Source organism: Reella acinonychis (genome assembly GCF_052384575.1).
Classification (GTDB): domain Bacteria; phylum Pseudomonadota; class Gammaproteobacteria; order Enterobacterales; family Pasteurellaceae; genus JBQSUQ01.
The window spans coordinates 1-111,125 of record NZ_JBQSUQ010000011.1 but is presented as its reverse complement, the minus strand read 5'-3'; the positions used below and the strand labels follow the sequence as shown (position 1 = coordinate 111,125).

Here is a 111,125-nt window from a genome sequence, read left to right as displayed (position 1 = left end):
TTTAAAGAACAATTGCATTTAGCAAGGCTTGAAATAATATCTTTTTCAGATTTTCTCGTCAAGAAAAAATTAAGCTTTTTTTTTCACTTAATTTTCAACATTGCTTACCTTGCGTTGCGGAGGTGCATTATAGGAATATTTTTATTCCTTGCAAGTGTTTTTTTTCACAAATTTATTAACTGCTTTTTTCTTAACCAAATTATACATCACTAAGATGATTTTATACTCACAATGCTTATTAATTCATCTTGTCACACTCTTCAGCAAAAGCTTGCACTTTATTCCAATCAGTATATTCCACCTCTTTAGATGTATCAGTTTCGCCTCCTGTAATTTTCATAATCAATCTGATCATAAAACGATCAAACCAATTATAACGAGGATAAAACAACGCGCCTGCAAACACTGCTGAGATCGTTGGTTTCCATTCAATACGTTGCAAAAATTTTCTTACATAGACATTGGTTTCAGGACTATCTTTGCCCGCTTTTCTCGCCGTTAAATTCACTCCAAAAAACCCCGTTTGCTTGCTATTTAAAAGTGCGGTGTTTTTTTGGATAAATTTATACAAAGCTTTATCAAAATGCCCATAGCGAATAGAAGCACCAATAATGATACGATCCGCTTCAATTGAAAACCTGTCAGAAATTGACCGCACTTCTGTATGACCAATTAAATGCTGCGCTAAAAAATGGGCGATCTTTTTCGTTTGCCCATCATGGCTTGAATATAAAATAACTGTCTTCATTAAGTTTTCCAGAAAGTTGGACTAAATAAAATTAACAATGAAAAGATTTCTAAACGTCCCGCTGTCATAGCAAAAGAAAAAACATATTTCGCACTATCAGGTACTTCCGCGAAGCTTTGGCTAATTAAACCGAGCCCAGGTCCAACGTTCGTCAATGTAGCAAAAACTGATAATAATGCGTCTTGTGCACTCATTCCACACAAAATAACCGCAAATACACACCCCCAGTAAGTTAAGAAAAAGGCAACAAGGAATCCCCAAATACCATCAATAACTCGTTGAGAAAGCAGAGTATCATCTAATTTTACAGGGATAACCAAATTAGGATGGACTAAATGTTTAAATTCACGTTTTACTTGCAACCAAATCACTAGCACACGAATGGTTTTTAAACCACCAGACGTTGAGCCTGCACAACCACCAATGAGCGCGGCAAAAACTAACAACATACCAAGAAATGAAGGAAGTTGGTTTAAATCAAATAAGCTATAACCCGATGTCATTGCCATTGAAACCGATTGTAGCGCACCTTGAGAAACTGCATCTAACACAGAATAATCATCATAAGTTAAATATAAACCGATGGACATCAGTGCAATAAAGGTTGCTTGCATCAGGCAAAAAAAGCGAAACTCAGCATCTTTAGTGTAGATTTTCCAAACAGATTGATATTTCCAATGAGTTAATGCGCGGATATGCAAACCAAAATTACAGCCAGCAATCAACATAAATCCTGCACCAATAAAATAAACCGCTGGATTTTTGAAGTAACCTAAGCTTTCATCATGTGTAGACATACCGCCATTGGCCACAGTAGAAAAGCTATGTGATATGGCATCAAAAGTTGACATACCAGCAAACCAGTAAGCCAATGCACAGAGAACAGTTAATCCACAATAAAGTAACCATAATAATTTGGCAACTTCACCGATTCTTGGCAATGTTTTTTGATCTTTCATTGGTCCTGAGGACTCAGCTCTGTACAAGTGGCTACTACCAATACCTAATAGAGGAATAACTGCCACCACGAGCACGATTAACCCCATACCACCAATCCATTGCAAAAATTGACGATAAAATAAAATCGATTTAGGCAGATAATCTAATCCCGAAATAACGGTTGCACCTGTTGTTGTAAGTGCTGAGAAAGATTCAAAGACTGCATCTGCAAAATTGAGGCTGAGTTCATCGAATAATGTGAAGGGAATAACCGCTAATAAACTCAGCAGCACCCAAAACATAGCTACGATTAAAAATCCTTCGCGCGACCGTAAACTTTCTTTATGAGAGCGGCAAAACCACCAAAGTAGCATACCAGCAGAAAAATTATAAAAAAACGACAACACGAAAGCTTTACCACCACCATCGCCATAAATCAAAGCGACAAAAGCAGGCACTAACATTGATAATGAAAAACACATTACCAAAATACCGACAATCCGAATAATTGCTAAAATATGCATTATCCACTCTCTTATTCTAATTCTGATAAACTCAGTTGACCTGAAAAACGTTCGGTTAATGCTGACTCAAAGGGTTCAAGTTTATCTTCACTTACACCTAATATAAATTTTACATCCGCTTGAAAATCTGTACTTAGAATCAGGATATCAAATTGTTCACACAACAATTGTAACAAATTAATTTGATGATAATCACAGCACACTTGGTAAGATTTTCGCTCAATTTTTAACGTAGTTTCTAATAATTTTAGTGCTTGTTGTACGCCACCACCATAAGCACGCACCAAACCACCAGTACCTAATAAAATGCCACCATAATAACGCACAACGACTGCGGTAATTTCACCAATCTGGCTTCCTTGTAATGCAGCCAACATCGGTTCCCCCCCCGTTCCTGCAGGCTCACCATCATCAGAAAAACCAAGCGTTTGAGAGTTACAAGGTGCTTCAGCGACAGTTGCCCAGCAATGATGACGAGCAGATGGATGTAACGCTTTTATCTCTTGCCAAAAGGCTTTTGCTTGTTCCAGACCTTCAGTACGGCTCAAATAGGTAATAAAACGACTTTTCTTAATTTCTTCTTCAAAAACCACCGCACTTTTAGGCACTAAATATTGCATAAAATCTTCTTAAATTTTGACCGCACTTGCTTCGCACGCTATCATAACGACAACCCATTAAAAATGAAAGTAAAAAGCAATATAAATAATATGAATGATATTACGATAAATTACACGTTAGATGCACAAGGTTTACGCTGCCCAGAACCCGTTATGCTTGTTCGCAAACAAATCCGCCACATGCAAACAGGTGAAATTTTGCTCATTATCGCTGATGATCCTGCAACGACTCGTGATATTCCAAGCTTTTGTCAATTTATGGATCATCAACTGCTACAAAGTGAAATCGCTGAACTGCCTTATAAATATTGGGTTAAAAAAGGCAAATAATTAATTTCCTTGAGCGATATTAATTATTATCTAATCCATATTGAACGTTACTATCATCCCACAGATTATAGTTTTTCTTGCTCAAAAAATGGACTTTTCTGCTGTAAATTTAAAATGTGATCTAGATCTCTTTTCTATTTATTTCAATTCTGTAACATATTCTTCAAATAAAGATAACCTTATCCAATAAGTTCATATCTCATTGATAAATATCAACAATCCTAAAATAGGAGTACTAAGTATGAAAGCAAGCAAAAGAACTTTTCTTAAATCGTTAATGGCTGTTTCTTTATTCGCTGTGGTAGGATTAAGCTCTCCCCCTGTATATTCTAGCTCTTCCACTCCAATGAAGTTAGGCTTCTTAGTTAAACAACCTGAAGAACCTTGGTTTCAAACTGAATGGATGTTTGCTGATAAAGCAGCAAAAGATTTGGGAAATGTTCAAATTATAAAAATGGCTGTTCCAGATGGGAAAAGACACTAAATGCTATTGATAATTTAGCAGCAAATGGAGCTAAAGGATTTGTTATTTGTACCCCTGACCCTAAACTTGGACCAGCAATTATGGCTAAAGCTCGAGCATATGATTTAAAAGTGCTTGCAGTTGATGACCAATTTCTTAATGCTGCTGGAGAACCAATGACACAGGTACCACTAATCATGATGGCAGCAACCGAAATTGGTGAACGACAAGGGGAAGAGCTTTATAAAGAAATTCAAAAACGAAAATGGGACTATAAAGATACTGCGGTACTGGCTATTACAGCTGATGAACTAGATACTGCTCGTCGCAGAACTGATGGTTCATTGTCTGCACTAGTAAGACTAGGATTTCCTGAAAAACAAATTTATAAATCACCAACTAAAAGTAATGATATTCCAGGGGCTCTAGATGCAGCAAATTCAATGTTAGTTCAACACCCTGAGGTAAAAAACTGGCTTATTGTGGGGATGAATGATAATACTGTTCTTGGTGGAATTCGAGCAACAGAAGGACAAGGATTTAAAGCTGAAAATGTGATTGGCATTGGCATTAATGGAACAGATGCCGTCAATGAATTATCAAAACCTAACCCAACAGGTTTCGTAGGTTCCTTGCTACCTAGCCCTGATGTACATGGATATAAAAGTGTTGAGATGTTGTATAAATGGATAAAAGAAGGAGTTGAGCCACCTAAATATACCCCTATTGGTAACCCTGTTCTACTTACACGCGAAAATTTCAAAGAAGAATTATTGAAAAAAGGTCTTTAATTTTCACATGAAAGGATTGGTATTTTATAAATACCAATCCTAATATCCAATAATACAAGGTTATAAGGAGAACTTACGATGGAAATTCCTTATTTAGAATTTGATAATATCAGTAAAAGTTTCCCTGGTGTAAAAGCCTTACAAAATGTTTCTTTTAAATGTCATGAAGGTAAAGTACATGCCATTATGGGAGAAAATGGTGCTGGAAAATCAACTTTATTAAAAATATTAAGTGGTAATTATTTACCAACCACGGGAAAGCTACATATTGGTGGTAAAACGATGGTTTTCCATAACATTAAGCAAGCATTACTAGCCGGAGTAGCAATTATTTATCAGGAATTGAATATTGTCCCAGAAATGACTGTTGCTGAAAACTTATGTTTAGGACAATTACCACATTCATTTGGTTTAGTAAATAAAAGCGAATTAATATCTCGTACACAAAAATATTTAGATAAACTTGACCTACATATTTCACCAAACACTCCATTGAAAGAACTTTCTATTGGTCAATGGCAAATGGTGGAAATAGCTAAAGCATTAAGTAGAGGAGCTAAAATTATTGCATTTGATGAACCTACAAGCAGTTTATCAGCACCAGAAATAGAGAAATTATTTCAAGTAATTAATGAATTAAAAGAAGAAGGGAAAGTTATTTTATATGTTTCCCATAGGATGGAGGAAATTTTCCGTATTAGTGATGCAATCACAGTATTGAAGGATGGAAAATTTGTTGAAACATTTTCAGACTTAAGCCAAATAACGAATGATACTTTAGTTAAAAGCATGGTAGGTAGAAATTTAGGTGATATTTATCATTATCGTCCTAGAAATATAGGAAAAACTCGCTTAAAAGTTACCGCACTTTCAGGAACTAAGTTAAAAGGCAACTTTAATTTAGAAGTTAAATCTGGAGAAGTCTTAGGTTTATTTGGATTAGTTGGTGCAGGTCGTTCAGAATTACTAAAAGTCATTTTTGGCGCGGATCCAATGACAGAAGGTGCAATTGAATTAGATGAACAACAGTGCAAAATTTACAACCCCCGAGATGCAATAGAAAAAGGTATTGTTCTTTGCCCAGAAGATCGTAAAAAAGAGGGCATTATACCAACTGCCACCGTTGAAGAAAACATTAATATTAGCGCGAGACGTTCTCAAAATTTCTTTCAGTTCATTATTAATAATAAATGGGAAAAAGAAAACGCAGAAAACCAATGCATTCAAATGAATGTAAAAACACCATCAATTAAACAACTGATCATTAATCTTTCAGGTGGAAATCAACAAAAAGTAATTCTAGGTCGTTGGTTATCTGAAGATATTAAAGTGTTATTACTTGATGAGCCTACAAGAGGTATTGATATTGGTGCAAAATCAGAAATCTATGATCTCATATTCAAATTAGCAGAAGAGAAATTAGCAATTATCGTTGTATCAAGCGATTTACCAGAAGTAATCGGTTTATCTGATCGTATAATGGTTATGCGAGAGCAAAAAATAACGGGTGTAGTTAAACGTTCTGAAGCTACAGAAGAAAAAATCTTAAAATTAGCAATGCTTGAAACACATTAATTCTGGAGAAAAAAGATGAATAACTCATTAACAAACAATACAAATATATTCGGTAAAATATGGAATTCCTACGGAATGTTATTAATTTTCTTTGTTATTTTTATTGCATCCTGTTTCTTTATTCCTAATTTTGCGACAATTATTAACATGAAAGGCCTTGGTTTAGCAATTTCTATGAGTGGTATGGTTGCTTGTGGTATGTTATTTTGCTTAGCAGCAGGTGAAATAGATCTTTCTGTAGCATCCATCATAGCTTGCTCAGGTGTTGTTACAGCTGTAGTTATGAATACAACACAAAGTATTACAATAGGAATTGCTGCTGGTTTAGGATTAGGTCTGCTAATTGGTTCCATTAATGGTTTTGTCATTGCTAAACTAAAAATTAACTCACTTATCACTACATTAGCAACTATGCAGATTGCTAGAGGATTAGGCTATATCATTTCTGACGGTAAAGCTGTTGGTATCACACAGGAAGATTTTTTTGATCTAGGATATAAAAGTTTCTTAGAACTTCCTCTACCAATCTGGTTCACTATTGTATGCATTGCTATTTTCGGATTTTTGTTAAGTAGAACAACTTATGGACGTAATACCCTTGCTATTGGAGGTAATGAAGAAGCATCCCGATTAGCTGGTATAAATGTAGCTAGAACAAAATTTATTATTTTCATTCTGTCAGGCTTAGTTTCTGCATTGGCAGGTATAATCCTTGCTGCAAGGATGACAAGTGGACAGCCAATGACTTCAATTGGATTTGAATTAGTAGCAATTTCTGCTTGTGTTTTAGGTGGAGTATCTCTAAACGGAGGAATAGCTAAAATTTCCTTTATTATTGCAGGGGTACTTATTTTAGGAACAATTGAAAATGCTATGAACTTACTTAACATTTCCCCATTCGCACAGTACGTTGTACGTGGACTAATTCTGTTAATTGCTGTAATCTTTGATAAATATAAACAAAAATTTATCAAAGCTTAATTATGGAAGAAAAAAATATTCAGACCAACCCTTTATTACCAGGATATAATTTTAGTGCATACTTAGTCGCTGGATGTACTTACATTGAAAAAGGGAATGAACTAGATTTTGTTATAGACCGCCCTAATGGAATGAAAGGCTACATTATCAATTTAACGACAAAAGGTACTGGAACCATATTTCATGGTAACAGTGCCTTTAATTGCTCTGTCGGTGATATTTTATTGTTTCCACCTGGAATTCCTCATTACTATCATAGAGCAACAATCTCAGATACATGGGAACACCAGTGGATATATTTTCACCCCAGAACAATATGGAAGAGTTGGCTAGATTGGAGTAAAACTATACATAATGTCAAAAAGCTAACTACTCCAAATACAGATATTTACAAAGAGCTCATCCTATTATTCAAAAATATAGCAACTGAATATAAGAATGGCTTATTATTCTCACAAGAGATGTCAATGAGTTTATTGGAACAATTACTCATTAAATGTTTTCGTTTAGATCCAAGCAATAAACAACTAATGCTCGATTGCAGGATTTTATCTATTTGTCAATTTATTACTAATAATATTGATAAAAATCATAGTATATCTGAAATAGCTGAACAAGTACATATATCAGCCTCTCGGTTATCCCATCTTTTTGTACAACAAGTAGGAACAAGTATTGTTAAATGGCGAGAAGAACAGCGGATGATTAAAGCACAATATTTATTACATACCTCTAATGCCCCTATTTATACTATTTCTAGGCAATTGGGATATGATGATCCTCTTTACTTTTCTCGTTTATTCAAAAGATATACTGGACTAAATCCTTCTGAATATAGAAGTTCTCGTTAATTCATAATATTTGAAATATGTGATCTATTTATCACTTCACATTTAATAGCTATATTATCCATATTATTAGCATCTTTTATTCTTATTTTCTATAAAATTTAGATATATCCTATTACCTGTTACTCAATATTAAATAGTAAGGAGTTATATATGGAAAATATAGCAACCTATATTAATTCTGGGCAGGCTGTATTAGGAATTGAATTTGGTTCTACTCGTATCAAAGCTGTCTTAATAAATCAAGAAGGCAATATTCTTGAAAGTAGTGAAGTAAATTGGGAAAGTAAGCTAGATAACGGAATATGGACTTACTCTCAAAATGATATTTTAAATGGATTACAAACTGTTTATACAAATTTATCTCAAAAAATAAAAAATCAATACCAAATTACATTAAAAAAACTATCAGCTATTGGTATTAGCGCTATGATGCATGGCTATTTACCTTTTAATCAAAATGGAGAATTGCTAGTTCCATTTAGAACTTGGCAAAACAATATTACATCAGAATCCTCTAAACAATTAACTACATTATTTAACTATAATATTCCTCAAAGATGGAGTATTTCACACTTATATCAAGCAGTTCTCAATAAAGAGGAACATCTATCTCAAATCCATTTCTTCACAACTCTAGCTGGCTATGTTCATTGGAAATTAACTGACAAAAAAGTTTTGGGCATTGGCGATGCTTCAGGAATGTTCCCTGTTAATACAGAATATGCTGATTATGATAAATCTATGCTATTACAATTTAACGATTTAATATCAAAACATTCATACTCTTGGGGTCTAGAAGAAATTCTCCCTAAGATTCTAGTTGCAGGAGAAAATGCTGGATTTTTAACAGAAGAAGGTGCGAAATTACTTGATCCAACAGGAAATCTTCAACCTAATATCCCTTTTTGCCCGCCGGAAGGAGATGCCGGGACAGGTATGATTGCGACAAATAGCATCTTAGAAGGCACAGGAAATATATCGGCTGGAACATCTGCATTTGCTATGATTGTCTTAGAAAAAGGACTTTCTAGAGTCTATGAGAAACTAGATTTAGTAACAACCCCTGAAGGTAAACTTGTTGCTATGGCTCATGCTAATAATTGTACATCAAATATTAATTCTTGGATAAATATATTTCATGAAACTCTTAATGCCTTTGAGCTAAATATACCTAAAAACACCTTATATGAAACTCTATTTAACTTAGCACTAAAAGCTGATCCAAATGGTGGAGGTTTACTATCTTATGGGTTTTATACTGGTGAACATCTGTTAAATCTAACTAAAGGTTGTCCTATATTTATCCATCCATCAAATGCACAATTTAACTTGCCAAATTTTATCCTTACACATTTATATTCTGCTTTCGCAGTAATGAAATTAGGTGTAGATATTCTACTAAAACAAGAACAAGTTAAAATTAATAGAATTGTAGGACATGGTGGAATTTTCAAGACCCCAGGCGTTGCTCAAAAAATATTATCTTCTGCTTTAAATATTCCTATTGCAACAATGGAAACAGCAGGGGAAGGTGGAGCTTGGGGTATTGCATTATTAGCTAATTATCTTGGGAATAAAATGTCGTTAAACGAATATTTACAAAATATTATTTTTTCTAATACATATACTAACATTATTAAACCAGAACCATCTCTTGTAGAAGGTTATGAACAATTTATTCAACATTACCAATCTGGTATTGATATCGCTCAAACTGCTGCAACTCAAATACATTAGGAGAACACAATGGAATTTTTAAAAAAACTTGAAGTTTGGTTCGTTGTAGGTAGCCAACACTTATATGGTGATGAATCGCTAAATCATGTTAAAAATAATGCTCTGGAAATAGTTAACTATTTAAATCAGCAAAACCCTTTTATTTCTATTAAATTAAAAGATCTAGCAACTACTTCTGAAGATATTTTATCTATTTGTCAGAAAGCCAATAATCAAGATAGTTGTGTTGGAATTATTGCTTGGATGCATACATTTTCTCCAGCGAAAATGTGGATTGCAGGCTTAACACAACTGAATAAACCATTAGTACAATTTCATACACAGTTCAATAAAAATATTCCTTGGGATAGCATTGATATGGATTACATGAATCTTCATCAAACTGCTCATGGAGATAGAGAATTTGGATTTTTACTTTCCCGTTTACGTAAACCAAGAACTATTATTGCAGGACATTGGAAAACCGAAGATGTTAAACTAAAACTTGAACAATGGATGCGTGTATGCGCGGCAATCTATGATCAAAAACAATTAAAAATTGCGCGTTTTGGTGACAATATGCGTCAAGTTGCGGTAACTGAAGGAGATAAAGTTGAAGCACAAATCAAATTTGGTTATAGCGTCAATGGCTACGGAGTTTACCAATTAGTGGAAGAAATTAACAAGGTTAACGAAAATGATGTCAAAAAACTAGTTAGAGAATACGAACAAGAATACACTATCCTACCCTCACTTACTGAAGAAGGAGAAAAACGCGAGTCGCTATTAGATAGTGCTAGGATAGAGCTTGGCTTAAAATCATTTTTAGATAAAGGTGGATTCCATGCATTTACGGATACGTTTGAAAATCTAAATGGACTAAACCAATTACCTGGGTTACCAGTACAAAGGCTAATGGCCCAAGGTTATGGATTTGGAGCAGAAGGTGACTGGAAAACAGCTGCATTAGTGCGAGCACTAAAAGTAATGAGTTATGGATTAACAAAAGGAACATCTTTCATGGAAGATTACACTTATAATCTTGATGAAAACAATGAACTAGTCCTTGGTGCACACATGCTTGAAATTTGCCCTTCGATTGCCGCGCATAAACCGACATTAGATATAAAACCTTTAGGTATCGGAGGCAAATCAGATCCCACAAGATTAATTTTTACAGCCAAAACAGGAAAGGCAATTAATGCTACCATTGTCGATATGGGGAACCGATTCAGAATGATAGTCGCTGATTTAGAAAGTGTTGATAAACCCAAAGCAATGCCTAATTTACCAGTAGGTCATGCTTTCTGGAAACTAAAACCCAATTTTGATATAGGGACACAGTCATGGGTCATTGCGGGAGGAGCTCATCACAGTGTATTCAGCCTTGATATTAATGCTGAAATGTTGAGAATTTTTGCGGAATATTTTGATATAGAATTTATCCATATCAATGAAGAAACAACGTTACCTATATTAAAAAATGAATTACGTTGGAATGATGTAGCTTACAGTTAATCTCAAACGCCCTAAATTCAATTTTTAGGGCGTAACTAAAAAAATCATGTCCCCAATAGAACGCTTTTTTCACGCTGTTTTATTTGAAATACTCGCTATTTTTATTTCAATTATCGCAATCAAACTTTTTTCTCATCACCCTACAACAGAAACCACAATCGTGGTGGTGCTCATTTCAGTCATCGCGGTGATTTGGAATATGATATTTAATTGGATCTTTGATCTCTTTTTTACCGGTGCACGAGAAAAACGTTCCTTCAAATTACGCCTTTTCCATACTTTCGCATTTGAAGGTGGATTATTACTTTTCACCTTACCGGTGGTCGCTTATGTATTACAAATCAATTACTTAGCAGCATTCATTATGGACATAGGCTTAACCCTACTTATTTTAGTTTATACCTTTATTTTCAATTGGTTATATGACAATATTCGTGCAAATCTAATAAAAAAGAGAGCCTAAACTCTCTTATGTTAATTTAATATTTTCTGCAATACGTTTTGCGAATGATTCCAGCATTGCATAGCGTTTACGATACATTGAACGTTTTTTGCTTTCAATTTGCTCTAAGTTTTTCATTTCAACGTTCAAGGGCAATAACCAATATTCTTCTAACGTACCGCCACTTTCAGAAAAAATCGCATCATAATCCACCATATAACGTTTACTACGAACAATTCGCTATTTATTTTGATATTTTTGAGGTATGCCTAATAATTGAGAAAAACCTAAATGTTGCGTCAATAATTTCATCACTTCGACCATTAAGTAAGCCGGACGAAGACCATGGCATTTTTTGGTCAGCGTTTTAACAATTTGCTTCGCATCTTCATAATTAGGACCTTGAATTACAGCAATTAATAAAGCATCAGCCAATTTACCAAAAGTTAAAATATAAATTAAACGCTGTGTTTCTTTTTCATACAATTCTAGCGCCCAAAAACCTTCCATTGGTTGATGTTCATTAATCGTCAAAATAATGTCAAAACCTTCAATAATTTCGCCTAAATTAATCGTTTCTTTCCATATATTCTGAGAAAGTGCGGTTAATTTTTGGGGTAAAAACAGTAAATTATCCTTCATTAATTCCAAACGTTGCTGTGCAGAAAAACGTTTATCAAGAAAACGATGTACTAATGGATAAGAAAAATCAGTACGCTGATTTAACACTTCCACCAACTCATTATGTTGATTTACAAATGCTTCAAATTTTTTCACCAGTCCAACATGTAGCATTAAGCGTAGACGATAACGCAAGCGCTTTAAACGATAAGATTTGCCATTGCGATCCGGATAAACTTGGTTTGCATCAGGCCATTGGTATGATATTTTTGTCATAGTCTCTCCAAATTTTGTTGCACTATTCTACATTATTTCATTTATTTTTGTATTTTTTATCGTCCTCCGCACATTTATCGGGTATCCTTATGCGAAATAACAAAGGAAATTTTATGTCAGAAATAAAACTTAACTACCATAAAACCCATTTTCTCACTAGTGCAGCAAATATAAACCAACTTCCTGAAGATACAGGAATTGAGATTGCATTTGCTGGGCGCTCAAATGCGGGAAAATCCACCGCACTTAACACATTAACGAATCAAAAAAACTTGGCGCGCACTTCAAAAACACCAGGTCGAACACAATTGATTAATTTATTTGAGATAGAACCCCAATTCAAATTAGTGGACTTGCCTGGCTATGGTTATGCTGCTGTACCAGAACAAATGAAGTTACAATGGCAGAAATCACTTGGTGAATACTTACAAAAACGTCAATGTTTACAAGGCGTTGTGATATTAATGGATATTCGTCATCCATTAAAAGATTTAGATCAACAGATGATTGAATGGGCCGTTGCTTCAAATCTCCCTATTTTATTGCTATTAACCAAAGCGGATAAACTCAGCCAGAGTGCAAGAAGTAAAACGGTAAAAATGGTACGCGAAGCGATTTTACCTTTCCAAGGTGATATCCAAGTCGAACCGTTTTCTGCATTGAATAAAGTCGGGGTAGATCGTTTAGCCGCTAAATTAGATAGTTGGTTTAGCTCACAAACTGCCTAATTTTGTGATTTTCATTCCAAATTTATACCGCACTTTTCGTGAACACATTGGCTTTGCATTTATAGTTCCTCTTATCTATGATAAGAGGAATTTTTATGTCATTAGCTGTTGTTTATAGCCGAGCTTCCATTGGTGTACAAGCGCCTTTGGTTACAATTGAAGTCCATATTAGCAATGGGAAACCCGGATTTACCTTGGTGGGATTACCTGAGAAAACGGTAAAAGAAGCTCAGGATAGAGTACGTAGTGCACTTATTAACGCTCAATTTAAATACCCACCAAAGCGAATTACTGTTAATTTAGCACCTGCCGATCTGCCAAAAGAAGGGGGACGTTTTGATTTGCCAATTGCTTTGGGCATATTAGCTGCATCAGGACAAATTGAGGCAGAACAATTACGCCGTTTTGAATTTTTGGGCGAGCTGGCATTGACGGGAAATTTACGAGCAGTTCCTGGTGTCATCCCCGCGATTTTAGCTGCACAACAGGCTAAACGACATATGATAATTGCTGCGCAAAATGCGCATGAAGCCGCATTGATTTCTGATTTTGATAGCTTTTATGCAACAACTTTATTAGAAACGGTACAATTTCTGAATAATCAACTTACCCTCCCCGTAGCCAGTGAAATTCCGCCACAAAGTGCGGTGAAAAATCAGCAAGTTTCGCGAGATTTAACGGATATCATTGGGCAACATCATGCAAAGCGCGCGTTAACCATTGCTGCAGCAGGACAACACAATTTGTTACTTTTGGGTCCACCCGGTACAGGCAAAACTATGCTTGCAAGTCGGCTTACTGATTTATTGCCAGAAATGACAGACCAAGAAGCCATTGAAACCGCTTCAATAACAAGTTTGATCCAAAATGAACTGAATTTTTCAAATTGGAAACGCCGACCTTTCAGATCTCCACACCACAGTGCTTCTTTGCCAGCATTAGTGGGTGGTGGTACGATCCCAAAACCAGGTGAAATTTCATTAGCCCATAACGGCGTACTTTTCTTAGATGAGCTACCTGAATTTGACCGAAAAGTCTTGGATGCGTTGCGCCAACCTTTAGAAAGTGGCGAAATCATTATTTCCAGAGCCAATGCAAAAATCTGTTTTCCTGCCAAATTCCAATTAATCGCCGCCATGAACCCAAGCCCAACAGGACATTATCAGGGCACGCATAATCGCACATCACCACAACAAATTATGCGTTATCTTAATCGGTTATCTGGTCCTTTTTTAGATCGTTTTGATTTATCCATTGAGGTACCTTTATTACCTAAAGGTACTTTGCAATCCAATTCTGATCGTGGAGAGAGCAGTGAAAAAGTGCGGTCAAAAATATTAAAGATTCGAGAAATACAATTTCATCGCCAAGGTAAAGTCAATGCACATTTAACTGCAAAAGAAATTGAAAAATTCTGTGTGATAAAAAATAAAGACGCCGAATTTTTAGAAAATGCCTTAACCAAACTGGGTTTATCCGTACGAGCTTATCATCGTATTTTAAAAGTTGCTCGTACTATTGCTGACTTAGCAGAAACAGAACAAATTAATCAAACCCATTTAGCAGAAGCCTTAAGCTATCGCACCATGGATCGCTTATTACTGAAATTACAGGGATAAAAAAGCCGCTTTTGAGCGGCTATAAATGAACTATAAAATGATTAAGCCGATTTTTCTTTTAATTTTTCAATCGCTTGTTTATTAAAGAAATAATGTGTACCACAACATTCGCATTGCATATCAATGCTGCCATTATGTTCTTCAAGAATTTCATCAATTTCCTGCTCAGGCACCAATAATAACGCTGCACCAGAACGATCTGCAGAACAACCACAGAAGAATTGCACATTCTGTGGCTCGTAAATTTCCACCGTTTCTTCATGGTAAAGGCGATACAACAATTCTTCCGCGCTTAAACCAAATAATTCGTCGTCTTTTACTGTGGCTGTCAGCGTGGCTAAATGTTCAAAATCTTCTGCTGAACCTTGACCATCTGGCATAATTTGTAGCAACATGCCTGCCGCTACCGCTTCACCATTAAATTCACCACTACGAATAATTAATTGCGTTTGTAATTGCTCAGAACGCACAAAATAATCTTCTAAACATTCGGTAATGGTTGGTTTATCTAATGCAATGACGCCCTGATAACGTTCACCTTCAGTTGGTGTGATAGTAATGACTAACACACCTTTCCCTACCATTTCATGCAAACTGGCTTGTGCAGGAATATCATCTTGCAAACGTGCTAAAGCACGCATTTTTTGTTGATAAGAACCATTAACCAATGCCAATTTTAACGGGCCATCACCTTGAATTTGCACCGTAATATCACCGTCAAATTTTAAAGTCGCTGTGAGCAAACTAGTTGCCACCATCATTTCACCCAATAAATTTTGCACTTCTTTTGGATAATGATGTGTGTTTAGTGTATCTACAAAAGTTTTATTGACACGCACCCATTCGCCACGAACAGCACGATTTTGGAATAAATAACGATATAATTTGTCGTTGTCTTGTTGATAATTCATAGATTTCCTTAGATTTTTCTGTGCGTTATAACTACCTAAAACGTCTTAAAATTACACCGCACTTTGAGAACATTGCTTGCTATATGGGGCTATTTCCTGCTTTTACAAGCCTTCATCTTGTTGTTTAAAACGAATTAAATCCCGACGCTCTTTCTTATTTGGTCGACGATCAGGATGTGGCATCGCATTCATTTTACGCGCCAAGGTCATTTTTTCACGTTGTACAATACTTTCCGCCGTTTCTTCATACAATAATTGCGCTTGCGGTGCACCTCTTCGCTGGTCTGAAAGTGCGGTGACTTTGACTTCTTTTTCTTCATTTCCTTGACGTAAACGAATTTTTGCACCCACTTCTACGCTTTTATTTGGCTTGGTACGTTGCCCATTATAATGCACTTTACCACCATCAATCATTTCTTTTGCAATGGTACGGGTTTTATAAAAGCGAGCAGCCCAAAGCCACTTGTCCAAACGTACACCATCGTCCTTTTCCTCTTGCTTATTTTGCGCTTGTTTCGCCATAAATTATCCTTTAACAGCTATTTTGGTTTATGGTATCGTTATTCCTAAATTTTGTAAAATAAGAGATGATGTTATGAAGCAACTCCCTGAAATTCTAAATATTTCTACTAAAGCACAATCTAAGATTTTTAAAATCCAATCCATAGACCTTAAATTTTCCAATGGCAATTTACGCACCTATGAGCGACTAAAACCGGCAAGTCGGGCTGCAGTTATGGTGCTTCCTATCGAAAATGATGAATTAATTATGGTCAAAGAATATGCAGTAGGCACAGAAAAATATGAACTGGGTTTCTGTAAAGGCTTGATGGAATTTGGTGAAACGCCAGAACAAAGTGCCAATCGAGAAATGCAAGAAGAATTGGGCATCGGTGCGAAAGAGTTTGTACATTTACGCACCATTAATTCCAATCTTACTTATATGAATAGTCCTATGCATATTTTAATTGCACAGGATTTTTATCCCTCTCAATTAGAAGGTGATGAACCTGAACCTTTGGAAATTTTAAGAATGCCTCTCGCTAACTTAGAGCATTTATTAAATGATGAGAATTTTTATGAAGCACGTAATCTTGTTGCACTCTATGCATTGCGTGATTATTTAAAAAAATCGAGCTAAATCGATTGCGTTTGCATAAATTTCAATAAAATTTGCATAAATATATAAATAACTACTTTCCCTGAGCCTCTAATCAAGGTAATATGCGAACGTTTTTTTAAACTTAAGGAATTATTAATGTCAACACATCAACAATCATTAAAAGAATTAACATTCCGAGGAATGTTATTAGGGGCGTTGATTACGGTAATCTTTACCGCTTCCAACGTTTATTTGGGATTAAAAGTAGGTCTTACTTTCGCATCTTCAATCCCTGCTGCCGTTATTTCAATGGCAGTACTCAAATTCTTCCATGGCTCAAATATTCTTGAGAACAACATGGTGCAAACCCAAGCATCTTCTGCGGGTACGCTTTCTTCTGTGATTTTCGTGATCCCAGCGATGCTTATGATGGGATACTGGCAAGGTTTCCCATTCTGGCAAACATTATTAATCTGTATTTCGGGGGGTATCCTTGGGGTTATCTTCACTGTTCCATTGCGTAATGCGATGGTGGTAAAAAGCGATTTACCTTACCCTGAAGGCGTTGCGGCTGCGGAAATCTTAAAAGCAGGCCATGACAACTCAAATGAAAGTGGTATTAAAGAAATTGCAACTGGTGGTATCGTTGCTGCAGTTGTCGGCTTTGTCACAAACGGTTTACGTGTTGTTGCTGATGGCGCTAGCCTTTGGTTTAAAGGTGGTAATGCGATTTTCCAAGTACCAATGGGCTTTTCATTAGCCTTACTTGGCGCAGGTTACTTAGTGGGTATTGTGGGCGGTATCGCTATCTTATTAGGTATTTTTGCCGCTTGGGGTGTTGCAGTACCTTATTTCACTGCAAGCGCACCAATGCCTGAAGGCGCTGATATGATCGGTTATGCGATGAGTATTTGGAAAAGCAAAGTACGCTTTATTGGTGTAGGTACTATCGGTATTGCGGCAATTTGGACATTATTAATGCTCATGAAACCAATGATGGAGGGTATGTCACAATCTATCCGCGCATTCAAAGATCCAAACGCACAAAATAATGACCGCACTTCACAAGATTTATCACCAAAAACAATGATTTACACAACACTTGTGAGTGTTGCTTTAATTGTTTTAGCGCTTTACAGCTTCCTAGAGCCTGTCGGCATTGAGCCAAGCACTGCAATTATTTTAATCGTTGTTTGTACTTTATTAGCCTTTGTTATCGGTTTCTTCGTTGCAGCAGCTTGCGGATACATGGCGGGTTTAGTAGGTTCATCTTCAAGCCCAATTTCAGGTATCGGTATCATCTCTGTGGTAACCACCTCATTAGTATTAATGTTAATCGGTTCTGCAACAGGTTTATTAGATACTGCTGAAGGTCAAAAATTCTTAACCGCACTTACCTTATTCACAGGCTCAATTGTGGTATGTATCGCAGCGATTTCTAACGATAACTTACAAGACTTAAAAACTGGTCAATTAGTTGAAGCAACACCTTGGCGCCAACAATTTGCGTTAATTATCGGTGTTATCGTGGGTGCTTTAGTTATCGCACCAGTGCTTGAAATCCTTTATCACGCTTATGGTTTTGCTGGTGCAATGCCACGTGAAACAATGGATCCTGCACAAGCATTATCTGCACCTCAAGCGACATTAATGATGACCATCGCTAATGGTATCTTCTCGCACAATCTTGAATGGAGCTATATTTTTGCAGGTATCGGATTTGGTGCAGTATTAATTGTGATTGATACTTTATTGAAAAAATCATCCAACAACCGTTTTGCTTTACCTGCATTAGCTGTTGGTATGGGTATCTACTTACCACCATCAATCAATGCGCCTATCATTGTTGGTGCATTCTTAGCGTGGTTAATCAACCGTCATTTAGAAAGCTTTGCAAAACGTACAGGTAAAGATCTTGCAGAAGTGAAGAAAAAAGCAGAACGCTTTGGTACTTTATTCGCTGCGGGTTTAATCGTGGGTGAAAGCTTAATCGGCGTATTACTCGCCTTTATTATCGCCGGCTCTGTGACTTCAGGTGGTTCAGATGCACCTCTTGCATTGAATTTAGAAAACTGGGGAAGTACAGCAGAAGTTCTTGGCTTGATGATATTCGCAGCTGGTATAACGATTTTTGCATTACGTGTATTAAAAGCGAAAAAGTAATATAATAAAACGCTCTCAGTTGAGAGCGTTTTTTCTTAGGTTTAAATAATGAACTTCGCCAAAATAGATGTAATTATTCCTTGCTACAATGCAGAAAATACCCTCATTCGTGCGGTAACATCGGTACTAAATCAACCGCACTTAGGATGCCTATGGCTCGTTGATGATTGTTCCACAGACAATACGGCACAATTAGCCGCTGAACTGGCAAAGCAATATCCCGATAAAATCAAATTTGAAGCAATGCCACGTAATGGAGGACCTGCAAAAGCACGCAATTGGGGGGCATTACAAAGCAGTGCAGAATTTATCGCTTTTTTAGACGCGGATGATGCCTATGAAGCGGATGCATTAACCTCTGCCAGTGCGATTTTTCATTTTAAACCTGAAGTATCCCTCATTCGTTTAGCCTTAAAACCTGTTGATTTAGCACCGCACTTTGCCGAACACGAAAATATTGAATTCGCTTGGCAACACGTATTAATGACCGTTGCAGGCAATATGGTTTTTCGTCGTTCCTTTTTCCTCGCTTGTGGTGGATTTCCACAAAATGAATTATTTAGACGTTTTGGTGGTGAAGACGGTGCTCTCGGCATTGCCACAACGAAAATAGGCATGGTAGTCACCTTAAAAGAAGAACCAGGTGTATTGCATTATTGTCGATCAGGTATGCACGCCGAGCGTTTATTAAATGCGATTTTATTTCAACAACATGTTGAACAAATTACAGAAACCGATGTTGCACAGGCAAATGCGATAACAGAAAATATTTGTCAGCAAATAGAACGCTTAAAGTGCGGTCTAAATTCGGTTAATATTGGTATTCATCCGTTAATATTGGAAAGAGAATAGGACATTACGTGAAAATAGTGATTCTTGGTGCGGGTCAGGTTGGTAGAACCCTGGCAGAAAATTTGGTCAGTGAAGATAATGATATTACGCTTGTTGATAATCAAGAAGCACGTTTAGAAAATCTTCAAGATAAGCATGACTTACGCGTAGTCACAGGCTCCGCCTCTTCCCCATTTGTTTTACGTGAAGCAGGCTTGATGGACGCTGATTTATTAGTGGCTGTAACCAGTTCCGATGAAGTCAACATGGTTGCCAGTCAAATTGCCTATACGCTATTCCATACTCCAACTAAAATTGCACGAATTCGTAATAGTGAATACATCCGCGAAAAAGAGAAATTATTTCAACCTGACGTCATTCCTGTTGATCATATTATTTCTCCAGAGAATCTGGTTACAGATGATATCGTACGCTTAATTAACTATCCAGGTGCCTTGCAAATCGCTCATTTTGCTGATGAAAAAATTAGTATTGCTGTATGCAAAGCCTATTATGGTGGGCCTTTAGTTGGCTATGCGATTTCAGCCTTACGAGAACATTTACCCCATATTGATTGTCGTATTGTATCGATTTTACGCCAAGATAAAACCATTCGCCCACAAGCTTCTACCATTATTGAAGCGGGAGATGAAGTCACATTTATCTGTGCAACTGAGCATATTCGTGCAGTCATGTCAGAGCTACAACGTTTAGAACGTCCTTATAAACGCATTATGATTGTTGGTGGTGGTAATATTGGTGCAAATGTTGCCCGCTATTTAGAAAATAGTTGCACCATTAAATTAGTCGAACGAGATGCATCGCGCGCTACCAAATTAGCAGAAAAACTATCAAAAACCTTGGTATTTAATGCTGATGCTTCAGATCAAAACTTCTTATTTGAAGAGCAAATTGAAAGTATTGATTTGTTTATTTCTTTAACAAGTGATGATGAAGCCAACATTATGTCAGCGATGTTAGCAAAACGATCTGGTGCAAAAAAAGTGATGGTGTTGATTCAACGTATGGCATACATTAATCTATTGCAAGGTGGATCTATTGATATTGCTATTTCACCACAACAGGCCACGATTTCTGCATTATTAAGCCATGTTCGTAAAGGCGATATCACCAATGTGGCCTCACTACGTCATGGTATAGCGGAAGCTTTAGAAATCGTTTTACATGGAGATCCAACTAATTCAAATGTTATTGGACGCAAAGTAAGCGAATTAAAATTGCCAAATACAGCATTAATTGGTGCTATTTTACGTGATAATGAGGTGCTCATTGCTAAAAAAGATGTGGTACTACAAGAAGAAGATCATGTCATTATTTACTTAGCCGATAAAAAATACGTCCCTGAAATAGAGAAATTGTTTCAACCAAACGTCTTTTTTATCTAAAAGGAATAAAAAAGCTATACAAATTGAACAAAATTTATATAATACGCACTCCCTAACTTCCATTTATATAAAAGGAAAAAATTATGAGCTTTATGAAAGAATTTCGCGAATTTGCAATGCGCGGCAATGTTGTTGATATGGCAGTCGGTGTGATCATCGGTGGTGCATTTGGTAAAATCGTTAGTTCACTCGTTGCTGATGTAGTTATGCCTGTATTAGGTATTTTAACTGGCGGCGTTGACTTTAAAGATTTAAAAATCGTTCTAGCAGAAAAAGTAGGTGAAACACCTGCAGTAACCTTAAACTACGGTGTATTTATTCAAAATATTTTTGACTTCATCATTATTGCATTTGCTATTTTCTTAATGGTAAAAGGCATTAACAAAATGAAAAAACCAGTTGAAGAAGCACCAAAAGGTCCAACTTCAGAAGAATTATTATCTGAAATTCGTGATTTATTGAAAAAATAATCCCATTCAATTACATAAAAAAACGCCATGTATTCCACATGGCGTTTTTTATTATCGGTATTAAGCCAATTTCTTTAATTTGGCGTAGTAAAAACCATCACCACCTTCTGTTTGTGGAATAAATTGAAAACCCACTGCACTTTCATCCTGCGCAAAAGATAATCTTTCTAATTGTGCATTTGGTGTATCGGCTAAGAATTGGCGGATTTGCTCGCAATTTTCTTCAGGTAACAATGAACAAGTCGCATAAACCAAAATACCATTCGGCTTTAATGTTGCCCAAAGGGCATCAAGAATTTCTCGCTGTAATTTCACTAAAGGCTGAATATCACTTTCTTGACGCAACCATTTAATATCAGGATGACGGCGAATCACGCCTGTTGCTGAACAAGGTGCATCTAATAAAATTCTGTCAAATTGCACCGCACTTTTTTTGCCCACAATAGCTTCCGCAGCTTGAGGAAGCCATTGTTGCGGTTGAGAAGCGTCACCACAAATAACCGTTGCTTTCTGCTGTAACCGAGCAAGATTTTCACTGACGCGCTTTAATCTCCCCTCTTCAATGTCTAGCGCAACCACTTTAGCTTGCGGTGCAAGTTCTAAAATATGCGTGGTTTTTCCCCCTGGTGCCGCACAAGCATCGAGGATTAATTCACCATTTTTTGCTTCTAGTAGTAACGCTGCCCATTGTGCACTGATATCTTGCACCGAACTCCAACCTTGCGCAAAATAAGGTAAATTTTGCACCGCTGTTGCCGCTGCTAAGCGCAATGCTTGAGGATGTTCTGTTGAATGAGACACTAATTCTTGCTGTGCTAATAATTGTTGGTAATCATCTTTGCTGGAATGACGAACATTCACACGCAACCACATTGGTGGTTTCTGATTATTCGCTTCAATGACCTCACGCCAATTGGGATAGGCTTTTTTCAATTTATTCACAAGCCATTCAGGATGATAGGTTTGCCAATGTTTATCCACCACTGCCAATATTTCTGCTTGCTCACGTAAAAAGCGACGTAATACACCATTGACTAAGCCCCGAAATTGCTCGACTTTCAGGGATTTTGTCGCATTCACTGCTTCATTAATGGCAGCATGTTCAGGTACGCGCGTATAAAGAAGTTGATACAACCCCACCAATAATAAGCAATGCACAATTCGTGTTTTGCCTTTTAAAGGTTTATCAACTAACAAACGAATAATCCATTCAAGCCTTGGTAATACGCGGCACACACCAAAACAGATTTCTTGTAATAAGGGAAGGTCCTGTGCTTTGACTTGAGACTGAAATTCAGGGATTAAACTGGATAGCGATTTTCCCTGATCTAACACCTGTAAAATAACTTGTGCAGCTACAACGCGTACGGATTCAGACTTATGCTTAAGTGCGGTCTTTTTTTGTGCTGTTTTTTCCGTTCTCATAGCTGGGTTCCTACCATAAACCAATCTGCACGTCCATTAAGGAAATCTTGAATAGACATTGGCTTCTTGCCTGCAGGTTGTAATTGTGTAATATTCAGCACGCCATCCGCTGTAGCAATTTTTAATCCTGTTTTATCACAAGCTAAAATTGTCCCTTGCAGTTTATTTTGATGAGGCAATACATCTGCTTGGTACACTTTAACTCGTTCTTCGTTACCATCAACACACAAGGTCAAAAATGCAATAGGCGCAGGATTAAAAGCACGAATATTACGTTCCAATTGAACTGCGGACAAATTCCAATCCAATAGTGCTTCTTCTTTACTTAGTTTATCTGCGTAATTACTTTGACTATCCTCTTGCGCTTCAGGGATAAAACGGCCTTCATCCAAATGATCCAACACCTCAATCAAGGCCGGTGGTGCAAGCTGCGCAAGCTTATGATATAGCGTTGCAGACGTTTCTTTCTCTTCAATATCACAATAGACTTTATGCAACATATCGCCCGTATCCAACCCTGCATTCATTTGCATAATGGTCACGCCAGTTTGTTTATCGCCTGCCCAAATTGCACGTTGAATCGGTGCTGCCCCACGCCAACGTGGTAAAATTGAGCCATGCACATTTAAACAGCCTAAACGAGGTGCATCTAATACCGCTTGAGGCAAAATTAAACCATAAGCCACCACAACCATAACATCCGCTTGCAATGCTGCTAATTCTTGCTGAGCTTCAGGTTTACGTAAGGATTTAGGTTGATAAACAGGAATATTATGCTGCTCTGCCAATTGTTTTACTGGACTGGCTTGTAATTTTTTTCCACGACCAGCAGGCTTATCAGGCTGGGTATAAACAGCAATAACATTGTGTTGTGAATTCAATAATGCTTGTAAATGTTGAGCGGCGAAATCAGGCGTTCCCGCAAAAATAATATTGAGTTTTTTCATCATAAAGTGCTACGGATAATCATAAATAGAAAAAGAGAAAGCTGTTCTCAACTTATTTGCTGCGCGCAATTTGTTTTTGTAATTTCACTAATTTCTCTTTAATACGGTTGCGTTTTAATGGCGATAAATAATCAACAAACATCACACCGTTCAAGTGATCAATTTCATGTTGAATACAAATTGCCAATAAACCATCTGCTGATAAAGTAAATTCTTCGCCCTGACGATTAAGTGCTTTTACCGTTACTTTTTCTTTACGTGGCACTAAACCACGAAAACCAGGCACAGACAAACAACCCTCTTCAATCCCTGTTTCACCTGAACTTTCAATAATTTCAGGGTTAATCAATACGATTTGATTTTCTTTGTTACCTTCAATATCCATGGTAATAACACGTTTGTGTACATTCACTTGAGTGGCGGCTAAACCAATGCCTTCATTTTCGTACATGGTTTCAAACATATTATCAATAAAATCTTGTAATTCTGGGTTAAATTCAGTAACAGGTTGAGCAATGGTACGCAATTGCTCGTCAGGATAAATTAAAACATTTAATAAACTCATAGTGCTCATTTCATTAAATTAATCAGGTGCCATAGTGTAACAGATTTCCGTTAGAATAGGCGAAAAACAAACCGCACTTTAAAAGTGCGGTTGATTTTTATAAGGTTTTATTATGCGTTTAAGATGTTCAAGATCTCTTGCATACTTAAATGATAACCATGTGGGCAAGCACGCCAAACATCAAGCATTTTACTGTATTTATCCCACATTGGTGTTTGCGAATCACAGCCATGTTCGCATTTCATAAATTCTTGATATTTGCCCTCTACGCCCGTAATAAAACGCAGATAGCTTAAATATTTCTTCTCACGCACCGCACAATAGCCAACAAATTGTAAACGATGTGGAGTTACGCCTGATTTATCCGCTAAATTATTGTATGAAACATGAAGAGCTTTATACATTTCTAACGTATCTAAGATCGTTTGACATTCTTCCACTTTGATATCAGTAAATTCACGATCCAGTTCTCTTAATTCAAGTGCAAATCCACCTTTGACAATGGCTTCCAAACGCGCGTATGTTGCCGCATTCGCAGGGTCTAATAACCCCATTAATTTATATTGGTTTGTTAAAATCAAACGCTGAGTTGATGTCATTTCCATAATATTATCCCTTAATCAATACTTTTTAAATCATCTGCTGAAAGTCCAGTTTCTTTCGGCTGCACATTACCATCTTTGGTACGGAATTCAAGATGCTGGTAATAGGCTTCGCGGAACGTAATATATGGATCATGTGATTGCTCCAAAAAAGCTTCCTTATCCATTGCTTTCGCACGCTGATCCACTTTTTGTACGCCCATTTTCACTAAAGACCAAGGGCCACCCACCCAATTCCAGAATGGATAGGTGTAAGCAGTGTCAACAACCGCCCCTGTGATTTCTCTTGGTGTGGTGGCATTATAAACCGGCAATACGATATAAGCACCTGGATCTACGCCATAACTCCCCAAGGTTTCACCAAATGTACGTGGATAATCCACTTTAAGCGGTTCGCTATGGCTTGCTAAATCAATTAATCCGCCTAAACCAAAGGTCGAGTTAATAAAGAAGCGATTAAAATGCGTCATCGCTTTTTTACCCTCGCCCTCTAGTAAGCGGTTAATCATACTGACTGGCTCATCTAAGTTATTCGCCACATTTGATAAACCTTTAGTTAATGGCGTTGGTAAAGCATCCCAGCCTTTTGCTAATGGTTTTAACACATAAGGGTCTAACACTTTGTAGTTGAAATCCCACATGGTACGGTTGAAACTTTGTAAGGGATCATTTCGTTCCCCAGTTACTGGGTCAAGTGTGCTACTGCAACCTGTAAGCACAACGGTACTTAAAAGTGCGGTGCTAAAAAGAATTTTTTTCATAATATTTCCTGATTGAGTTCAAGATATCGACATTGTAAATGAGTTACGCAAAATCTACAAAAGAAATCACCGCACTTTATTTACTTTCTAAATCCACTGCTAAAACTTCTGGCAACGCTCTAATATGCGTATAGAGCTGCTGCAACACATCTTGATTCGCTAACTCCACCCGCAAAATAAGCTTGATTTCGCCTTGTGACAAATCTTTAATATTGGTATTTAAAATATCACTATCAAATTGTTCAAATAACGTCTGTACTTGACTAATGCCTTGCACATCATTCAAATGAATATTCATCGTTGCTTTGATATTTTCTTTTGGGCGACGACGCTGAACATAGCGTTGCACAATCGGGCTCAAACGGATCGCTACAAAGATCATCATAGTCGCAATAATGGCATCAAAGAAGAAACCTGCGCCAGAAGCAATACCAATCCCTGCGGCAGACCAAATAATTGCCGCAGTTGTTAAACCAGAAATAGCATCATTACTTTTACGTAGAATCACACCAGCGCCCAAGAAACCAATACCGCTGATAACCTGTGCAGCTAAACGCATTGGGTCCGTACGAATATTCTCCGACACTTCTGCATAATATTCTGCTGATTGAATAGATACAATGGTAAGAATACAGGTGGTAATCGCAATAATAACGCAGGTTTTTACCCCAACAGGTTTACGCTTTAGCTCCCGTTCTAAACCAATAATGCCACCAAGGCACATAGCAACGCAGATCTTCGCAAGAATAAGAAAATGAGAAGAATGAATTGCCGAATCAACTAATGTTTGAAAATTTATCATTTTATTACCGCACTTTTTATTAAATAATCCACTTCTGGCATCACACCACGCCATAATTTAAAGGAATGAGCCGCTTGCCCCACGAGCATACCAAAACCATCACTCATTGTTTTTACCCCTAAAGATTTCGCCCAAGCAATAAAAGGCGTATCGGTATCTTTGGCGTATTGCATATCATAAACCGCGCCCGCATGACGCAACAGTTCAGGTTGAATATCGACAGTTGCGCCTTGTAAACCTAATGAAGTAGCGTTGATCACGAGATCAAAATGCTGCATTGGAATTTGGCTTAATTCGACAGCTTGAATATTGCCATAAGCCGCGAATTTATCTGCTAACCCTTGTGCCTTGGCTAAAGTGCGGTTAGAAATGAGGATGTTTTGCTGCGCTTGTAATAAAGGCAGTAAAACACCTTTTGTCGCACCACCCGCGCCTAAAATTAAGATTTTATTATTAGGTTTCAACCAACCTAATCTCGTTAAATCGGTAACCAAGCCTACGCCATCGGTATTATCTGCATAGAGTTTACCGTTATCTAATCGTTTTAAGGTGTTGCAAGCTTCTGCCATAAGCGCTTGCTCACTATGTTCATCAGCTAGCGCAAATGCTCTTTCTTTAAAAGGGGCTGTAATATTACAACCTTTCGCACCCTGCGCAAAAAATTGGCTCAACTGTTGTTCAAACTGCGTCAAATCGCCCAACATAGCCACATATTCCATGGATTGCTGCGTTTGCTGAGCAAACAAACGATGAATTTGAGGCGATTTACTTTGTGCAATTGGATTTCCCCAAACTGCGTATTTATCCATAGCTTATCCTTGCCTAAATAATTGATTAGTTAACAAATCTCGAATTTCTGATGGATTTTTTGCATCACCAACAGGCATATCCAACACTGGAAAATCGGCACCAAATTGAACTCTCACCTCTTCAGCTGTACGACAAGGAGACAATCCTGATAGGTTCGCACTAGTGGATGTAAGTGCAAATTCACAAGCTTCACATAATTGAGCTACAGCGGGATGACGACAAATACGCACCGCAATGCTATCAAAATCACCTGTTAAAAACGTTGGCACATTTTCTTTTGCTGGCACAACCCAGGTAATTGGATGATCGTAGGTTTGCGTTAAACATTGCCATTGTGCTGCGTTAATACGAGTTTCATCAATAAAAGGGAGAAAAAAACGCACATCAGGCGATACAAGGATCAGTCCTTTTTCAATAGGGCGTTGCTTCAAAACTAATAATTTTTCCACCGCACTTTGACTAAAAGGATTACAACCCAATCCGAAAACCGCTTCTGTCGGATAGGCAACTACTTGATTGGCTTTTAATTGTTGGCTTAGCGTTAAAATATCCACGTTCTATTTCAAGAAAATTAAAAGGACAAATTATAGCATAATTTGAGGGATAAAATGATAAATCCTTCCCAAATGGAAAGGATCTATCACAAAAAAGTGTTCTCATTAACAATTGTGTTTAAGACGATATTCAATTAAATCTTCAATCGTTAAAATGACATAATCAAATTTTTTCGCAAATTCCACTAATTCAGGTGCTCGGGCCATGGTGCCATCATCATTGGTAATTTCACAAATCACACCAGCTTCTTTGTAGCCCGCAAGACGTGCTAAATCCACAGAAGCTTCAGTATGCCCCTGACGTTTTAATACACCACCATTCACTGCACGTAATGGGAAAATATGCCCAGGACGATGTAAATCTGAAGGCTTCGCACCATCTGCCACAGCAGCCTTAATAGTCGTTACACGATCTGCTGCAGAAACCCCAGTACTCACGCCTTCTGCCGCTTCAATAGTCACTGTAAAAGCTGTTTTGTTGACGCTATTGTTATTTTCAACCATCGGCGGTAAATCAAGTTGATCACATAAGCTTTCACTTAAACACAAGCAAACAATACCGCTACCATAGCGAATTAAGCTTGCCATTTGTTGTGCGGTAATGGTTTGAGCAGGGAAAATAAGGTCGCCTTCATTTTCACGATTTTCATCGTCTAAAACAAGTACGCCTTTGCCTTGTTTGAAAGCTTCAATCGCTTTCACAACACGCTGTTCTGGCGTGCCAAAGGGAGATAATAATGACTGATTCATAGTAAATTCCTAATCGATTTGAAACAATAAGATACCAGAATCAGGGCGTTAGAAATGACAAAAACAAGTTCCATTGAACCTGCTTATTCTCTTCCATCCAGACTATACTGTTGGCTTTGGAATTTCACCAAATCTGCTGACTTCATTTACATGAACGCTCGCGGGCTTTACCGCCAGTAGGGAATTTCACCCTGCCCTGAGAATGTGCTCTTAGTATAGCACTTGTCATATTGAATTGCTATGCAGTGAAAAAAGGTTTTTCTTTCTGTGCCAGATTACATACAATAGACAAAACAAGGCGAATTCGCACCGCACTTTCCATTTATGCCACATAAAAGCGCGGTGTATTTTGAGGTAATTTTATATGACCAGTGAATTTTCTTACTTACAACAGAAACGTAAGCAGTTGAAATTAAAAGTAAATGAAGTGTGCGAAAGTGCAAATATTACCCGAGCTTATTTCAACCAATTAGTGAGCGGTAAAATCAAAAATCCAAGTGCAGTAAAACTACGCGCATTACATAATGCATTACAAATTACGGATACGCACGATAATAAGCAAGTCGGCGTGATTTTTGGTAAATTTTATCCTGTGCATACTGGTCATATTAATATGATCTTTGAAGCTTTTAGTAAAGTAGATGAATTGCACGTCATCGTTTGTAGTGACACAGAACGAGATCTCAAACTTTTTTATGATAGCAAAATGAAAAAAATGCCAACGGTGCAAGATCGTCTACGTTGGATGCAACAAATTTTTAAATATCATAAAAATCAAATATTTATTCATCATTTAGTCGAAGACGGTATTCCAAGCTATCCTAACGGCTGGGCAAGCTGGTCTGAGGCAGTAAAAACATTATTTAAAGAAAAAAATGTGAATCCAACGGTCGTTTTCAGCAGTGAAATTCAAGACAAAGCACCTTATGAACAATATCTTCAACTTGATGTTGTGTTAGTGGATCCCAAACGTGAATTCTTTAATGTATCAGCCACAAAAATTCGCAACAATCCATTCCATTATTGGAAATTTATTCCAAAAGAAGTCCGTCCATTCTTTGCTAAAACCATTGCAATTTTAGGCGGTGAAAGTAGTGGTAAAACGGTGCTAGTAAACAAACTCGCTGCCGTATTCAATACCACTTCTGCTTGGGAATATGGTCGTGAATTTGTTTTTGAGAAACTAGGTGGCGATGAACAGGCAATGCAATATTCTGACTATCCACAAATGGCGCTAGGCCATCAACATTATATTGATTATGCACTAAGACACGCACATAAAGTGGCGTTTATTGATACGGACTTCATTACTACTCAAGCCTTTTGTATTCAATATGAAGGGAAAGCCCATCCGTTCTTGGATTCAATGATCAAAGAATATCCATTTGATGTGACGATTTTATTAAATAACAATACGAAATGGGTGGATGATGGCTTACGCAGTCTAGGGGATCATAAACAGCGTCAACGATTCCAACAATTACTTAAAAAATTATTAGATAAATACCATGTGCCTTACATTGAAATTGAATCGCCGAGTTACGATGAACGCTATGAACAAGCAAAAGCCATTGTAGAAAAAATATTAAATGAAGAAGAAATTTCGAATTTAACTCATGATGGTGCACTATTTGATAATGAGGCTAAATAATCAATGATTTTATTTGCTGGCGATCCTCATGGTAGTTACTCACATTTATATCCCTTTATCGAACGAGAAGATAAAGTCAACCTAATTATTCTAGGCGACTTACAGCTAGTAGATCCATCGCCTCTTGAAGAGCTAGCTAAACATTGTGAAATTTGGTTTATACATGGCAACCATGATAGTAAAACGCCTCATGCATTTGATGCGATTTGGGGAACTCAATGGAAAGAAAGAAACTTACATGGACGAGTGGTAGAAATTGAAGGGAAACGCATTGCAGGACTAGGCGGTGTCTTCCGAGGACAGATTTGGATGCCTCCGAAAAAACCGTTATTTTTCGATCCCATCCATTATTGCCAATATTGTCCACCAGAAAAATTGTGGCGTTCTGGCTTGCCATTAAGACATAGAACATCTATTTTCCCATCAGATATAGAGGAGTTATCTTGTCAGCAAGCAGATATTCTTATTTGCCATGAGGCCCCAAAACCACATCCATCTGGTTTTACGATACTTAATCAATTAGCAGAAAAAATGTCAGTAAGACAGCTCTATCATGGTCATCACCATGAGAACTTTGATTATGCTACCTTAAAAAAACAAAACCCATATCAAACGATTAATGTTGGGTTCCGTAGCCTATGTGATATTCAAGGTAATTACTTATTAAAAAATATTGATGATAGGGATTTATAGATAAAAGAAAAGCTCGCTAAATTAGCGAGCTTTTTTATTAGATCTTAAATTATTCCGCTGCAGCAACCTCTGTTGCTTCAGGGCGATCAACTAACTCAATGTATGCCATTGGTGCATTATCACCTGCGCGGAAACCACATTTTAAAATACGGGTGTAACCACCTGCACGATTAGCAAAACGTGGACCTAATTCATTAAATAATTTTGCAACTGTTTCAATGTTGCGTGTACGAGCGAAAGCTAAGCGGCGATTTGCAACGCTATCAACTTTTGCTAATGTAATTAACCGTTCAACTACACGACGTAATTCTTTAGCTTTAGGCAAAGTTGTTTTGATAATCTCGTGATTAACTAAAGAACTTGCCATATTACGGAACATCGCTTGGCGATGGCTGCTATTACGGTTTAGTTGACGACCACTCTTACGATGGCGCATGACCTTATCCTTCTCAGAAAAATCTTAACCTAATGGCCTATTAATCTTCAGCAATACTTGCTGGAGGCCAATTTTCAAGGCGCATACCTAATGATAGGCCGCGTGAAGCTAACACATCCTTAATTTCAGTAAGTGATTTCTTACCAAGATTAGGTGTTTTTAATAATTCAACTTCAGTACGCTGAACCAAATCACCGATATAATGAATTGTTTCTGCTTTCAAACAGTTAGCAGAACGAACTGTCAACTCTAAGTCATCAACAGGACGTAGTAAAATCGGATCAAATTCCGGTTTTTCTTCCTTGACTTCAGGCTGACGAACATCTCGCAAATCAACGAATGCATCAAGCTGCTCTGCTAAAATTGTTGCTGCACGACGGATTGCTTCTTCCGGATCAATAGTGCCATTTGTTTCTAGCTCAATAACTAACTTATCTAAGTCAGTGCGTTGTTCAACACGTGCTGCTTCAACATTGTAAGCAATACGGTCTACAGGGCTATAACAAGCATCTACTAATAGACGACCAATCGGACGATCTTCATCTTGAACATGTGCACGAGCCGAAGCAGGTACATAACCTCTACCACGTTGAACACGAATACGCATATTAATTGATGCGTTTTCATCTGTTAAGTGACAAATAACATGCTCAGGATTTACAATTTCAACATCACCATCATGAGTAATGTCAGCAGCAACAACAGGGCCAATTCCAGATTTGTTTAGTGTCAGAAAAACATCATCTTTATTCTGAACTTTAACCGCTAGGCCTTTTAAGTTTAAAAGAACTTCAAGAATGTCTTCCTGAACACCTTCTTTACTACTATACTCGTGCAATACGCCTTCGATTTCTACTTCAGTCACAGCACAACCTGGCATTGAAGATAGAAGAATTCGACGTAATGCATTACCTAGAGTATGACCGAAACCACGCTCTAACGGTTCTAAGATCACTTTAGCGTGAGTTGGGCTAATTTGCTCAATATCAACTAAGTGTGGCTTTAAAAATTCTGTAACAGAACCCTGCATTTTATCCTCTCTTTGCTTCTAAGCTTTAACTATTATTTAGAGTAAAGCTCAACGATCAGATGTTCGTTAATGTCTGCTGATAAATCAGAACGTTCAGGAACACGTTTGAACACACCTTCCATTTTAGCAGCATCAACTTCTAACCAAGTTGGTTTTTCTCTTTGCTCTGCTAATTCTAATGATGCTTTGATGCGAGCTTGTTTTTTAGATTTTTCACGCACTGCAATCACATCATCAACAGAAACTTGGAAAGATGGGATATTTACAACACGACCATTTACAACAATCGCCTTGTGGCTCACTAATTGGCGAGCTTCTGCACGAGTTGCAGCAAATCCCATACGATAAACAACGTTATCCAAGCGACCTTCTAATAACACTAATAAATTTTCACCAGTGTTACCTTTCAAGCGGTTCGCTTCTTTATAATAATTACGGAATTGACGTTCTAAGATACCGTAGATACGGCGAACTTTTTGTTTTTCACGTAACTGACTACCATAGTCAGATAAACGTGGTTTGCGAGCACCGTGTTGACCAGGTGCTGTATCAATTTTACATTTAGAATCGATAGCACGCACACCTGACTTAAGGAATAAGTCAGTGCCTTCACGACGGCTTAGCTTGAGTTTTGGACCCAAATATCTTGCCATTTTCTTTCTCCAATTATCCTAACGTCAGATTAAACACGACGTTTTTTCGGTGGACGACAACCGTTATGTGGAATCGGAGTCACATCAGTAATGTTCGTGATACGGAAACCCGCTGCATTTAATGCACGAATTGTTGATTCACGACCAGGACCCGGTCCTTTAACCATAACTTCCAAGTTCTTTAAGCCGAATTCTTTTACGATTTCAGCACAACGTTCTGCAGCAACTTGTGCAGCAAACGGAGTTGATTTACGAGAACCACGGAAACCTGAACCACCAGCAGTAGCCCATGCTAGAGCGTTACCTTGACGGTCAGTAATAGTCACGATTGTATTATTGAAAGATGCGTGAATATGCGCTACGCCATCTACAACTTGTTTTTTTACACGTTTACGTGTACGAACTGGTGTTTTAGCCATTTTTTACCTTACTCCGATTATTTTTTGATCGGCTTACGTGGACCCTTACGGGTACGCGCGTTAGTTTTAGTACGTTGACCACGTACCGGTAAGCTACGACGATGGCGTAAACCACGATAACAACCTAAGTCTAATAGACGTTTGATGTTAAGTGTTACTTCACGACGTAAGTCACCTTCAACGGTAAATTTACCAACTTCGTCACGCAGTTTATCAATCTGCTCTTCAGACAATTCGCTGATCTTAACGCTTTCGGCAATACCTGTTGCTGCACAGATTTCTTGTGCTCTGGTTTTACCGATACCGTAAATTGCTGTTAAAGCGATTACAGTGTGTTTATGATCAGGAATGTTAATGCCTGCAATACGGGCCACTATGCACTCCTATTTTTTAACTAATTTGACACCTTGATCTTGAAAAGCCCGTTTTCAGGATACTCAAACAAAGTGCCAAGGACATAAATGAGCTGAGCAGTATAACTGCTCAACTGGTTCTTTGCAAGAAAAATTATCAATTAACCTTGACGTTGTTTATGTTTAGGGTCGCTACATAATACACGAACAACACCTTCACGTTTAACAATTTTACAGTTACGACAAATTTTCTTTACGGAAGCACGAACTTTCATTGCTTATCCCTTTTACTTTAAATAGACAATATTATTGTCCAAAACCTCTAAGGTTTGCTTTTTTCAACGCAGATTCATATTTAGTAGACATTAAATGACTCTGAATCTGAGCGATGAAATCCATAATTACCACTACAACGATTAACAAGGATGTACCGCCAAAATAGAATTGTACATTCCAAGCTGATGTCATAATGTAAGGAACTAAACAAACAAACGTAATATATAGACCACCAATTAATGTTAAACGGGTCATAATTTTATCAATATAACGTGATGTTTGTTCACCTGGTCTAATTCCGGGTATGAATGCTCCAGATTTTTTCAAATTATCGGCTGTATCACGAGGATTAAATTGCATCGCAGCATAAAAGAAGCTAAAGAACATAATAGCTGCAGCATAAACAATCAAGTAAATTGGCTGTCCAGGTTGTAACATCAACGATAAATTCGTTAACCACTCAAGACTTGACCCTTCACCAAACCAAGATGCAATTGTTGCTGGGAATAAAATAATACTTGAAGCAAAAATTGCTGGGATAACGCCTGCCATATTTACTTTTAATGGCAAATGAGATGTACCCCCACCTAAAATTTGGCGACCTTGCTGACGCTTAGCATATTCAACTTTAACTTGACGCTGTCCTCTTTCAACGAAAACAACAAAATAAGTTACTGCAAAAACAACTACGGCGATCAATAAGAGAACTAACAGATGCATTTGCCCTTGACGAGCCTGCTCAATAGTCGAACCAATCGCAGCAGGAAGACCTGCCACAATACCTGCGAAAATAATTAATGAAATACCATTACCAATTCCACGCTCTGTAATTTGTTCTCCTAACCACATTAAGAACATTGTACCTGTAACAAGGCTTACAACTGCGGTGAAATAAAAGCCAAATCCAATATTTGGAACAAGACCTGGCAACATATTTGGCAAACTTGTAGAAATACCGATCGCTTGTAATGTTGCAAGACCTAGCGTGGAATAACGCGTGTACTTGCTAATTTTACGACGACCAGCTTCCCCTTCTTTCTTTAATTCATTTAAAGCAGGATAAACCGTTGTCAATAATTGAATGATAATAGATGCCGAAATATAAGGCATAATACCTAAAGCAAAAATTGACGCACGACTTAATGCACCACCAGAGAACATATTAAACATTTCAATGATGGTGCCTTTTTGTTGATCCATTAATTGAGCTAATACGGCTGCATCAATACCAGGAACCGGAATGAAAGAACCAATACGAAAAACGATGAGTGCACCTAATACAAAAAGTAATCTACTTTTAAGTTCACCTTTACCGTTTTGTGTGCTTCTTGCTTGATAACCTGGTTGCTTAGCCATTTGTTAATTATTCCTCAATTGAGCCACCAGCAGCTTCAATCGCTGCTTTAGCACCTTTAGTTACACGTAAACCACGAACTGTTACTGCTGATTTCACTTCGCCAGCTAAAATAACTTTAGCAAATTGAATTTCTTTAGTAATAACGTTCGCTGCTTTTAATGTATCTAAAGTGACAACATTACCTTCAACTTTAGCTAAATCAGTTAAACGAATTTCTGCTGTTACTGCAGCTTTCATTGACGTAAAACCAAATTTTGGTAAACGACGGTATAAAGGCATTTGACCACCCTCGAAACCACGACGAACACCGCCACCAGTACGAGATTTTTGACCTTTATGACCACGACCACCAGTTTTGCCTAAACCTGAACCAATACCACGACCTAGGCGCTTAGCACTGTGTTTTGCACCTTCAGCCGGAGATAGAGTATTTAAACGCATTCTCTTACTCCTCCACTTTAACCATGTATGAAACTTGGTTAATCATACCGCGCACTGCTGGAGTATCGATTAACTCAACGGTATGATGCATACGGCGAAGACCTAGACCACGTAAAGTAGCTTTATGCTTCGGTAAACGAGCAATTGAGCTACGAACTTGTGTTACTTTAATAGTTTTAGCCATGATCAATTACCCCAAAATTTCATCAACAGTTTTGCCACGTTTAGCAGCAACCATTTCTGGCGATTTCATATTTGCTAATGCATCAATAGTTGCACGAACAACGTTAATTGGGTTTGTTGAACCGTACGCTTTAGAAAGAACGTTACGAACACCTGCAACTTCTAATACTGCACGCATTGCACCGCCTGCGATGATACCTGTACCTTCGCTAGCTGGTTGCATAAATACGCGAGAACCAGTATGAGTACCTTTAACTGGGTGTTGTAATGTACCTTCATTTAAAGCTACGTTAATCATATTACGACGTGCTTTTTCCATTGCTTTTTGGATTGCTGCCGGAACCTCGCGAGCTTTACCATAACCAAAACCAACGCGACCGTTACCATCGCCCACTACAGTTAATGCAGTGAAACTCATAATACGACCACCTTTTACAGTTTTTGATACACGGTTTACCGCGATTAGCTTCTCTTGCAGTTCACCAGCTTGTTTCTCGATGTTTGACATCTCAATTTCCTCTATTAGAACTGTAGACCAGCTTCACGAGCAGCGTCCGCTAAAGATTGGACACGACCATGATATTTAAAACCAGAACGATCGAAAGCTACGTCTTTAACGCCTTTCGCTAATGCACGCTCAGCAACAACTTTACCTACTACTGCAGCAGCATCTTTATTTCCGGTGTACTTAACTTGCTCACTAATTGCTTTTTCTACTGTAGAAGCAGCGGCAAGCACTTCTGAACCGTTCGGTGCAATCACTTGTGCGTAAATATGACGCGGAGTGCGGTGAACTACTAAACGAGTTACACCCTGCTCTCTCATCATATGACGAGCACGAGCTGCACGACGGATACGAGCTGATTTCTTATCCATAGTGTTACCTTAATTATTTTTTCTTCGCTTCTTTAGTGCGTACAACTTCATCTGCATAACGAACACCTTTACCTTTATAAGGCTCTGGACGACGATATGCACGAATGTCTGCTGCTACTTGACCGATTAACTGTTTATCTGCACTTTTCAGAACAATTTCTGTTTGAGAAGGGCATTCGCCAGTTACGCCTGCAGGCAATACATGTTCAATCGGGTGAGAGAAACCTAAACTTAAAGCAACTGTGTTACCTTTCATTTGGGCACGATAACCAACACCGACTAGTTGTAATTTCTTTGTGAAGCCTTCAGTAACACCGATAACCATTGCATTTACTAATGCACGTGCAGTACCTGCTTGTGCATCTGCACCTACAATACCTTCACGAGGAGCAAAAGTTAATGCACCATTATCTTGTTTAACTTCAACTGCGTTATGAATGGTACGAGATAACTCACCATTCTTACCTTTAACTGTTAATAACTGACCGTCAAGTTTAACCTCGACACCGGCAGGAATATTAACAGGTGCTTTTGCAACACGAGACATTTTCCTACCTCTCTATTAAGCTACATAACAGATGATTTCACCGCCTAAGCCCTCTTGACGAGCTTTACGGTCAGTCATCACACCTTTAGATGTAGAAACAACAGCAACACCTAAACCACCCATTACTTTTGGTAATTCATCTTTACGTTTATAAATACGTAAACCTGGGCGGCTCACACGTTGAATACTTTCTACAACTGGTTTACCTTGGAAATATTTTAAAGTAATTTCCAATTCTGGTTTAACACCATCTAAAACTTTAACGCTTTCAACATAACCTTCTTCAGCTAATACATTGGCAATTGCCACTTTTAGCTTGGATGAAGGCATACTGATCGCAACTTTATTCGCAGCTTGACCGTTACGAATACGGGTCAACATATCTGCGATAGGATCTTGCATACTCATTGTGCTTTATTCTCCGATTCCAAATTAAAGTGGTAAATTACCAACTTGCTTTTTTAAGGCCTGGGATTTCGCCACGCATTGCAGCTTCACGTACCTTAATACGGCTTAAACCAAACTTACGAAGAACTCCATGAGGACGACCAGTTTGGCGGCAACGGTTACGTTGGCGGCTTGGGCTTGAATCACGCGGTAAAGTTTGTAATTTTAATACCGCACTCCAACGATCTTCCGCAGAAGCATTTACGTCAGAAATGATTTTTTTCAACTCTACACGTTTAGCATAGAATTTTTCAGCCAATTTAACGCGTTTTACATCGCGTGCTTTCATTGATTGTTTAGCCATCTATAACCTGCCTTACTTACGGAATGGGAAATTAAAGGCAGCGAGTAGTGCTTGACCTTCTTCATCATTTTTCGCTGTGGTAGTGATAGTAATATCTAAACCACGTACACGATCCACTTTATCATAATCGATTTCAGGGAAGATGATTTGCTCACGCACACCCATGCTGTAGTTACCACGACCATCAAATGATTTCGCGCTTAAACCGCGGAAGTCACGAATACGTGGAACAGCAATTGTAATTAAACGTTCTAAGAACTCCCACATACGTTCGCCACGTAGTGTTACTTTACAACCGATTGGATATCCCTGACGGATTTTAAAGCCTGCAACAGATTTGCGTGCTTTTGTAATTAAAGGTTTTTGACCGCTGATCGCTGCTAAATCTGCTACTGCATTATCTAGCAATTTCTTGTCGGTCAATGCTTCACCCACACCCATATTCAGGGTAATCTTTTCGATTCGTGGGACTTGCATGACAGATGCGTAGTTGAATTTATTTTTTAATTCATTAACTACTTGATCTCTGTAGTAATCATGCAGTTTCGCCATCGCATTACTCCAGTTTGTTAAATAATTTCATTATTAGACTTGAAGAAACGTACTTTTTTACCGTCTTCAAATCTAAAACCTACACGGTCTGCTTTGTTTGTTTTTGGGTTGAAAATTGCAACGTTTGAAACATCAATTGCAGCTTCTTTCTTCACTAAGCCACCTTCCTTGCCTAATGCAGGAACTGGTTTTTCATGTTTAGTGATGATTTTAACACCTTCAACAACAACTTTACCGTTTGGTAACACTTTAGTTACCTTACCGCGCTTGCCTTTATCTTTACCAGCAAGTACGATTACTTCATCATTTTGACGAATTTTTGCAGCCATTTACACTTCTCCTTACAGTACTTCTGGCGCTAAAGAGATGATTTTCATAAACTTCTCAGAACGAAGTTCACGAGTCACCGGTCCAAAAATACGAGTACCGATTGGTTGCTCTGTGTTATTGTTTAAAATTACACATGCATTACCATCGAAGCGAATGACTGATCCATCTGGGCGACGAACACCCTTCTTGGTGCGCACAACAACTGCTTTTAATACATCACCTTTTTTAACTTTACCGCGAGGAATTGCTTCTTTCACAGTAATTTTGATGATATCACCAATAGCAGCGTAACGACGGTGCGATCCACCTAGAACCTTGATACACATTACACTGCGAGCGCCTGAGTTATCAGCAACATCCAGCATAGTCTGTTCTTGGATCATCTTAGTACTCCGCTAAAATTAATAACACCCTTTCGGGACGACCCTATTTACCCAATGTAAATAGTTCGCGGAGTTTAGCACAAATAAACCATCAATAGCAACAGTTTTTTGAAGAGAATTAGTATTGAAAGAAAATATAAATTCCAAGTCAAAGATGATAGCTAAATTAGACATGTGTTTGTTATTTCAATAACAAGTAGAAAGAGTATATTTCTTTGAAAAAACGCTGTCAAAAGCATTGACTTTTTTCACCGCACTTTTATAAAAACAAAAAAGCCAAGAGCAATGCCCTTGGCTTTCAATTTTGATTAAGCTTTAACTAATAAAATTAGATTACCGCTTTTTCAACAACACGAACTAAAGTCCATGATTTTGTTTTAGAGATAGGGCGACATTCGCGCACCTCTACTACATCACCTAATTTAGCTTCGTTGTTTTCATCATGTACGTGAAGTTTTGTTGTACGACGGATAAACTTACCATAAAGTGGGTGTTTAACCTTGCGTTCAATCGCAACAACGAACGATTTGTCCATTTTGTCGCTTACAACTTTACCTTGTACGCTACGAATTTTATCAGTCATTACTCACCCGCCTTTTCGGTTAATACAGTTTTTACTTGTGCAATGCTACGACGCACTTGTTTTAACTGATGGGTTTGTTGAAGCTGACCGGTGGCTGCTTGCATACGCAATTTGAATTGTTCACCTAAAAGGTTCACTAACTCAGCGTTCAGCTCTTCAACATTTTTGTTACGTAGTTCTTGAGCTTTCATTACATCACCGTCTTAGTTACGAACGTTGTTTTAATTGGAAGTTTCGCCGCAGCTAATGCAAATGCATTGCGTGCGATTTCTTCTGAAACTCCGTCCATTTCATAAAGTACTTTACCTGGTTGGATAAGAGCTACCCAGTATTCCACGTTACCTTTACCTTTACCCATACGAACTTCTAATGGTTTTTCAGTAATTGGTTTGTCTGGGAATACACGAATCCAGATTTTACCTTGACGTTTAACCGCACGTGTCATTGCACGACGCGCTGACTCGATTTGACGAGCTGTTAAACGACCGCGACCCACCGCTTTTAAGCCGAATGTACCGAAGCTAACTTCTGTACCGCCAGCAATACCGCGGTTACGTCCTTTGTGGACTTTACGGAATTTTGTACGTTTTGGTTGCAACATTTAGCAGTTCTCCTTACTTACGACCTTTGCCGCGTGGTGCCTTTTTAGGCGCAGCTGGTTGTTGTTCTGGTTGTTGTGCAATTGCAGCCATTCCACCAAGAATTTCACCTTTGAAGATCCATACTTTTACGCCAATTACGCCGTATGTAGTATGTGCTTCTGCAGTGTTATAATCGATGTCCGCACGTAGTGTATGTAATGGTACGCGACCTTCACGATACCACTCAGAACGTGCAATTTCTGCACCACCTAAACGACCGCTTACTTCAACTTTGATACCTTTAGCACCTAAACGCATTGCGTTTTGTACCGCACGTTTCATAGCACGACGGAACATTACACGACGTTCTAATTGAGAAGCGATGCTGTCTGCAACTAATTTTGCATCTAATTCAGGTTTTTTCACTTCAGCAATGTTGATTTGTGCTGGAACGCCTGCGATTTTCGCTACTGCGTTACGTAATTTCTCAACATCTTCGCCTTTTTTACCAATTACGATACCTGGACGAGCTGTGTGAATTGTTACGCGGATGCTTTTCGCTGGACGCTCAATAGTGATACGTGAAACTGAAGCATTCGCTAATTCTTTATTCAAGAATTGACGTACTTTGAAATCGCCATCTAAGTTAGATGCGAAATCTTGTGTATTCGCAAACCAAGTAGAGCTCCAAGGCTTAACAATACCTAGGCGAATACCATGTGGATGAACTTTTTGACCCATTGCTATTCCTCTACTGATTAACGATCTGACACAACCACTGTGATGTGGCTTGTACGTTTTAAAATACGATCTGCACGACCTTTAGCACGTGGCATTACACGTTTCATGCTTGGACCTTCATCAACGAAGATCTTCGCTACTTTAAGATCATCGATATCTGCACCGTCATTATGCTCTGCATTTGCAATAGCTGATTCAAGCACTTTCTTCACTAAAGCTGCTGCTTTTTTGTTAGTGTAAGTTAAGATTTCTAATGCTTGAGCAACTTTCTTACCACGAATTAAATCCGCAACTAAGCGAGCTTTTTGCGCTGAAGTGCGAGCGTAACGATGTTTTGCGATAGTTTCCATCTTTTACCTCTTACTTCTTAGCTTTCTTATCCGCAGCGTGACCGCGGTATGTACGAGTCGGTGCAAATTCACCTAATTTATGACCGATCATTTCATCAGAAACATAAACTGGAACGTGCTGACGACCATTATGGACTGCGATGGTCAATCCGATCATTGATGGAATGATCATTGAACGACGGGACCAAGTTTTGATTGGTTTTTTATCCCCGCTTTCCACCGCCTTCTCTACCTTCTTCAACAAGTGTAGGTCAAGGAAAGGACCCTTCTTGAGAGAACGTGGCATGGCTTATCCTCTTTATTAATTAAAATTATTTGCCACGACGACGTACGATGAATTTATCAGTACGTTTGTTGTGACGAGTTTTCTTACCTTTAGTTTGAACGCCCCAAGGTGTTACTGGGTGTTTACCAAAGTTACGACCTTCACCACCACCATGTGGGTGATCTACTGGGTTCATTGCAGTACCACGAACGGTAGGACGGATACCTCTCCAACGGCTTGCACCAGCTTTACCTAGTACACGCAACATGTGTTCAGAGTTACCAACTTCACCGATAGTTGCAACACACTCAGCTAATACTTTACGCATTTCGCCTGAACGAAGACGTAAAGTAACATAGTTACCTTCACGAGCGATGATTTGTACATACGCACCAGCAGAACGAGCGATTTGACCGCCTTTACCTGGTTTTAATTCAACGTTATGTACTGTCGAACCAACTGGGATATTACGCATTGGTAATGAGTTACCAACTTTAATTGGCGAGTTTACACCAGCTTGGATTGTATCGCCTACAGATAAACCTTTAGGTGCTAAGATATAACGGCGTTCACCATCTTTATAAAGCACTAAAGCAATATTTGCAGAACGATTTGGATCATATTCAAGACGCTCAACAACCGCTGGGATATCTAACTTGTTACGTTTGAAATCGATTAAACGGTAATGTTGTTTATGACCACCACCAATATGGCGAGTAGTAATACGTCCGAAATTATTACGACCACCAGTTTTAGATTTAGTATCTAAAAGAGGCGCGTAAGGTTTACCCTTGTGTAAATCAGGGTTCACGATTTTAACAACGTGACGACGACCAGCGGAGGTCGGCTTACATTTAACGATAGCCATTTATTTCTTCTCCTCCGTAATTACTCTGCTGCACCTTCAATGAAGTCAAGTGATTGACCATCTTGAAGAGTAACATAAGCTTTTTTCCAGTCACTGCGGCGACCCATTTTGTTACCGCGGCGTTTTGTTTTACCTTTAACAACAACGGTACGAACTGAATCTACTTTCACTTCGAAAAGTTGTTCAACTGCATTTGCAATTTCAACTTTGTTTGCATCTAATGCAACTTTAAATACGATAGTGTTTGAGCTTTCAGCGTTGTTTGTTGCTTTCTCAGAGACGTGAGGTGCTTTTAACACGCTTAGCAAACGTTCTTGTTGAATCATGCTAACATCTCCTCAATTTGTTTTACTGCATCAACAGTAACAACCACTTTATCGAAAGCGATTAAGCTTACTGGGTCGATACCTTGAACATCACGCACATCAACTTTATATAAGTTACGTGCAGCTAAGAATAGATTTTCATCTAAGCTTGCAGTAATGATAAGAGCGTCAGTTAACGCCATATCTTTTAATTTTTGTACTAAAACTTTGGTTTTTGGTGCATCAATTTCGAATTTCTCAACAACCACTAAACGATCTTGACGAACTAATTCAGAAAGAATGCTTTTGATTGCACCACGGTACATTTTCTTGTTCACTTTTTGGCTGTGATCTTGTGGTTTAGCTGCGAAAGTCACACCACCAGAACGCCAGATTGGTGATTTGATATCACCTGAACGAGCACGACCTGTACCTTTTTGACGCCAAGGTTTTTTACCTGAACCAGACACTTCAGCACGAGTTTTTTGTGCACGAGAACCTTGACGAGCACCTGCTGCATAAGCAACAACTACTTGGTGGATTAACGCTTCATTAAACTCACGTCCGAAGGTAGTTTCAGAAACAGTTAGTGCGTTTGCACCTACAACTTGTAATTCCATCTCTATCTCCTGACTTACGCTTTAACTGCTGGTTTCACGATAACATCACCATTAGTTGCACCTGGAACAGCGCCTTTAACTAATAATAATTTACGCTCAACATCAACACGAACAACTTCTAGTGATTGAACGGTTACACGCTCAGCACCTAAGTGTCCAGCCATTTTTTTACCTTTAAACACACGACCTGGTGTTTGGTTTTGACCAATAGAACCAAGTACACGATGTGATAAAGAGTTACCATGAGTAGCATCTTGAGTACGGAAATTCCAGCGTTTAACACCGCCAGCAAAACCTTTACCTTTAGAAGTACCAGTAACATCAACTTTTTTAACATCAGCGAAGATGTCAACATTAATTTCTTGACCTAAAGTGAATTCTTCACCTTCAGTACGAAATTCCCATAAACCGCGACCAGCTTCAACACCTGCTTTCACGAAATGACCTGCTTCAGGCTTAGTTACACGACTTGCTTTTTTAGAGCCAGTAGTAACTTGAACTGCAGTATAGCCATCGTTTTCAAGAGTTTTAACTTGAGTCACACGGTTGGCTTCGATTTCGATTACGGTAACTGGAACTGAAACACCGTCTTCATTGAAAACGCGAGTCATTCCAACTTTACGACCGACTAAACCAATCATTGTAATAACCTCTTAATTAACCTAGGCTGATCTGCACGTCAACGCCGGCAGCCAAATCTAAACGCATTAATGCATCAACAGTTTTTTCTGTTGGCTCAACAATATCAACTAAACGTTTGTGAGTGCGGATTTCATATTGATCACGCGCATCTTTATTTACGTGTGGAGAAATCAAGACGGTGAAACGTTCTTTACGAGTTGGTAAAGGAATCGGACCACGAACTTGTGCACCAGTACGTTTAGCTGTTTCTACGATCTCCGCAGTAGATTGATCGATCAAACGATGATCGAAAGCTTTTAAGCGGATACGGATTCTTTGGTTCTGCATTAGACCAGAGCTCCAATAAATTTTAGCTAATAAAAAACTGACACCATCACCTTTAACTTCTTAATAAAGGGAAGTGCAGCAGACCTATTTAGTTTCCCAATCGGAAACATTATTATCTATTACATATCGTAATAGTACGTTTAATAAATGATTACATTAAACGGCTTCAAACCTAAAGCTCGCAAATTCTATAGAATTTCACCGCACTTTGCAAGCTTTTTATGCAAATAAATCACGATTTTAAAAGTGCGATCTAAATTCAATTCTTTTTATACAAAAAAAGCCGAGCTAAACTCGGCTTTCCATTTTAAAAAACTTATTAAAAACTCACCGCACTTTTCAATTTTTTCAGTGCGTTAGTTTCCAATTGACGCACACGTTCTGCTGAAATATTGTACTTCGCTGCTAAATCATGCAATGTGGCTTTATTCTCATCTAGCCAACGTGCTTTGATAATATCTTGGCTACGTTCATCTAAGCTTTCCATTGCTGCAGTGAGTTGATCAACTGCTTGGGTTTCAAAATTTTCATTTTCAAGTTCCGCAGCAAAGTTAGAATTTTTATCTTCTAAATACATAGAAGGGGCAAAACTTTCTTCTTCATGATCATCATTCGGTAAATCAAAGCCCACATCAGCACCCGTCATTCTACTTTCCATTTCAATGACATCTTCTTTGCTTACGCCTAATTCATTAGCAACAAGATCTACTTCATTTTCGCTAAACCAACCTAAACGCTGTTTGGTTTTACGTAAATTAAAGAATAACTTGCGTTGTGCTTTTGTAGTTGCGACCTTCACAATACGCCAGTTGCGTAGCACATATTCATGAATTTCTGCTTTAATCCAATGCACTGCGAAAGACACTAAACGTACCCCCACTTCAGGATTGAAACGTTTAACCGCTTTCATCAAACCAATGTTACCTTCTTGAATCAAATCAGCTTGTGGTAAACCATAGCCAGAATAACCGCGTGCAACATGGATAACAAAACGTAAATGACTGAGAATTAATGCTTTTGCTGCATCTAAATCTTCTTTGTAGTACAAACGTTCTGCTAATTCCTTCTCTTCCTCTGCAGTTAGCATTGGATATTCATTGGCAGCTCGAATATAACCTTCAAGATTACCTTGCGGAACTAACATCATTTGTGCTTCTTTGTTCATTATCTTCCTTCTCAATTAAGATGAACATCTCATCTTGCTATTATCACACAAAAAACGGAAAGTACAAAACCTTCCTAATTTTATGTTAAATTAGACAAAACAATTATCTGAAAAGTTCAGTCGCAAATTTAAAATTTACGCTTTTACTGGCACTAATTGATAGTTTAAACCTTGATCAATCACCTTAAATAACAAATCAATATTTGGGTGTTTACCCGCATTTTGTTTTGCATCTTCCGTATGTTCAGCAAAAAGTTGCAAGCCTTTCTGTGCAGAAGTGCGGTCTAATTTTCCGTTAAATTCTTCCGCTAAAGCGTTATAAACACGCAGCGAACCTAGCTTGCCTTCCATAGCAGGAATATGATGAATGAGGTTGTTATTATCCAACACGTTTAAGCCAGACAAATGCGTAACTTCCGGCAACGTCGCTAAATTTGCTTTAAAATCCATTTTTATTCCTTATCTTAAAATTAACATCGGTTTATTACTGTTACGCGCTACTTTAACCGTATTTGAACTTAATCCTTTTGCACCCGATTTACTGCTCGCTAACATGACAATTAAATCCACTGATTTTTCTTGCGCTATGCGATTCACTTCTTCATAAATGGTGCCATGTGCCACAATGTGCTGTACTTTTGCCCCAGCTGGAAAAGCAGATTGCGTGAAATCGTGCAAAGCTTTATTGGCTTCTTCTACCACTGACTTATCAAAATTTTTCGGCAAGAAAGCGGAAATAAAACTGTCGTCCATCGGCTCAATAATAGTCACAACACGATATACTGCATCGGGATTATGAGCAGTGATATCTAAACAAGTATCCACCACATATTTCGCACTTTTTAAATCATTTAAATCAATGGCGATCAAAAGTTTATTGTACATAATTTATCCTTTTCGTTAGGCTAGCTTTATAGCTAGCCTGATTTTATTGATTCTTTATTCGACGACGTTGATTCCAAACAATACCTAACACTAATAATAAGGCCGGAATAAACATCCATTCTTTTGCTAATGAATGTGTTGGCAACGCCACTTCAATAATGGTTTGATCCCAATTTAGACCTGCTTTAGCCGCTGGTGAATCAATTTCTACGTTATCAATTAAAATCTTCGGTAACAATTTACCGTCAATATCAATTTGTTCACCCGTATCCAATAATGTTAAACCAAGCGCTTTCACTCTATCTTCGCCTGTTGCACCTTCTGGCACAGCAAGTTGAGAATAGAATTGAATTTCTTTGCCATAAGGATTTAACCCTGAGACTTTCAGCATAATATTTTGCCCAACAGGTGTATGCTCTAACTCTTGGAGCAAATAAGTTGGTTCAACATGACGAGCGGTTGGCGAAATGTATTCCATAAAGAAACCTGGACGGAATAACATAAAAGCAGCCAAAATTAACACCGCACTTTCCCAACGTTTATTCTTAGTGAAGAAATATCCCATACTTGCGGCGGTAAACACCATAATACCAATGGTAGCAATGATAAACACCAATGTGCCTTTCGCCCAACCGACATCAATGAGCAATAAGTCCGTATTAAAAATAAATAAGAACGGTAAAATTGCAGTACGTAAGCTGTAATAGAAAGCAGTCATCCCCGTTTTAATTGGACTACCACCAGAGATTGCAGCTGCGGCAAATGAAGCCAATCCAACCGGTGGTGTAACATCCGCCATAATCCCGAAATAGAACACGAATAAATGTACTGCGATTAAAGGTACGATTAAGCCATTTTGTTTACCGACTTCGACAATCACTAACGCCATTAACGAAGACACCACGATATAGTTCGCTGTTGTCGGCAAGCCCATTCCTAGAACCAAGCTGAACATCGCAACCAAAATTAACATTAACAGAATGTTACCCATTGAGAGCAATTCAATAATGTTAGCAAGCTGCACGCCAAATCCAGTTAACGCAACTACCCCAACAATAATACCTGCAGTTGCGGTTGCAATACCGATACCAATCATATTGCGTGCGCCAACTTCTAAACCATCAACTAATTCCATAACACCTTGTTTGATTAATGATGATTTATCTGTTTTTTCAGCGCGGAACCAACTTAATAACGCATGTTGTGTAACCAAAATGAAAGATAACGCCATAATGCCCCAGAAAGCAGAAAGTCCCGGAGATAAACGTTCAATCATTAAACACCACATCAATACCACAACAGGTAATAAATAATGTAAGCCTGCATTAACTGTCGGTTTCGCTGAAGGTAATCGCACAATTTTTGCATTTGGATCATCAGGTTCTAAATCAGGGAATTTCGCGACACGACGAATTAATCCTAAATAAACGACGCCCAATAAAGCACAAATAATTAAAAATGAATAATTTGGTGCAACCACTTTCAACCAGCCTAACGCAAAATCTAATACAAAATAGAGAATGCACATGGTTAAAAAGAAACCTAGGCTGCGAATTAATACCATTAAGAATGGACGTGCAGGATCAACGCGCTCTAACCCTTTTAATCCTAATTTACAAGCTTCTAAGTGAACAATATAAACTAATGAAATATAAGAAATAAGTGCGGGTAAAAATGCATGCGTTATTAATTGACTATATGGCATATTCACATATTCAATCATTAAGAATGCTGCAGCCCCCATTACTGGTGGCATAATTTGTCCGTTTACCGATGAAGCGACCTCAACTGCCCCCGCTTTTTCCGCTGAAAAGCCAACACGTTTCATCATTGGAATGGTGAATGTACCCGTTGTGACCACATTTGCAATAGAAGAACCAGATACTAATCCTGTTAAAGCAGAAGAAACAACTGCTGCTTTCGCTGGACCTCCATTTAAATGTCCTAAATAAGCAAATGCTGTTTTAATAAAATAGTTACCTGCACCCGCTTTATCTAACAAGGCACCAAATAAGACAAATAAGAAAACATATTTGGTTGATACCCCTAATGCCACACCAAATACACCTTCAGTGGTAATCCATTGTTGGTTGACCATTTGTGACAACGATCCTGAACGGTGACTGATCAACCAATCTGTTGGTAAGAATTGTCCAAAGAAATTATAGAGTAAAAAGATAACTGCAATAATTACCAGAGGTAAACCAAGGCTACGACGAGTTGCTTCTAACAATAAAAGGACACCAATACAACCCGCAATAATATCTTGCAGATTAGGCGCACCAACACGATTGACTATGCCTTGATAGAAGAATAAATAATAAGCACCAAGAAACGCGCCCGCAATAGCAAACACCCAATCTAAAGGTGGCACGCGATGTTTTGGCGACGTCGCAAAAGCAGGGAAAGACAAGAAAGCCAAAAACAAGGCAAATGCTAAATGAAATGACCGCGCTTTTGTATCATCTACCACAACGGTTAAGTCAATTCCCGCGTGCGTTAAAACCTCTTGTAACCAAAACGGCAATGGCGAGGTATAATACAATTGAAATAAAGACCACAAAATAGCAGTTACAACAATGAGCTTTTTCGTCATCCCTGAAGGATTACGTCCACCAGCATCATTGGAAGCCACCATATCTTGTAAATCATCATAATCAATATGTTTTGATTGAGCTGACATAATAAAAAATTTTCCCAAATAATAACAAAACAGACACCCCACAGGGCGAGTGCGGGGTGTAATAAATTAATTTAACTTATTGTTACATAAGATTATTTTAACCAACCACGTTCTTTATAGTAACGTGCAGCACCTTCATGTAAAGGAGCAGATAAGGCGTTCGTAATCATTTCTTGTTCTTTTAGATTAGCAAACGCAGGGTGTAAACGTTTAAAACGTTCAAAGTTATCAAATACCGCTTTCACAACCGCATACACTTTATCTGCAGATACCTCTTCAGAAGTCACTAACGTTGCATAAGAACCAAAGGTTTCCACTGGATTATCTGTACCTTTATATAAACCACCTGGAATCACAGCTTTTGCATAATAAGAATGTTCTTCAACAAGTTTATCAATTTCTGGACCAGTTACAGACACTAAATGCGAATCACAAGAAGCCGCGGCTTCTTTTAATGCACCATTTGGGTGACCAACGTTATAAGTAATCGCATCTAAGTTATTATCACACATTGCAGACGCCATTTCAGCCGGTTTTAATTCAGCTGCGACTTTATAATCTTTATCTGTCCAGCCTTTTGCCGCCATAATCACATTAATTGTAGCTCTGGTACCTGAACCTGGATCACCAACGTTTACACGTTTACCTTTAAGATCATCAAAACTTTTAATGCCAGAATCATCACGCGCCATTAAAGTGAATGGCTCAGCATGTAATGAAAATACGGCACGTAATTTATCATTTTTCTTGCCTTGGAATGAACTTGTTCCATTATATGCATGATATTGCCAGTCTGACTGGGCAATCCCCATATCCATTTGTTTATCTGCAATTGCATTTAAGTTAGCAACAGAAGCACCCGTTGAAGGCGCATTACATTTCACATGGGTTTTCGCTGTATCACGATTTACTAACTGACAAATTGATGTTCCAACCACATAATACACACCAGTTTGTCCACCCGTACCAATAGTAATGAATTGTTCTTCTGCAGCTTGTGCACTAAATGCTGCCATAGCCACGCTTGCGATAAGAGAAAGTTTTAATGTTTTTTTCATATTATAATTCTCCCCAAAGGATATAAGTTGTTGTGTTCAATTCTATCAATTCGATAGACATATCAAGATATACTAAACTTTTTATTAACTTGCAACACATTTTTCACATTAAACTAAAATTAATTATTATCAAAAAGATTAAATTTCTTTCAAGTTAATGGTTTATTTTCTTCGTAAAACGCAAAAAAGCGCGGTTAAAATTCGAATACTTTTACTCTCTTTAGTGATTAATTTTAAGAAAAATCCTCGTAACCACCAGAAGCGATTACGAGGATCATATTTAGATGAGATTAACCTTTAAATACTGGCAATACATCGAACATTGCAAGGAAGTGGAATGCTGCGGTAACAATACCAAACACAATACTTAATACAATAATGAAATTACCACCACAAACGGTAAAACCTTTGTCGCCATTTGGCATTGAGCGGGATTTCTTCGCTAATAAAGCTGGGATAATACAGGTCCAAATAGTTGCTACCGCACCTGCATAACCAATGGCTTTTAAGAAACCTAATGGGAAGGCAACAGATAAAATTAATGGAGGAAGGAAGGTGACTGCCCAAGATTTTGTTCGACCCACTCTGGTATTATCGAATTTAAAGAAATCCGCTAAGAAGTCGAACACGCCTAAACCCACACCAATAAAAGAAGACAGAATCGCCGCAATGGAGAACGCATTAATCGCTTGTTTAATTGAGCTTGATTCAACCACATTGCCTAATGCCGCTAATAAGGCATCAAGGTTTCCGCCTTGTGCTAATACAGGGGCGAATTGATCGCGAGATAAATTACCAAAAATAGATAGCACCCATAACAAATATAACGCCAATGCGATACCTGTACCACCCATAATAGCTAATTTTGCTTTTCGTTCATCCGCATAATAAGCACGCATGGTAGAAACGGAATGATGATAGCCAAAAGAAGTTAAAGCAACAGGCAATAACCCCATGGCATACATAGCATAATTGGAATCAGTCCCTTTGGTATCAAATAAAATGGCAAGATCGATATTTGCTGTTAAGCCAAATACGCTGAACACAAAAGAGAGCGCCATGAATAAGATCAAAATCACTGAAACGCGGTCAACAATGCGTGTGGAATGCCATACGAATAAGGAAAACACTAAAACAAAAATAATCGACCAAATTCGAGAGTCTAATTCAATAAAAGAACCCGCAAGCCCAGATAAAATACCGCCAGACGCCGTAGTGTAAGCATAGAGCAAAATACCACCTACGAAATAAACCGCTAAATTATTGATAATATTAGCTGTATTACCTAGCATATCCTTAGTAACAGTATTAAAAGAAGCACGCAAATCATAGTGTTTATAAGCTTCCAATAACAAACCGCCAGATAAGGTCATCACAAACATCGTTAAACAAATAGTTAGAACTGACCAAATTGTCCATGCACCAGCACCAGAAGCAGGTAAACCTAACATTCCAGCACCAACACAAACACTGGCGATAATACAAGCGCCGCCAAAAATGGAAGGTGTTTTTTTCATAATTTATTTCCTTATCTCAGAAAATCCATAAAAAAAGACCGCACTTTAATTAAAAAGTGCGGTGTAAATTAATTAAACTTCCGTTAAGCGTGCTGTGAAATGGCGCAATACTTTCGGCTCATACGTAAATGTCAAGCCTTTGATATTTTTCGCATTATCACGTACATGTTGGAAAGCTTCAATAATAAAGTCCATGTGCGTTTGTGTATAAGTTGCACGTGGAATAGTTAAACGCAGTAATTCAGCTGGGCAAGGTAATTGTTTACCTGTTTTTGGATCACGTCCTAATAAGAATGAACCAATTTCCACCGCACGAATACCCGCTACTTTATAAAGTTCACAAGCTAATGCTTGAGCTGGGAATTGATCCGCTGGGATATGTGGTAATAATTTACCTGCGTCAACAAACGCAGCATGGCCACCTGGTTGCTGACAAACCACACCAATTTTTTCTAATCCATTAACCAAATATTCAATTTGATTGATGCGGTAAGCTAACCAATCTTGACGCATACCATCGCGTAAACCAACTGCCAAACGCTCCATTGCGCCACCTTCCAAACCACCATAAGTTGGGAAACCTTCTTGTACTACGCAAAGGGTGCGGCATTCATTGTACACATCTTCCATTGATTTATCTTTGAAACAGAGTAAACCACCCATTGGCACCATGGCATCTTTCTTCGCAGACATCGCTAAGGCATCTGCATATTTGTAGCTTTCATAGGTAATTTGTTCAATGGTCCAGTCTTTATATTCTGGTTCACGTTGTTGGATAAAATAAGCATTTTCAGCGAAACGTGCAGAATCCATCACAACAGGAATATCGTATTTACGCGCAATTTCATACATGGCTTTCATATTTGCGAGAGAAACTGGCTGACCACCTGCTGAGTTACAAGTAATAGTACATACAATATAAGGGATATTATTAGCGCCGACTTCTTGGATACCTTGTTCTAATTTTTCTAAATCAAAGTTACCTTTAAAATCATGCTCAACGCCGGTATCAAAAGCTTCTTTAATATAGACATTACGAACTGTTGCGCCATTTAATTGGCTATGACCTTGAGTCGTATCAAAGAAATAGTTAGAGAATACTACCATTTTGCTACGATCTAAGCCTTTTTCTTGCTCACGTTTTTTAATTAAAACAGGAATATAGATTTGCTCAGCACCACGACCTTGGTGAGTTGGAATCGTATATTCATAACCAAAAATTTCTTTTACCGCATTTGCTAAGGCATAGTAGCTACGGCTACCACTATAGGCTTCATCGCCACGCAACATTGCAGCTTGCATATCTTGCGTAACTGCACCTGTACCACTATCGGTGAGTAAATCAATAAAAATGTCTTCACTATCTAATAAAAACGGGTTCATCCCTGCTCTCAAAATCGCTTCTTCACGATATTCACGCGTTGTGCGTTTTACAGGTTCAATAACACGAATACGGAATGGTTCTGGTAAATGTTTAAAGTTTTCCATAATTAAATCCTCTAAAATAGGTATAAAAAGACACAACAATTATATATTGTTGAAATAACTATAAATTAAATATTTAGAACGCGAGCGGTAACTCGCACAAGATTAGGCAATTATGGGAAAATACAACGAGAGTTTTGGGTCAACTAGCACCCAAACTTGATTAGGTGACAAAATTGGCAACATAAACTTATCCTTTAAGTAAGAGGTGACATAATTTATGATTTCCACATTGTTTCTCAACTGCACTTAACAATGCCACCACAAACATAATCGAATTCGTTTACTTTGTCACTGAGATTAATTCATAATTGTGAGCCACTTCACAAACTAAATGTAGAATATATAACAATAAAAAAGTGCGGTGTATTTCACCGCACTTTTTATCTTCAACTCAAAGCAATTAGACAATAGCGTTTTCCGCATTGACTTCGCCCATTTCACCAATGAAACGCACTTCTGGTGCTAAATACACATCAAATTTAGCAGCGACAGCTTGACGAATATGATGTGCTAATTCTAACACATCTAACGCAGTGGCATTTCCTTTGTTAATAATGACTAACGCTTGATTTTGATGAACTGCAGCACCACCAACGCTGTAACCTTTTAAGTTACATTGATCAATCAACCAACCGGCAGCCAATTTTACAAAGCCATCCGCTTGAGGATAGTTCGGTATGCTTGGATATTCGGCTTGTAAATCGCTAAATTGACGTTGTGTCACCACAGGATTTTTAAAGAAACTGCCAGCATTTCCCCACTCTTTTGGATTAGGTAATTTACTTTGACGCATCGCACAAACTTCATCAAAAATCTGTTGTGCAGTAACTGTATTTTCATCAAGATTAGCAAGGCTGCCATACTTAAGCACAGGTTTCCACTGTTTAGCTAATTTCAATCCAACAGCTGTCACCACAAAACCATGAGCATATTGGTGTTTGAAAATACTATCGCGATAGCCAAATTGACATTCATCACGCGTTAAACGAAAAACCGCGTTTTTTTCCAAATCCAGCACGTCAACGTAATCGCATACATCTTTAAATTCGACACCATAAGCACCAATATTTTGAATTGGTGCGGTGCCTGCACAACCAGGGATTAAAGCCAAATTTTCTAACCCTTTTATGCCTTGCTGTAACGACCATTGCACTAAATTATGCCAATTCTCGCCACCTGCAACATCTAAATAATGGAAGTCTTCATCTTGTGCATGAATAATCCCTTTCATTTTATTGACACAAACTGTACCAGCAAAATCACGCAAAAAGAGGACATTACTGCCTTCACCTAAAAATAGAAAAGGTTGATTATTTGCTTTTGCTTCATCCCAAGCTTGTTTAATTTGCTCAAGTGCGGTGATTTCCACGATATTTTTTGCTTGTGCATCAATAGCAAAGGTATGGTATTTTTTTAAACTGAACATACGACTCCTTAAGGCAATAATTGTTCAAGTTGCCATAAATTTTCATAGCTTTCACGATGACGAATAACAAAAGCTTGATCGCCATCAACCATAATTTCTGCGGTGCGCGGACGAGAATTATAGTTTGAACTCATGGTTGCACCATAAGCTCCCGCAGAACGTTGCGCAAGATAATCCCCTTCTTCAATGGCTAAAGTTCGCTGTTTACCTAAGAAATCAGCGGTTTCACAAATCGGTCCCACAACATCATAAGTATCTGCTGAACGCGCTAAAGTGCGGTCAATTTCAACGATATTCATATAAGCACTATATAAGGCAGGGCGAATCATATCATTCATACCCGCATCAACAATGGCAAAATGGCGATCTTCATTACGTTTAATGTATTCCACTTTTGTCACCAAAATACCCGCATTAGCAGTGATTGCACGCCCTGGCTCCAGAATAATCTCAAGTTGATAATCCTTTAGTTTCTCTAATAATGCTTTGGCATATTCTGTCGGATGAGGTGGGGTTTCATCAGTATAGGTCACACCTAAGCCACCACCGAGATCCAAATGTTGCAATACAATACATTCTTGTTTTAACTGTTCCATCAGCACAATTAAACGATCAGTAGCATCTAAGAAAGGTTGTAACTCAGTGAGTTGTGAACCAATATGGCAATCCATACCCGTTATTTTAATATGTGGTAATTTTGCTGCTTGGCGATAAACATCCAATGCCAATTCAACACTCACACCAAATTTGTTTTCTTTCAAACCCGTTGAAATATAAGGATGCGTATGAGCATCCACATCTGGATTCACGCGTAAGGAAATAGGCGCCACTTTTCCTAATCCCCCCGCCACATCATTAATACGATAGAGTTCAGGCAAACTTTCGACGTTAAAGCAACGAATACCCACTTGCAATGCTCGCTCAATTTCGGCTTCTGTTTTTGCCACACCTGAAAAAACAATTTTATGAGGTTCGCCACCCGCTTTTAACACGCGTTCTAATTCGCCTTGGGAAACAATATCAAATCCCGATCCCAATCTCGCCATGGTTTGTAATACAGCAATATTTGAATTAGATTTCACTGCAAAACAAATCAAATGAGGATAATCGCCAAACGCTTTATCAAAAGCGTGCCAATGACGTTCCAATGTGGCTTTTGAATAAATATAAAGCGGTGTGCCAAATTGTTGCGCTAATTGCTTAACAGGCAATGCTTCAGCAAAAAGCTGATTTCCTTGATACTGAAAAAAATCCATTTATCAACCCTATTTTTGCTGCGTTTGTTCCGTTTGATTGTTTTCTTGTGGGAAATATAAAGGTCCTTTCACGCCACAAGCTGCTACCATGCCACAAAGTGCGGTTAAAATTGCGAAAGAAATTAATTTTTTCATCATTCTGTCCTGTATAAAAACCTTTTCTTGCATTCTACACTATTTTATAGGCAATGTTTCATTTTATCGCTACCCTTAACCGCAAAAAATCTCTATAATTCAGGCTCAAAATGCAGAAAAAAGGATACAAAATGAACTTAGCTGAATTCCACCAAAATATTGAACAAGTTTGGGATCACATCGAAGAACAATGCGACGAACAAGATGCCGATGTCGATTTTGAGCGTCAAGGTTCTGTTTTTACCATGACCTTCGGCAATCGTTCACAAATTGTGATCAACAAACAAGAAGCTATGTTAGAACTCTGGTTGGCAAGTCGTTTGGGCGGATTACACTTTGCTTGGCAAAATGAAGATTGGATCAACGCTGAAGGCAAACGCTTTTATGATTGCTTATCTGAAGCTTGCGCCGCACATGGCGAAGAAGTGAGCTTTTCTTAATGTCCCTTTCCTCTGAAAGTGCGGTTAAAAATCCTCAAAATTTCACCGCACTTTCTCAAGCACAGCAGGTTCTACAACAGGTTTTTGGTTATCAATCCTTCCGCAAAGGGCAGGAAGAAGCCATTCATGCTGCATTACAAGGACAAGACAGTCTAATCGTCATGGCAACGGGTAATGGGAAATCTCTGTGCTATCAAATTCCTGCACTTTGCTTCAGCGGTTTGACCCTCGTTATTTCGCCCTTAATTTCTTTAATGAAAGATCAAGTTGATCAACTACTTGCCAATGGCATTGCCGCAGATTACCTCAATTCAACACAAAGTTATGAACAGCAACAACAGGTGCAAAATAAAGCGATTTCAGGACAACTTAAATTGCTTTATCTTTCACCTGAAAAAATCATGACAAACAGTTTTTTCAGTTTCATTTCCCATTGTCATGTAAGTTTTATTGCGATTGATGAAGCCCATTGTATTTCGCAATGGGGGCATGATTTTCGTCCTGAATATATTCAGTTAGGTAACCTCAAAAAAACTTTTCCTAATGCGCCGATTATGGCATTGACCGCAACGGCAGATCGCACAACTCGACAAGATATCCTGCAAAATCTGCACTTAAATCAACCGCACTTATATGTGGGTAGCTTTGATCGTGCCAATATTCGCTATACCTTAGTGGAAAAATTCAAACCAATTGAGCAATTATGTCATTTTGTGGCGGCACAAAAAGGAAAAAGTGGCATCGTCTATTGCAACAGTCGTAATAAATCGGAAAAAATCACAGAAGCATTGAAAAAACGTGGTATTGCTGCCGATTTCTACCACGCTGGCATGGATATTGCACAACGTGAACGTGTACAAAGTGATTTCCAGCGCGATAACATCCAAGTTGTTGTGGCAACTATTGCTTTTGGTATGGGTATTAATAAATCCAATGTGCGATTTGTGGCACATTTTGATCTTTCTCGTAGCATTGAAGCCTATTATCAAGAAACAGGACGCGCAGGGCGTGATGACTTGCCCGCGGAAGCAGTTCTTTTTTATGAGCCTTCTGATTACGCTTGGCTTTATAAAATGCTAATGGAAGAGCCTGAAAGTAATCAACGTGATATTAAACGACATAAATTAGAAGCCATTGGCGAATTTGCTGAAAGCCAAACTTGTCGCCGTTTGGTATTACTCAATTACTTCGGCGAAAATCGGCAAACACCTTGTAATAACTGCGATATTTGTCTCGATCCACCGAAAAAATACGATGCACTTATTGATGCACAAAAAATTCTGTCGACCATATACCGAACTGGTCAACGTTTTGGCGTGCAATATGTTATTGCCGTCATGCGTGGCATGAATAATCAAAAAATTCGCGAACATCAACACGATCAACTGAGCGTTTATGGTGTTGGTAAAGACAAAACCAAAGAATATTGGCAATCCGTCATTCGCCAATTAATTCATTTAGGTTTTATCCAACAAATCATGAATGAAGTAGGCGTTCAGCTTCAATTAACTGAAAGTGCAAGGGCTATTTTACTTGGACAACAAACATTACAACTTGCTACACCACGCCTTTCAGCGATGACGACAATTGCCGTACCACAAAAAGCCGCAGTAACCAATTACGACAAGGATCTCTTTGCTCGCTTACGCTTTTTGCGTAAACAAATTGCGGATAAAGAAAATATCCCACCTTATATTGTATTTAGCGACGCGACTCTACAAGAAATGGCTCGATACTTGCCTACGAGCAAAATTGAAATGTTGCAAATTAATGGTGTTGGTCATATTAAATGGGAACGTTTCGCCCAGCCCTTTATGGCAATTATTCAACAGCATAAAGCCAATCTGAATGCTTCCAACAACCTATTACAACTGAGTGAATAAAAAAACCGCACTAATAAAAGTGCGGTGTATTTTAAGGAAGTTTTGACGAAATTAAGCGAAATGTTTTTCTAAATCGTCGCTGCCGCCAATATATTGACCACCAATAAAGACTTGTGGCACGCTGGTTTTGCCAGTGATTGCACGCACAGAAATAGTTGACGCGTCACGACCTAATACGATTTCCTCAAAAGTATAACCTTTTTCTTTTAATAGGTTTTTCGCTTTAGCACAGAATGGGCAACCTGGTTTCGTAATAATAGAAACTGAAGGTTTTGCAGTCCAATCTGGTTTCAAATATTTGATCATGGTATCAGCATCAGAAACCTTAAATGGATCGCCTGGCTCTTGTGGCTCAATAAACATTTTTTCTACCACACCATTTTTCACCAACATAGAATAACGCCAAGAACGTTTACCAAAACCTAAGTCTTCTTTGCCCACTAACATGCCCATGCCTTCAGTGAACTCGCCGTTACCATCTGGAATAACAGTAATGTTTTCAGACTCTTGATCCATTTTCCACGCGTTCATTACAAAGGTATCATTCACAGACATACAAATAATGTCATCAACACCTAACGCTTTGAATTCGCAAGCTAATTCGTTATAACGAGGTAAATGCGTTGAAGAACAAGTTGGAGTAAAAGCGCCTGGCAATGAGAAAAGCACTACTGTCTTATTATCGAATAAATCAGCAGAAGTAAGATCAACCCAAGCATCACCTTGGCGAGTATGGAATGTAACTTGAGGGACTTTTTTCCCTTCCATATTTGACATAATAATCTCCCATTTTTATTAAGGTTGTTTTTCCACGTGAGATTATAACGAATTTTATGATATAGTTACAAACTGTTACTCCCGATTGATTAGGTCATATTAATAAGAGATTTGTATGAATATCCGAGATTTAGAATATCTTGTCGCCTTGTCCGAATATAAACATTTTCGTCGTGCAGCTGAAGTTTGTCATGTCAGCCAGCCAACGTTAAGTGGACAAATTCGCAAGTTAGAAGATGAACTCGGCACCATATTATTAGAACGTACTAGCCGTAAAGTGCTTTTCACCCAATCGGGCCTGCTCTTAGTTGAACAGGCGAAAACCATCCTAAGAGAAGTCAAATTACTGCGCGAAATGGCAAGCAATCAAAGCAAAGAAATGAGTGGGCCATTACACATTGGTGTCATTCCAACCATCAGCCCTTATTTATTGCCTTATATTATGCCGACATTAAAGCGTGAATATCCGGATTTAGAACTTTTCCTTTATGAAGCACAAACCGCTCAATTAGTCGATCAACTAGAAAGTGGACGATTAGACTGCGCCATTGTCGCCGCTGCAGAAGAAGCTGATCCATTTATCAATGTGCCTATTTTCAACGAAAAAATGCTGTTGGCGGTTTCTGAACATCATCATTGGGCAAAAGAAAAACAAATCAAACTGTCCGAATTAAAAGGTAAAGCCATTTTAATGCTCGACGACGGACATTGTCTGCGCGATCAAGCCTTAGGTTATTGCTTTACCGCTGGCGCAAAAGAAGATACCCATTTCCAAGCAACCAGCCTAGAAACTTTGCGCAATATGGTGGCGTCCAATGCGGGCATTACTCTAATGCCTCAACTTGCAATGTTACATGATGCAAACCGTCAAGGTGTTACTTATATTCCTTGTACTGATCCCGAGCCGACACGCTCAATTAGCTTAATTTATCGTCCCGGATCGCCGCTACGCCAACGCTATGAGCGAATTGCACAAACTATTGCAAATACCATCAAGCCAATATTAGTTGAGAAATAAAAATGGCAGGAATTCGAGCGCTCCAAAAAGAAAAAACACGCCGCGCCTTAATTAACGCAGCCTTTAACCAACTTACCGCTGAAAAAAACTTCGCTAATCTAAGCTTGCGTGAAGTATCTCGCGAAGCCGGCATTGCGCCAACCTCTTTCTATCGTCATTTCAAAGATATGGAAGAATTGGGGTTAATTATGGTGGATGAAGCAGGTTTAACCTTACGCCAACTCATGCGCCAAGCACAAAAACGCCTGCGCAACGGAGGCAGTGTGATTGAAGTGTCCATTGACACCTTTTTTGAATTTATCGAAAACAGCCCCAATGTTTTTCGCCTATTATTACGCGAAAGCTCTGGCACATCTTTGCTTTTTCGCACCGCAGTTTCACGCGAGATTAAACATTTCACCGATGAATTAGGCGAATTTATTGCCTATAAATTCAATTACTCGCGTCATGTGGGCTATGTACAAGCGGAAGCTAGCGTTACCCTCACATTTAATGCCATGTCAAAAGCACTGGATATGGATAAAAAAGAACGAGCAGAATTAAAAGAACGAGTGGTTTTACAATTACGCATGATCGCCAAAGGCGCACAATTCGCAGCTGAAAAGGAAAAACTCTCGCAAGTTAAAAATTAATCTAATTGCAATGTGTTCTTTTTGCAAAGGTTCAAACAAAAAGTGCGGTGAAAACTTATTGATTTTCCACCGCACTTTTATCAATTAGCTGACTTAGAATTTTTGAACGAAATCAGCGTAAGCTTTAATAAAGTTCTCTAATAATTGTTTCACTGAATCAGAAGCAATTTCGCCTTGTTCATTAAATACGCCACTGAAAATGCCACTGATATTAGCTGCAAAAGGAAGGGTTGGCATATTGATAAAACCACCAGCAGCAATAACGCGTAATTGATCTGCAGTGCGAATACCGCCTGAACCGCCTAAAGAAACAATACCTGCAGGTTTACCTGGCCATAAGCTTGAACCCATTGGACGAGAGCCAACATCGATTGCATTTTTAATCATTGCTGGTACGCCACTGTTGTGTTCTGGTGCAACAAATAACACACCATCAGAAGCCGCAATTTCAGAACGGAAACGCTTGTATTGTTCTGGGCTATTTTCATCTAAATCGCGATCATATAAAGGTAAGTCTGCAATTTCAATCACATTTAATTGAAGACTTTCTGGTGCGATTTGTTTTAAATGGTTGACAACAATTTTACTTAATGATGTTTTGCTATTACTACCCACTAGCACTGCAATTTGTTTTGCCATATTCTTTTCCTTTTTCTTATGTTGAGATTTTCGATTTTCATTCTAACGCGTTCCACAAAAATGGCAAACGCAAATTTCGTTAATACATTTTCAACTAATAATAAATAATGGACAAGATAACATCATTGATATGGGCAAATTCGCCGACAAATGCGGAAAAGTGCGGTGTTTTTTTAAGGATTTTTGTGTAGAATGTAGAACAATTTAGTGATAACAAAAGGAGAGGATTATGACAAAAATTATTCATACTGATAACGCACCTGCTGCAATTGGCCCTTATGTACAAGCAGTTGATTTAGGCAATTTAGTTCTCACTTCAGGGCAAATCCCTGTTAATCCTGCGACAGGCGAAGTGCCAGCGGATATCGTTGCACAAGCGCGTCAATCATTGGAAAATGTCAAAGCCATTATTGAACAAGCCGGTTTAACTGTGGGTGATATCGTAAAAACAACGGTATTTGTGAAAGATTTAAACCATTTCGCTGCCGTCAATGCGGAATATGAGCGTTTCTTTAAAGAAAATAATCATCCAAATTTCCCCGCACGTTCTTGCGTGGAAGTAGCTCGTTTACCAAAAGATGTTGGCGTTGAAATTGAAGCTATTGCAGTGAGAAAATAAACCTATGTCATCACAATTTAAATTAATTGGTTTTGATTTAGATGGGACGTTGGTCAACAGCCTGCCCGATTTAGCCTTATCCGTTAACTCTGCCTTAGCAGAATTCGGCTTACCGCAAGCGGATGAAGAATTGGTCTTGACTTGGATTGGCAATGGCGCTGATGTACTGATTAGTCGTGCATTAAATTGGGCAAGCCAACAATCTCAAATCAATCTGACAGAACAACAAACGCAACAATTAAAACAACGTTTTAATGTTTATTATGGCGAAAATATTTGCAATGTCAGTCAGTTATACCCAAATGTCAAATCCACGCTGGAACAGTTGAAAGCGCAAGGTTTTATCTTAGCAGTGGTGACCAACAAGCCAACGCAACATGTTCAACCTGTGTTGAAAGCCTTTGGTATCGATCATTTATTTAGTGAAACCTTAGGTGGACAGTCCTTACCGGCGATTAAGCCTCATCCAGCTCCATTGTATTATTTATGTGGCAAATTTGGGCTGTACCCACATCAAATACTCTTTGTGGGAGACTCACGCAATGACATTATTGCGGCTCATTCTGCAGGCTGTGCAGCGGTCGGATTAACCTATGGCTATAACTACAATATTCCTATTGCGGAGAGCAAGCCTGATTGGGTATTCTCAGACTTTGCCGATATTTTAACTATTGTATAAAACTGCGGTGGAAAAATTCCATTTTTTATAGGCGTACTCGCGACACCTCTTTTATCAAGGATAAGCAAATGACAAAACCTGTTGTATTAAGTGGCGTACAGCCCTCTGGCGAACTCACTATTGGTAACTATCTTGGCGCACTACGCCAATGGACAAAAATGCAAGATGACTACGAATGTCTATTTTGTATCGTGGATTTACATGCAATCACTGTCCGCCAAGATCCCGCAACTTTACGCAAAGCCACATTAGATGTACTTGCACTCTATTTAGCTTGCGGGATTGATCCAGAAAAAAGCACCATTTTCATTCAATCTCATGTGCCTGAGCATAGCCAATTAGCTTGGATTTTAAATTGCTACACCTATTTCGGTGAAATGGGGCGCATGACGCAATTTAAAGATAAATCTAGTAAGCATGCGGACAATATCAATGTGGGTCTTTTCACTTATCCAGTATTAATGGCAGCGGATATTTTGCTTTATCAAGCCCATCAAGTGCCTGTTGGTGAAGATCAACGTCAACATTTAGAAATTACGCGTGATATTGCTAATCGTTTCAATGCGCTTTATGGTGAAGATCAATTTGTGATCCCAGAAGCTTTTATTCCAAAAGCAGGCGCTAAAATTATGGCGTTACAGGAGCCGACGAAAAAAATGTCGAAATCCGATGATAACCGCAATAATGTGATTACCTTGTTGGAAGATCCAAAATCCGTTGAGAAAAAAATCAAACGTGCAATGACGGATAGCGACGAGCCACCTGTTGTGCGCTATGACGTAGAAAATAAAGCAGGCGTATCCAACTTGTTGGAAATCCTTTCTGTGATCAGCGATAAGCCAATTTCAGCATTAGAAGCAGAATTTGAAGGCAAAATGTATGGTCATTTGAAAGGTGCAGTAGCTGAAGAAGTGGTGAAAATGTTGACAGAATTACAACAACGTTTCCACCATTATCGCAATGACGAAGCATTACTGAATCGTATTGCTGCGGAAGGCGCACGTAAAGCACGCGAACGTGCAGCAAAAACATTAGCGAAAGTCTATGATGCGGTTGGTTTTGTGGCTGCCAAATAAACTTTCAAAGCAAATAATGGTCTAACTAAGGCGTGTGATAAGCACGCCTTAATTTTTAGGGAAAGAAGATGAAAACAATTAAAATTTTAACCGCACTTTTTGCGCTAGGAACAGCCTCTTTGAGCTATGCAGAAAGCTACAATATCAAATACAGTTCTAATTACTTAATGCCGGCCTATGTGAATTTTAATGAAACTGGTAGCCAATATACCATTCACGCCAAAATTAATGTGCCACTTTATAAAATCGAATTCATTTCATCAGGCAACCAAGCCAACCGCCAATTCCATATGCTCAATTACAAAGATACCCGTAATGGCAAAACTTATGCTCAAGCTAAAATTAATGGAAAACAAATTGAATATGGCAAACTTAAAAGTGGCTTAAAAACCGAAGCTATTGATGTGCCAACCTATGATTTATTTACCATGGCATTTCAGTTAAGTTATTACGATAAATTGCCAGTCAATTTCATTACCACTAATGGCAAAAAACTCTATCCAATGAATAATGTGTTTGTGAAAAAAAGCGAACGCAATGTGAAATTAGATAAAGCAACAAGCGCAACTGAAATTACTTATACATTCCATACCGGCGATAAAGATATTACGGTAAAAAAATACGCTGGCGAGAAATTCCCTCGTTACTTAAAATATAGCCGAGATGGCGATGATTACGAGCTTACCTTTAGTGAATTTGTAAAATAAAGATTGGAGGTTGATATGAAAAAACTAATCAAATTAGGTGTGATTGGTTTAAGTGTTATCCTCTCTGGTTGCACGATGTTACTATGGGATTATGATCCCGTAACGGAAGAAACGGTAAAAAGAGAAGACTTTGCTAAAGACAACGTACGCGCCTTTGGGCAAACGAAAACGAATCAGCAATTAGTGATGATGGGAGATACCTATTGGTATTTCATTAATCCTGAGGAAAGTGCTGAATTGTTTAAGGTGCTAAACACGAAATTACCCAAAGCCTTTTCAACTGCACAAAATCAGCCATTTAATGTGGTGTTAAGTGAAAATGCAAAATCATTTTATTCCAACTTTACTTTATATTACGAACCTCAAAACAGTAAAGAAAAGGCGATTTTAGAAAATCTGGGATTTAATCCTACAAAACAAAACCCAAAACTGTATAACAAGGGTTACCGTTTAACTGGTGAGATGTACCTTAAAGCTAATGATGTAGCGAGAAATTACCAATTTGAAACCCCATTGCCAATTCATATTAAAACCGAAAAAACATCAACCAAAATAACTGATCCTGTAGGGTTTGTGGCAAAAGTAGTAGCAACTCCTGCAATGTTGGTGGGCGATGTGGCTTTAGTTGGATTAGCGATTTTATTATCACCGATTGCGGCAATAAGCAATTAATTTAAATCACGAGATGATAAAAAAGGGGGTATGAAAACACCCTTTTTATTATTTCTTCTTTTGTGTGGCATTCATAAATTATCAAAAATTCCACCGCACTTTTTTATAACTAACGAGGTTTATACAACTTCATCGCTTCTGGTAATAAACGTTGTAAGTTTGCTTGACGCGCATTATCACTTGGGTGCGTTGAGAACAAGTTGGCTAATCCACTTTCGCCACCACCCGCTTGTTTCATTTTTTGCCATAATCCCGGGGCAGCTTGTGGATTATATCCAGATTTAGCCATCAGCATTAAACCTACTTCATCCGCTTCTGTTTCATTACTACGAGAATAAGGTTTGGAAGCAATTAAATCCACTGCGCCACTACCCAATCCGCTCGCATCAGCACCTAAAGCAATAGAAGCACCAATATCAAGAACAGTACCAAAAATGGTCGTTGCAACACCCACATTACGAGAAGACTTGCCATGCTCTTTTAACGCATGCGCCATTTCATGCCCCATTACAGTAGCAATTTCTTCATCATTCAGTTTTAAATTATCCACTAATCCAGTATAGAACATCATTTTACCGCCTGGCATTGCCCAAGCATTCAGTTCTTTACTTTTAACAACTGCAATTTGCCAGTTAAATTTCACACCAGTTTGGTTTTCTTGCCTTGCATAAGGCACCATTTGATGGAATACATTTTGAATACGTTTTGATGTGGTAGAGCTAGTATCTAATACGCCTTTTGCTCTAGCTTCTGCCAATACTTGCGCATATTGACCTTCAGACTCTCGGTTAATTTCCGCTGTTGTGGCACAACCTGTTAATACAGCACTGCCTAAAGCAACAACGACAAATTTTTTATTTACGCTTAACATAACGATTTCCTAAGTAAAAAAATACCGCTTTGTTGGCGCAAAGCGGTATATTATCAATTAATTATTTCTTAGCGCGTTCGAAAGATTCGAGGATTTCTTGACGTGCTTCATTCACATCGCCCCATCCTTCAACTTTCACCCATTTACCTGCTTCTAATGCTTTATAGCTTTCGAAGAAGTGTTGGATTTGTGCTTTTAATAAAGCTGGAAGATCGTTCACATCTTTAATGTGATCATATTCTTTGCTTAATTTTGTATGTGGTACAGCGATAACTTTTGCATCACCACCCGCTTCGTCTGTCATTTTTAATACGCCAACTGGACGGCAACGGATCACTGAACCTGGTTGTAATGGATATGGTGTTGGCACCAATACATCCACAGGATCGCCATCTGATGATAAGGTGTTATTGACATAACCATAGTTGGCTGGATAGAACATTGCTGTTGCCATGAAACGGTCAACAAATAATGTACCGGTTTCTTTATCTACTTCATATTTAATTGGATCTGAATTCGCTGGAATTTCAATCACAACATAAATATCATCTGGTAATTCTTTACCTGCTGGTACGCTTTCTAAACCCATTTTGGCTTCCTTCTTATAAGAACAGTTAATAAACACATGGATTATAACGAGATTTAGTTGGTTTTGCTAGAAAGTGCGGTTAGAATACTAAAAATTTTTCATGATTTAAGGATATAACTATGCCAACACTCAGTGTCGCTATGATTGTCAAAAATGAAAGCCAAGATCTTGCTTTGTGTTTAGATACAGTGAAAGATTGGGTGGATGAAATTATTATCCTTGATAGCGGAAGCACTGATAATACTGAACAAATTGCGCGTGATTATGGTGCGAAATTCTACCAAAATACAGATTGGCAGGGATTCGGCAAACAACGTCAATTAGCACAGCAATATGTCACCAGCGATTATGTTCTTTGGTTAGATGCAGATGAACGTGTCACTGACGATTTACGTCAATCCATTCAAGTCGCTGTGGCAAAAAATGCCTCAGATACCGTATTTAGACTCCCTCGTTTAAGTTCTGTATTTGGACGTGAAATTCGCCATTCAGGTTGGTATCCCGATTATGTGGTGCGTTTATATCCTACCCATTTTGCTCAATATGGCGATGAATTAGTGCATGAACGGGTGCATTATCCCGACAACGCTAAAGTAGAGAAACTCAAAGGCGACTTATTACATTTCACTTACAAAAGCGTTCATCATTATTTAATCAAATCCGCTAATTACGCAAAAGCTTGGGCGGAACAACGTCAAAACAAAGGCAAAACAGCCAGTTTATTCGATGGTGTTTCTCATGCGTTAGCTTGCTTTGTGAAAATGTATTTATTTAAAGCAGGCTTTTTAGACGGCAAACAAGGCTTTTTATTGGCAGTCCTTTCTGCACATTCGACTTTTGTAAAATATGCAGAACTTTGGCAACGGACAAAAACGCAATAATAAGATCGTCAAATTTAAAAATTCCCTTTATAATGACCGCACTTTTCCGCAAAGTGCGGTTATTTTCATTCAAATTTTACAAGGAACTTTGCTCATGACAATGTTAAAAAACGATCGTTATTTGCGTGCTTTATTGCGTGAACCAGTGGATTACACGCCAGTATGGATGATGCGTCAAGCTGGGCGTTATTTGCCGGAATACAAAGCAACTCGCGCACAAGCGGGCGATTTTATGTCCCTTTGTCGTAACGCAGAGTTAGCTTGTGAGGTCACCTTACAACCACTACGTCGTTACGATCTTGATGCGGCAATTCTCTTTTCTGATATTTTAACCATTCCTGATGCCATGGGATTAGGATTAAGTTTTGGTGCAGGCGAAGGGCCAAAATTTGCTAAACCTATTGAAAACGTATTAGATGTGAAAAACCTTCCAATTCCTGATCCTGAAGGCGAACTACAATATGTCATGAATGCTGTGCGAACCATTCGCAGAGAATTAAAAGGCGAAGTGCCACTCATTGGTTTTTCTGGCAGTCCTTGGACACTTGCCACTTATATGGTTGAAGGTGGTTCAAGCAAAGCCTTCACGAAAATCAAGAAAATGATGTACGCCGATCCGCAACTTTTATATCAACTATTAGATAAAGTTGCCGACGCAGTCATCCTTTATTTAAACGCACAAATCAAAGCCGGTGCACAAGCGGTTATGATTTTCGACACTTGGGGCGGCGTGTTGGCACATCGTGACTATATTGATTTCTCATTACAATATATGCACAAAATCGTCGATGGCTTAATTCGTGAAAACGAAGGCAGAAAAGTACCAGTCACCCTGTTTACTAAAGGCGGTGGCTTATGGTTAGAACAGATTGCAAACACTGGTTGTGATGCGGTTGGTTTAGATTGGACTGTGAATATTGCGGATGCGAAAGCGCGCATTGGTCATAAAGTCGCTTTACAAGGCAACATGGATCCTTCAGTTTTATATGGCAGCGCTGAACGCATTGAACAAGAAGTGCGGTCTATTTTGGCTGACTTTGGACAGGGTTCGGGTCATGTATTTAATCTAGGTCATGGCATTCATTTAGATGTGCCAGTAGAAAATCCAAAAATCTTCGTTGATGCCATTCACGAATGGTCAAAACCTTACCACAAATAAATTTGGAGAACAAAATGCGTAATCCAATACATAAACGGCTTGAACGTTTTGAAACTTGGCAAAATCTCACTTTTATGGCGTGCTTATGTGAGCGGATGTATCCCAATTATCATCTGTTCTGCCAAGTAACTGAACAAGAAGACTTCGCTAAAGTTTATCAAAATATTTTGAACTTAGTGTGGGAGCATCTCACTGTCAAGGGCGCAAAAATTAATTTTGAGAATCAGTTAGAAAAGCTAGAAAGTATTATTCCTGATGTCAATGATTACGATTTTTTTGGCGTAGTTCCAGCATTGGACGCTTGCGAAGCACTTTCCGAATTATTGCATAGCGTTATTGCAGGATCGACTTTAGAACAAGCGATTAAACTCAGCCAACTTTCATTACAAACTATTGCCACTATGTTGGAAACACAGCAAGACAAAAGTTTATCCGAGTCCGAGCTAAAAAGTGCGGTAGAAATTGAAGAAGAATTGGATGTGCAATGGCAAATTTATCGCCTTCTTAAAGAACAAGAAGAACGTGATGTAGATCTCATTTTGGATCTCAAAAATGAACTTCGCAGCAATGGAATTTCAAATATTGGTGTAGAAATCCAAAAATAATTGTGATCTTTAACAAAATTTACAAAATAATGCTTTGATTTTAGCCATACTTCGCTTAAGCTAATGAGGCTGATTCAGCAGATATAAATTATCAAGGTAAAACAAATTTTGCTTTACCCCTCCAATAACGTTATATAGAACAAAATTTAAGGTATTTCATATGAACAAAACGGATTTAATTGATGCTATTGCAACTGCTGCAAATTTAACCAAAAAAGATGCAAAAGCAGCATTAGAAGCAACTTTAGGTGCAATTACCTCTAGCTTAAAATCTGGCGAACCTGTGCAATTAATCGGCTTTGGTACATTCAAAGTGAGCGAGCGTAAAGCACGTACAGGTCGTAACCCACAAACTGGTGCGGAAATCAAAATCCCAGCATCAAAAGTACCAGCGTTCGTTGCAGGTAAAGCATTAAAAGACGAAGTAAATGGTTAATTTATTTCTCATCTAATATCCAACCCTACCTCATGGTAGGGTTTTTTATTGCTAAAATTTCTTTCATTGCTATTTACATTATCATTTTTCTCTATATAATTTCGCTTCAAAACAAAATTGGCATATTTTATTAATGAAACGAAACTTAAGTCATCGTAACACGCAACAACGTCGCCACCATATTATGCAGTTATTACAACAGCAAGGTGAAGTGAGCGTAGAACAATTAGTCCAGCTTTTTGAAACATCAGAAGTCACTATTCGTAAAGATCTGACCGCCCTAGAAAATAATGGGTTTCTACTGCGTCGTTACGGCGGAGCCATTCTTATGCCGAAAGATTTTATTGAGGATGAACAAGATGCTGAAGTTTCGAAACGAAAGATTGCCATTGCAAAAGCAGCGGCGCAATGCATTAAAGATCATCACCGCATTATTGTGGATAGTGGTAGCACAACCAAATCGCTCATTAAACAACTAGAAGGTAAACAGGGATTGGTGGTCATGACCAATTCTATGTCGGTAGCAACTGAATTACACGCTTTGGAAAATGAGCCTACATTATTAATGACTGGTGGCACTTGGGATACGCGTTCAGAATCCTTCCAAGGAAAAGTGGCAGAACAAGTGTTACGCTCTTACGATTTTGATCAGTTATTTATCGGTGCAGATGGCTTGGACTTGGAACGAGGAACAACAACCTTCAATGAATTAGTGGGTTTAAGTCAAGTGATGGCGGAAGTGGCACGAGAAGTTATCGTTATGATTGAAAGCCAAAAAATTGGTCGAAAAATCCCGAATTTAGAGTTGGGCTGGGAACAAATTGACGTACTAATTACAGACGATTTATTGTCAGTACAGGATAAAGCAATCATTGAACAACATCATGTGAAAGTGATTATTGCTAAATAAATTTAATAAATGGGCATTGCCCTTAATTTAAAAAAGGAAAACTTATGTGTGGAATTGTCGGTGCAGTAGCACAACGTGATGTAGCACCAATCTTAGTAGACGGTTTACATCGTTTAGAATATCGTGGTTATGACTCTGCGGGCGTTGCTTTGCTTGGTCAAGATAAAAAAATGGCGGTTTTACGCCGCGTAGGCAAAGTCAAAGCATTAGATGATGCATTAGAAGAGAATTTTCTTCCAGGTGGAACCGGTATTGCGCATACCCGCTGGGCAACTCATGGCGAGCCTTCAGAAACCAATGCTCATCCGCATCGTTCAGGCAAAATCGCTGTGGTACACAATGGTATTATTGAAAACTATGAAGTATTAAAAGCCGAATTACAACAACGTGGTTATGTGTTCCAATCACAAACAGATACAGAAGTTATCGCTCATTTAGTGGAATGGGAACTACGCAGTTCTAATTCCTTATTAGAAGCAGTACAAAAAGCTGTCAAACAATTACGTGGAGCCTATGGTACAGTTGTATTAAATGAAGAAGAGCCGGAACATTTAATTGTTGCACGTTCAGGTTCGCCATTGGTTATCGGTTATGGTATCGGCGAAAACTTTTTAGCTTCAGATCCACTTGCCTTATTAAGTGTAACGCGCCGTTTTGCTTATTTAGAAGAAGGTGATGTAGCGGAAATTACGCGCACTCAAGTGAATATCTACGATCGCTCAGGTCAACAAGTAGAACGTGAAATCCACGAAGGCAATTTTGAATCTGATGCAGCAGATAAAGGCCCATATCGCCACTATATGCAAAAAGAGATTTTTGAACAGCCGGTTGCGATTATGAATACCTTAGACGGTCGCATTAAAGATGGTAAAGTGCATATTGAAGCCATTGCACCGAATGCAATGGAAATTTTATCCAAAACCCAACATGTACAAATTGTTGCTTGTGGTACTTCATACAATGCAGGCATGGTGGCTCGCTATTGGTTTGAAGCCATTGCAGGTGTGAGTTGTGATGTGGAAATCGCTTCCGAATTCCGCTATCGTAAATTTGTTACTCGCCCAAATAGCTTGTTAATTACGCTTTCACAATCAGGTGAAACAGCCGATACGTTAGCCGCACTTCGCTTAGCGAAAGAATCTGGTTATATGGCGGCAATGACGATTTGTAATGTAGCAAGTTCTTCGCTAGTGCGAGAATCTGACTTTGCCTTTATGACAAAAGCCGGAGTAGAAATTGGCGTCGCTTCAACCAAAGCCTTCACAACACAGTTGACTTGTTTATTATTATTGACTGCGGCATTGGGCCGTTTAAATGGCAAAGTGAATGAACAACAAGAACATCATATTGTTCAAGCGCTGCAACGTTTACCAGCACAAATTGAAAGCGCTTTAGTTTTAGATAAACAAATTGAAAAACTGTCTGAAGACTTTGCTGATAAACACCATACCCTATTCTTAGGTCGTGGTGAATATTATCCAATTGCAATGGAATCTGCATTGAAATTAAAAGAAATTTCCTATATTCATGCGGAAGCCTATGCAGCTGGTGAACTAAAACATGGTCCTCTGGCGTTAATTGATAGCGAAATGCCAGTTGTTGTTGTGGCACCAGAAAATGACTTATTAGAAAAAGTAAAATCTAATATTGAAGAAGTACGCGCGCGTGGCGGTCAATTATATGTATTGGCGGATCATGAAGCTGGCTTTGAAGAGAGTTCAGGCTTTAAAACCATTGTGTTACCAAAAGTAGACGAAGTGACAGCACCAATCTTCTATACGGTACCATTACAATTGCTTTCTTATCATATTGCTTTAATCAAAGGAACAGACGTGGATCAACCACGCAACCTCGCTAAAGCGGTAACGGTTGAATAATTCTCTCAGGGCGCACCACTGCGCCCTTTCTTTTTATCCTATTCCAATTAAAGTGCGGTTAATTTTTACGAAGTTTTGCTCGCATCGCTCGGCTATATAAACTGACACAATTCAGTTATAATAAGTCTATTTCTACAACGACCCATGTCGCCTTTTCTTTTATCTCAGTATGTTAAATAAAATTTTTACGTGGTTTGAAAATCGCATTAATGCCTATCCAGATGCACCACCTCAAACGCCCAAAGCTGGATTGCTACAATTTATTTGGTCAAACTTAGAAGGCACAAAAGCTTGGATTGCATTATTCGCCTTTCTCACTCTTTGTACCGGAATTGTCGAAGCCCTTATGTTTCAATTTATGGGCAAAATTGTTGATTGGTTAGGTCAGTATTCACCTACAACGCTATGGGCAGAAAAAGGTTTGCCACTCATCACCATGTTTGTGGTGCTGATTTTAAGCATTGGCTTAACTTTCCTCACGTCACTAGTTCGCTTACAAAGCTTACAAGGTGTTTTTCCTATGCGATTACGCTGGAATTTTCACCGCCTGATGCTAGGACAAAGCCTTAGTTTTTATCAAGATGAGTTCGCGGGGCGCGTATCGGCAAAAGTGATGCAAACCGCCCTTGCGGTAAGAGATACTGTGCTGACTGTTGCTAATATGGTGGTGTATGTTAGCGTGTACTTTATTACCTCAGGCGTGGTGCTCATTGCCTTTGATAGTTGGCTGCTATTGCCTTTTATTCTATGGGCAATTGCCTTTAGCATTATTTTGTATTACATCATTCCTAAATTAGCCAAAAGTGCTGAACGCCAAGCTGATGCCCGCTCCTTAATGACAGGACGCGTCACTGACGCTTATGCCAATATTGCTACGGTTAAATTATTCTCTCATGGTGCAAGAGAAGCGGCTTATGCCAAACATTCCATGCAAGAATTTATGCTTACCGTACATGATCAAATGCGCTTGGCGACTTTATTAGACACGCTAACCTACGCCAATAATATTTTGCTAACCTTAGGCTCTGCTGTTTTAGGTATGATTTTATGGCAACAAGGCGTGGTTGGTGTGGGAGCCATTGCCACTTCAGTTGCCATGGCATTACGCATTAATGGATTATCGCATTGGATTATGTGGGAATCCGCCCGCTTATTTGAAAATATCGGCACCGTAAATGACGGCATGCACACGCTGTCTAAGCCACATACCATCGTAGATAAAAACAACGCCTCAGCCTTACAAGTCACGAAAGGTGAAATCTGTTTTAATAATGTTGGCTTTGCTTATGCCAAAGAAAAAACCGTATTAACAGATTTTAATCTTCACATTAAAGCAGGCGAAAAAGTAGGTTTAATTGGTCGTTCTGGTGCTGGTAAATCCACTATCGTTAATCTTTTATTGCGTTTTTATGAAGCACAATCAGGTAGCATTACCATTGACGGACAAAATATTGTGGATGTGCAACAAGAAAGTTTACGCAGCCAAATTGGATTAGTGACACAGGATACCTCATTATTACATCGTTCTGTACGCGAAAACATTATTTATGGTCGCCCAAACGCTAGTGAACAAGATATGCTAAATGCAGCTCAACGGGCTGAAGCTGCGGATTTTATTCCTCTACTTAGTGATGCTCGTGGACGCACAGGCTATGATGCTTATGTAGGCGAACGAGGTGTCAAACTCTCAGGTGGTCAACGCCAACGTATCGCTATTGCGCGTGTTATGCTCAAAGATGCACCAATTTTATTATTAGATGAAGCCACTAGCGCATTGGATAGCGAAGTGGAAGCGGCAATTCAACAAAGCCTCGATAAAATGATGGAAAACAAAACCGTTATCGCCATTGCCCACCGTCTATCCACCATTGCTGCAATGGATCGATTAATTGTGATTGATGAAGGCAAAATTGTCGAACAAGGCACACACAATGAATTACTCGCCCAAAATGGTTTATACGCAAAACTGTGGCAACATCAGAGTGGCGGTTTTTTAATGGAAGTCAATGAATAAAGGACGCCTTCAAACGTCCTTATACTCAGAGTTTATTTATTTTCCTGATAACAACTCTTGAGTTGATATAAATAAGCCAATGCTTGTTTTGGACTGAGTTCATCAGGATCCAATTCGTCTAGCATTTGCAGCACTTGTTGCGGATATGCACTTTCATCCATTAAAGCTAATTCACCTTGTAAGTGCGGTGTAAAATCTTGTTGTTTTTTCACCGCACTTTGCGTTGATAGTTTCTCCAACTGTGCGAGTTTTTGTTTTGCTAACTTAATCACATTTTGTGGCACGCCCGCCAAAGCCGCAACCGCAAGTCCATAACTTTTACTGGCAGCGCCCGCTTGAACAGAATGCATAAAAGCAATACTACCGTTATGCTCTAAGGCATCTAAATGCACATTAGCAATGCCATCGATTTGTTCTGGCAATACTGTTAATTCAAAATAATGGGTAGCAAACAAAGTGAGAGATTTTATTTTTTTCGCTAACCATTCCGCACAAGCCCAAGCTAAAGATAAACCATCGTAAGTGGAAGTGCCACGCCCAATTTCGTCAATTAGCACCAGACTTTGCGCACTGGCTTGATGAAGAATATTTGCCATTTCCGTCATTTCCACCATAAAGGTTGAGCGTCCCGAAGCCAAATCATCGCTCGCACCGATACGAGTAAAAATACGATCAATAGGACCAATCACCGCACTATCCGCAGGCACAAAACTGCCCATATAAGCCATTAAGGTTATCAACGCGGTTTGGCGCATATAGGTGCTTTTACCGCCCATATTTGGCCCCGTAATAATCAACAAATGTTGCTGTTGATTTAAGGTTAATGGGTTAGCAATAAAAGGCTCTTTCAACACTTGCTCCACAACGGGATGGCGACCATTTTCAATTTGAATGCCAATCTTATCGCTAAATTGTGGACGCACATAATGCAAACTATCAGCTCGTTCAGCTAAATTGGTCATCACATCAAGACCTGCTAAGGTTAAGCTGGTTAATTGAAGTTGTGCTAAGTGCGGTAGAATTTGCTCAAAAATTTCGTCATAAAGCTGTTTTTCTAATGCTAAACTCGCTCCTTTGGCTTTCAGCACCTTGTCTTCATAGGTTTTCAGCTCAGGAATAATGTAACGTTCCGCATTTTTCAAGGTTTGTCGGCGCACATAATGCATTGGTGCTTTGTGTGCTTGTCCTTGGCTAATCTGAATGTAATAACCATGCACCGCGTTAAAGCCCACTTTCAACGTATCAATGCCTGTGGTTTCACGTTCACGACGTTCAAGTTCTTCCAAATATTGCGTTGCACCCTCAGCCAAACTGCGCCATTCATCCAATTCTGCATGATAGCCTTGCGCAATTACACCACCATCACGAATGAGCAAAGGCGGTGATTCAATAATGGCACGTTGCAATAGATCTAATAATTGCGGAAATTCATGAATTGATCGCGAAAGTGCGGTGAATTTCGGCGAAGTTTTGAGTAATTGGTTAATTTCAGGCAGTTGCTCTAAGGCTGTTCTTAAACGTGTCAGATCTCGTGGTCGTGCCGTACGCAACGCTACTCGCGCCAAAATACGTTCCATATCGCCCACTTGTCTTAGGCAAGTTTGCAATTCGTTCACTAAATCTAAATTGAGGATTTCTTCAATGTAACTATGACGTTGCTGCAACTTATCAATTTGGCGAATGGGTTGATGTAACCAACGTTTTAATAAACGACTTCCCATTGGCGTGACGCATTTATCTAACACCGAAGCCAAGGTATTTTCTGTGCCACCCGCAAGGTTTGTGGTCAATTCCAAATTGCGTCTAGTGGCGGAATCTAACTGAATATGCTCGTTATCTTTGACTAAACTTATGCTTTGAATATGAGGCAATGCGGTACGCTGCGTTTCTTTCGCATATTGCAACAAACAACCTGCGGCACAAAGCCCTAAAATTGCTTTTTCAACGCCAAAAGCCGCTAAACTTTGCGTGCCAAATTGACGATTTAATAATTGCACAGCAGTGCCTAATTCAAATTCCCAAATAGGACGACGACGTAAACCTTTTGCATTTTCAATCAGTTGCATTTCCGCAAAATCTTCGCAATACAACAATTCTACTGGCGATAAACGCTGTAATTCCGTTTTAACGTTTTCTTTGCTATCCAACTCGCTAATTTGAAAACGTCCCGAGGTCATATCCAAAATTGCCAAGCCAAAACGCGCTTTTTCTTGATAAAGAGCAACAATCAAATTATCCACGCGTTCCGACAATAAACTTTCGTCGCTCACTGTGCCCGGTGTCACAATGCGCACAATTTTACGCTCAACAGGTTGACCTTTTGCCAAAGCAGGATCACCAATTTGCTCACAAATCGCCACGCTTTCGCCCAACTGAACTAATTTCGCCAAGTAGCCTTCTACCGCATGATAAGGCACACCCGCCATGGGAATTGGCTCGCCCGCAGAAGCACCGCGCTTCGTCAACGAAATATCCAACAACGCTGCCGCTTTCTTTGCATCATCATAAAACAGCTCATAAAAATCGCCCATGCGATAAAACAGTAGAATATCTGGATTCTCTGCTTTTAAAGTCAAATATTGTCGCATCATCGGCGTATGATTTTCGAAATTTTGCATAAAAAACGGCTCTATTGAATAACAAATATGGAGCGGATTATAACAAAAAAGTGCGGTATTTTTTACCGCACTTTCAGTTTAAATCTCAGTGAATAGCAATCTTTTTACCCTGCGCAAGTCGAATAAATGTCAAAACGATGATTTTTGGTTTCTCGGCTAAAGTGCGGTGGCTTTTGAGCAAGAAATTCGGCGTAATCGGGGCGCTTCACCACTACGCGTTTTTTAGCTAGTTGTAACGCAGGGGCAAGCAAGCTATCTGCGTCTAAATCAGCACCTACCAAATGTTGAAACACGCGCATTTCTTTTTTGACTAATGCCGATTTTTGCTTGTGTGGGTACATGGGATCGAGATAAACCACGTCAGCAAAATCTTGGGTTGGATTTAATTGTTCGATATGTGTTGCGGTCAATAATTGCAAATTTTGTTGTAACATGGCACCAATTTCTGCATCCGCATAGGCTCGTCTTAAACCATCTTGCAACAATAAGCGAACAACGGGGTGGCGTTCGACTAATTTTACTTGGCAACCAATGGCAGCCAACACAAAAGCATCGCGCCCTAATCCCGCTGTGGCATCAATCACTGTTGGCAATTCATTGCCTTTAACCCCAACAGCTTTGGCGATAGCTTCGCCTCGTCCACCACCAAATTTACGGCGATGTGCCATAGTTCCGCCGATAAAATCAACAAATACCGCACCCAATTTAGGTTCATCCAATTTACGTAATTCAAGGCGATAATCCTCATCCATTCTCGCTTGCACCAAGGCTATTATGCTATTGGGATCATGAATTACCCCTTGTTGCTGACAAAGTGCGGTGAATTTTTCGCTATTTTCTGTTTCGCAAAGCAATTGAATATTCATGATTTTCGTACCAACCAAACACCTGCTTCCATATGTTCGGTATAAGGGAATTGGTCGAACAACGCCGCACGTTCAATGCGGTGAGTTTGACAAAGGGTTTGCAAATTCTCACAGAGCGTATAAGGATTGCACGAAATGTATAAAATGCGTTGATACTGTTGTACTAATTTGATGGTTTCCGCATCCAAACCTGCGCGCGGTGGATCAACAAAAATCGTGTTACATTGATAATCCGCTAAATCAATGCCTTTTAGACGATTAAAAGCACGAACGCCATTCATTGCTTGTGTGAATTCTTCCACTGACATCCGAATAATTTGCAAATTATCGATTTTATTCACTTCAATATTAAATTGTGCCGCTTGCACAGAGGGTTTTGCAATTTCCGTCGCCAGCACTTTGCGGAAATTTTGTGCTAAGGCGATAGAAAAATTGCCGTTACCACAATACAGTTCTAATAAATCACCCTGACTATTTTTTGTACATTCAATTGCCCATTGCAACATTTTACTGTTCACCATCGCATTAGGCTGGGTAAAACTGTTTTCAATTTGGCGGTAAATATATTGTTGACCATTTACAGAGAGGATTTCGTCCACATAATCCCGATCCAAACAAATTTTCTGTTTAGTGGCGCGTCCAATTAATTGCACTTGAAAACCTAAATTTTCTAACCGCACTTTTAATGCTTGCGCCGCTTGTTGCCACTCTTCTGTTAGCGTTTTGTGGTAAAGCAAACTCACCACAATTTGATCGCTTAAGGTGCTTAAATAATCAATTTGGAACAATTTACGACATAGAATGTCTTGCTCTTTCAACAAAGGAATCAAGCATTGCATCATGCGATTAATCAGTTGACTCGCAATGGGAAAGCTATCCACACGATAGCGTTTTTTGCTCTCTTGATCGAACATAATATGGTAAAGATCGCCCTGATCGTGCCAAACACGAAATTCCGCACGCATACGGAAATGCGAAGTTGGCGAATCATACACATTGAGTTCAGGCGCGGAAAAAGGCACTAAAAGTGCGGTTAATTTTTCGCGTTTTTTGTCGAGAAGCGCTGAATATTGTTCTATCGGTAAGGCTTGCATGTCAATTTATCCCTGTAAAAATTGGCGCAAATTCTATCATAAAAAGCAGTCGTTAAGGTATTTTTCTCGATCTACTCATAAAGAGTTAATTTGTAAAATTTTTGTTAATTTTTGATCAAAGTCACATTTTTTATGTGGGTAAATTGCTATTATACGCAATAACCATACAGATAATGCGTGAAATTGGAGTGTATATTATGCAACGAGATGACGGCTTACTTTCCGTATTCAATGATGTTTCCCGTCGAGATTTTATGAAAGCCTGTACTGCGATTGCAGCAACAATGGGGCTAAGCTCAAAAGCGGGCGCAGAAATGACGGAAGCCTTAACAAATCCACAACGTCCGCCTGTTATTTGGATTGGCGCACAAGAATGTACAGGTTGTACAGAATCACTATTGCGGGCAACCCATCCCACAGTAGAAAACCTCATTTTAGATTTAATTTCCTTAGAATATCATGAAGCGCTTTCTGCTGCTTTCGGCGATCAAGCAGAAGAAAATAAACATAACGCGATGCACAAATACAAAGGCAAATATGTGCTCGTTGTGGACGGTTCCATTCCAATTAAAGATGGCGGTGTTTATTGTATGGTCGCTGGCAAACCTATTGTGGAACACATTAAAGAGGCTGCAGAAGATGCTGCGGCAATTATTGCTATCGGTTCCTGTTCTGCTTGGGGAGGCGTGCCTTCTAGTGGTGGAAATCCAACAGGTGCGGTGAGTTTACAGGATGTTTTACCGGGTAAACAAGTGATCAATATCCCAGGTTGCCCGCCAAATCCACATAATTTCTTAGCAACCGTCGCCTACATTATTACTTACAAAAAATTACCTGCAATGGATAAATTAAATCGTCCATTATTTGCTTATGATCGCTTAATTCACGAAAACTGCTACCGCAGACCGCACTTTGACGCAGGTCGTTTTGCGAAAGAATTTGGCGATGAAGGACATCGTTTAGGTTGGTGTTTATATCATCTTGGATGTAAAGGACCTGAAACCTATGGTAATTGCTCAACCCTCGAATTTTGTGATGTGGGCGGTAATAACTGGCCTGTGGGCATTGGTCATCCTTGCTACGGTTGTAATGACAAAGGCATTGGTTTTACCAAAGGTATCTTTCAATTGGCTTCCGTTGAAAATCCAACACCAAGAGTGAATAAACCTGATGTTGCCAATACAGAAGGCGACAATGCTTCACCTACCGCAATCGCTTTACTTGGTGGAGCTGCAGCAATCTTAGCTGGCGTAAGCGTTGTGACACTAAAAGAATTAACAGTGCAACGTAAAGCGCAAAAAAATATTAGTGAAAAAACGAAATCCAACGATGCAAATATGCACTCATAACGCATAGGAAAGAATGATGGATAGACGTAATTTTATAAAAGCAAGCTTATTAAGTGGCGCATTATCCACTGTACCAATCCGCGCTGCTCAAGCGAGCGATAAAGCGGAAGTTAGTCCCGATGCATTAGGTATGTTGTATGATTCAACACTTTGCGTCGGTTGTCAGGCTTGTGTGACGGAATGTCAGCAAATCAACAAAACCACAATTAATCCTAAAGGCGAACAAACTTGGTCTAATAACGATAAGTTATCGCCATATACGCGCAATGTTATTCAAGTTTGGTCAGATGGCGAAGGCACGCGAAAAGATCAGGTCAACAACGGCTATGCTTATGTGAAAAAACAATGTATGCACTGTGTTGATCCAAACTGTGTCACCGTTTGTCCGGTGCAAGCGTTAACCAAACATCCGAAAACAGGTATTGTCAATTACGATCCCGATATTTGTACGGGTTGTCGCTATTGCATGGTGGCTTGCCCGTTTGATGTACCAAAATATGAATATGACAATCCATTTGGCGAAATTACCAAATGTGAATTATGCAATCAAAAAGGCCTAGAACGCATTGATAAAGGCGAACTACCGGGTTGTTGTCATGTTTGCCCAACAGGCGCCATTATTTTTGGTCCACGAGATGAATTGCTCAAAGAAGCCAGAAAACGTCTCAATTTGTTGTATGGTACCGAATACAATTACCCGCGACAAAGCATTGATAGTAAAGACCATTATCGAGCAACTGTACCTCGTTACTATAACCATGTTTATGGTGAGGAAGAAGCGGGCGGTACGCAAGTGTTAGTGATTAGTGGTGTACCTACCGAAAATTTAGGCTTACCCGCGCTTGATGAACATTCAACAGGTTCAAGAGCCGCACATTTACAACATTTCTTATATCGCGGTATGGCATTACCACTTGTCGCATTAGCTGGGCTGTCCGTTATGACTTTCCGCAATATGCATGGCGATAAAATTAAAGCAAAATTAGCTGAAATGAAGATTGCTCGTAAAGAAATGCAAGAAGCAATGGATAAAGAGGAGGAAAAACATCATGGGTAAAATTCGTCCTATTGGTGGCAAGCTCATTTCCGCCCCAATTTTATTTTTCGCACCCCTTGCTATTATTTGCCTGCTATTAATTGCAAAACGTCTATTTTTAGGGATTGGTTCCGTAACAGCGCTAAATGGCGGCTACCCTTGGGGTATTTGGATTGCCTTTGACCTCTTGGTTGGTACGGGATTTGCTTGTGGTGGTTGGGCATTGGCATGGACGGTTTACGTGTTTAATCATGGAAAATATCACCCGCTTGTGCGTCCTGCTTTGCTAGCTAGTCTATTCGGTTACTCTTTAGGTGGACTGTCAATCACTATTGATATGGGGCGTTACTGGCATTTGCCTTACTTCTTCCTACCAGGTCAGTTCAATACAAATTCTGTGTTATTTGAGACCGCAGTTTGTATGACTATTTATATTTTTGTAGTCACTTTGGAGTTTGCACCTGTATGGTTAGGCTATTTCGGTTTCAAAAAATTATTTGAAAAGCTTAACAAAATCATGTTCTTTGTCATTGCTTTAGGGGCGCTACTCCCAATGATGCACCAATCATCAATGGGTTCATTAATGATAGTTGCGGGCCATAAAGTTCATCCTGTTTGGCAAGGCTATGAAATGTTGCCGATTTTATCCCTGCTTACCGCCTTTATTATGGGCTTTTCTATCGTGATTTTTGAAGGTTCATTAGTGAAAGCAGGACTAGCAGGTAAAACACCAGATGAGCGCCATCTCTTTACAAAACTGGCGCAAACAACCGCGGTGCTAATTTTCATCTTTTTAGCCTGTCGCTTTGGCGAACTTATTTACAACGATAAGCTTCATTATGTGGTGGGTTGGGATAAATTACATACTTTTGAAGCTTGGATGTTTTGGGCTGAAATCTGGTTAATGACCTTGCCATTGCTCACTTTATTCCTTGGGGAAAAACGTTCTGATAGCCGCTGGTTATTTATTTCAGCACTCAGCATGTTATTAGGTGCAGCCCTATGGCGCATGAATTATTCTTTGATTATGTACAATCCGGGCAATGGTTACCAATATTTCCCTTCCGCCGAGGAATTATTAATTTCAATTGGCTTCGTATCCATTGAGGTTTGTGCCTATATTTTAATTATTCGCTTATTCCCTGTTTTACCTGTATTAAAAGAAGCGAATACCGAGAAATCACATCAAATTATTGCGAATAAAGCCGCTCATAGCGAACAAATTATTACTCAATAGCGGCAACATTGGAGAAGATTATGACAGATAAAAAACGTATTACTATTGATCCTATCACGCGTATTGAAGGGCATTTACGTATTGATTGTGAAATTGAAAATGGCGTCGTAACAAATGCATGGTCAAGCGGCACCATGTGGCGTGGGATGGAAAATATCGTCAAAGGCGCAGATCCGCGTGATGCTTGGATGATTATGCAGCGTATTTGTGGTGTATGTACCACTGTACATGCCATTATGAGTGTGCGTGCAGTGGAAGATGCCATTGGTGCTAAAGTGCCAGTAAACGCACAATATATTCGCAATATGATTTTATCTGCCCACAGTATGCATGACCATATTGTCCATTTCTATCAATTATCTGCAATGGACTGGGTGGATATTACCTCAGCACTACAAGCAGATCCTGAAAAAGCCAGCGATATGCTAAAAGGCGTTTCTACTTGGTCATTAAATAGTGCCAATGAATTCCGTAATGTACAAAATAAAATTAAGAAGTTAGCAGAAAGTGGGCAATTAGGTATTTTTGCTAACGGTTATTTCGGCCACCCAGCAATGAAATTACCTCCTGAAGTCAACCTCATTGCTGTGGCACATTATTTACAAGCATTAGAATGTCAACGTGATGCAAACCGCGTCGTCGCATTATTAGGCGGAAAATCACCGCACATTCAGAACCTTGCCATCGGTGGTGTAGCCAACCCAATTAATTTGGATTCTCAAGCAGTATTAAACTTAGAACGCCTGATGTTCGTAAAAAGTTGCATTGATAAATTAAATGATTTTGTAAACCAAGTGTATAAAGTGGATACCGCCATTATTGCGGCTTACTATCCAGAATGGTTAAGTTTAGGTAAAACGTCGAAAAATTACCTTTCCGTACCGGAATATCCGCTTGATGCAGACAACAGCAAATTTGCATTACAAGGTGGCTATATCGAAAATGGTGATATGAGCACATTCCGCTTAATTAGCCAACAAAAAGATGAATTTGTTGTAAAAGGAATTAAAGAAAGTGGAAAACACGCTTGGTATGAAGATGATGCTGCCCTTGAACCTTGGGCAGGACTAACACGTCCGAAATATACGGGTTGGCAAGAAGATGGCAAATATTCTTGGGTAAAAGCGCCATCTTTCTATGACAAAGTGGTTGAAGTAGGTCCTTTGGCCTATTTAATGACCAACTTAGCCGCGAAAAATCCGCTTACAACAAAACATTTTGAGCAAATCAAACAATTATTTGAAACCGTAACTGGTAAAACACTGAGCTTAGATCAATTACATTCTACCCTAGGTCGAATTATTGGTCGTACCGTCCACTGTGCAGTATTAAATGATATTTTAGCTGAACAATGGCAATTACTGATTGATAATATTGGCAATGGCGATACCGTCGCTTATCTAAAAGCCGATATTCCTGAAACTGGCGAATTTAAAGGTGTTGGTTTTGGCGAAGTGCCGCGCGGCATGCTTTCACATTGGATCGTTATCAAAAACGGGAAAATTGAGAACTATCAAGCTGTAGTGCCTTCGACTTGGAACTCTGGACCTCGCAACCAAAATGATGAGCTTGGGCCATACGAACTATCGATTATTGGCACCCCTGTGGCAGATCCAAGCAAACCATTAGAAGTTGTGCGCACAATCCATTCCTTTGACCCTTGCATGTCTTGTGCAGTACATATAGTCAATACGGAAAACGGTGAGGTCACGCAGGTTAAGGTGTTGTAATGAAACCGCTGATTTTAGGCGTGGGTAACACTCTACTCACAGATGAAGGTGTGGGAGTTTATGTGGTGCAAGCATTGGAAAAACTCACTAAGTTTGCACCGCACTTTGACATCATTGATGGTGGCACCTGTGGTATGGAATTACTTGATGCCCTTGCCAATCGAGAATACCTTATTATTATTGACGCTGTACTGGCAGGCAAAAAAGCGGGCGAAATTGTCGTGCTACATAACGAACAAGTACCAACCTTTTTCTCACAAAAAATATCGCCACATCAGCTGGGTATTTGTGATGTGCTTTCAGCGCTAAAACTGACGGATGAGTACCCACAGCATCTTTGTCTGATTGGGATTCAACCTCATTCTTTAGAACCACATATTGGCTTGACTGAGGTTGTGCAACAAGCGTTCCCACAAATTTACGCGACTTTAGCAGAACAATTACAAGCATTGGGTTTGCCAACAATAGGATTAACATAGGACGTTTTATGTATCGACACAAAACTATCGAAAATTCCACCGCACTTGATGAAGATATCATGGGGTTTGACAGCGATCCCAGTGCCTTATTGCAAGCTGAAATGGAGAAAGCTAGTGAACAAATGCGTGATCTACCATTTTATCGCGCACAGATTCCTTGCTATTGTCCACCCTTTGTTTGTTTTGAAAATCAATGGATTGGGGTAGCATTAACCCCTTGGATGTTGAGTGTTGTTATTTTGCCCGGTCCTCAACAACAGTGGCAAAAACGTGAAATTGGCGAAAAAATCAATGTGCAGTTACCCTACAAAACTTTAACCTTTACTGCCAGTGGTATTGAACCTCGTATTCCACAATATCTTAGTTGTTCATTACTCTCGCCTTTAGATGCTCAACTTTCAGCAGAAAAAGCCATACAATTAGCCAAAGATTGTTTAACAATGATCCTTTCATTACCCATTAAACAATCATCCTTTGATCTCAATCGTCGAAATCTGTTTGGCGCCATGTTAAAATGACGCAAAAAATATAACAGTAAAGAGGTTATTATGTGTTTAGGTATTCCAGGTCAGATTGTTCGTATTGGCGAAAATGAATTTGAATTAGCGACTGTAGATGTGTGTGGCGTGCAGCGTGAAGTCAATATTTCATTAGTGTGTGAAGGAAATCCGCAAAATTTAGTTGGTAAATGGGTGCTAGTTCATGTAGGATTTGCTATGAGCATTATTGATGAACATGAAGCCAAGCAAACACAAGAAGCACTGATTGCCATGAGCCAACTTGAACATGAAGTGGGTGACTTCTTGGGCTTAAATCAAAAATAAGGCTATCATTTATATATAAATAGGGAATTCTATTTCATTATGTAATGACCTTGCGCTCAAACTATATTGCTCAATTTTGTGATCACTATGCATGAGAAATTCTAACGAGTTTCCATGCATTCTTCATAAATAGGGCATAGCCAACCTTTGTTTAAAGGTAAAAATACATTTGGCATCAACCAATTCATCAATGACTATGCCCTCAAAGTAATTTTATTTTTTACTACTAATGGAATAGTCAAATATGCAAACAAAAAAATCTTATTTATCGAAAGCACTTTATCTGGCCTCCCCCTTTCTTTTCTCTTCTTTTGCGCATGCTGAAGGTAGCTTAACCCTTTACTGCACCTTGCAAAATGATGCTTGCGAAGAAGTTGTCAAACGTTTTTCTGAAAAGTATGACGTAGAGACTAAATTCGTTCGCAGCAGTACTGGTGCCACACTGGGCAAAATCAAAGCAGAGAAAGATAATCCACAAGCTGATGTGTGGTATGGCGGTACTATTGATCCCCATTTACAAGCGCGTGACTTAGGCTTATTAGAGCGCTATCGCTCGCCAAAACAAGCTGAAATCTTACCGCAGTTTGAAGGGCTAATCCAAAAATATGGCGACTACACTTCTTTTGGCTATATGCTAGTCTTAGGTTTAGGTGTCAATACGGAAAAACTTAAACAATTAGGCATTGAAACACCAAAATGTTGGCGTGATTTACTTGATCCTCGCTTAAAAGGTGAAGTACAAATTCCTGACCCTCGAAGCTCTGGAACGGGTTATTCTTTCATCGCTACGCTAATTCAATTATGGGGCGAAGAAAAAGCCTTTGATTTCTTGGAAAAGCTGGATCACAACATTTCACATTATGTAAAAAGCGGCTTAGTCACTAGCAATTTATCACGTGGCGATAGTAGTGTTAGTGTTGGTTTCCTTTCCACCTTTGAGCTTGAAAAACAAAATGGCGGGCCATTGCAATCTATTTCTGTGTGTGACGGCGATAGCTACACCCTTGGTGGTGTAAGTATTATCAAAGGCGCAAGAAACCTAGATAATGCAAAATTATTTATGGACTGGGCTTTAAGCAAAGAAGGACAAGAGCTAGACTGGATTAGACGCGTATCATACCAAATGCCAACCAACAGATATGCCGAAGTGCCAGCAAATGCGGTAAAACCATCGGAATTAAAATTAATCGATTTTGATTTTGAGAAATTTGGTTCAAGTGAAGAATCTAAACGTATTATTTCTCGTTGGTTAGATGAAATTAAATTAGAGAAATAAACCGCTTAATTCATGTAAGGCTGTCTATAACCAGATAGCCTTTTTCATGAAAATCATCAGGGCATGGCTACGCCAATAAATTCTGCAGGAGAATTTTGACTTCTGTCCCGCCTGTTTTACGGTTAGTAATGGATAACTTGGCATTTAATTGCTGACTACGTTCACTCATAATACGTAAACCATAATGCCCTTCAGGTTCATCAAGGCTTGGAATACCTACCCCATCATCTTGCACAACCAATTCTTGTTCTCCGTCCGCATTAATATGCGCAATAATATCAATATGTGAAGCTTGAGCATGCTTGATCGCATTTAATGTCGCCTCACGCACAATTTGCAACGCATGCACCAACTGTTGTGCATTAAAGGCGTGCGAAGGCAATGTACAACTGACAGATATTTGTGCTTCCGTTTGATTACGTAAACTTTCTGCAACCTGTTCTAACGCCAATTTCAAATTCGCTTCTTGAATGGTTAAACGGAAGGTTGCCAACAACTCTCGCAATTGCGTATAACCATCGCTCAGCGCTTGCTCAAAATCCGTAATAATACTGAGGCTCTTCGCTTTTGCCTCATCTGTTTCTTTTTTTAAGTTATGCTTCAATAAAGTTAATTGAATTTGTAAAAAGGACAGCACTTGCGCTAAAGAATCATGCAGTTCACGCGCAATAATAGAACGTTCTTCCATTAATAATAATTGCTGTTGCTGACGTTGTGTTTGATTAAAATACAATGTGCGTCCTAAAAGCTGAGCAATATTTTCCATGGTACGAGGATCTGGGCAAGGCAATCCCGCCTGCCAACGTAATTCGCCCAACGGATTTTCTTCTACAGCCAGCGTTAACCTCTGCCAATTTAACTGTGAATCTTCTTCTCCTAATAAAATATGCCAATGTTCTGCACCTAACACATTGAGTTCTAAGGCAATTAAATGCTCCGTCGCTTTCACATTTTGTAACACAAATAGCAAATGTTCTCGTTCAATATCTTTGGCGGTTAACATTTGAGAACAATGGTATAACATGGATAAAGTGCGGTTCGTTTGCGTTAACTTTTGTGTTTTTTCATCAATTTTCTCTTCTAAATTGGAATAGAGTTTACGCAATTCCGTTGACATTTGAGTAAAAGATTTCGCTAAATTACCCAGTTCATCATTGCGGTCCACATCAAGTGGAATATGTTGGAATTGGCGCATTTGAATTTGCACACTGGCCTTGGTCAGTTTGCGTAACGGCGTTACTACTTTTTTGTGGGTAAAACGAATGACATAGGCCACCATTCCCACAATTAGCAACATTGAAAACAAGATAATTAAGGTGGTGATAATTAATTTTTTTTCTGCAAATTGTTGTAAGTTAAATACAAATTTATCCACTTGTGCAACGTAGCTTTCAAGCTCATTGCGATACGCCAGAATATTCCCTTTTAACGCATAATATTCCATTTTGCTCCATGACTTAATTAAATCGCGATAACTGGCTTTTAACGAGATTGGAGCTAAAAATTGTTCGTCAATTTGACGCAAAGAAGTGGCGTGTAAGCTTTTGCGATAATCAATTAAATGCTTTTTCGCTTGGTCAGGCATATATTCAAGCTCATAAGCTAAGCGGTAACTTTGCATACGCAAAGAACCTGAAATATTAATGACTTCCGCATCGAAACGGTTACTTATCATCACGCCCAAAGCCAAAGTAGTAATAATTCCAGCGAAAATAATTACCGCAAACAAATAATGAGCTATACGCTTAGAAACAGAGGTTGTACTCACAGAAAATATCGCCTTTTACTGATTCACTTGAAACTTATTGTAACAGGTTACCCATAAAGTGCGGTGATTTTTTGTAAAATGTGATCAACTGCAAGTTTTTTCTCGTAGAGCAATGATAGGATAAAGAGGATGTATCTATCTCGGAAAAATAAGGAGCGAATTATGTATAAACATGTATTAGTTGCCGTCGATCTTTCTGATGAAAGCCAACAGCTCTTGAAAAAAGCAGCAGGCATTGCAGAGCGTCATCAATCAAAATTATCCATTATTCATGTAGATGTCAATTTTTCCGATCTCTACACTGGATTAATTGATGTCAATATTTCTTCTATGCAAGATCGCATTTCCAGTGAAACACAGCAAGCATTATTGCAGCTTGCGGAGAAATCAAACTATCCGATTGCAGAGAAACTCAGTGGCAGTGGCGATTTAGGGCAAGTCCTTGCAGATGCAATAGAAAAATATGAGGTGGATTTATTAATTACCGGCCACCACCATGATTTCTGGAGCAAATTAATGTCTTCAACCCGTCAATTAATGAATACCATTACCATTGATATGTTGGTTGTCCCACTACAAAGTGATTAACAAAAACCTCGTCAAAAAACACCGCACTTTTAAGCTGCGGTGTTTTTGTTTATATCAAAATTAGTCCTTTTCTTGTGACCGAAATCAAATTTTCAGCAAAAAGTGATTTTTCATATCGGTTATATACATTAATATATAATGAATTTTATTGACTGGAGACATACTATGTTTAATCGTCGTTCATTCTTAAAAAATACCTTATTCGCCACGATACTTCTCACTTTGCCATCATTATTATGGGCAGAAGAAACGAAACTGTTGTTTACACCACAACAGGAACTATCTTTTAATAAACCCGTCCAACGCATATTAAGTGCTGGCAGAGTGTCCGATGTATTATTAATGGCGCTAGCTCCTGAAAAATTAGTGGGTAGCGCAACAGATATGAAAGATCCGCGTAAGCAACATTTATCTCATACTATCCGCACTATTCCTTATGTTGGCCGTTTTTCTGGCAAAGCTTCAACACTGCCAATGGAAAAATTGATCGCGCTTGCACCAGATATCATTATTGATGTGGGCGATGTGAGCCAAACCTATCTTTCAACAGCCGAAAAAGTGTATCAACAAACCCAAATTCCTTATGTTTTAGTGGCTGGTCGCTTAAAAGATACGCCACAACAGTTGTTGCAAGTAGGCGAGTTACTCTCCGTACAAGAACGCGCCAAAGCATTAGCAGATCATGCTAAGCATATTTTAGATTTAACTCATCATATTGCCGGAGGACATAAAACGCGCATTTATGTAGGACGAAGCGCGGACGGATTAGAAACTGGCTTATTAGGCTCCATTCACACTGAAGTTTTAGATTGGGTGGGTGCAGAAAATGTAGCGTCCATGACAGGTGAAAAATTGCTCACGCGCATATCAATGGAACAATTATTCTTATGGCAACCAGAGGTTATTCTCACACAGGATAAAAATTTCTATCAACTTTTGCCTGAATCAGCGCTATGGCAAAAATTAAGTGCGGTGAAAAATAAACAATTTTTTCTCGCCCCAGATGAACCATTTGGTTGGTTTGATGCACCACCAAGTATTAACCGCTTGCTAGGTTGTTTATGGCTTGCTCATTTAATTGCACCAGAAAAACTGCCACAACAGCAATTTGAGCAGGAAGTCAGCCAATTTCTTCGTTTATTCTACGATTATGATGAGCAAGCAATTAGCGCATTACTCAACAAATTAAAAAGATAGTAGCTAAAGGATAAGCGCTAAATGTACAGGTTAGTATTACCGCCGCTTATTTTGATCATAAGCGTCGTAATAGCGAGTATATCAGGGCAGATGGAGATTAATGCAGATCAGCTCTTAACCTCCATTGTCCATTTGTTTAATAACAATATTCAAAATAATATTGATATTGTTTTATGGAATATTCGTTTGCCGCGTATCTTAACGGCGCTGATTGTAGGTGCAGCACTTTCCGTCGCAGGCGCAACTTATCAAGGCATGTTCAAAAATCCACTTGTTTCACCTGATATCTTGGGTGTTACTTCAGGTGCAGGATTAGGCGCAGTAATCGCCATTTATTTAGATTTCCCACTCATCATGATTCAATTTATGGCATTTACAGGGGGCTTGCTTGCGGTATCCAGCGTCTATTTAATCGCTAGAACGGTACGCAATTATCAATCTATCCTTTCACTTGTGTTATCAGGCGTAGCAATCTCCGCTTTACTCGGCGCTGGTATATCCTTACTGAAAATTCTTTCCGATCCCTATAATCAACTCAGTTCTATTACATTCTGGTTATTGGGCGGACTAAATATGGCAAATTTAGCGGATTTACAAATTGTTGCGCCGCTCGTTTGTCTCAGTCTAATCCCATTGATTTTATTACGTTGGCGCATGAATTTACTCAGTTTAGATGATGAAGAGGCAACCGCATTAGGCATTAATCCTCATCGCACAAGATTGATTTTCATTTTCTCTGCCACCCTAATGACCTCCGCAACCGTATCCATCACAGGATTAATTGGTTGGGTAGGTTTAATTATTCCGCACATTGCTCGCCTTTGGATTGGTGCAGATTTCCGCTATTTATTACCCACCAGCTTATGTTTAGGCTCCGCTTTTTTACTGTTAGCCGATACCATTGCGCGTTCCACTTTTGCTATTGAAATACCACTCGGCGTAATTACCGCTTCCGTCGGCGCACCTTTCTTCTTAAGCTTACTAATTAAGGAAGGGCGCTCATGATTCGATTAGAAAATGTAGCAATTGGCTATCAGTCCCCTCTTGCACAACATCTTAATTTGCATTTAGAAGAGAATAAAATCACCGCCATATTAGGCGGAAATGGTTGTGGTAAAAGCACATTACTCAAAAGCATTTTAGGGTTACTAAAACTGCATGAAGGAAAAGTTCTATTAAAAAATACACCGCACTTTTGTCTATCCATAAAAGATATTGCTCGCCTTATCGCTTATGTTCCCCAAGCACATCAGGGCAACTTTGCTTTTAAAGTGGAAGATATTGTCAAAATGGGGCGCACCGCCTATTTATCTTGGTATCAAATGCCAAATAAAGTGGACACCGAAATCAGCTTACAAGCATTAACCACCCTTGATATACATCATCTCCGTTGCAAAATGTACAGTGAATTAAGCGGAGGAGAACGCCAATTAGTGCTCATTGCCAGGGCATTAGCACAACAATCAACTTGCTTAATTATGGATGAACCAACCTCTAACCTTGATTTTGGCAACCAAATTCGCGTGCTCGAACATATCAAAAAATTAAAGCAACAAGGACTAACGATTATTTTCACCACACATCAGCCAGAACATGCGTTCCATTATGCTGATGACATCGTGTTATTTCATCAAGGCAAGATTTTATCCCATGGTGAGCCAACACGAACATTAACGCTACAAAATTTAAGCCAAATTTATGATATTGAACCGCAAGTGTTAGCCAAAAACCTACATTTCAATCTTTAAGGAATTCTTATGCAAACGATTCATGACATTGATTTCGCACAGTTATATCGAAACCACATTCAATTAGCGACCAGAGAACCCAAACAACCCTCCGACTGGGATGAAAAAGCGAAAAAAATGCAACATAGCTGTTTTGATTTACAAAACGATTATGTGCAAGATTTTTTATCGCGCATGGATTTACAACAAGGTGGAACCTTATTAGATGTGGGTTGTGGCGGCGGTGCTATCGCATTATCTGTCGCCCCTTATTTTCAACAGGTTTATGCTCTTGATTACAGCCAAGGCATGCTGAACTTATTACAACAACGTGCAGAAGAAATGCAAATTCATCACGTCAAGCCGATTTTACGCTCTTGGGAACAACATTGGGACGACATTCCTGAATGTGATGTTTGTGTGTCATCGCGTTCTTCCATGATTGGCGATTTACAAGCTGGACTCAATAAACTGAATGCCAAAGCAAAACGCGCAGTTTATATGAGTATGACGGTCGATAAAGATTTTATTGATCGCGAAATCCTACGCTATATCGGCAGAGATGGCGTTGGTTTTCCTAATTACATTTATGCTGTCAACATGCTGTATCAACAAGGTTATCGTGTCAGCGTTGATTTTATTAATAACGGCTGCGGCATGGTTAATCCCGAACAATTGACTCTGCAAGACTTCATTCATTCAGTGAAATGGTCAATTGGCAGCAATTTGTCAGAAACCGAAATCAAGAAATTAAAAGATTATTTTGAACAAAATAAACAACAACTGAATTTACGCCCAACTCAACGCGCTTGGGCATTCTTAAGTTGGCATAAATAAAACCCATTTATCACAAACGTTAAGGAGAACAATATGAAAAAAACAACCTCATTTTTCACCGCACTTTTAACATTCGGCGTGGCACTATCTTCACAGGCTGCAGAATTACATTTATATGCAGGTGCCGGTTTAAAGAAACCCGTTGAGAAAATTGTAAAACAATTTGAGCAACAGACGGGGAATAAAGTTATTGTTGAATATGCGGGCTCAGGACAATTATTAGCACGCTATAACAGTGTAAAAAGTGGCGATTTATTTTTACCAGGTTCTGATGACTATGTGAAAAAGTTAGCAGAAACAGGCAATGTAACCAAATCAGCGCCATTAGTATTACATATTCCTGTAATGGCAATACGTAAAGATAAAGCAAACGGCATTGATTCTTTTAAAGCTTTGGCCGACAGCCAGTTACGCTTAGGTATTGGCGATAGCAAAGCGATGGCATTGGGTAAAGGAGCAGAAAAAATCCTTGCATTATCAGGATATCAACAACAATTAGAGCAAAAAATTGTTGTTCGTGCCGCTACTGTTCAACAATTAATGCTATATCTCCTAAATGGCGATGTTGACGCAGCTGTTGTGGGTCGTGCAGGTGCTTGGCGCGAAAGAGAAAAACTATCAATATTGCCAAGCCCAGCTGGAACACCAGAAGAAAAAGTCGCGATTGCATTACTAAACTCAAGTAAAAATCCTACTGAAGCAGAAAAATTATTAAACTTATTCGCATCACCACAAGGGATAAAATACTTTACTGATGAAGGTTTCTTACCGCTTCAATAAAAGTCTAAGCCAAGCGATTGCATTAATCCCACTCGGATTATTATTAATTGTCGTAGTGGGATCTATATTGGCATTAGTCAGCAAACTAAATTGGCATTTCATTCAACAAATTTTGAATGAAAAAGAACTTTATTTTGCATTATTTATGTCATTAGCAACTTCTTTAGTTTCGCTCATTTTGGCAATTTGTATCGCTTTGCCTTCTGCCTGGGTAATGACACAAATGAAACTACCCGGGCAAAAATTTATTGATACCTTATTGGACTTGCCTATGGTGTTGCCGCCTTTGGTAACAGGTTTAAGTTTACTGCTATTTTTTAATGCTCAAGGGGTTGCTGCCCAGTGGTTACCTTCAATCAGTCAGTGGATTTTTAGCCCTGTCGGTATTGTTATTGCCCAAACCTATATTGCTAGCTCAATCATGCTACGTAATGCAAAAGGGATTTTTAACAATATGGATATTGGTTACCGCTTGGCTGCTTATAATTTAGGTTTATCCCCATGGCAAAGTTTGCTGAAAGTAGAATTACCGCTCTGTTGGAAACCCTTATTATGCGGAGCTGTACTTGCTTGGTCGAGAGCCATAGGTGAGTTTGGTGCAACCTTAATGTTAGCAGGCGCAACAAGATTTCAAACAGAAACCTTACCAATGGCGGTCTATTTGAATATTGCCAGTGGAGATTTTGAATTAGCGATTGGTGCTGCACTCTGGCTATTATTAATTTCGGCTTGCTTATTGTTCCTGCTTCGTTCACTGAATAAAGGCGTTTAATATGTTGCAGATCCATCAACTACAAACCGGCATACTACAACAGATACATTTAACCCTATCGTCAGGAGAAGTTGTTGCGATTTTAGGTCCATCAGGCAGTGGGAAAAGTACATTACTCAATGCCATCGCAGGCTATATCCATTATCAAGGTCAAATTCTATTAAATGGCAAATCTATTGATTCATTACCACCATGGAAACGAAATTGTCGATACTTAAATCAAAATTTGTATTTGTTTCCACATCTGACTGTCGGCGGTAACCTGACATTAGCTCAATCAACCAATAAGACCAAAACCGATAATGCCATTGAAAAACAGTATTTTTTATTAGAGAAATTAAAAATAGATCATTTAATTCATCGTTATCCAACAGAAATATCTGGTGGAGAACAACAACGTGCAGCACTAGCAAGGGTCTTAATCAAGCAACCCAATATTTTACTATTAGATGAGCCCTCCTCTACATTAGATTGGGAAACTAAACAATCTTTATGGCATACAGTTAAACAATTGATCACAGAATTTAAAATAACAACGATCTTAGTCACTCATGAACCCAAAGAAGCCAACTTCTTAGCCAATCGTTGTATCCACCTCAACCAAGGAAAAATAATATAAGGAGCCGATATGATTTACTTCTCTCAGCAAGAATTGGATGAATTATTATTAGAGGATTGCTATCGTGGTGATTTAACAACGAGGGCTTTAGGTATTGCAACAGAGTTCGCTCAAATTTGCTTTAAACGTAAAAATGCGGGTGTAGTCGCTGGTGTCGCAGTGGCAGAACAATTATTAAAAAAGCTGGAAATTACACCGCACTTATATGCTAAAGATGGCGACTTTCTGAATTCTGGCCAGCCGATTATCTCCGCACAAGGCAATGCCGCTAAACTTCATCAAGCTTGGAAAGTCATTCAATTAGTGTTGGAATGGAGCTCTGGTGTAGCGCAATATACTGCAGAAATGGTAAAAGCTGCACAAGCCGTCAACCCTGCCGCAATTATCGCCTGTACAAGAAAAAGCATCCCTTACACTAGAAAACTCGCGACTGCCGCAGTGTTAGCAGGTGGTGGGCATATTCATCGCCAAGGGTTAAGTGAAACGCTATTAGTTTTCACCAATCACCGTAACCTATGTGAAAATCCCGAAGATTACAAAAAATTAGTCGCCACATTACGTGCAGAAGCGCCCGAAAATAAAATCACTTTAGAAGCAGACAATTTAACTCAATTCGAGCAAATGCTTCGCGCAGGACCCGATATTATTCAGCTCGATAAAGCCACACCAATGCAAGCTAAAGTAGCGTTGGAATTGGCTAGCGCCTACCCCAATATTACGTTGTCTATTGCAGGTGGTATTAACAAAAATAATGTGCAGGATTACGCAAAATTAGGCGTCAATTTGCTCATTACATCCGCACCTTATTATGCCCAGCCTGAAGATATAAAAGTTATTATTGAAAAATGTTAGATAAGAGGAATCTCATATGGCAATTACCGCAAAACTCTTTCTTATTGTGTTCTTACTGTGCTGCATTTTATTGGCAAGTATATCTGGCTTATCCCTGTATTTTGGCCTAGCTAGCCCGTTGATATTATATGCTCATATCAGCTGTGGGCTTGTGTTGATACTCTTAGCAATCATCCACTTTGTGCACAGAAGAAAGAAATTCTTAAAACTCGTCACGCAATTTCAGGATCTCTATTTTGGCAATCCTTACCCTTCTTTTTGTAACCTAGATCGCCTGTTAATGACTTTTGAACCCTTAACCTTAGAGGAGATTTCGACGGTATTACAACTACCTCTTACACAAATACAACAAGCGCTTGTACAAGGTAAAGTGCCATATTTGCCATCCAATCAGCCTTTACGCCATCTTGTTGGTGACAATGATGAAAAATTATTTTCTGCAATTACCATTATTCTGCAATTAAGGTTCCCCTCTAACCGTCGTTGTGGATAAAAGTGCGGTCATTTTTCAGTGAATTTTAGGCTAACTTGCTGATAAAAATCACATTAATCTGCTTTTAGCCTTATTTTTTAACATGCATTATATAAATATTTTTATAATGAACTTTATAAACTCAATACTCACAAGGAGATAGTTATGAAAAAAACACTCATCTGTACGCTTATTTCACTCGCCTGTGGCACTGCCTATGCTGACAATGTTTTTCAACTTGGACAAATTGAAGTTATCGCAAGTGAAAGCCAGCTAATGAACAATACGGTGGAACAAGAACAATTACAAAAACTGCAAATCAATAATATTGCACAAAGCGCCAAATTATTACCAGGCGTCTATTTTGAGCGCAAAGGGGGACGCGCAGAGCAAAATATGTTGGTGCGTGGATTTGACGCCCGTCGTGTTCCTGTACTAATTGATGGCATTCCTGTTTATGTTCCTTATGATGGCAATATGGATTTGGGGCGTTTCACGCATCTTGATCTCTCACAAATCACCGTAGCAAAAGGCTCTAGCTCAATTTTGTACGGACCCAATGCACTCGGTGGAGCAATTAACTTAGTGACACAAAAACCAACGAAAGAACTGGAAGGTACTCTGGGCTACCAATTCCAAACCGGGCGTAATAACAAAACCGCAAGCCACAATCTTTATTTTAATTTGGGTACGAAACAAGAAAAATACTATATTCAACTAAGCGGTAATCTACTAAATAAACAAGGATTACAACTTTCTAAACATTATCAACCAAGTGTCCATTCTGATGAAGATGGAAATCGTGCTGAAAACTCGCGTAATGAAGACAAAAAACTGAGTTTGAAACTTGCTTACACCCCAAATAATACTGATGAATACAGCCTGTCATTGACAACACAGAAAGGTTATAAACAGCAACCTTTCTACGCAGGTGATAATGCAGATGCAGTGCATAAATATTGGATTTGGCCAACATGGAACAAAGACAGTATCTATTTCCTTTCCCATACTGAATTTAATCAAAATCGCTTCTATTTCAATGGCAAACTATTCTTTGATACGTTCAAAAATGACCTATCCGCTTATGATGATGAAACCCTATCAACACAAAAAGCGAAAAGTACATTTAATAGCCATTATCGAGACTATTCCTACGGTGCAGGGTTTGAATTTGGCGCCAAAGTCACTGATAAAAATAGTTTAAAATTAACCGCACTTTATAAATTTGATCAGCATAAGGACCATGATGATGGTCAACCTGAGGCGCGTAGCCAAGACCGAACCTATAGTTTGGGGCTAGAAAATACCTACGCTTTTAACGACAGCACAAAATTAATCACTGGGGTGAGCTTCGATCGTCGTGAAGCACTTAAAGCGCAAAGTTACCAATCCGATGTCAAAGGCATATATGATTATCAAGTCGCAGATAAAAATGCCTTTAACTATCAAATCAAATTAAGCCATAAATTTGACTCAAATGATGAATTAAGCATAAGTGCGGCCCACAAAACCCGTTTTCCAACCATGAAAGACCGCTATTCTCGCAGTCTATCGAAATATCGCACTCCAAATCCATTCTTAAAACCAGAGCGTGCAAATCATTATGAATTGAGCTATTACCGTACCTTTGCTGATAAAGTGCGGTTAGAAGGTGCATTATTCTACTCTGAAGTGAAAGATGCAATTACTGAAATTTACACTGGTAACTCAAAACAAGAAATTAAGAAAGGGAAAAAACGCACTATTTATGAAACCATGAACCAAAACCAAGGCAAAGAGGTGTATAAAGGACTTGAATTAGCTATCACTGCTTTTGTTAATGATCAGCTAACTGTTGGGGCGAACTACACTTATATTAAAGCCAAAAATAATAATGGTGATCATATTCGTGATATCCCAACTCACAAATTCTTCGCTTATTTAGACTGGGCAATTACGCCAGAACTTTCTTTCTATCTCAGTCAATCTGCGGAAAAAGGACGCTATACACTTACAAAAGACGGTGCCAAAAAACTGTCAGGCTTTGGTGTAACTGATGTGAAATTCAATTATAAAGTGACAAACAACTTCAATATTGATATTGGCGTATCTAACTTATTTGATAAAAATTATGCTTATACGGAAGGTTATCCAGAAGAAGGCAGAATGTATTTCGCTAATTTGAAATACAAATTCTAATTGAAAATAAAGCAAAGAAGCCATTATTTAAATGGCTTCTTTTATTCTTGGCTCTCAAACCAACTTTCTAAAATTAAACAAGCTGATATGCTATCCACTTTCCCTTTTTCTAAAGCCCTATAACCGCCGCGTGAAAAGATTTCTGTTCGTGCTTCTGTAGTGGTTAAACGTTCATCTTGTAATTCCACTGGCAAGCCGAAACGTCCATGTAAACGATTAGCGAATTTTTTAGCGCGTAAGGTCAGATCTTGTTCTGTCCCATCCATATTTAATGGTAAACCCACAACCAATAAATCGGGTTTCCATTGTTGAAATAATTTTGCAATAGCATCCCAATTAGGAATACCATCTTGTGCTCTGAATGCAGGTAAAGCTTGTGCTGTGCCTGTAATACTTTGTCCAACCGCACAACCGATACTTTTGGTACCAAAATCAAAAGCGATCACTGTCATTGCCATTAGCAATACCCCACTTGATGTGCTAAATGATGTACATCAAATCCCAGAATTTTTTGTGCTTCTTCCCAACGTTGTGCATAGGGTACATCAAAAATAAGACGTTCATCCGCAGGCATGACCAACCAAACATTTTCCATGATTTCTCGCTCTAATTGATCTGGTACCCAGCTGGCACAACCTAATCCCACTAGATATTTTTCTGGCGCCTGTGCAGTACCAAAGGTATCAATAATATCAGCAGAGGTAGTTAATTGTAACCGATCACTAATACGATAGCTGTGCATAAATTGCTGTTCAGTATGCGTATGCAAAATAAAACCACGCTCAATATTAACGGGGCCACCAGCAAGCACACAATCTTCTGGATAGTGGCGATCATTTGCCATCATAAAATGCAATTTTGCTACCATTTCAGCAATACTAAGATCGGTCGGTTGATTCAATACTAAACCCATGGTGCCTTTATCATTATGTTCGCAAATAAAAATCACCGTACGTGCAAAATAGGCATCATCAATATTTGGCATTGCAATCAACAATTGATTTTGTAAATTCATTTATATTTTGTGCTCTCGTCTAATCTTATTTAATAAAGCATCACAGCATTGATCCAGTAAACGATGGGTTTCATCAAAACGTCGAGTAAACCAAGGATCTGGAATATGATCATAATCTAATTCTGGACACAGGCTTGCAATAGCAAACAATTTTTCATGTTGACCAAATAAGCGTTGCAAATCACGCAAGTTATGGTTATCCATCGCCACGATATAATCAAAATTCTGCCAATCTTTTGACCGCACTTTTCGGCTGACAAAATCATTACTGTAAATTTTCAAACGATCTAGCACATCAGCGGTACCACAATGCATGCCTTCGCCATCATGTTCACCAGAAGTGCCCGCACTGTCCGTTGCAATTTTATCCGACAAACCCGCTTTGCTTATCTTATCTCGCATAAGATATTCCGCCATAGGCGAGCGACAAATATTCCCTAAACACACAAATAGAATGTTAATTTTTTTCATAATCAATCTGCTAATTTATGAGCATAAAGCTGATAAGCTGGTAACCCCTGTAAAACCTGAACTTTACGCTGATAAGTATTAATATAATGATCAACGGCGGGTTTAACGAGTAAATAATGGTCATCTTCACCAGGTGCATTTGGAGACCACAGATAATCATCAAATGCTATTACGCCTCCAACTCTTACTAAACGATGCGCTAATAATGCGTCAAACAAAACATCGGGCGCTTCATGTGATCCATCTACATAAATAAAATCAAAATAATTATGATAACCCTCAGCCAATAAATTGATCATCATTTGATGAGATGTTCCTTTTCTCTCCAAGATTTCAATATTAGGAAGCTTACTAGTCACTAATTTAGCATTATGCGAAAATCGCTGCTCAACAGAAAGCATATCCAAACCAACATGCTCTCTCGCACCTAACCAAGTATCAATACATTGAATTTGTACTCGTTCTTGATATTTAAGACTTTCCTCGGCAAAAAATACTGTAGATCTTCCTTCAAATGAGCCAATTTCTAAAATACGAGTTGGTTTTACAAAATGGATTACCGCTTGCAAAGAAGGAATGTTGTGACTAAACCAATCTTGAGAAAAAATATAATCTAGTGCTTGTTCTTGAGAACTATCTCGTTTTTCAGTATCTGGCATATAAATGATCCCCTATAAAATAAACCGCACTTTTGCTGATAAAGTGCGGTCTATTATTTTAAAGTTTTATGCGGATAAAAGCATTATAAAATTTCTTTCGCTTTTGCCACCACGTTTTCAACAGTGAAGCCGAAAAGTTTGAATAATTGATCAGCTGGTGCTGATTCACCAAAACTATTCATACCAACAATGCGACCTTCAAATCCAACGTATTTGTACCAGAAATCTGCACTTTGTGCTTCAATAGCGACACGTTTAGTTACTGAAGGTGGTAATACGCTATCACGATATGCGGCATCTTGTTTATCAAATACATTGGTACTTGGCATAGATACAACGCGTACTTTTACGCCTTCCGCGTCTAATACCTCTGCCGCTTTCATCGCTAATTCCACTTCAGAACCTGTTGCGATAAGGATTAAATCTGGGCAAGTTTGTTTTTCACAGCAATGACGTAATACATAGCCACCGCGAGCCACATTAGCTAACTGCTCAGAAGTGCGGTCCATTTGTGCTAAGTTTTGACGAGTGAAAATCAATGCACTTGGACCATCTTTGCGTTCTACTGCTTGTTTCCATGCAATCGCAGACTCAACTTGGTCTGCAGGTCGCCATGTATCTAAGTTTGGAATTAAACGTAATGCAGCTGTCTGCTCTACTGGTTGGTGGGTTGGACCATCTTCACCTAAGCCAATAGAATCGTGCGTATAAACAAATAACACGCGTTGTTTCATTAACGCTGCCATACGAATTGCATTGTGAGCATATTCATAGAACATTAAGAATGTTGCGCCATAAGGGATGAAACCGCCATGCAATGCAATACCGTTCATAATCGCAGACATACCAAATTCACGTACACCATAGTTGATGTAGTTACCGTCTACATTTTCAGTAGCACGAATTGGTTTTGAGCCAGACCATAGGGTTAAGTTAGAACCTGCTAAATCCGCTGAACCACCCAAGAATTCTGGTAACACTTTTGCATAAGCTTCGATAGCATTTTGTGATGCTTTACGGCTCGCAATAGATGCTGGGTTTGCTTGTAATTTTTCAACAAACGCTTGGCTTTGCTGTGCCCAATCAGCTGGTAATTCGCCCGCTAAACGACGTTTAAATTCAGCAGCTAATTCTGGATAGGCTTTTTCATAAGCAGCAAATTTCTCATCCCATGCTTTTTCTAAAGTAGCACCTTTTTCTTTTGCATCCCAAGCAGCATAAATATCTGCTGGAATTTCAAATGGTGCATATTCCCAATTTAATGCTTTACGGGTTAATGCAATTTCGTCATCGCCTAATGGTGCACCATGACTGTCATGTGAGCCACATTTATTTGGTGAGCCATAACCAATCACGGTTTTACAAACAATTAACGTTGGTTTTTCAGTTTCAGCTTGCGCTAGTTTCACTGCTGCAGCGATTTGTTCTGCATTGTGACCATCAATATTATCAATTACTTGCCAACCATAAGCTTCAAAACGACCTTTGGTATTGTCTGTAAACCAACCATCCACATGACCATCAATAGAAATATTGTTGTCATCATAGAATGCGATTAATTTACCTAAGCCCAATGTACCCGCTAATGAACAAGCTTCGTGCGAAACCCCTTCCATTAAACAACCATCACCTAAGAATACATAAGTAAAGTGATCAACAATATCATGACCTTCGCGGTTAAATTGCGCTGCTAAGGTTTTCTCTGCAATCGCCATACCTACCGCATTCGTAATACCCTGACCTAATGGGCCTGTTGTGGTTTCGACACCTGGTGCATAACCATATTCAGGGTGACCTGGTGTTTTAGAATGTAATTGACGGAAATTTTTTAAATCTTCGATAGAAAGGTCATAGCCTGTTAAATGTAACAAACTATAAATCAGCATTGAGCCATGGCCATTGGATAAGACAAAACGGTCGCGATCAGCCCATTTTGGATTGTTTGGATTGTGCTTTAAGAAACCACGCCATAAAACCTCTGCAATATCAGCCATACCCATAGGGGCACCAGGGTGGCCCGATTTAGCTTTTTGTACGGCATCCATACTTAAAAAACGAATTGCATTGGCTAGTTGTTTTTGATCTGCCATTATTGACTCCTAAAATACGATTAACGACATAAAATAAAATTGCAGCGTATTTTACCTGATTTTCCGCGATAAAAGGCAATAAATTTAGCCTTAAAACAGGATAGATAAGGAAAAATGTGATCGAGATCACGTTAAATATTTTTAGGGATTGATGACCAAAATAATAATCTTTTAAGTGTCATATGGTTTTTAACATCATTATTACTTTCCAATAATAAAAAGATATTTTTTATTCATTATGGAAATGAATGGGGTTTTACTCCAATAACAATGCATTTCTCATCGAGCAAATAAATAAAATCTTTTTAGATCATATGGATAATAAAATGTTATGTGATCTACTTCTCAAAGCTCAAATTTCTTTATTGCATTTTTTGGAGTGTTACTACCATTTATATAGCCGAATATTAACTTTCTTCCATTTAGGTGAGTGTCTATGAAAAAAACAACTTTACTCAAAAAAACAGCTTACCTGGGTTGACTTTGGGTATTCAAGCTAGACATAAACATGCAGTGATCCGAGCGAAATTAAAACAAACCAACATTTCAGGTAAACTAGAATATAAATTCTAACCTCCATCAACTCTGTAAAAAGCCACATTATATAAAGGTGGCTTTATCTTGTTCCAATCAATTTCAGCGTGGTGTTGTAACATAATGTTTAGTAAAATTAAGTACCCGCTTTTTATATACTGAAGAAATCCGAAATTAATGTAATATATATACTCAATTTAAGTAATACAGGAAAATTGTAATGACGGCTCGCTATAATGAAAAAACCAGAGTTCAAATTCCCGCAGTAGCACATTTGGTGCGTTTAGGGTATCAATACCTTTCTCTGAAAAGTGCGAAATGGGATATAAATACGAATATTTTTGGAGAACTTTTCAAATCGGCGGTTGCAAAAATTAACCCAAATCTCACCGCTCTTGAAGTTGAACGGGAGCTAAAAGATGTGGCGATATTGCTCAAAAATGAAGATTTAGGACAAGCATTTTATGAGCGTTTACTGCAAACAGGTGGTGCTCGTCTTATTGATTTTGATTGTATTGAGAATAACCAATTTCATGTGGTTGCTGAACTCACTTGTGGGGATAAAGATGGCGACCATTTCCGTCCCGATATTACTCTTCTCATTAACGGTTTGCCGTTAGTATTTTTGGAAGTGAAAAGACCAAATGCCCCAAATGGGTTGCAGTCGGAATTTGAGCGTATGCAATATCGCTGTAAAAAGCCGGCTTTTCGTCCTTACATCAATGTCACCCAATTGATGATTTTTTCCAATAATCAGGAATATCAAACTGCTGATCGTCATAAAACCCAAGGGGCATTTTATGCCACCACTGGTTTTCACGGCGTGCAGTTCAATTATTTCCGTGACGATGGAGAAATTGCCGAAGAACAAGCGGTGAAATTAAATGAACATCTTGCCGATCTGCCAGAGGCAGAGTTAAACCGCATTTTGCTCGATTTTAATGAGCCAATGTTGAAAAACGATAAGGAATTTTGCACCAATCTTGATCCTAATTCCCCTACCCATCGTCTTTGTACCGCATTGTTGAAGAAAGATCGCCTTCTATTTTTATTGAAATATGGCATTGCGTATGTGACAGAGCAAAGTGGACTAGAAAAGCACATTATGCGTTATCCACAACTGTTTGCGACGAGAGCGATTACTCGCCATTTAGACGCGGGTAAAAAGAAGGGTATTATTTGGCACACACAAGGCAGCGGAAAAACCGCCCTGGCATATTACAATGTAAGAGTACTCACGGATTTTTACCAACGACAACAGATTATTCCTAAATTCTATTTTATTGTGGACAGGCTAGATCTACGCAATCAAGCAATGTCTGAATTTAGTCATCGAGGCTTGCAAGTCAATAGTATTAACAGCCGTGAAGAATTTGCACAAGAAATGCGAAAAGCCTCTGCTTTGAGCAGTCATAGCGGTAATCCTGAAATCACGGTAGTCAATATCCAAAAATTCCAAAATGCGAATGTGGCGGAATTTATCCCTGATTACGACATCAGTGTACAGCGTGTCTTTTTTATTGATGAAGCACACCGTAGTTTTGGCAATCAAGCTCAAATAGTTAGCCAATTTTTAGCAAGTCTCATTCAAGCTGATCCAAGTGCGGTGCATATTGGCTTAACTGGCACGCCACTGCTCGGAGGTGGTAAAAACCGAGTCGGCTCAACAGCGATTTTTGGCGATTACATTCACAAATATTACTACAATCAATCTATTGCTGATGGTTACACACTGCGTCTAATTCGTGAAGAAATCGAAAGTAATTACAAAGCAGAGCTAAGCCAAATTTTGGCGGATTTACAAATTCAGCAAGGTATCATTAAAGGCCGAGAAGTTACCAGTCGCCGTCGTTTTGTAGAGCCGATGCTAGATTATATTGTGCAAGATTTTGAAACATTTAGACGACAAAAAGCCGATAATTCCCTTGGAGCGATGGTGATTTGCGATAGTAGCGATCAAGCCCGTATGATGCACTTTCTGTTCAACCAAAAATATGCAGAAAATCCACAAGATCTTACCGCTTACCGTGAAAAATTTGCTGAAAATGATCCTCATTTCTTTGATGAATTTCCCAAGATTGCTGAGCCAGCGGCAATTTATCAGCCTACTAAACGCACAGTGAAATCAGCCAGTTTGATTTTGTCTGATGAGGGTGACAAAACCTATCGTAAAGATCTTGTAGATGACTATAAAGCAGGTAAGACTGATTTGCTCTTCGTGTACAATATGTTGCTCACAGGTTTTGACGCAAAACATCTGAAAAAGCTCTACTTAGGGCGAGTGATCAAAGAACATAACTTGCTGCAAGCGCTGACTAGAGTGAACCGTACTTATAAGGATTATGAATTTGGCTATGTTGTCGATTTTGCTGATATTCAAGCAGAATTTGATAAAACCAACGCGGCTTATCAAGCCGAATTACAACAAGAACTAGGTGATGAAGCTGAGCATTATTCCCAGCTTTTCAAATCACAGGAGGAAATTGACCAAGACATTGCTCATATCAAAAACGTACTATTTGATTTTGAAACGGAAAATGCCGAAATTTTCCGCCAGCAACTAGATGAAATTAGCGACAAGCAAAAATTGCTCGAACTCAAACGTACGTTGGAATTGGCAAGAAGTTTGTATAATCAGCTCAAGGTGGACGAAAAAGCAGGATTAGAGCACCTTGATTTTGCACAATACAACTTGCTTTATCGCCAAGTATTAGATCGCTTATTCCAAGTGAATATCCAAGAACGTGTGGACATTGGCGATTTACAAGGCGTTCTAAATGAAGCCTTGGAAAATATTTATTTCACTTTTCATAAAAAAAGCGAAGCAGAATTAAAATTAGCCGATAGCTTGCAAGAACAAATGCGGAAAACCCGTGAAGCCTTCGCTCGCAACATTGACCAAAAAGATCCTGAATTTGTCCGCTTGCTCGATGAGTTAAAACGTCTATTTGAAAACCGCAATGTACAATCCGTCAATCAAGCGGAAATGGAAACTCACATCAAGGCGTTTGCTGAACTAGAGAATCAAGTGGGTAAATTAAATGCCGAAAATGACCGCTTGTCGCTAAAATTTGCAGGCGATGCAAAATTTGTCCGCATTTTTAAACGAGGCGTACAAGATTTAGGTTTGCAACAAAACCGCAGCGATTTTATGCAAGGCTTGCAACGTATTAAATTCAGCAACGACCAATTTGTGCTAAATCAAGGGGATTTAATCCAAAATGCCCCAAGTTATTTTGAAAAAGAAAGCTTACGTTCAGTCGCAAAACTCAAAAGTGATTTCCACCTCCCACTCGATAACAAAGCCTTAATGAGTTTGAATAAAATGATCGTCAGTGAGTATGTGGGAGTGTAGTATGAAAAATTGGAATGATATTGAACAAATGCTACTTTCTGGCGATTTGCAAGCAGAAATCGGAGTGGAATATAAAGCAGCCAAAAATGATCTGCCAAAATCTTTTTGGGAAAGTTATTCTGCTTTCGCTAATCAATCGGGCGGTTTTATTCTGTTAGGGGTTAGTGAGAAAGAACCAAATAAATTTGAGATTTCGGGAGTAAACAAGGCGGAACAAATTAAAGATCTTATTTTTTCGCAATCTCGTAGCCAAAAAGTCAGTGTGGCATTGCTCAATGATGATGAGGTGAGAGTGCTTGATATTCAGGGAAAGCAGATCATCGCCACCTATGTTCGCCCAGCAGAAATCAATGAACGCCCCGTGCATTTAAATCAAGATTATCGACTCTCTTACATTCGTTTAAATACTGGCGATCATAAATTAACGGACAGTGAATTACGTTCTTTTCTTTCTAGCTATTCCAAAAAAGATGAAGATGGGCGGATTTTACCTTTTGCAACTTTAGAACATCTCAATTTAGGTACACTGAATAAATATCGAAATTTATTGAAAGCACATAATTCAAATTCACCACTTTTAACGCTTTCCGATCAAGATTTGATAGAAAGAATTGGCGTATTTGGTTACGACCTGTCAAACAATCAATCAGGGATTACCTATGCAGGGTTGCTCTTATTTGGTAAAGGTAATGTAATTAAATCGGTTTTGAAGCATTTTTTCTTTGAGTATTACGAAAAAAGCGACAAAAACGACCGCTATGATTTACGCATTACCGATTTTGATCTTGATGATGGCAATCTTTTTGAATTTTATCTTAAAGTCTCGCCTTTGATTACCGCTCTGGGTAAAGATAGCCATTTTAAATTGGATAATCTCACTCGCACGGAAGAAAATGAAATTACTGATGCCTTGCGAGAAGCCTTAGTCAATGCCATTGCTCACGCTGATTATTTTAATGATGTGCGACATTTAAAAATTGTAAAAACTCAAAATCAAATCAGTTTTGAAAATGCAGGGGTAATGTTGGTGGAGATAAAACAGGCTATTTTGGGCAATCGTTCGGAATGTCGTAATGGTACCTTGCATAATATCTTGCGTCGAGTGGGACTTTGTGAACGCCAAGGACAAGGTGTACGAGATATTTTCGAGCATTGGCAAGGACGTTATTTCACGCCACCTAAATTAGAAAGCCAAATTGATTACACAAAACTTACGCTCACGTTCCACGATGGCGAAATTGCAAGTTGGACAGAAAAAATGACCGCTTATTTCGGTACAACTTTTACCAAATTAAAAACTGTACCGAAAGATTGTTTGCTATTTATTGCGGTAAATGGACAACAAGCCAGCCACAAACAAATTGCAGATGGTATTCCACAATATACTGGGCGTGCTATTACCCTTGCTTTATCCCAGTTAAAAGAGAAAGGTTTTTTAACAGTGGTAGGTAAAAAACGCCAAGATCGGATTTACTTGTTAGCGGAGCAAATCAGAATGAAATCAAATTCTGATTATGCTCTGACAAATACCACAATAAACCACGATGAAGCCTTTAATCAACAGGGATTGGTCGAGGCAAGTGGCTCGCATAATTTAGTCACTGACCAAGATAATGAACAAATCCCCCCCCTAGTTACACCCCTAGTTACCCCCCTAGCTAGATTAGTAGAGGTGTTGGGAAATGATGAAAAAGGCATTGTACAATTAGGTGAAGATTTATCTATCACAGATAAAAAGCATATTCGGAAAACCTACATTGCACCTGCATTGACACAAGGGATAATAGAAATGACGATTCCTAATAAAACAACGAGCCCTAACCAAAAATATCGCTTAACCCCAAAAGGTAAACAACATTTAACAACAGGCAAATAAAAATGACCGAACAACATTTTCAACAAAAAACAAAAGAGCTGATCGATAGCTTAAAAGCCATTTGTGCGAATTATGGGCTGGGGAATGATGGCAATGAATTTAAAATCATCACCCAAGTGTTTTTGTATAAATTTCTCAATGATAAATTTGCCTTTGAAATCAAACAAATTGAGCCGTCATTGACTGAATCTGACAGCTGGGAGCTGGCGTTGAGTGAAATGCCTGTCAACGATTTCGAGTTTTTAACTATGCAAATGAACGGAGATACCGCTATTTTGCAACCAAATCAATTTATTAGCCATTTATTCAACCAATCAAATATTGCCAACTTTTCCAATTTGTTTGATGAAACTTTAATAGACATCGCCAACCAAAATTCGGATATTTTCTCAGTGAAAACTGAAGGAGGGGCGAAAATCAATTTATTTGATCGAGTCAGCCAATATATCGCCGATCCGTCGAAGCGAGATGCGTTTTGCCGTGCGGTGATCAACAAATTGGTGGAATTTAGTTTTGAGCATATTTTCAAGCAGAAATTTGATTTTTACGCCACGATTTTTGAGTATCTGATCAAAGATTACAACACCAATTCGGGCGGAAAATATGCGGAATATTACACCCCGCACGCCGTGGCTCGCATTATGGCAGCAATTCTTGTGCCTGAAAATGTGCGTGGGCAGTTGAAGAATGTGAGCTGTTACGACCCGTCGGCGGGCTCTGGCACCTTGTTGATGAACATTGCTCACGCGATTGGCGAAGAAAAATGTACCATTTATACCCAAGATATTTCGCAAAAATCGTCGAATTTGCTGCGATTAAACCTGATTTTAAACAATCTTGTCGCCAGTATTCCCAACGTGGTGCAGGGCAACACAATGACGCACCCGTACCACAAATTGGGCGATCAACTCCGCCAATTTGATTACATCGTTTCCAACCCACCGTTCAAAATGGATTTCAGTGACCTACGAGAGGAATTAGCCGCCACCGCCCACAAAACCCGTTTTTTCGCTGGTGTACCAAATGTGCCGAAAGCCAAAAAAGAGGGAATGGCGATTTATCAGCTGTTCATTCAGCACATTATTTACTCACTCAAAGCTAATGGCAAAGCAGCGGTGGTGTTGCCAACGGGCTTTATTACCGCACAATCGGGCATTGATAAAAAAATCCGTGAGTATTTAGTGAAGGAAAAAATGCTGGCGGGTGTGGTGTCAATGCCATCGAATATTTTTGCCACCACAGGTACGAATGTTTCTATTCTCTTTCTCGACCGCACCAACAAAGAGGACGTGGTACTAATTGATGCGAGCAATTTGGGCGAAAAAATCAAAGAGGGTAAGAACCAAAAAACGGTGCTCTCGAGCGAAGAAGAACAACGCATTATTGAGGTGTTCAATCAGAAAAAAGCGGAAGAGAATTTTTCTGTGGTGGTGTCTTATGCGGACATTGAAGCCAAAAATCACAGCCTGTCTGCTGGACAATATTTTGATGTAAAAATCGATCATATCGACATCACCGCCGCCGAATTTGAACAGAAAATGGCAGATTTTCAGCAAAATCTCACCGCACTTTTTGCCGAGAGCAAGGAACTAGAAAGCCAAATTCAGCAGCAAATGGCGACGTTGAAATTTAACGATCAAAAGGTGAGAAATTAAGGGTAGGATGGGCTTTAGCC

The 111,125-nt window shown here is 38.8% G+C and carries 122 protein-coding genes, 1 pseudogene and 1 riboswitch; of the genes and pseudogenes, 56 read left to right on the top strand and 67 right to left on the bottom strand.

The window, feature by feature from the left end; translation table 11 throughout:
* Positions 1-238: 238 nt before the first annotated feature.
* From hemG to ACT2CV_RS05840, 3 genes are read right to left on the bottom strand one after another with little or no spacing between them, the layout of a single operon-like run.
* Positions 239-748 (bottom strand): menaquinone-dependent protoporphyrinogen IX dehydrogenase, encoded by a 510-nt coding sequence (gene hemG / locus ACT2CV_RS05850; RefSeq protein WP_464973118.1) that lies wholly within the window; start codon positions 746-748, stop codon positions 239-241.
* Positions 748-2,211: a TrkH family potassium uptake protein gene (locus tag ACT2CV_RS05845; RefSeq protein ID WP_464973119.1), complete on the bottom strand. Its 1,464-nt coding sequence runs from the start codon at positions 2,209-2,211 to the stop codon at positions 748-750. Before ACT2CV_RS05845 ends, hemG begins: the two co-directional genes overlap by 1 nt.
* Before the next feature lie 11 nt (positions 2,212-2,222).
* Positions 2,223-2,831, bottom strand: a complete 609-nt coding sequence (locus tag ACT2CV_RS05840; protein WP_464973120.1) for a YigZ family protein — start codon at positions 2,829-2,831, stop codon at positions 2,223-2,225.
* Between the two features lie 90 nt (positions 2,832-2,921).
* Here ACT2CV_RS05840 and tusA point away from each other — a divergent pair, with 90 nt between their 5' ends.
* From tusA to ACT2CV_RS05795, 9 genes are all read left to right on the top strand, one after another.
* Positions 2,922-3,161, top strand: coding sequence for a sulfurtransferase TusA (gene tusA, locus ACT2CV_RS05835; protein WP_464973959.1), 240 nt, complete (start codon positions 2,922-2,924; stop codon positions 3,159-3,161).
* 241 nt (positions 3,162-3,402) lie between these two features.
* Positions 3,403-3,645, top strand: coding sequence for a hypothetical protein (locus ACT2CV_RS05830; RefSeq protein WP_464973121.1), 243 nt, complete (start codon positions 3,403-3,405; stop codon positions 3,643-3,645).
* 5 nt (positions 3,646-3,650) lie between these two features.
* Positions 3,651-4,415: a substrate-binding domain-containing protein gene (locus tag ACT2CV_RS05825; RefSeq protein ID WP_464973960.1), complete on the top strand. Its 765-nt coding sequence runs from the start codon at positions 3,651-3,653 to the stop codon at positions 4,413-4,415.
* A 78-nt stretch (positions 4,416-4,493) separates the two neighbouring features.
* Positions 4,494-5,990, top strand: a complete 1,497-nt coding sequence (gene araG / locus ACT2CV_RS05820) for an L-arabinose ABC transporter ATP-binding protein AraG (protein ID WP_464973122.1) — start codon at positions 4,494-4,496, stop codon at positions 5,988-5,990.
* 15 nt (positions 5,991-6,005) lie between these two features.
* A complete protein-coding gene (gene araH / locus ACT2CV_RS05815; protein WP_464973123.1) occupies positions 6,006-6,971 on the top strand; it encodes an L-arabinose ABC transporter permease AraH in 966 nt (321 codons plus the stop codon).
* Positions 6,972-6,973: 2 nt separating this feature from the next.
* A complete protein-coding gene (gene araC, locus ACT2CV_RS05810; protein WP_464973124.1) occupies positions 6,974-7,822 on the top strand; it encodes an arabinose operon transcriptional regulator AraC in 849 nt (282 codons plus the stop codon).
* 150 nt (positions 7,823-7,972) lie between these two features.
* Positions 7,973-9,559, top strand: a complete 1,587-nt coding sequence (locus tag ACT2CV_RS05805) for a xylulokinase (protein ID WP_464973125.1) — start codon at positions 7,973-7,975, stop codon at positions 9,557-9,559.
* A gap of 9 nt (positions 9,560-9,568) precedes the next feature.
* Complete coding sequence (gene araA / locus ACT2CV_RS05800; protein ID WP_464973126.1) at positions 9,569-11,056, top strand: L-arabinose isomerase; 1,488 nt, start codon at positions 9,569-9,571, stop codon at positions 11,054-11,056.
* A gap of 46 nt (positions 11,057-11,102) precedes the next feature.
* Complete coding sequence (locus tag ACT2CV_RS05795) at positions 11,103-11,519, top strand: PACE efflux transporter (protein WP_464973127.1); 417 nt, start codon at positions 11,103-11,105, stop codon at positions 11,517-11,519.
* A gap of 6 nt (positions 11,520-11,525) precedes the next feature.
* Here the strand turns inward: ACT2CV_RS05795 and ACT2CV_RS05790 are convergent.
* A pseudogene (locus ACT2CV_RS05790) lies at positions 11,526-12,395 on the bottom strand (VirK/YbjX family protein).
* Positions 12,396-12,508: 113 nt separating this feature from the next.
* Between ACT2CV_RS05790 and yihA the strand changes: the two are divergent.
* Positions 12,509-13,123: a ribosome biogenesis GTP-binding protein YihA/YsxC gene (gene yihA / locus ACT2CV_RS05785; RefSeq protein WP_464973128.1), complete on the top strand. Its 615-nt coding sequence runs from the start codon at positions 12,509-12,511 to the stop codon at positions 13,121-13,123.
* 95 nt (positions 13,124-13,218) lie between these two features.
* Positions 13,219-14,742 (top strand): YifB family Mg chelatase-like AAA ATPase, encoded by a 1,524-nt coding sequence (locus tag ACT2CV_RS05780; RefSeq protein ID WP_464973129.1) that lies wholly within the window; start codon positions 13,219-13,221, stop codon positions 14,740-14,742.
* A 41-nt stretch (positions 14,743-14,783) separates the two neighbouring features.
* Here ACT2CV_RS05780 and hslO read toward each other — a convergent pair whose 3' ends face one another.
* Together hslO and hslR are read right to left on the bottom strand one after the other, a co-directional pair.
* Positions 14,784-15,653 (bottom strand): Hsp33 family molecular chaperone HslO, encoded by an 870-nt coding sequence (gene hslO / locus ACT2CV_RS05775; RefSeq protein WP_464973130.1) that lies wholly within the window; start codon positions 15,651-15,653, stop codon positions 14,784-14,786.
* Between the two features lie 102 nt (positions 15,654-15,755).
* Positions 15,756-16,175 carry a ribosome-associated heat shock protein Hsp15 gene (gene hslR, locus ACT2CV_RS05770; RefSeq protein WP_464973131.1) on the bottom strand — a complete coding sequence of 140 codons (420 nt, stop codon included), beginning with the start codon at positions 16,173-16,175 and terminating at the stop codon, positions 15,756-15,758.
* Between the two features lie 73 nt (positions 16,176-16,248).
* Here hslR and nudE point away from each other — a divergent pair, with 73 nt between their 5' ends.
* From nudE to mscL, 5 genes are all read left to right on the top strand, one after another.
* Positions 16,249-16,794 (top strand): ADP compounds hydrolase NudE, encoded by a 546-nt coding sequence (gene nudE / locus ACT2CV_RS05765; RefSeq protein WP_464973132.1) that lies wholly within the window; start codon positions 16,249-16,251, stop codon positions 16,792-16,794.
* Between the two features lie 117 nt (positions 16,795-16,911).
* Positions 16,912-18,918, top strand: a complete 2,007-nt coding sequence (locus tag ACT2CV_RS05760; RefSeq protein WP_464973133.1) for an OPT family oligopeptide transporter — start codon at positions 16,912-16,914, stop codon at positions 18,916-18,918.
* A gap of 48 nt (positions 18,919-18,966) precedes the next feature.
* Positions 18,967-19,770 (top strand): glycosyltransferase family 2 protein, encoded by an 804-nt coding sequence (locus ACT2CV_RS05755; RefSeq protein WP_464973134.1) that lies wholly within the window; start codon positions 18,967-18,969, stop codon positions 19,768-19,770.
* Positions 19,771-19,778: 8 nt separating this feature from the next.
* Entirely contained in the window at positions 19,779-21,155 is a 1,377-nt protein-coding gene (trkA, locus tag ACT2CV_RS05750) for a Trk system potassium transporter TrkA (RefSeq protein WP_464973135.1), read from the top strand.
* Between the two features lie 83 nt (positions 21,156-21,238).
* Entirely contained in the window at positions 21,239-21,625 is a 387-nt protein-coding gene (mscL, locus tag ACT2CV_RS05745; protein ID WP_464973136.1) for a large-conductance mechanosensitive channel protein MscL, read from the top strand.
* Positions 21,626-21,685: 60 nt separating this feature from the next.
* Here the strand turns inward: mscL and rsmB are convergent, their stop codons facing one another.
* The 9 genes from rsmB to ribB form a co-directional block, all read right to left on the bottom strand.
* Positions 21,686-23,050 (bottom strand): 16S rRNA (cytosine(967)-C(5))-methyltransferase RsmB, encoded by a 1,365-nt coding sequence (gene rsmB / locus ACT2CV_RS05740; RefSeq protein WP_464973137.1) that lies wholly within the window; start codon positions 23,048-23,050, stop codon positions 21,686-21,688.
* Complete coding sequence (fmt, locus tag ACT2CV_RS05735) at positions 23,047-23,997, bottom strand: methionyl-tRNA formyltransferase (protein ID WP_464973961.1); 951 nt, start codon at positions 23,995-23,997, stop codon at positions 23,047-23,049. Before fmt ends, rsmB begins: the two co-directional genes overlap by 4 nt.
* A 52-nt stretch (positions 23,998-24,049) precedes the next feature.
* A complete protein-coding gene (gene def / locus ACT2CV_RS05730; protein WP_464973138.1) occupies positions 24,050-24,562 on the bottom strand; it encodes a peptide deformylase in 513 nt (170 codons plus the stop codon).
* Positions 24,563-24,672: 110 nt separating this feature from the next.
* The gene (locus ACT2CV_RS05725; protein WP_464973139.1) at positions 24,673-25,167 is read right to left on the bottom strand and encodes a YfbU family protein; all 495 of its coding nucleotides are present in this window, start codon (positions 25,165-25,167) and stop codon (positions 24,673-24,675) included.
* An 11-nt stretch (positions 25,168-25,178) separates the two neighbouring features.
* On the bottom strand, positions 25,179-25,925 hold the full coding sequence (locus ACT2CV_RS05720; protein WP_464973140.1) for an MlaA family lipoprotein: 747 nt from the start codon (positions 25,923-25,925) through the stop codon (positions 25,179-25,181).
* A gap of 76 nt (positions 25,926-26,001) precedes the next feature.
* Entirely contained in the window at positions 26,002-26,727 is a 726-nt protein-coding gene (locus ACT2CV_RS05715; protein ID WP_464973141.1) for an MgtC/SapB family protein, read from the bottom strand.
* Positions 26,724-27,536, bottom strand: coding sequence for a shikimate dehydrogenase (gene aroE, locus ACT2CV_RS05710; protein ID WP_464973142.1), 813 nt, complete (start codon positions 27,534-27,536; stop codon positions 26,724-26,726). Before aroE ends, ACT2CV_RS05715 begins: the two co-directional genes overlap by 4 nt.
* 3 nt (positions 27,537-27,539) lie before the next feature.
* Complete coding sequence (tsaC, locus tag ACT2CV_RS05705; protein WP_464973143.1) at positions 27,540-28,091, bottom strand: L-threonylcarbamoyladenylate synthase type 1 TsaC; 552 nt, start codon at positions 28,089-28,091, stop codon at positions 27,540-27,542.
* 105 nt (positions 28,092-28,196) lie between these two features.
* Positions 28,197-28,841 carry a 3,4-dihydroxy-2-butanone-4-phosphate synthase gene (gene ribB, locus ACT2CV_RS05700; protein ID WP_464973144.1) on the bottom strand — a complete coding sequence of 215 codons (645 nt, stop codon included), beginning with the start codon at positions 28,839-28,841 and terminating at the stop codon, positions 28,197-28,199.
* Between the two features lie 81 nt (positions 28,842-28,922).
* A riboswitch (FMN riboswitch) is annotated at positions 28,923-29,049 on the bottom strand.
* A gap of 156 nt (positions 29,050-29,205) precedes the next feature.
* Here ribB and nadR point away from each other — a divergent pair.
* Together nadR and ACT2CV_RS05690 are read left to right on the top strand one after the other, a co-directional pair.
* Positions 29,206-30,492 carry a multifunctional transcriptional regulator/nicotinamide-nucleotide adenylyltransferase/ribosylnicotinamide kinase NadR gene (gene nadR / locus ACT2CV_RS05695; protein ID WP_464973145.1) on the top strand — a complete coding sequence of 429 codons (1,287 nt, stop codon included), beginning with the start codon at positions 29,206-29,208 and terminating at the stop codon, positions 30,490-30,492.
* 3 nt (positions 30,493-30,495) lie between these two features.
* Positions 30,496-31,185, top strand: a complete 690-nt coding sequence (locus ACT2CV_RS05690; protein WP_464973146.1) for a metallophosphoesterase family protein — start codon at positions 30,496-30,498, stop codon at positions 31,183-31,185.
* A 49-nt stretch (positions 31,186-31,234) separates the two neighbouring features.
* Here ACT2CV_RS05690 and rplQ read toward each other — a convergent pair whose 3' ends face one another.
* The 39 genes from rplQ to lptM form a co-directional block, all read right to left on the bottom strand.
* Complete coding sequence (rplQ, locus tag ACT2CV_RS05685; protein ID WP_464973147.1) at positions 31,235-31,621, bottom strand: 50S ribosomal protein L17; 387 nt, start codon at positions 31,619-31,621, stop codon at positions 31,235-31,237.
* Between the two features lie 40 nt (positions 31,622-31,661).
* The gene (locus ACT2CV_RS05680; RefSeq protein ID WP_464973148.1) at positions 31,662-32,651 is read right to left on the bottom strand and encodes a DNA-directed RNA polymerase subunit alpha; all 990 of its coding nucleotides are present in this window, start codon (positions 32,649-32,651) and stop codon (positions 31,662-31,664) included.
* 32 nt (positions 32,652-32,683) lie between these two features.
* A complete protein-coding gene (gene rpsD / locus ACT2CV_RS05675; protein ID WP_464973149.1) occupies positions 32,684-33,304 on the bottom strand; it encodes a 30S ribosomal protein S4 in 621 nt (206 codons plus the stop codon).
* 29 nt (positions 33,305-33,333) lie between these two features.
* A complete protein-coding gene (gene rpsK, locus ACT2CV_RS05670) occupies positions 33,334-33,723 on the bottom strand; it encodes a 30S ribosomal protein S11 (RefSeq protein ID WP_077415376.1) in 390 nt (129 codons plus the stop codon).
* 17 nt (positions 33,724-33,740) lie between these two features.
* Entirely contained in the window at positions 33,741-34,097 is a 357-nt protein-coding gene (gene rpsM / locus ACT2CV_RS05665) for a 30S ribosomal protein S13 (RefSeq protein WP_464973150.1), read from the bottom strand.
* Between the two features lie 140 nt (positions 34,098-34,237).
* Positions 34,238-34,351, bottom strand: coding sequence for a 50S ribosomal protein L36 (gene rpmJ / locus ACT2CV_RS05660; protein WP_011201185.1), 114 nt, complete (start codon positions 34,349-34,351; stop codon positions 34,238-34,240).
* 31 nt (positions 34,352-34,382) lie between these two features.
* Entirely contained in the window at positions 34,383-35,708 is a 1,326-nt protein-coding gene (gene secY, locus ACT2CV_RS05655; RefSeq protein ID WP_464973151.1) for a preprotein translocase subunit SecY, read from the bottom strand.
* A 7-nt stretch (positions 35,709-35,715) separates the two neighbouring features.
* Positions 35,716-36,150, bottom strand: coding sequence for a 50S ribosomal protein L15 (rplO, locus tag ACT2CV_RS05650; protein WP_464973152.1), 435 nt, complete (start codon positions 36,148-36,150; stop codon positions 35,716-35,718).
* A 4-nt stretch (positions 36,151-36,154) separates the two neighbouring features.
* On the bottom strand, positions 36,155-36,334 hold the full coding sequence (gene rpmD / locus ACT2CV_RS05645) for a 50S ribosomal protein L30 (RefSeq protein ID WP_103854522.1): 180 nt from the start codon (positions 36,332-36,334) through the stop codon (positions 36,155-36,157).
* A gap of 6 nt (positions 36,335-36,340) precedes the next feature.
* A complete protein-coding gene (gene rpsE / locus ACT2CV_RS05640) occupies positions 36,341-36,841 on the bottom strand; it encodes a 30S ribosomal protein S5 (RefSeq protein WP_464973153.1) in 501 nt (166 codons plus the stop codon).
* A 14-nt stretch (positions 36,842-36,855) separates the two neighbouring features.
* The gene (gene rplR / locus ACT2CV_RS05635) at positions 36,856-37,209 is read right to left on the bottom strand and encodes a 50S ribosomal protein L18 (RefSeq protein ID WP_115636635.1); all 354 of its coding nucleotides are present in this window, start codon (positions 37,207-37,209) and stop codon (positions 36,856-36,858) included.
* Between the two features lie 13 nt (positions 37,210-37,222).
* Positions 37,223-37,756 (bottom strand): 50S ribosomal protein L6, encoded by a 534-nt coding sequence (gene rplF, locus ACT2CV_RS05630; protein WP_464973154.1) that lies wholly within the window; start codon positions 37,754-37,756, stop codon positions 37,223-37,225.
* Positions 37,757-37,771: 15 nt separating this feature from the next.
* On the bottom strand, positions 37,772-38,164 hold the full coding sequence (gene rpsH / locus ACT2CV_RS05625; RefSeq protein WP_464973155.1) for a 30S ribosomal protein S8: 393 nt from the start codon (positions 38,162-38,164) through the stop codon (positions 37,772-37,774).
* A gap of 37 nt (positions 38,165-38,201) precedes the next feature.
* Positions 38,202-38,507 (bottom strand): 30S ribosomal protein S14, encoded by a 306-nt coding sequence (gene rpsN / locus ACT2CV_RS05620; RefSeq protein ID WP_464973156.1) that lies wholly within the window; start codon positions 38,505-38,507, stop codon positions 38,202-38,204.
* Between the two features lie 12 nt (positions 38,508-38,519).
* A complete protein-coding gene (rplE, locus tag ACT2CV_RS05615) occupies positions 38,520-39,059 on the bottom strand; it encodes a 50S ribosomal protein L5 (RefSeq protein WP_464973157.1) in 540 nt (179 codons plus the stop codon).
* Between the two features lie 17 nt (positions 39,060-39,076).
* Positions 39,077-39,388 (bottom strand): 50S ribosomal protein L24, encoded by a 312-nt coding sequence (gene rplX, locus ACT2CV_RS05610; protein WP_464973158.1) that lies wholly within the window; start codon positions 39,386-39,388, stop codon positions 39,077-39,079.
* Positions 39,389-39,400: 12 nt separating this feature from the next.
* Positions 39,401-39,772 carry a 50S ribosomal protein L14 gene (gene rplN / locus ACT2CV_RS05605; RefSeq protein WP_005548786.1) on the bottom strand — a complete coding sequence of 124 codons (372 nt, stop codon included), beginning with the start codon at positions 39,770-39,772 and terminating at the stop codon, positions 39,401-39,403.
* Positions 39,773-40,100: 328 nt separating this feature from the next.
* Positions 40,101-40,355 (bottom strand): 30S ribosomal protein S17, encoded by a 255-nt coding sequence (gene rpsQ, locus ACT2CV_RS05600; RefSeq protein WP_464973159.1) that lies wholly within the window; start codon positions 40,353-40,355, stop codon positions 40,101-40,103.
* Positions 40,355-40,546, bottom strand: a complete 192-nt coding sequence (rpmC, locus tag ACT2CV_RS05595; protein WP_005706394.1) for a 50S ribosomal protein L29 — start codon at positions 40,544-40,546, stop codon at positions 40,355-40,357. The genes rpsQ and rpmC overlap by 1 nt, the downstream gene beginning before the upstream one ends.
* Positions 40,546-40,956 (bottom strand): 50S ribosomal protein L16, encoded by a 411-nt coding sequence (gene rplP / locus ACT2CV_RS05590; protein WP_094946123.1) that lies wholly within the window; start codon positions 40,954-40,956, stop codon positions 40,546-40,548. Before rplP ends, rpmC begins: the two co-directional genes overlap by 1 nt.
* 13 nt (positions 40,957-40,969) lie before the next feature.
* Complete coding sequence (rpsC, locus tag ACT2CV_RS05585) at positions 40,970-41,677, bottom strand: 30S ribosomal protein S3 (RefSeq protein WP_464973160.1); 708 nt, start codon at positions 41,675-41,677, stop codon at positions 40,970-40,972.
* Between the two features lie 17 nt (positions 41,678-41,694).
* Positions 41,695-42,027: a 50S ribosomal protein L22 gene (rplV, locus tag ACT2CV_RS05580; protein ID WP_050692961.1), complete on the bottom strand. Its 333-nt coding sequence runs from the start codon at positions 42,025-42,027 to the stop codon at positions 41,695-41,697.
* Positions 42,028-42,037: 10 nt separating this feature from the next.
* Positions 42,038-42,313: a 30S ribosomal protein S19 gene (rpsS, locus tag ACT2CV_RS05575; protein ID WP_005539416.1), complete on the bottom strand. Its 276-nt coding sequence runs from the start codon at positions 42,311-42,313 to the stop codon at positions 42,038-42,040.
* Between the two features lie 25 nt (positions 42,314-42,338).
* Positions 42,339-43,160 (bottom strand): 50S ribosomal protein L2, encoded by an 822-nt coding sequence (gene rplB / locus ACT2CV_RS05570; protein WP_464973161.1) that lies wholly within the window; start codon positions 43,158-43,160, stop codon positions 42,339-42,341.
* A 20-nt stretch (positions 43,161-43,180) separates the two neighbouring features.
* Positions 43,181-43,486, bottom strand: a complete 306-nt coding sequence (rplW, locus tag ACT2CV_RS05565; RefSeq protein ID WP_464973162.1) for a 50S ribosomal protein L23 — start codon at positions 43,484-43,486, stop codon at positions 43,181-43,183.
* A complete protein-coding gene (rplD, locus tag ACT2CV_RS05560; RefSeq protein WP_115238911.1) occupies positions 43,483-44,085 on the bottom strand; it encodes a 50S ribosomal protein L4 in 603 nt (200 codons plus the stop codon). The genes rplW and rplD overlap by 4 nt, the downstream gene beginning before the upstream one ends.
* A gap of 14 nt (positions 44,086-44,099) precedes the next feature.
* On the bottom strand, positions 44,100-44,726 hold the full coding sequence (gene rplC, locus ACT2CV_RS05555; RefSeq protein ID WP_464973163.1) for a 50S ribosomal protein L3: 627 nt from the start codon (positions 44,724-44,726) through the stop codon (positions 44,100-44,102).
* Positions 44,727-44,742: 16 nt separating this feature from the next.
* Positions 44,743-45,054 carry a 30S ribosomal protein S10 gene (gene rpsJ / locus ACT2CV_RS05550; RefSeq protein ID WP_001181005.1) on the bottom strand — a complete coding sequence of 104 codons (312 nt, stop codon included), beginning with the start codon at positions 45,052-45,054 and terminating at the stop codon, positions 44,743-44,745.
* Positions 45,055-45,373: 319 nt separating this feature from the next.
* Positions 45,374-46,219: an RNA polymerase sigma factor RpoH gene (gene rpoH, locus ACT2CV_RS05545; protein ID WP_464973164.1), complete on the bottom strand. Its 846-nt coding sequence runs from the start codon at positions 46,217-46,219 to the stop codon at positions 45,374-45,376.
* Between the two features lie 135 nt (positions 46,220-46,354).
* Positions 46,355-46,669, bottom strand: coding sequence for a DUF2322 family protein (locus tag ACT2CV_RS05540; protein WP_464973165.1), 315 nt, complete (start codon positions 46,667-46,669; stop codon positions 46,355-46,357).
* A 9-nt stretch (positions 46,670-46,678) separates the two neighbouring features.
* Positions 46,679-47,104, bottom strand: coding sequence for a universal stress protein (locus ACT2CV_RS05535; RefSeq protein WP_464973166.1), 426 nt, complete (start codon positions 47,102-47,104; stop codon positions 46,679-46,681).
* Between the two features lie 43 nt (positions 47,105-47,147).
* A complete protein-coding gene (locus tag ACT2CV_RS05530) occupies positions 47,148-49,787 on the bottom strand; it encodes a TRAP transporter permease (RefSeq protein WP_464973167.1) in 2,640 nt (879 codons plus the stop codon).
* A gap of 92 nt (positions 49,788-49,879) precedes the next feature.
* Entirely contained in the window at positions 49,880-50,845 is a 966-nt protein-coding gene (locus tag ACT2CV_RS05525; protein ID WP_464973168.1) for a TAXI family TRAP transporter solute-binding subunit, read from the bottom strand.
* Between the two features lie 290 nt (positions 50,846-51,135).
* On the bottom strand, positions 51,136-52,362 hold the full coding sequence (locus tag ACT2CV_RS05520; RefSeq protein WP_464973169.1) for an aromatic amino acid transporter: 1,227 nt from the start codon (positions 52,360-52,362) through the stop codon (positions 51,136-51,138).
* A gap of 72 nt (positions 52,363-52,434) precedes the next feature.
* Positions 52,435-53,850: a tryptophanase gene (tnaA, locus tag ACT2CV_RS05515; protein WP_464973170.1), complete on the bottom strand. Its 1,416-nt coding sequence runs from the start codon at positions 53,848-53,850 to the stop codon at positions 52,435-52,437.
* A gap of 102 nt (positions 53,851-53,952) precedes the next feature.
* Entirely contained in the window at positions 53,953-54,033 is an 81-nt protein-coding gene (tnaC, locus tag ACT2CV_RS05510; protein ID WP_464973962.1) for a tryptophanase leader peptide, read from the bottom strand.
* A gap of 217 nt (positions 54,034-54,250) precedes the next feature.
* A complete protein-coding gene (gene murB / locus ACT2CV_RS05505; RefSeq protein WP_464973171.1) occupies positions 54,251-55,276 on the bottom strand; it encodes a UDP-N-acetylmuramate dehydrogenase in 1,026 nt (341 codons plus the stop codon).
* Between the two features lie 8 nt (positions 55,277-55,284).
* The gene (gene lysA / locus ACT2CV_RS05500) at positions 55,285-56,532 is read right to left on the bottom strand and encodes a diaminopimelate decarboxylase (RefSeq protein ID WP_464973172.1); all 1,248 of its coding nucleotides are present in this window, start codon (positions 56,530-56,532) and stop codon (positions 55,285-55,287) included.
* A gap of 9 nt (positions 56,533-56,541) precedes the next feature.
* Positions 56,542-56,667: an LPS translocon maturation chaperone LptM gene (gene lptM, locus ACT2CV_RS05495; protein WP_464973963.1), complete on the bottom strand. Its 126-nt coding sequence runs from the start codon at positions 56,665-56,667 to the stop codon at positions 56,542-56,544.
* Between the two features lie 131 nt (positions 56,668-56,798).
* Between lptM and cyaY the strand changes: the two genes are divergently transcribed.
* Both cyaY and recQ read left to right on the top strand, forming a co-directional pair.
* The gene (cyaY, locus tag ACT2CV_RS05490; protein WP_464973173.1) at positions 56,799-57,107 is read left to right on the top strand and encodes an iron donor protein CyaY; all 309 of its coding nucleotides are present in this window, start codon (positions 56,799-56,801) and stop codon (positions 57,105-57,107) included.
* Positions 57,107-58,990 carry a DNA helicase RecQ gene (gene recQ / locus ACT2CV_RS05485; protein WP_464973174.1) on the top strand — a complete coding sequence of 628 codons (1,884 nt, stop codon included), beginning with the start codon at positions 57,107-57,109 and terminating at the stop codon, positions 58,988-58,990. The genes cyaY and recQ overlap by 1 nt, the downstream gene beginning before the upstream one ends.
* 51 nt (positions 58,991-59,041) lie before the next feature.
* On the opposite strand, the gene ACT2CV_RS05480 is transcribed toward recQ, so the two are convergent.
* Complete coding sequence (locus ACT2CV_RS05480; RefSeq protein ID WP_464973175.1) at positions 59,042-59,767, bottom strand: glutathione peroxidase; 726 nt, start codon at positions 59,765-59,767, stop codon at positions 59,042-59,044.
* A 115-nt stretch (positions 59,768-59,882) separates the two neighbouring features.
* On the opposite strand from ACT2CV_RS05480, the gene oxyR reads away from it, so the two are divergent.
* Positions 59,883-60,785, top strand: coding sequence for a DNA-binding transcriptional regulator OxyR (gene oxyR / locus ACT2CV_RS05475; protein ID WP_464973176.1), 903 nt, complete (start codon positions 59,883-59,885; stop codon positions 60,783-60,785).
* Positions 60,786-60,787: 2 nt separating this feature from the next.
* Positions 60,788-61,417: an HTH-type transcriptional repressor FabR gene (fabR, locus tag ACT2CV_RS05470; RefSeq protein ID WP_464973177.1), complete on the top strand. Its 630-nt coding sequence runs from the start codon at positions 60,788-60,790 to the stop codon at positions 61,415-61,417.
* Between the two features lie 93 nt (positions 61,418-61,510).
* On the opposite strand, the gene ACT2CV_RS05465 is transcribed toward fabR, so the two are convergent.
* Positions 61,511-62,056, bottom strand: a complete 546-nt coding sequence (locus ACT2CV_RS05465) for an NADPH-dependent FMN reductase (protein WP_464973178.1) — start codon at positions 62,054-62,056, stop codon at positions 61,511-61,513.
* Positions 62,057-62,285: 229 nt separating this feature from the next.
* On the opposite strand from ACT2CV_RS05465, the gene ACT2CV_RS05460 reads away from it, so the two are divergent.
* The 5 genes from ACT2CV_RS05460 (at position 62,286) to ACT2CV_RS05440 (ending at position 65,809) form a co-directional block, all read left to right on the top strand.
* Positions 62,286-62,675 (top strand): RidA family protein, encoded by a 390-nt coding sequence (locus ACT2CV_RS05460; RefSeq protein ID WP_464973179.1) that lies wholly within the window; start codon positions 62,286-62,288, stop codon positions 62,673-62,675.
* A gap of 4 nt (positions 62,676-62,679) precedes the next feature.
* Positions 62,680-63,354 (top strand): phosphoglycolate phosphatase, encoded by a 675-nt coding sequence (locus ACT2CV_RS05455; protein ID WP_464973180.1) that lies wholly within the window; start codon positions 62,680-62,682, stop codon positions 63,352-63,354.
* Between the two features lie 68 nt (positions 63,355-63,422).
* Positions 63,423-64,430, top strand: a complete 1,008-nt coding sequence (gene trpS, locus ACT2CV_RS05450) for a tryptophan--tRNA ligase (protein ID WP_464973181.1) — start codon at positions 63,423-63,425, stop codon at positions 64,428-64,430.
* A 68-nt stretch (positions 64,431-64,498) separates the two neighbouring features.
* Entirely contained in the window at positions 64,499-65,137 is a 639-nt protein-coding gene (locus ACT2CV_RS05445; RefSeq protein WP_464973182.1) for a hypothetical protein, read from the top strand.
* 15 nt (positions 65,138-65,152) lie between these two features.
* On the top strand, positions 65,153-65,809 hold the full coding sequence (locus ACT2CV_RS05440) for a hypothetical protein (protein ID WP_464973183.1): 657 nt from the start codon (positions 65,153-65,155) through the stop codon (positions 65,807-65,809).
* A 109-nt stretch (positions 65,810-65,918) separates the two neighbouring features.
* Here the strand turns inward: ACT2CV_RS05440 and ACT2CV_RS05435 are convergent, their stop codons facing one another.
* Together ACT2CV_RS05435 and ppa are read right to left on the bottom strand one after the other, a co-directional pair.
* Entirely contained in the window at positions 65,919-66,680 is a 762-nt protein-coding gene (locus ACT2CV_RS05435; protein WP_464973184.1) for a M48 family metallopeptidase, read from the bottom strand.
* Between the two features lie 61 nt (positions 66,681-66,741).
* Positions 66,742-67,269: an inorganic diphosphatase gene (gene ppa, locus ACT2CV_RS05430; RefSeq protein ID WP_464973185.1), complete on the bottom strand. Its 528-nt coding sequence runs from the start codon at positions 67,267-67,269 to the stop codon at positions 66,742-66,744.
* Between the two features lie 119 nt (positions 67,270-67,388).
* On the opposite strand from ppa, the gene ACT2CV_RS05425 reads away from it, so the two are divergent.
* The 7 genes from ACT2CV_RS05425 to ACT2CV_RS05395 all read left to right on the top strand — a co-directional run bounded on the left by ACT2CV_RS05425 (position 67,389) and on the right by ACT2CV_RS05395 (position 75,151).
* Entirely contained in the window at positions 67,389-68,150 is a 762-nt protein-coding gene (locus ACT2CV_RS05425; protein ID WP_464973186.1) for a glycosyltransferase family 2 protein, read from the top strand.
* Between the two features lie 94 nt (positions 68,151-68,244).
* Positions 68,245-69,309, top strand: coding sequence for a uroporphyrinogen decarboxylase (gene hemE / locus ACT2CV_RS05420; protein WP_464973187.1), 1,065 nt, complete (start codon positions 68,245-68,247; stop codon positions 69,307-69,309).
* A 14-nt stretch (positions 69,310-69,323) separates the two neighbouring features.
* The gene (locus tag ACT2CV_RS05415) at positions 69,324-69,914 is read left to right on the top strand and encodes a YjaG family protein (protein WP_464973188.1); all 591 of its coding nucleotides are present in this window, start codon (positions 69,324-69,326) and stop codon (positions 69,912-69,914) included.
* A gap of 160 nt (positions 69,915-70,074) precedes the next feature.
* Positions 70,075-70,350: an HU family DNA-binding protein gene (locus ACT2CV_RS05410; protein ID WP_464973189.1), complete on the top strand. Its 276-nt coding sequence runs from the start codon at positions 70,075-70,077 to the stop codon at positions 70,348-70,350.
* Between the two features lie 133 nt (positions 70,351-70,483).
* Positions 70,484-71,260, top strand: coding sequence for a DeoR/GlpR family DNA-binding transcription regulator (locus ACT2CV_RS05405; RefSeq protein WP_464973190.1), 777 nt, complete (start codon positions 70,484-70,486; stop codon positions 71,258-71,260).
* A 44-nt stretch (positions 71,261-71,304) separates the two neighbouring features.
* Positions 71,305-73,137 carry a glutamine--fructose-6-phosphate transaminase (isomerizing) gene (gene glmS, locus ACT2CV_RS05400; RefSeq protein WP_464973191.1) on the top strand — a complete coding sequence of 611 codons (1,833 nt, stop codon included), beginning with the start codon at positions 71,305-71,307 and terminating at the stop codon, positions 73,135-73,137.
* A 169-nt stretch (positions 73,138-73,306) separates the two neighbouring features.
* Positions 73,307-75,151: an ABC transporter ATP-binding protein gene (locus ACT2CV_RS05395; RefSeq protein ID WP_464973192.1), complete on the top strand. Its 1,845-nt coding sequence runs from the start codon at positions 73,307-73,309 to the stop codon at positions 75,149-75,151.
* A gap of 32 nt (positions 75,152-75,183) precedes the next feature.
* Here ACT2CV_RS05395 and mutS read toward each other — a convergent pair whose 3' ends face one another.
* From mutS to trmA, 3 genes are all read right to left on the bottom strand, one after another.
* Positions 75,184-77,769 (bottom strand): DNA mismatch repair protein MutS, encoded by a 2,586-nt coding sequence (gene mutS, locus ACT2CV_RS05390; RefSeq protein WP_464973193.1) that lies wholly within the window; start codon positions 77,767-77,769, stop codon positions 75,184-75,186.
* 104 nt (positions 77,770-77,873) lie between these two features.
* Positions 77,874-78,635 (bottom strand): class I SAM-dependent methyltransferase, encoded by a 762-nt coding sequence (locus tag ACT2CV_RS05385; protein WP_464973194.1) that lies wholly within the window; start codon positions 78,633-78,635, stop codon positions 77,874-77,876.
* On the bottom strand, positions 78,632-79,729 hold the full coding sequence (gene trmA, locus ACT2CV_RS05380; RefSeq protein ID WP_464973195.1) for a tRNA (uridine(54)-C5)-methyltransferase TrmA: 1,098 nt from the start codon (positions 79,727-79,729) through the stop codon (positions 78,632-78,634). Before trmA ends, ACT2CV_RS05385 begins: the two co-directional genes overlap by 4 nt.
* 197 nt (positions 79,730-79,926) lie before the next feature.
* On the opposite strand from trmA, the gene hybO reads away from it, so the two are divergent.
* From hybO to ACT2CV_RS05340, 8 genes are all read left to right on the top strand, one after another.
* Positions 79,927-81,078, top strand: a complete 1,152-nt coding sequence (gene hybO, locus ACT2CV_RS05375; RefSeq protein ID WP_464973964.1) for a hydrogenase 2 small subunit — start codon at positions 79,927-79,929, stop codon at positions 81,076-81,078.
* Between the two features lie 16 nt (positions 81,079-81,094).
* On the top strand, positions 81,095-82,135 hold the full coding sequence (gene hybA, locus ACT2CV_RS05370; protein ID WP_464973965.1) for a hydrogenase 2 operon protein HybA: 1,041 nt from the start codon (positions 81,095-81,097) through the stop codon (positions 82,133-82,135).
* On the top strand, positions 82,128-83,351 hold the full coding sequence (gene hybB, locus ACT2CV_RS05365; RefSeq protein WP_464973196.1) for a Ni/Fe-hydrogenase cytochrome b subunit: 1,224 nt from the start codon (positions 82,128-82,130) through the stop codon (positions 83,349-83,351). Before hybA ends, hybB begins: the two co-directional genes overlap by 8 nt.
* A 20-nt stretch (positions 83,352-83,371) precedes the next feature.
* On the top strand, positions 83,372-85,081 hold the full coding sequence (hybC, locus tag ACT2CV_RS05360) for a hydrogenase 2 large subunit (RefSeq protein ID WP_464973197.1): 1,710 nt from the start codon (positions 83,372-83,374) through the stop codon (positions 85,079-85,081).
* Positions 85,081-85,560 carry a HyaD/HybD family hydrogenase maturation endopeptidase gene (locus ACT2CV_RS05355; protein ID WP_464973198.1) on the top strand — a complete coding sequence of 160 codons (480 nt, stop codon included), beginning with the start codon at positions 85,081-85,083 and terminating at the stop codon, positions 85,558-85,560. Before hybC ends, ACT2CV_RS05355 begins: the two co-directional genes overlap by 1 nt.
* A gap of 8 nt (positions 85,561-85,568) precedes the next feature.
* Positions 85,569-86,078 (top strand): hydrogenase-2 assembly chaperone, encoded by a 510-nt coding sequence (hybE, locus tag ACT2CV_RS05350; protein WP_464973199.1) that lies wholly within the window; start codon positions 85,569-85,571, stop codon positions 86,076-86,078.
* 30 nt (positions 86,079-86,108) lie between these two features.
* Entirely contained in the window at positions 86,109-86,384 is a 276-nt protein-coding gene (gene hybG / locus ACT2CV_RS05345; protein ID WP_464973200.1) for a hydrogenase maturation factor HybG, read from the top strand.
* A gap of 244 nt (positions 86,385-86,628) precedes the next feature.
* Positions 86,629-87,660 carry an ABC transporter substrate-binding protein gene (locus ACT2CV_RS05340; protein ID WP_464973201.1) on the top strand — a complete coding sequence of 344 codons (1,032 nt, stop codon included), beginning with the start codon at positions 86,629-86,631 and terminating at the stop codon, positions 87,658-87,660.
* A gap of 67 nt (positions 87,661-87,727) precedes the next feature.
* On the opposite strand, the gene narQ is transcribed toward ACT2CV_RS05340, so the two are convergent.
* The gene (gene narQ, locus ACT2CV_RS05335) at positions 87,728-89,428 is read right to left on the bottom strand and encodes a nitrate/nitrite two-component system sensor histidine kinase NarQ (protein ID WP_464973202.1); all 1,701 of its coding nucleotides are present in this window, start codon (positions 89,426-89,428) and stop codon (positions 87,728-87,730) included.
* A 162-nt stretch (positions 89,429-89,590) separates the two neighbouring features.
* Between narQ and uspA the strand changes: the two genes are divergently transcribed.
* The 11 genes from uspA (at position 89,591) to ACT2CV_RS05280 (ending at position 99,450) form a co-directional block, all read left to right on the top strand.
* On the top strand, positions 89,591-90,016 hold the full coding sequence (uspA, locus tag ACT2CV_RS05330) for a universal stress protein UspA (protein ID WP_464973203.1): 426 nt from the start codon (positions 89,591-89,593) through the stop codon (positions 90,014-90,016).
* A 165-nt stretch (positions 90,017-90,181) separates the two neighbouring features.
* Entirely contained in the window at positions 90,182-91,213 is a 1,032-nt protein-coding gene (locus ACT2CV_RS05325) for an ABC transporter substrate-binding protein (protein WP_464973204.1), read from the top strand.
* 21 nt (positions 91,214-91,234) lie between these two features.
* Positions 91,235-92,218, top strand: a complete 984-nt coding sequence (locus tag ACT2CV_RS05320; protein ID WP_464974050.1) for a FecCD family ABC transporter permease — start codon at positions 91,235-91,237, stop codon at positions 92,216-92,218.
* Positions 92,215-92,961: an ABC transporter ATP-binding protein gene (locus ACT2CV_RS05315; RefSeq protein WP_464973206.1), complete on the top strand. Its 747-nt coding sequence runs from the start codon at positions 92,215-92,217 to the stop codon at positions 92,959-92,961. The genes ACT2CV_RS05320 and ACT2CV_RS05315 overlap by 4 nt, the downstream gene beginning before the upstream one ends.
* Before the next feature lie 9 nt (positions 92,962-92,970).
* Positions 92,971-93,777: a class I SAM-dependent methyltransferase gene (locus tag ACT2CV_RS05310; protein WP_464973207.1), complete on the top strand. Its 807-nt coding sequence runs from the start codon at positions 92,971-92,973 to the stop codon at positions 93,775-93,777.
* Positions 93,778-93,810: 33 nt separating this feature from the next.
* A complete protein-coding gene (modA, locus tag ACT2CV_RS05305; RefSeq protein ID WP_464973208.1) occupies positions 93,811-94,557 on the top strand; it encodes a molybdate ABC transporter substrate-binding protein in 747 nt (248 codons plus the stop codon).
* Positions 94,532-95,329 carry an ABC transporter permease gene (locus ACT2CV_RS05300; protein WP_464973209.1) on the top strand — a complete coding sequence of 266 codons (798 nt, stop codon included), beginning with the start codon at positions 94,532-94,534 and terminating at the stop codon, positions 95,327-95,329. The genes modA and ACT2CV_RS05300 overlap by 26 nt, the downstream gene beginning before the upstream one ends.
* A 1-nt stretch (position 95,330) precedes the next feature.
* On the top strand, positions 95,331-95,948 hold the full coding sequence (locus tag ACT2CV_RS05295) for an ATP-binding cassette domain-containing protein (RefSeq protein WP_464973210.1): 618 nt from the start codon (positions 95,331-95,333) through the stop codon (positions 95,946-95,948).
* A gap of 9 nt (positions 95,949-95,957) precedes the next feature.
* Positions 95,958-96,800 carry a ModD protein gene (gene modD / locus ACT2CV_RS05290; RefSeq protein WP_464973211.1) on the top strand — a complete coding sequence of 281 codons (843 nt, stop codon included), beginning with the start codon at positions 95,958-95,960 and terminating at the stop codon, positions 96,798-96,800.
* A 16-nt stretch (positions 96,801-96,816) separates the two neighbouring features.
* Entirely contained in the window at positions 96,817-97,293 is a 477-nt protein-coding gene (locus ACT2CV_RS05285) for a hypothetical protein (protein WP_464973212.1), read from the top strand.
* Between the two features lie 144 nt (positions 97,294-97,437).
* Positions 97,438-99,450, top strand: coding sequence for a TonB-dependent receptor plug domain-containing protein (locus ACT2CV_RS05280; protein ID WP_464973213.1), 2,013 nt, complete (start codon positions 97,438-97,440; stop codon positions 99,448-99,450).
* A 41-nt stretch (positions 99,451-99,491) separates the two neighbouring features.
* Here ACT2CV_RS05280 and ruvX read toward each other — a convergent pair whose 3' ends face one another.
* The 5 genes from ruvX to tkt all read right to left on the bottom strand — a co-directional run bounded on the left by ruvX (position 99,492) and on the right by tkt (position 103,685).
* Positions 99,492-99,908, bottom strand: a complete 417-nt coding sequence (gene ruvX, locus ACT2CV_RS05275; RefSeq protein ID WP_464973214.1) for a Holliday junction resolvase RuvX — start codon at positions 99,906-99,908, stop codon at positions 99,492-99,494.
* Positions 99,908-100,465, bottom strand: coding sequence for a YqgE/AlgH family protein (locus tag ACT2CV_RS05270; RefSeq protein WP_464973215.1), 558 nt, complete (start codon positions 100,463-100,465; stop codon positions 99,908-99,910). Before ACT2CV_RS05270 ends, ruvX begins: the two co-directional genes overlap by 1 nt.
* Complete coding sequence (locus tag ACT2CV_RS05265) at positions 100,466-100,936, bottom strand: low molecular weight protein-tyrosine-phosphatase (protein WP_464973216.1); 471 nt, start codon at positions 100,934-100,936, stop codon at positions 100,466-100,468.
* A 2-nt stretch (positions 100,937-100,938) separates the two neighbouring features.
* Positions 100,939-101,595 (bottom strand): class I SAM-dependent methyltransferase, encoded by a 657-nt coding sequence (locus ACT2CV_RS05260; protein WP_464973217.1) that lies wholly within the window; start codon positions 101,593-101,595, stop codon positions 100,939-100,941.
* Between the two features lie 83 nt (positions 101,596-101,678).
* The gene (tkt, locus tag ACT2CV_RS05255) at positions 101,679-103,685 is read right to left on the bottom strand and encodes a transketolase (RefSeq protein WP_464973218.1); all 2,007 of its coding nucleotides are present in this window, start codon (positions 103,683-103,685) and stop codon (positions 101,679-101,681) included.
* A 754-nt stretch (positions 103,686-104,439) separates the two neighbouring features.
* Between tkt and ACT2CV_RS05250 the strand changes: the two genes are divergently transcribed.
* Genes ACT2CV_RS05250 through ACT2CV_RS05240 form a run of 3 tightly spaced genes read left to right on the top strand, consistent with a single transcriptional unit; the run spans position 104,440 to position 111,105 of the window.
* Complete coding sequence (locus ACT2CV_RS05250) at positions 104,440-107,574, top strand: type I restriction endonuclease subunit R (protein WP_464973219.1); 3,135 nt, start codon at positions 104,440-104,442, stop codon at positions 107,572-107,574.
* A gap of 1 nt (position 107,575) precedes the next feature.
* A complete protein-coding gene (locus ACT2CV_RS05245) occupies positions 107,576-109,450 on the top strand; it encodes a Fic family protein (protein WP_464973220.1) in 1,875 nt (624 codons plus the stop codon).
* A gap of 2 nt (positions 109,451-109,452) precedes the next feature.
* Positions 109,453-111,105, top strand: coding sequence for an HsdM family class I SAM-dependent methyltransferase (locus tag ACT2CV_RS05240; protein WP_464973221.1), 1,653 nt, complete (start codon positions 109,453-109,455; stop codon positions 111,103-111,105).
* Positions 111,106-111,125: the final 20 nt, after the last annotated feature.

What these genes read in the sequence shown, in the direction of transcription:
- hemG (WP_464973118.1), bottom strand. Translation starts at nt 748, where the DNA reads ATGAAGACAGTTATTTTATATTCAAGCCATGATGGGCAAACGAAAAAG.
- ACT2CV_RS05845 (WP_464973119.1), bottom strand. Translation starts at nt 2,211, where the DNA reads ATGCATATTTTAGCAATTATTCGGATTGTCGGTATTTTGGTAATGTGT.
- ACT2CV_RS05840 (WP_464973120.1), bottom strand. Translation starts at nt 2,831, where the DNA reads ATGCAATATTTAGTGCCTAAAAGTGCGGTGGTTTTTGAAGAAGAAATT.
- tusA (WP_464973959.1), top strand. Translation starts at nt 2,922, where the DNA reads ATGAATGATATTACGATAAATTACACGTTAGATGCACAAGGTTTACGC.
- ACT2CV_RS05830 (WP_464973121.1), top strand. Translation starts at nt 3,403, where the DNA reads ATGAAAGCAAGCAAAAGAACTTTTCTTAAATCGTTAATGGCTGTTTCT.
- araG (WP_464973122.1), top strand. Translation starts at nt 4,494, where the DNA reads ATGGAAATTCCTTATTTAGAATTTGATAATATCAGTAAAAGTTTCCCT.
- araH (WP_464973123.1), top strand. Translation starts at nt 6,006, where the DNA reads ATGAATAACTCATTAACAAACAATACAAATATATTCGGTAAAATATGG.
- araC (WP_464973124.1), top strand. Translation starts at nt 6,974, where the DNA reads ATGGAAGAAAAAAATATTCAGACCAACCCTTTATTACCAGGATATAAT.
- ACT2CV_RS05805 (WP_464973125.1), top strand. Translation starts at nt 7,973, where the DNA reads ATGGAAAATATAGCAACCTATATTAATTCTGGGCAGGCTGTATTAGGA.
- araA (WP_464973126.1), top strand. Translation starts at nt 9,569, where the DNA reads ATGGAATTTTTAAAAAAACTTGAAGTTTGGTTCGTTGTAGGTAGCCAA.
- ACT2CV_RS05795 (WP_464973127.1), top strand. Translation starts at nt 11,103, where the DNA reads ATGTCCCCAATAGAACGCTTTTTTCACGCTGTTTTATTTGAAATACTC.
- yihA (WP_464973128.1), top strand. Translation starts at nt 12,509, where the DNA reads ATGTCAGAAATAAAACTTAACTACCATAAAACCCATTTTCTCACTAGT.
- ACT2CV_RS05780 (WP_464973129.1), top strand. Translation starts at nt 13,219, where the DNA reads ATGTCATTAGCTGTTGTTTATAGCCGAGCTTCCATTGGTGTACAAGCG.
- hslO (WP_464973130.1), bottom strand. Translation starts at nt 15,653, where the DNA reads ATGAATTATCAACAAGACAACGACAAATTATATCGTTATTTATTCCAA.
- hslR (WP_464973131.1), bottom strand. Translation starts at nt 16,175, where the DNA reads ATGGCGAAACAAGCGCAAAATAAGCAAGAGGAAAAGGACGATGGTGTA.
- nudE (WP_464973132.1), top strand. Translation starts at nt 16,249, where the DNA reads ATGAAGCAACTCCCTGAAATTCTAAATATTTCTACTAAAGCACAATCT.
- ACT2CV_RS05760 (WP_464973133.1), top strand. Translation starts at nt 16,912, where the DNA reads ATGTCAACACATCAACAATCATTAAAAGAATTAACATTCCGAGGAATG.
- ACT2CV_RS05755 (WP_464973134.1), top strand. Translation starts at nt 18,967, where the DNA reads ATGAACTTCGCCAAAATAGATGTAATTATTCCTTGCTACAATGCAGAA.
- mscL (WP_464973136.1), top strand. Translation starts at nt 21,239, where the DNA reads ATGAGCTTTATGAAAGAATTTCGCGAATTTGCAATGCGCGGCAATGTT.
- rsmB (WP_464973137.1), bottom strand. Translation starts at nt 23,050, where the DNA reads ATGAGAACGGAAAAAACAGCACAAAAAAAGACCGCACTTAAGCATAAG.
- fmt (WP_464973961.1), bottom strand. Translation starts at nt 23,997, where the DNA reads ATGAAAAAACTCAATATTATTTTTGCGGGAACGCCTGATTTCGCCGCT.
- def (WP_464973138.1), bottom strand. Translation starts at nt 24,562, where the DNA reads ATGAGTTTATTAAATGTTTTAATTTATCCTGACGAGCAATTGCGTACC.
- ACT2CV_RS05725 (WP_464973139.1), bottom strand. Translation starts at nt 25,167, where the DNA reads ATGGAAATGACATCAACTCAGCGTTTGATTTTAACAAACCAATATAAA.
- ACT2CV_RS05720 (WP_464973140.1), bottom strand. Translation starts at nt 25,925, where the DNA reads ATGAAAAAAATTCTTTTTAGCACCGCACTTTTAAGTACCGTTGTGCTT.
- ACT2CV_RS05715 (WP_464973141.1), bottom strand. Translation starts at nt 26,727, where the DNA reads ATGATAAATTTTCAAACATTAGTTGATTCGGCAATTCATTCTTCTCAT.
- aroE (WP_464973142.1), bottom strand. Translation starts at nt 27,536, where the DNA reads ATGGATAAATACGCAGTTTGGGGAAATCCAATTGCACAAAGTAAATCG.
- ribB (WP_464973144.1), bottom strand. Translation starts at nt 28,841, where the DNA reads ATGAATCAGTCATTATTATCTCCCTTTGGCACGCCAGAACAGCGTGTT.
- nadR (WP_464973145.1), top strand. Translation starts at nt 29,206, where the DNA reads ATGACCAGTGAATTTTCTTACTTACAACAGAAACGTAAGCAGTTGAAA.
- ACT2CV_RS05690 (WP_464973146.1), top strand. Translation starts at nt 30,496, where the DNA reads ATGATTTTATTTGCTGGCGATCCTCATGGTAGTTACTCACATTTATAT.
- rplQ (WP_464973147.1), bottom strand. Translation starts at nt 31,621, where the DNA reads ATGCGCCATCGTAAGAGTGGTCGTCAACTAAACCGTAATAGCAGCCAT.
- ACT2CV_RS05680 (WP_464973148.1), bottom strand. Translation starts at nt 32,651, where the DNA reads ATGCAGGGTTCTGTTACAGAATTTTTAAAGCCACACTTAGTTGATATT.
- rpsD (WP_464973149.1), bottom strand. Translation starts at nt 33,304, where the DNA reads ATGGCAAGATATTTGGGTCCAAAACTCAAGCTAAGCCGTCGTGAAGGC.
- rpsK (WP_077415376.1), bottom strand. Translation starts at nt 33,723, where the DNA reads ATGGCTAAAACACCAGTTCGTACACGTAAACGTGTAAAAAAACAAGTT.
- rpmJ (WP_011201185.1), bottom strand. Translation starts at nt 34,351, where the DNA reads ATGAAAGTTCGTGCTTCCGTAAAGAAAATTTGTCGTAACTGTAAAATT.
- secY (WP_464973151.1), bottom strand. Translation starts at nt 35,708, where the DNA reads ATGGCTAAGCAACCAGGTTATCAAGCAAGAAGCACACAAAACGGTAAA.
- rplO (WP_464973152.1), bottom strand. Translation starts at nt 36,150, where the DNA reads ATGCGTTTAAATACTCTATCTCCGGCTGAAGGTGCAAAACACAGTGCT.
- rpmD (WP_103854522.1), bottom strand. Translation starts at nt 36,334, where the DNA reads ATGGCTAAAACTATTAAAGTAACACAAGTTCGTAGCTCAATTGCTCGT.
- rpsE (WP_464973153.1), bottom strand. Translation starts at nt 36,841, where the DNA reads ATGTCAAACATCGAGAAACAAGCTGGTGAACTGCAAGAGAAGCTAATC.
- rplR (WP_115636635.1), bottom strand. Translation starts at nt 37,209, where the DNA reads ATGGATAAGAAATCAGCTCGTATCCGTCGTGCAGCTCGTGCTCGTCAT.
- rplF (WP_464973154.1), bottom strand. Translation starts at nt 37,756, where the DNA reads ATGTCTCGTGTTGCAAAAGCACCTGTTAATATTCCTGCCGGTGTCGAG.
- rpsH (WP_464973155.1), bottom strand. Translation starts at nt 38,164, where the DNA reads ATGAGTATGCAAGATCCTATCGCAGATATGTTGACCCGTATTCGTAAC.
- rpsN (WP_464973156.1), bottom strand. Translation starts at nt 38,507, where the DNA reads ATGGCTAAACAATCAATGAAAGCACGCGATGTAAAACGCGTTAAATTG.
- rplE (WP_464973157.1), bottom strand. Translation starts at nt 39,059, where the DNA reads ATGGCGAAACTGCATGATTACTACAGAGATCAAGTAGTTAATGAATTA.
- rplX (WP_464973158.1), bottom strand. Translation starts at nt 39,388, where the DNA reads ATGGCTGCAAAAATTCGTCAAAATGATGAAGTAATCGTACTTGCTGGT.
- rplN (WP_005548786.1), bottom strand. Translation starts at nt 39,772, where the DNA reads ATGATCCAAGAACAGACTATGCTGGATGTTGCTGATAACTCAGGCGCT.
- rpsQ (WP_464973159.1), bottom strand. Translation starts at nt 40,355, where the DNA reads ATGACTGATAAAATTCGTAGCGTACAAGGTAAAGTTGTAAGCGACAAA.
- rpmC (WP_005706394.1), bottom strand. Translation starts at nt 40,546, where the DNA reads ATGAAAGCTCAAGAACTACGTAACAAAAATGTTGAAGAGCTGAACGCT.
- rplP (WP_094946123.1), bottom strand. Translation starts at nt 40,956, where the DNA reads ATGTTGCAACCAAAACGTACAAAATTCCGTAAAGTCCACAAAGGACGT.
- rpsC (WP_464973160.1), bottom strand. Translation starts at nt 41,677, where the DNA reads ATGGGTCAAAAAGTTCATCCACATGGTATTCGCCTAGGTATTGTTAAG.
- rplV (WP_050692961.1), bottom strand. Translation starts at nt 42,027, where the DNA reads ATGGAAACTATCGCAAAACATCGTTACGCTCGCACTTCAGCGCAAAAA.
- rpsS (WP_005539416.1), bottom strand. Translation starts at nt 42,313, where the DNA reads ATGCCACGTTCTCTCAAGAAGGGTCCTTTCCTTGACCTACACTTGTTG.
- rplB (WP_464973161.1), bottom strand. Translation starts at nt 43,160, where the DNA reads ATGGCTATCGTTAAATGTAAGCCGACCTCCGCTGGTCGTCGTCACGTT.
- rplW (WP_464973162.1), bottom strand. Translation starts at nt 43,486, where the DNA reads ATGATTCAACAAGAACGTTTGCTAAGCGTGTTAAAAGCACCTCACGTC.
- rplD (WP_115238911.1), bottom strand. Translation starts at nt 44,085, where the DNA reads ATGGAATTACAAGTTGTAGGTGCAAACGCACTAACTGTTTCTGAAACT.
- rplC (WP_464973163.1), bottom strand. Translation starts at nt 44,726, where the DNA reads ATGATTGGTTTAGTCGGTCGTAAAGTTGGAATGACTCGCGTTTTCAAT.
- rpsJ (WP_001181005.1), bottom strand. Translation starts at nt 45,054, where the DNA reads ATGCAGAACCAAAGAATCCGTATCCGCTTAAAAGCTTTCGATCATCGT.
- rpoH (WP_464973164.1), bottom strand. Translation starts at nt 46,219, where the DNA reads ATGAACAAAGAAGCACAAATGATGTTAGTTCCGCAAGGTAATCTTGAA.
- ACT2CV_RS05540 (WP_464973165.1), bottom strand. Translation starts at nt 46,669, where the DNA reads ATGGATTTTAAAGCAAATTTAGCGACGTTGCCGGAAGTTACGCATTTG.
- ACT2CV_RS05535 (WP_464973166.1), bottom strand. Translation starts at nt 47,104, where the DNA reads ATGTACAATAAACTTTTGATCGCCATTGATTTAAATGATTTAAAAAGT.
- ACT2CV_RS05530 (WP_464973167.1), bottom strand. Translation starts at nt 49,787, where the DNA reads ATGTCAGCTCAATCAAAACATATTGATTATGATGATTTACAAGATATG.
- ACT2CV_RS05525 (WP_464973168.1), bottom strand. Translation starts at nt 50,845, where the DNA reads ATGAAAAAAACATTAAAACTTTCTCTTATCGCAAGCGTGGCTATGGCA.
- ACT2CV_RS05520 (WP_464973169.1), bottom strand. Translation starts at nt 52,362, where the DNA reads ATGAAAAAAACACCTTCCATTTTTGGCGGCGCTTGTATTATCGCCAGT.
- tnaA (WP_464973170.1), bottom strand. Translation starts at nt 53,850, where the DNA reads ATGGAAAACTTTAAACATTTACCAGAACCATTCCGTATTCGTGTTATT.
- tnaC (WP_464973962.1), bottom strand. Translation starts at nt 54,033, where the DNA reads ATGTTGCCAATTTTGTCACCTAATCAAGTTTGGGTGCTAGTTGACCCA.
- murB (WP_464973171.1), bottom strand. Translation starts at nt 55,276, where the DNA reads ATGTTCAGTTTAAAAAAATACCATACCTTTGCTATTGATGCACAAGCA.
- lysA (WP_464973172.1), bottom strand. Translation starts at nt 56,532, where the DNA reads ATGGATTTTTTTCAGTATCAAGGAAATCAGCTTTTTGCTGAAGCATTG.
- lptM (WP_464973963.1), bottom strand. Translation starts at nt 56,667, where the DNA reads ATGAAAAAATTAATTTCTTTCGCAATTTTAACCGCACTTTGTGGCATG.
- cyaY (WP_464973173.1), top strand. Translation starts at nt 56,799, where the DNA reads ATGAACTTAGCTGAATTCCACCAAAATATTGAACAAGTTTGGGATCAC.
- recQ (WP_464973174.1), top strand. Translation starts at nt 57,107, where the DNA reads ATGTCCCTTTCCTCTGAAAGTGCGGTTAAAAATCCTCAAAATTTCACC.
- ACT2CV_RS05480 (WP_464973175.1), bottom strand. Translation starts at nt 59,767, where the DNA reads ATGTCAAATATGGAAGGGAAAAAAGTCCCTCAAGTTACATTCCATACT.
- oxyR (WP_464973176.1), top strand. Translation starts at nt 59,883, where the DNA reads ATGAATATCCGAGATTTAGAATATCTTGTCGCCTTGTCCGAATATAAA.
- fabR (WP_464973177.1), top strand. Translation starts at nt 60,788, where the DNA reads ATGGCAGGAATTCGAGCGCTCCAAAAAGAAAAAACACGCCGCGCCTTA.
- ACT2CV_RS05465 (WP_464973178.1), bottom strand. Translation starts at nt 62,056, where the DNA reads ATGGCAAAACAAATTGCAGTGCTAGTGGGTAGTAATAGCAAAACATCA.
- ACT2CV_RS05460 (WP_464973179.1), top strand. Translation starts at nt 62,286, where the DNA reads ATGACAAAAATTATTCATACTGATAACGCACCTGCTGCAATTGGCCCT.
- ACT2CV_RS05455 (WP_464973180.1), top strand. Translation starts at nt 62,680, where the DNA reads ATGTCATCACAATTTAAATTAATTGGTTTTGATTTAGATGGGACGTTG.
- trpS (WP_464973181.1), top strand. Translation starts at nt 63,423, where the DNA reads ATGACAAAACCTGTTGTATTAAGTGGCGTACAGCCCTCTGGCGAACTC.
- ACT2CV_RS05445 (WP_464973182.1), top strand. Translation starts at nt 64,499, where the DNA reads ATGAAAACAATTAAAATTTTAACCGCACTTTTTGCGCTAGGAACAGCC.
- ACT2CV_RS05440 (WP_464973183.1), top strand. Translation starts at nt 65,153, where the DNA reads ATGAAAAAACTAATCAAATTAGGTGTGATTGGTTTAAGTGTTATCCTC.
- ACT2CV_RS05435 (WP_464973184.1), bottom strand. Translation starts at nt 66,680, where the DNA reads ATGTTAAGCGTAAATAAAAAATTTGTCGTTGTTGCTTTAGGCAGTGCT.
- ppa (WP_464973185.1), bottom strand. Translation starts at nt 67,269, where the DNA reads ATGGGTTTAGAAAGCGTACCAGCAGGTAAAGAATTACCAGATGATATT.
- ACT2CV_RS05425 (WP_464973186.1), top strand. Translation starts at nt 67,389, where the DNA reads ATGCCAACACTCAGTGTCGCTATGATTGTCAAAAATGAAAGCCAAGAT.
- hemE (WP_464973187.1), top strand. Translation starts at nt 68,245, where the DNA reads ATGACAATGTTAAAAAACGATCGTTATTTGCGTGCTTTATTGCGTGAA.
- ACT2CV_RS05415 (WP_464973188.1), top strand. Translation starts at nt 69,324, where the DNA reads ATGCGTAATCCAATACATAAACGGCTTGAACGTTTTGAAACTTGGCAA.
- ACT2CV_RS05410 (WP_464973189.1), top strand. Translation starts at nt 70,075, where the DNA reads ATGAACAAAACGGATTTAATTGATGCTATTGCAACTGCTGCAAATTTA.
- ACT2CV_RS05405 (WP_464973190.1), top strand. Translation starts at nt 70,484, where the DNA reads ATGAAACGAAACTTAAGTCATCGTAACACGCAACAACGTCGCCACCAT.
- glmS (WP_464973191.1), top strand. Translation starts at nt 71,305, where the DNA reads ATGTGTGGAATTGTCGGTGCAGTAGCACAACGTGATGTAGCACCAATC.
- ACT2CV_RS05395 (WP_464973192.1), top strand. Translation starts at nt 73,307, where the DNA reads ATGTTAAATAAAATTTTTACGTGGTTTGAAAATCGCATTAATGCCTAT.
- mutS (WP_464973193.1), bottom strand. Translation starts at nt 77,769, where the DNA reads ATGCAAAATTTCGAAAATCATACGCCGATGATGCGACAATATTTGACT.
- ACT2CV_RS05385 (WP_464973194.1), bottom strand. Translation starts at nt 78,635, where the DNA reads ATGAATATTCAATTGCTTTGCGAAACAGAAAATAGCGAAAAATTCACC.
- trmA (WP_464973195.1), bottom strand. Translation starts at nt 79,729, where the DNA reads ATGCAAGCCTTACCGATAGAACAATATTCAGCGCTTCTCGACAAAAAA.
- hybO (WP_464973964.1), top strand. Translation starts at nt 79,927, where the DNA reads ATGCAACGAGATGACGGCTTACTTTCCGTATTCAATGATGTTTCCCGT.
- hybA (WP_464973965.1), top strand. Translation starts at nt 81,095, where the DNA reads ATGGATAGACGTAATTTTATAAAAGCAAGCTTATTAAGTGGCGCATTA.
- hybB (WP_464973196.1), top strand. Translation starts at nt 82,128, where the DNA reads ATGGGTAAAATTCGTCCTATTGGTGGCAAGCTCATTTCCGCCCCAATT.
- hybC (WP_464973197.1), top strand. Translation starts at nt 83,372, where the DNA reads ATGACAGATAAAAAACGTATTACTATTGATCCTATCACGCGTATTGAA.
- ACT2CV_RS05355 (WP_464973198.1), top strand. Translation starts at nt 85,081, where the DNA reads ATGAAACCGCTGATTTTAGGCGTGGGTAACACTCTACTCACAGATGAA.
- hybE (WP_464973199.1), top strand. Translation starts at nt 85,569, where the DNA reads ATGTATCGACACAAAACTATCGAAAATTCCACCGCACTTGATGAAGAT.
- hybG (WP_464973200.1), top strand. Translation starts at nt 86,109, where the DNA reads ATGTGTTTAGGTATTCCAGGTCAGATTGTTCGTATTGGCGAAAATGAA.
- ACT2CV_RS05340 (WP_464973201.1), top strand. Translation starts at nt 86,629, where the DNA reads ATGCAAACAAAAAAATCTTATTTATCGAAAGCACTTTATCTGGCCTCC.
- uspA (WP_464973203.1), top strand. Translation starts at nt 89,591, where the DNA reads ATGTATAAACATGTATTAGTTGCCGTCGATCTTTCTGATGAAAGCCAA.
- ACT2CV_RS05325 (WP_464973204.1), top strand. Translation starts at nt 90,182, where the DNA reads ATGTTTAATCGTCGTTCATTCTTAAAAAATACCTTATTCGCCACGATA.
- ACT2CV_RS05320 (WP_464974050.1), top strand. Translation starts at nt 91,235, where the DNA reads ATGTACAGGTTAGTATTACCGCCGCTTATTTTGATCATAAGCGTCGTA.
- ACT2CV_RS05315 (WP_464973206.1), top strand. Translation starts at nt 92,215, where the DNA reads ATGATTCGATTAGAAAATGTAGCAATTGGCTATCAGTCCCCTCTTGCA.
- ACT2CV_RS05310 (WP_464973207.1), top strand. Translation starts at nt 92,971, where the DNA reads ATGCAAACGATTCATGACATTGATTTCGCACAGTTATATCGAAACCAC.
- modA (WP_464973208.1), top strand. Translation starts at nt 93,811, where the DNA reads ATGAAAAAAACAACCTCATTTTTCACCGCACTTTTAACATTCGGCGTG.
- ACT2CV_RS05300 (WP_464973209.1), top strand. Translation starts at nt 94,532, where the DNA reads ATGAAGGTTTCTTACCGCTTCAATAAAAGTCTAAGCCAAGCGATTGCA.
- ACT2CV_RS05295 (WP_464973210.1), top strand. Translation starts at nt 95,331, where the DNA reads ATGTTGCAGATCCATCAACTACAAACCGGCATACTACAACAGATACAT.
- modD (WP_464973211.1), top strand. Translation starts at nt 95,958, where the DNA reads ATGATTTACTTCTCTCAGCAAGAATTGGATGAATTATTATTAGAGGAT.
- ACT2CV_RS05285 (WP_464973212.1), top strand. Translation starts at nt 96,817, where the DNA reads ATGGCAATTACCGCAAAACTCTTTCTTATTGTGTTCTTACTGTGCTGC.
- ACT2CV_RS05280 (WP_464973213.1), top strand. Translation starts at nt 97,438, where the DNA reads ATGAAAAAAACACTCATCTGTACGCTTATTTCACTCGCCTGTGGCACT.
- ruvX (WP_464973214.1), bottom strand. Translation starts at nt 99,908, where the DNA reads ATGGCAATGACAGTGATCGCTTTTGATTTTGGTACCAAAAGTATCGGT.
- ACT2CV_RS05270 (WP_464973215.1), bottom strand. Translation starts at nt 100,465, where the DNA reads ATGAATTTACAAAATCAATTGTTGATTGCAATGCCAAATATTGATGAT.
- ACT2CV_RS05265 (WP_464973216.1), bottom strand. Translation starts at nt 100,936, where the DNA reads ATGAAAAAAATTAACATTCTATTTGTGTGTTTAGGGAATATTTGTCGC.
- ACT2CV_RS05260 (WP_464973217.1), bottom strand. Translation starts at nt 101,595, where the DNA reads ATGCCAGATACTGAAAAACGAGATAGTTCTCAAGAACAAGCACTAGAT.
- tkt (WP_464973218.1), bottom strand. Translation starts at nt 103,685, where the DNA reads ATGGCAGATCAAAAACAACTAGCCAATGCAATTCGTTTTTTAAGTATG.
- ACT2CV_RS05250 (WP_464973219.1), top strand. Translation starts at nt 104,440, where the DNA reads ATGACGGCTCGCTATAATGAAAAAACCAGAGTTCAAATTCCCGCAGTA.
- ACT2CV_RS05245 (WP_464973220.1), top strand. Translation starts at nt 107,576, where the DNA reads ATGAAAAATTGGAATGATATTGAACAAATGCTACTTTCTGGCGATTTG.
- ACT2CV_RS05240 (WP_464973221.1), top strand. Translation starts at nt 109,453, where the DNA reads ATGACCGAACAACATTTTCAACAAAAAACAAAAGAGCTGATCGATAGC.